We start from the raw sequence: 115343 nt of genomic DNA on the forward strand, positions 1-115343 counted from the left end.
AATTCATCCATTTTTACAATAACGATCGACCACAAAGGAAATTAAACAAACTGACGCCGGTTCAGTACCGACGCCAGCTTGCAGCTTAGGTGTTTTTTTAACTGTCTACTAAATAGGGTCTTGACCACAGGAGCCCTTCCTGATGGAGGGGGTTTTACATACTGATAGAATTGGCTCCATGATTGAATCCCCCTAGACCTACATCTCGTGATCCTTGTCTAGGGGGATTTCTGTCTTGTTTCGAGTAGTTTGAATCTTTCGTGCAGTTATATGTTGGGTTTCTGGGGAGATAATAACAATATCAACTGCGTATCATGAGTTTTGGATATGCCGTAACTTCTTGATTTCAAAGGTGACTTCGCTATGCTTAATGCTATTCATTCCTTTCTATTATATCTGTCCTCCATTGACAGGAGCGACGAAACGATCACTGGATACAGCAAGGATCTTCTCTACTTCAATCGCTACCTGGAAAACAAGTACAATGGCGAGGCTTACGTGGATGAGATTACTTCTGAGGATATTGAGGAGTATCTGTTTTATTTGAAAGAAACCAAAGGGTACGCGCCTGCCAGCCGCCAACGGAATCTACATACCCTGCGATCCTTTTTCTCGTATTGTTATAAAAAAGAGCTGGTACTTCGCAACGTCGCGCTGTCCGTCGAGCGGATCAAGCTGCAGCAAAAGGAAAGAAACTATTTGTCAGAAGAAGAAGTAAAACTTTTAATAAGCGCGATCGATCATTCGCTTATTCGTCTAGTTGTACAGGTGCTGTATATGACAGGCTTACGGATTTCAGAGTGCGTGAACCTCACCATCGATGATGTGGACTTCAATCGCCGGGTCATTCATGTTGTCAGCGGGAAGGGCAATAAGGACAGACTCATCCCTATCTCCAAGCGCTTGTATCCGTTGCTGCTTGAGTATAGAGAGCATCACCGTCCTGAAACAGGCTCCCTCTTGTTTTTCTGCACCAAGAAAACAGGTATGCTCTCTCCCGTCTATGTCAACGCAGGCATCGCGGAGGCTGTACGAAAGTTAGGCTGGAGAAAGAAGGTAACGGCACACGTATTGCGCCACAGTTTTGCCAGCCAGCTGGTGAAAAACCAGGTAAGTCTAGTGCAGATACAAAAGCTGCTCGGACACTCATCTCTGAATGTTACTGGCATTTATACGCACACAGACATGGACCAATTGAGCAATGCCGTTGATTCCTTGTAGGGAAGAGCGGTCGAGTCAGGGAGGATTTTCGGTATGGAAGAAACAGTAGAGAAAAAACCAATATATGATGAACGCGTAAATGAAATCATCCGTGGCCTATTAGAAGGGAAAAACAGAGATACGATCGCCAAAGAGCTTGGATACAAGAATTACAAGACGCTGGACATTTACATGCGGCGGAAAAACTTCAAGTGGGACTCGGTGAATCAAAAATACGTCCCCGCGGGGAGTCTCCCTTCCAAAATGGACATAGACTACTCCTTGCACAGTTCGGCTAAGCTCAGCACCATCATCGCGTTGTTTCAAAAAGAAGGTGCGGATGCCAAGACCATTGCCAAACGAGTAGGGTTTTCAAATCACCGGGAGCTTGCCAACTACATGAAGGCAAAAGGATACAGATGGTCTTCTTCGCTCGGAAATTACAAGAAAGTAACTGGCTTGATTGAGGAAGATCCATCCCCGGCATATATGCAGGAAACGGACGAGTCATACACCTCTCCTTCAGAGGCGCTAGAGGGCCCTTCTGTTGGCCTTAAAGCATGGGGGAGGGTAGACGTGCCCGTTGATCGTTATTTGCCCTTATTGGAGATGCTAGAGCGTAATAAGGACAGACTGGTCGATCTGATCATGCCTCGCGAGGACAGCTCCAAGGTACCGCGTTATGGCGTACCGGGTGTTTTTGTAACGAAATCCGTTCATATGACGAATACGCTCGATCAGTTAGTGCGGGAATACAGTAAGGAAAAGAACATCAGCCAGAGGGATATTTTCGCTGTTGCGCTCATTGAGTTCTTCAGGAGATATGGGTATGAGAGAGAGGTTAATACGTTGTTGGAGAAGATGTAGAAATTAACGAAAGCCCCAATCATCAATTGGATGAATGGGGCAATTTGTACTATATCGAGTATGGTTATTACGTAGATCATCTCAAGCTTGGATACTCATCAAAATCTATTTGCCAAACAGAATCAAAGTCCCAATTCACAAATGAATTCTTGTTTTTCATCTCCGCAGTAGTTAGTGGGAGACCTTTGCCAGTATCGTTCATTGTGGTTGTATCTGTATCGTAATACGATTTCAAAACCGATCCACTGCTTACACCAATTAAACCACCTGTATCCTGAGCACTCCCCATCACTTCACCTGCAGCATAAGTTTCAGTGACATTCCCTTTATTATCCCCAATAAGCCCTCCCGTTTTGGTCGATCCGCTTGTGATCTGTGCCAAGGAATACGCTTGATTGACCGTACCGAAATTCTCTCCTACCAATCCACCGATCTGAGTAAAGTTACCGCCAACGGAACCCTCCGAATAAGATTGTTGAATGCTTCCGTCGTTTACTCCGACAAGTCCCCCAACTCCCGAGTATCCAAAAACATCCACATTTGCATGGGAGTTTGTGATCGTAGCTTCACTTCCCATTCTGCCAACGAGACCACCTGTATAAAAACTACCATTGTTAGAGGTTACTCTTCCTTCCACGTAACAATCACGTATTGTTCCGCCTTGCATGTAGCCAACTAATATTCCAACGTTAGAACCAGAAGCGTTAATGGTTGCTCTCTGGAGGGTAAGATCAGAAATTTTAGCATTAGCGGTGATTGTGCCGAAGAAGCCGATGCTAGTACCACTATTAATGAACAAGCTATTGATTTCCTTGCCATTACCATCAAAGGTGCCAGTGAAAGGGGAACTAGTGGTTCCAATAGGTACCCAGCCACTTCCTGTATTGTAAGGAGCCACATCCATATCCAAATTGTCATTCAAGACAAAATGAGAGTCCAAGTAATTTCTTACCTTGTCTAATTGCTCTGCATTTGCAATTACATACGGATTGCCTGCTGTGCCATCGCCACTTGCAAAATCGCTATTCGTATCATCAATATACGTATAAGCATTTATAGCTGTTGCTGTTCCATGGGGAGTAGTTACAGCAACATTCACTGGCCCCTTCACGCTACCTGCTGGTACTGTTGCCGTGATCTGCGTTTGAGAAAGGACGGTAAATGATGAAGCGGGCACACCACCAAATGTTACAGACGTGGCACCAGTAAAGTTCGTACCCGTGATAGTTGTTATGTTTCCACCGGCTAATGGGCCTTCTTCAACGGAAAGACCTGTGATTTCTGTTTCTATGCTATTCTCGGCTTATCCCACTACGTGGTTTTCGACTCGAGCCTACACCGTGCGAGCGACTTTCATCGCACACGGCGTTCCATCAACAAATGAAGAAGGAACGAAACCCATGAAACAACAAAGAGGATTGCAGATACAATCGCTCTACAATCCTACTTTGTTGTTCTTTTTACTTGTAGACTTGAGAAAATACAACGCCCATTGTAAGTTCTCGTATCCTTCTTATCCGCTGACTGGGTTCCTTCGCTCCGGCCAGTTTTCTCCTCCCCGCCTGTGTTGCCACTACGGGTACAAACGGCAAGCCATCCACACTACTACGAACCCGCTGCCATCTTATCAGCCTCACTGGTGCTATCCCACCTCTTCTGATAAGACTTCAAACGTTCCACCTTGTCTATCCCTATTTTTGCTGACCGTAGGTCCCCACTATACAATCCGAGAAAAACAGGTTTAACAGCCTGAATTGTTCCTGCTTCGTCTGTACGATCTCGCGTACATCGACTGTTGCCAAACCCCTAGCGCTTATTACCTGACAACAGCTATCTCGTATTGGGTCGCCATGGATTCGTCTCCTGACCATAGCCAGCTTTTAAAGAGCCCCGCCTTGCTTCCAGCAAGTACGACTTCACCTGACTTCACGAGAGCAGCTGGTATAGGACTGCTTCCGTGCAGGAGGATTAGGCACATGAGTTTGTAGGCTGTTCTCATGGATTGGGATTTCGCCAATCTATTCGACAGGGTAGTTGGAGAGGAGCCTCTTGAAATACTCGATAAAAGTAAATCAAGAGGCATTCTCCACTTCCTTCACTCCAGAGAGTTTATGAAGTAACGTTTCGTGATTTTTTTAAGAGATAGAAGTAAATGTTGCAGTCACTTCTGTAGCATCATTTCCTGCAGCATCAGAAACATTGTAAGTTACTGTGACTTTGTTTCCAGGATTCGCCGCCAAGTGAGCTCGAGCAGAAGTTAAGTTAGTTACGTTGCTTCCAGCATCTGGGCTTGAGTATGCTACCACAACATTTGCACTGATATTTCCATCAACATTATCATTTGCTACTGCAGCTGGAGCTTCCCATGTTGCTGCAGCTGCAACGGTAACAGTATCATCTGCTACAGGAGTAATAACTGGTGCAGTTGTGTCAGGAGCAGCTACAGATGTAAATGTTGCGGTTACTTCTGTAGCATCATTTCCTGCAGCATCAGAAACATTGTAAGTTACTGTGACTTTGTTTCCAGGATTCGCCGCCAAGTGAGCTCGAGCAGAAGTTAAGTTAGTTACGTTGCTTCCAGCATCTGGGCTTGAGTATGCTACCACAACATTCGCACTGATATTTCCATCAACATTATCATTTGCTACTGCAGCTGGAGCTTCCCATGTTGCTGCAGCTGTAACAACTACATTATCATCGTTAACAGGAGTAATAACTGGTGCTGTTGTATCCAAAGCAACAGTGTCAATACCAGAGTTTACATGTGCAGAAGTTGGAACGTATTTATTGCCAGCCAAGTCTTGAACATTTGCTGGTGTTGCTATTGGATAAACTTTTACAGTAGCACCGAAAGTTTTACCAGAAGCTAATTTCAATACAAGTTTATTATTGTTAACACTGGAAGAAGCTGCAGAAACAGTCGCTCCATTGTTATCGATGAGGAAGTCGGATTTAAACAGTGCACCCAGACCACCATTTAGATCTTCATTGAAAGTGATTGTAAGTTCATTTGCTGAAGTTACAGCCGCAGATGCAACAGTTGGAGCAATCAGATCATCTGCATCAAGAGCGCCGCCACCTTCAGTTCCAAGAGGAGCACCATTTGCATTTTTGGAGTCTACTGGACCTACAACACTGAGCTTAATATTACGACCATCAGCAAGAGTGCCTTGAGCAAACGTCAATGTTACTGTTTTACCATTCAAAGTAGCACTTGTTGGTGTAACAGGAGCTCCACCAGCTACTGATACGGCAAAATCATTTTTCTCGATAGTTACCAATGGTTGATCCACTTCAAAAGTCAAGATGTCAGTTGTAGATGTACCAGCCAGTGCCTTAACAGTGCCGTCAAGAATTACTGGAGCATCTACAGCAGATGCAGCAGCAACAGTTGTTGTCAAGTTACGAGAGATATTACCTGCTACGTCTTTTACAACAGCTACTGCAAATACATCAGTTGGAGCAATTGCGTCAGTTGCAGTAAATTGGAACACAACAGATTTGTTACCTGCCCCAGCGGACAAAGTTACGTATGCAGGAACGTTTCCAGCTTTATACTGCCAGTTCGTTTTATCGAGTACAGAATATGCGCCGGTTACTTGCACTGCTTCATTGAAGAATACTTCTACTGTGTGGTTAGCAGCATTGTAAACTGCAGCTTTACCAGTACCATCTTTGTCAACAAGAGCTGGCGGGGTCAAGTCAGTTACAGTAAATGCTTTAGAAGAAGCTGTCATAGCATTACCAGCAGCGTCCTTAACTCCAGTTACAGTAACTGTATAAGTACCTCCTGGCAATTTGGAACCAAAGGTGATTGCAACTTCTTTATTGCCAGTTCCGCCCAAAATTGGTGTCAAGTCTCTGGAAGCTGTTGGTGCAACAGTTGCTCCAGATGCATCCTTGATCACAAAGTTAGCCTTGTTCTGAGCAGTAAGTGAATCAAGCGCCTCATTAAATTTCAATGTCAGAGCTGTTTCACTTGTAGATACCGCATTTTCAAGAACAGGTGGTACAGTGTCAGCAGTAGCAGTGAAGTTGATACGAACTGGTGTAGTAGCAGTTGTTACTTTGTTACCATAGGTGTCTGCAACATCTGGGTTAATGATAAGAATGTTAGCACCTGCTGGAACATTAGCAAATGTCAAAGTTACTGTTTTCTTATCTGTTCCAAGTTGCGGAGCAGCAGTTACGTTATTCGTATCATTCAAGAAGAAGTTACCAGCCAATGTGGTAGCATCCATAGCACGATCAAAAGTTACTGTTACAGTGCCTTGTGCACCAGATTTAGCAGCTGTTACAGTTGCTACTGGAGCAGTTGTTACACCATCAACAGTAAAGGATTTTGTAGTTGCTGCGAGAGGGAATCCAGCTGCATCAACACGTGCTGTTGTAGATGCAAATTGAAGATTGTGAGCACCTGCTGGCAATGCATTGTTGAAAGTCAAGGTGTATTCTTGGTTAGTTGGTTGATCATCAGTTGCTCCGTTGCTTACTGAAAGAACTGCGCCACCAACGAGGCTCAAATCGCTGCCATTAAGTTTAAAATCAGTAATTTGTAGGTTAGCAACAGGTTCGCTAAGAGTCACAACAACAGCCTTATTGCCTTTTGCAACTACAGAAGAAATAGTCGGTGCTGTCACGTCAGCAAAAGTAACCTCTTGAATCTTCGTTTCGATAGTTTTACCATCGGCGTCCTGAACATTTGCAACAGATACAAACGCTTTGGAACTTTGAGTTTGTTGAGCAATTGTCAGAATGACAGATTTACCATCAGCCAGAAGAGTTGGAACGATTGCTCCGGAATAACCAGAAATAGTATAGTTAGCAGCTGTTTCAGCAGTAGTTTCTGTAACTTCTTTTGAGAAGGTAACTTTTACTTGAGTCAAGTTAATAGCACAAAACCCACTAGAAATCCCCATTTTCCTGGATAGTCTGAAACCCCATGGGACGCAAGGAGTTTGGCAATCGTCTCTTCTCACAGCATCGTAAAAGCCGAGTGAAAGTCTAGTGAGTTGTTGGGGAGCAGAGGAAAAGCTGAGTGAAAGCCGAAAGAGGAAAAAACGAAAAACTCCCGGAAAAACCGTGAGAAACCCGCAAATCAAAACCACGCCTTTTCTTGCCAGACAACAAAACCCCGCAATCCCGTAAAACCCGATAAAAAAAGTAATTTTAAACATGGAATTTCACCATCAAAAAAGACTCGAAAAAGAAGAGAAGAAATAAGACATATAATAAGGAAGGAAAAAAATAAGGAACCGAAAGAAAAGGGTCGAGGGAACTGTCGTAAGAGCACGAAAGTCACTTGAAAAGAATCTGTCGCTCGAACGATCTTCCACCCATAACGGTTAACTGACTATCTCCATACTGAGGGAGACGTCTAGTTTCTTTCTTTAGGACAGCCTTTTTCTGTTCGGGAAAACGGGAAATGCGGGGAACCCTTGACCTGACAATAAAAAAAAGCGGGAGAGGTTTTCCCGCTCCCCGCTACGCTTGCAACACACTGCTTAGTTGTTCTTCGTACCCATACTTCTTGAAAAACTCGGCCAAAGCTACCTCAATGATTACACGTTGGGTGACATTAAACTCTTTGCTGAAATCGCTTAGGAGAGTCATCAGCGAGGCCGGGAAACCAAGCGTTTTGTTGGCCTTGGCTCCTCGAAACTTGTACCGAGGCAGGGTTCCATCGCTCTCCGTTTCCAAAAGGTCAAACAGTTTGTTCTGCTTGGACAAGAGGTAGGCCAACAACGGCTGGTAGTCTTCCAAGCCGTCTGCTGACTTGGAAGGTAGCTGTGCTGCCGCTGTTTGCTCGTTTTTTTGCTTAGTGGAGAGGCTTTCACTGTACTCGTAGTTTTCTTGCTCACTACTCCAAACGTACCCTTGCCCCCTCATGTAGTCGCCCATCTCGTCGACGGTGGCAAACCCTTGCTTGATGGCTACCTGACGGATGTTGGCATTGCTTTGGCTCAGTTGACGAATGATTTGTCCAGCTTTGCTGTTCAAAAACCGAGACTCTTCCGCTGCCGACGGGGTTTCACCTTCTTCGGGAACAAACGTGTTACCATTCCAACGCATTCCCCTTCTGCGGAAATACTGGTCGATTGAAAACCACCCTTTGTGTCCAAAATGCTCGGTGATCTCTTGCTTACTTTTGCCTTCTGCCAGCAAAGCAAGCGTGGTTTTGATTTTTGAATCGTTGTAGACGCTGGGATCAAACATGGTCATGGTTATTCCTCCTTAGAAATCAATGCGGTTCACGGCTTCTGCCAGATCGGTCTGCTGTACATGCAGGTACCTGGAGGTAGTCCGTATGTTTTCATGTCCTAACAGGCGTTGAATGACCGCCACATGGGTATCCTTTGTGACCAAGTAGCTGGCGAACGAGTGGCGCAAGATGTGACTAGTGACGTGTTTGGGGATGCCCGCTTCTTGGTAAGCTTCCTTCAACAACCGATTGACGTACTGCTCACTCACTGTTCCTGTTTTCTTGAGGGCAAAGAAGAAGAGGGAATCGGTAGCAGGGCGGTACTTGGTTAGGTACTCCTTCATGTGCTGAACCAGTTTCTGATTCATCGGCACACGACGGTTTTTTCCGCCCTTACCATCAATCACTTGGACAAACCCTTCCTCCAGGTTCACGTCGCGTAGCGTGAGGTTGATGCACTCATTGACCCGAATGCCTGTGTGGGCCATCATCATGGCAAAGTGGTGAATGACTGGGTGCTTGATGGCCTGAATGATGGCTTCGATCTCGTCTTTGTTGAGGTAGGTACGTTCATGCTCTGGCACCTTGACGCGTTCTACTTCATCCACTGGGTTTTCCTGTACCAGCTTCTTTTTCTTCAAGCAGGTGAAGAAAGTGGACAGGGCGTTGATCTTCCGATTGACCGTCCTCGGCTTGCTGTCACGTTCGTTAGTCATGTACTCGACAAACGCTTCCACTTGGGGGAAAGTTACCTCGTCAACAAAGACAGGGCCATTCGAGCGATCCGACAACCATCTCTGGAATTGGCTCACATCCATCTTGTACCCCCGCAAGGTTTCTTCTCGCATTCCCCTTGCCTTGAGCCAATCCAAAAAGAGCGGAATGGCCTGTGTGAACAACATGCTATCTATGGGAATCATCGTTTTCATGTCCGTATCCTCCTTGTTTTGGGTTGAAAGTGGTTGAGAAAGGAGGACTAAGCTCCCCTCCCCGTTTACACGTCCTCTTCATCAAGCGCAGGTTCATCTGGCAGCCTGCCCCTTCTGACAAGACCCTCTAGCTGTTCGTTCGGGATTTTTAGGTTGTACGTCGTATCTTCCTGCTTTTTGGGAGGTGTTTCACCAAGCGCTTTTTTTCGCTCCTGTTGTTCCGACTCATCAAAAATCCGTGTACGCATCGTAGATCGATCACTTTCGGTGACGAGCCATTTCCTCTCTTTCCATTCTCGAATCAAGCCCTTTGTATCCTCAAATCCTAGTTGCTTCAACTGCTGCTCCAGGACATGCTTGAGGAAAGCCACCTCCGTGTTGGCCCCCTGCGGGAACATTTTGCCCCAACAATTGATTGGATTGGAGTAGACCCCTTCGATGCGAAAATTGCTCTGATGCTGGATAATCAGCTGAACCATCAGTTTCCATGCTTTCAAGCCAAGGTCACGTTCCCCACTGATGGCTTCCTCCTGTTGGACAAGGAAATCAAGAATGGCGTCGAGACGGAGATTGAGATCCAACGCTCGGTTGGCCAAATCTGCCGCTGTCAGGAGAATGGCGTACTTCTTTGCGATCCGTGTACGAAATGGTGTATCCGGCAAAACTTCTGCACAGCGTTCCTGCCACTCCTGCCATGTCTCGTCTATGATGCCAAGCCCTTGGTCGAACAGGTATCGCACAAATGCTTCACCAGCATGACCGTAGTTGTGCTGGACAACCTCCCGAATCGCATCTGCATGGGGGGCTGACTTGGTCCACTCAATGCCTTTGAAATCGAAGGCTCTGACAGTCAAGCCGACATTGTGATTGGTTCGTTCAAAAATGGATAGCTCCCCTGTGGAAAGGACGACCAACGCCCACTGCCCTTGTTTGCGTTGTTGGATGGTATCTGTGAGGCGACCCTTTTCCTGGCCCGATGCCAACACATACAACATACTGGTCAAGGATGCTTCATTACTCATGGACAACTCGTCGAGGACGACGGGGATTCCAAAGTTACCTCCCAGCATATTGATCATCGAATTGCTCGTTGCGTTCCACGATTTCACAAGCCCCTTCATTTTGAAGGCAGGCTTGCCAAAGATCGAAACTTCAAGAAAAGTTCCCGTTGTTTTACCTTTTGTACTTTTCCCACCTAAGTGAATGATCAGACTATCCACCTCATCGTACAGGTACGAAAGGTAGCCAACGATGGGTGAAGCAAACCCAGCAGACAACAAAAATTCCAGTGGTGCGTATCCGATCACATGTTCCCGAACCATCTTCAACCATGTGGCGAGGTCGCCCTTGGGCTTTAGATTGTAGTTGCCATTTTCATTGTCATTGATGGCCTTGACTGTGTCGTTGGCGGAAATGATGCGGTGATGGCGAAAAACGAGCTGCTTTTGGTCGTCACGATGCCAGCCGACTTGATGGAAAACAGCTTTGTGTGGGGCACGTTTTTGCTGCTCACGTAAATAGGTGGCGATCACTTTGACAAACTCATGTGGAATGTCGACGCCCTTGCCCATGAGTTTGAGGAGTTCATTGGGAACGAGCTGACCCATCCCAATCCGAAGCTCATGGTATGTTCCCTTGAACTTGTAGCAAAGATCAAGATGCACATCCTTGGTGTCCAGGTTCTGTACCGTCTGTTTGATAAACAACGGCTCGCAGACTTTCGTAATGGTCTCTTCACCCGTTTTCTGGTCTGTTTTTTTCAGGAACAGCGCCTTGTTAGTTACGGTGAAATCCCCAAAGGAAAAGGTCTGGCTATTTTGGAGTGCTTCTTCCGTAATGTGGATGCGGTGGGATGACTTTTTCGGTTGGCTTGTCATGTTTGACTCCTTTCCAGGGGGAGGAGGGGAGTACCCTCCCCTGGTTTACTGGTATACATGTCACCCCTACGGCATCAGGAACGATACCATTCCGAACGGTCACATATATAATTTCTGCTTGAAATCTGATTCGTTCCATTTTTTGGGATATCATTCGCGCTAGGATCCACCAGAAGCATCACTGATCCGAAACGCAAACTTCGAATCCACAAATCCGATCGAACTCTTGTAATGGTTTTATCTTCTTCTGGTAATCGAGGTATAGCTTGATCATCGGGATACTAGTGAACGTCAGGTCGCTATCAAAATAGTCCTCTGTCGGGACTGGCGTGCTAAAGTCTATGCTATTGAGCATCTTGAGAAAGTTTTCACGCATTTTGTAAAACTCTTGCTCCGGGAGGAACCTTCTTGCTTCCGGTATCTCCCAAACGGCTGTCAGGGATTCGGGATCATACATAAGGGTAAGCGGTACCAATGGAAGCCCCTTTAGTGCCTGTTCGAGTTCATCAATCATTGCTAAGCGTTGTTCGGAAGTCAGCTGGTCAACAGGCTGTCCCTTGTAATCCATGAAATGGACCTCAATGAATGGGCGGTAATTTCTGTGGAAGTACTGGACTGCCTCGTTAAATGCCTCGTTTAAATCCTCATCATGAAAATCATCGAACATTTCAACGGGGTAGTCGGCCTTCATCTTCTCTTCCACGAGGTACTGGTCAACGAAATTCATTAAAGATCCCATAGCCAAATCCTGATCCCTCATTGCTTCCTGCCCCACCTTTGGTACTACCACTGGATGTTGAACCCCGAATGCTTTTGCTTGAATGCGGTTGTTTACTTGATTCATCATGAACATTACCTCCATTTTTCTGATGCGGTTATTGGCGTTTAACCTAAGATCATCTTAGCATTTTGAATTTTATACAGACACTTTCGCATGTTATAGTTCATATAACAGGAATCAACAACAGAAATATGCTATGATCCATACTGTATATGAATACTCTATCGAACTAGGGAGTAATCCCTCCCGACACTTCGGACTTTCATTCATTCCATCGAAAAGGGTGTCAACGGTTTTTTTCAAAGTTTTTAATTGTTTTTAGGAGGGGTAGTATGGCCCGCGTACGTTCTTCACTATCTGACAGGAATAAAAGGCATGAAGCGATTGAAAGCCTTGTTGACTCAAGGAAAATTACTTCTCATCGGTATCTCGGTGAGATTCTCCGTGAGAGAGGAATCCATGTTACCCAGCCAACACTTTCGCGAGATTTAGAAGAGCTTAGTATTCAAAAAAATCCTGACACCAAGCGGTACGAACTATCAAAGAAAAAGGACGCTCTGAAAGAAAAGCTTACAAAAATCATTGATGACAGCCATGCGGCCTTGATGAGACCAACGTATAGCACGAGGATTTTCAAGGTAGATCCTGAGTATTCACATATATTCGCCATCACCCTTGAGAAATTCTTGATGAAGAAAGGGTTGGAAGTGGGGATCTTTGTGGGGCCAACTGGTTCGGTCTTGCTTTCCTTTCCAAAAGAGGCAAAAAAGCTTTTAAATCAGGCTATACGAGAACTAAGTGTTCCTGAAAGGTCAATGACTAGCGAGGACGGCGAGGACGATTCCGAAGAAATTTGATCCTGCTTATTCTCCTCTATCCCACTGTGGAGGATAGAGGAGAGATTTTATTTTTTGGCGGAGAGATATTGCCGTATTGATTTGTTCACCAACCAACTGTAGCTGGGGATGTACCGTTCCTTTTTCAGCTTTTCCATCGTCTCGATCAACTCTCGATCCACGTAGACCGTTAGCTTTTTATGCTGCTCATGAAAATCGGGCCGTTTTTGCAACCCAGGGTAGGAAGGGGAGGCATGAGCAATTCCAGTGATTTTTGACGTTCCACGTTCTGAAAAGCCCTGCCTAGACTGGCCCTTTGGATTTCGTCTGCTGCGACTCTCTTCTGCTGGTACAAAAAGATCCGCATCCTCTTCTTCCCAGCCATCTTCCATTTCCTCGCCTTCGCTTTTGTCTGGAACCCAGTCATTGTTTACGTGGTGTTCATTCCCCCAGTTGATCCCATGCGTAGCTCCTTCTTGTTGATTACTGTTTTGTGTCTTTGTGAAGTTCCAATTCCGTTTGCGTCGTTCAAACATCTCAATTCCTCCATGACGTTGGTATGTAGTCGACACCGACGTCGACGTCGACTTTATGAAATGTTTCTATCTACGTGAAATCAAAAAAAAAGAGGGCAAACACCGTCTGCCCATGTATCCCGCCAAATGTACCAGCCGGGACTCATCCGTTTACTGCAACAATGTGTGTAGATCTTCCGCAAGAAGCCCGTGCTCGTTCGCTACCTGAGCAATGGCTTCGTCCCTACTCATTCCATCAAGGACTCGTTCCGCTATGTCCCAGATCACAGCTTGAAGAACTGGATGCATGCCTGATTCCTCCTTTCCAAATGTGGTGTTTCGCGTTTACCGCCTCAGTATTCCTCCGCTAGTAGAGCTGTACTGTACTCCCCCGAATCGATGATCCAAACCGTAACTCCGATCGCTAGATTCTCGGTATGATCCACGTAAATCACTTCCTCATGGAAAGGCTGTTCCTGTCGGTTCAGTACCTTCTGCAACGGCTCCCCGTCTACCCATTCAGCCGAAAGTTCAAAGATTTGGAGGTGATCCAACTGATCTCCCCGTACCTGCCGTTTCTCAAGGATGCTCCACAGCATCCGCTGTAATTCAATCGGCACGACTTCATTGACCCCACGTGTCACGTATCTGTCCGTTGAAAACATTTTCCGCGCTTCCATCTTTACATGTACCCCTTTTCCTTTAGGCTTACGTAGGCACCCTCTACTCCCACCACAATGTGATCCAAAACAGTGATGCCCAGCAGTTCACCAGCTTCTTGAAGTCTTTTTGTTACTTCAATGTCTTCTCTGCTGGGAGTAGGGTCGCCGCTCGGATGGGAATGCGCTACAATGATGGATGCCGAATTGGAGAGAATCGCGATCTTAAATGTCTCACGGGGATGTACGATGGAAGCATCCAGTGAACCAACTGAAACCGTGTGAATAGCTGTTGGCTCATTTTTGGTATTCAGGCAGAGCAACAAGAACTGTTCCCGATCCGTTGCATCCAGAAACTGCCGAAATAGTCCTGCAGCATCGCTAGCCATTCTGATTCGTCTTTGCGGGTACAGGAGACTAGACTCCCGTACCATTTTTACCGAGACAATGCTGACTCGCTTAGCTGGTGTATGTCCTGTTTCAGTTACCACCGTATCGTTCATATGTTCTCCTCCCATTTCTGAGAAAAAGGGACTCCCCAAAACAGCGAGCTCCTAGTTCATTGTCTTTTCAACTACTCCTCAAGAAATCGCTGTATTTCAATCGCTTCTTTCATTTCGCGAATGCGTTTATTCGCCAGTTCGTCCAGTATCACCCGCACTCTGTCGATGTTGACTTGAATTTCTCCGCCTTCACACTCGATTTTCCGAATGAACAGCAGTCCGTTCATGACATACAAGATGCGTCTATCTTCAAGGTACAGCGGGTATCCTCCTTTTAACTCCCGCTTGAACTCCCGAATCAACTCTTCTTTGTTCATCTTCCTTCCCCCGTCCCTTGAAAAATAGCATCTCTTTCAGCCTGTTCTTCCAGCCAGGTTTTCATTTCATCGTCCGTTACAGCTTCAAGAGGAAGGTATAAGGCCATCGCGTACTCATTGGTGTAAATGACCACTACCTTGTACCAGCACTCGCCGTTCCGTTCTACCTTCTCTACAAACTCCGGCAGGCTTCCTAGTAAACCTTCACGATTGCGCTCCAGTCCCACCACGGACAAATCCCGTAGATTGTCGCCTTTCTCCAAGACAACCATGAAGCCGTACATGTCCAACGTGAAATCTTCGTCCAAACCGTCGAAGTCAAAAGCTTCTTTTAGTCCGTGAAACTCTTCCTTCAAGTAGGAAGTAAACGCATATGAAAACACCCGCGCCTGTCGCAGCAGTCGTACATCCTGAATGGTTTTGATTGTCCGCATCATTTATCCCTCCAGAAATGAAAAAGGGACTCCCCGTCTGCCGTAGCAGAAGGAAATCCCCGTTATTCGTTGGAAAATCAGTTGATTGATTATTGCCAGAAAGTACGGAACAGCCATTTTCGAATGGCGACTCCGGCAATTCCACCGACAGTCACTGCCACCATGAAATCAATGTCGCTGAACATCCAGCAGATAGCACCAATAACAGCTCCACCTATCGCCCATTTTACAATCATTTTCGTTTTCCCCTTCTCTTTGTATTTGCGTTCATTTGTTACTCGCGATGATTAACTATTATTAATTTGGTTAGTCGCTTGACGAATGGTCTCGTAATCATTGAAGGTTTTCCTCAAAAACATGACAGCCTCCATTTCTCCAAGAAGGAATCCGTCTACTGCCACGTAGGAAACCTCAAAGGTGCCATTATCCAAAAGCTCGAACTTGAGTTGCAACTCGTAGTTTTCCAGTTCCGAGTAGTACAAACCAGAAAACTCTACGAATTTCTTCCCGTTCGATTCGCTGAACGTCCACTTTGGCTCCGAGTGCAAGTACTCTAGCACCTCACCCAGTGGTTCGGTGGAGTATTGCTGGAGCGAACTAGCTTTAATGGCCTCCACATACTTTTTGCCTGGTTCAACAGCTTCTTCAATTTTCCCCTGTACATCTACTCCCATCCATGAAGCGATGAACCACACCGCTAGGACGATGATCCCCAGACTCGTCATGAAGCTGTAGAATTTGTTCATGCCGTTGAGGATCTTTTTACCTACTCCCATTCCTTGTACATCCTCCCTTGATGACTTTTGGCCTATCTAAACGTTTTTTCATTAGTTGTCGGAACATAGATGATTTCATCGAATCTAGTAGAATCTTCCTATATTATCTTATAGATGTTAATTGGTAGTCAATTACTATTTATAGTGTGTGTAAATGGTTTTTACCCTCTAGTACGCTTGTCTAGAGGTGGTACCAAATGGAAGAGAGCACAAAACAACTTGCAAAAATGCTAGGTGAACGTATCCGCAGTCTTCGTCTGGAACAGGGACTCAGCCAGGAACAACTCGGTGAGCGCTCTGGACTGCACACCAACTACATTGGTCAAATTGAGCGGGGGGAGAAGAACCTTACCCTCGAAACCTTGCTAAAAATTGCCCGTAGCTTGGGGACTTCTTTGGAGCAGCTCCTGCATTCCGTAGATCCGCTCAATGTTCAAACCCCTCTTGGGCAAATTGTCGTCATGCTCTCTGAACGTCCTGTGGCCGACCAAACCCTTGTTTTAGCGTTGATGAAAACGGTTTTTTCATGGGAAGAAGAAAAGCGGAAGTAAGTCACAGTGGACTTTCTTCCGCTTGTTTGTTTGCCGAGGGAAATTGGCAGGCGAGAACGGTCATTTCCCAGCGTACCGCAAAAATCTCCCTGCGCAGCTTTTCTTCCCGTTGTTGAATCCATTCGCACACTTCCTTGAGTGTATCCTGGCATGCTTCTCCCCGTTGTTTGTACAGCATCTCATCCTTTAAGAGAGACATTGCTTTCTCGCATGTCCTTACACTCCGTACTAGCGTATCCTCCTTGCCAACAAGCTCTTCGTATTTTTCCTGTACGCCATTCATAGAATCCCTCCTTTACCATCTACAGCAAGGCTACAGCCTGCTCTTTGTCCTGTCTGCTGGTGTTGATGTAGTAGTGCGCTGTCGTCTGGATGTGAGCGTGGCCTGCCAGCTTGCTGACCGTCGTGAGCGGCACGCCTCTCTTGAGCAAGCGGGAGCAGAAGGTGTGGCGAAATTTGTGCGGGTACAGTTTGAAGCCGAGCTGCCTCTCCAAGCCTTCCAGGAGCGTGTTGACCGCGTCCTTGTTGAGCTTCTCGGCTCGTTGACTGAGCAAGAGGTAGGGACTGTCCCTGTGCTTGTTTGCCTGCCGTTCTGACCGGATGTACTCTTTGATTAGATCAACTAGATCAGGCCGAAGTGGTATCTCACGATACTTGCCTCCTTTACCTGTTACCCTGAGCGAATTAGTGAGGTAGTCCAGATCATGAAGCTGAATTCCGCACAGCTCACTTACACGAACGCCTGTGTACAGCAGCAGCCAAACAATGAGATGGTTCCGCAGGCTGACTTTACTCCTGTCCTGAACGAAAAATAGGAGCTGATTGACCTCCTGCTCGGTGAACACCTCCACTTCACCCTCGCTACCTGCTGCCACCTTGATCCTGTCTTTGCGTAGCGTGACGACTTGTTCAGTGGTCATCTTACGGTCGATCAGGAACAGGTTGAACGCCTGTAGCGAGTTGATCTTCTTGTTGATCGTGGCAACCGCGTACTTGTTTTCCATTAGGTGGCTTTTGTAGCTGGAGACGTAGAATCGTTTCAGATCCGTTAGCTGCTCCACGCCCATCCCCTCAAGGAACACACAAAACCCTTTCACGTCGCCCACGTAGGATTCAATCGTTTTTTGCGCGATTCCTATCTCGACAAGATACTGTTCGAACTGCTGAATCACATCCATCGTCAAACACCTCCTGACATACTAAAATTCCGGTGGCCATCGTCATCTTTTGTGTCCAATCGCTCCTTGATCCAGCAAAATTGCGGAACGTACGCCACATCTCACCTTCATCCGTTCCCCATGCCTGTCTGACATCGTCTGGGTCTAGGATTCGAAAATGTCCTGAGAAGATGTTTTGCTGCAACTTCCACCCGTTTCTCCTGTCCAATGTGTCCCAAAAGACCTTACCTCCCGCCGTTTTGATCGGCAAATTCGGAAACAACATGTACCCCATTCCTTTCAACTTGTGCAACAAATTATTCGGATCGCAAAAAATCCCTACACCCTGCTGTGGATGTAGGGACGGTAAAAAGCCAGAATACAGCCTCCTTTCCTTTATTGGTCTATATTAATAATATTTATCTGAAAATACATTTAATTCGATTTTTTTAGTTGCGTATAGGGATGGTCTTAATTTTATTCGTCGTTATTTCCACTTATTTCTGGGACAATTTATCGGTTATCTAAGACCGTTTCATTAGACCAAAAGACCCTCTAACTGATGTCTAACTAATTTATACCGGGAACATTGAATCGATCACATAATTTCAACTAGCTAGTAGAAGCATAGAAAAGAGACCCTAGATAATCTAAGGTCTCTCGGTGTTTGGCCCAAATTAACGGAGCAATTGCAGAACGCCCTGCGGTTGCTGATTGGCTTGTGCTAACATAGCTTGTGCCGCTTGAGCAAGGATGTTGTTCTTGGTTTGTTCCATCATTTCTTTCGCCATATCTGTATCACGGATACGAGATTCAGCAGCAGTCAGGTTTTCGGAAGAAGTGTTCAGATTGTTGATAGTGTGCTCCAAACGGTTTTGGTATGCACCTAATGATGAGCGTTGAGAAGATACAGTATTAATTGCATCATCAAGAACACTAATTGCAGCGGTTGCTTTTTCACTACTAGATATATCAAGGGAGTACTCAACATTATCGTTGTTTGTTCCATTAGTTACATTTGCTTTTTCTACTAATGAAGCAATTGCTCCATTAGCAGCCTTAACTGTTCCAGATGCATTAGAGCTTATTTTAAGAGCTTGAGAACGCATATCTTGAATGTTAGTAGTCATAGTTTGTCCACTATTAGCTCCAATTTGGAAACTAACAGAGAAACCACTCTCAGCTTGCACATTCGTATCAACTTTTGGAGCTACTCTTGATTCTTGACCTGTCTTTTGAGTTAACGTAACCTGATTAGATGGAGAACCAGTTGCTACTGTATACTTAGAAGAAAGGGTTGTATTTAAGCTAAGTGCAGTTGCTAAATTTTTAGCTTGTTCATATTTATCTGCACCAGCAAGAATCGACGTACCTTTAGCAATTCCAGCATCTGACGCGTCATTAGTTACTTTAATGTCAACACCATCGATAGTGTACTTTCCACCATTTTTAACCATTGTGTTGTCATCAATATTTAGATTGTACACTCCAGCTGTAGCACTTGATGTTACAGTGCCCATTGCCTGAGCAGTTGTAGCAGAACCAGTTTTTTCAGTTAAGATTAACTTACTTCCTGACGTAATTACATTGTAACGTCCGCCAACAGTTGCATTTGCATTCAAAGCTTTTGCAAGACTTTCAGCCTGTGCTTTTGCATCACCATCAATATCAAATTGATTAGCTGCTAGTCCAGTTGTAGACGCTGACTTACCTGTAAATGTTACTCCACCAAATACGATTGTGTCATTTAAGTTAAATTGTTTGTCGATTGAGAATGATAGTTGTCCTTTAACTTCATCGACACCTTTTGTCGTAAGCTGTGCAGCTCCTGTTGTTGACGCAATTGTTACATTACCTGAAGTGGTAATAACTTGACTGTTATTTTTTGCACCAGCAGCAGTTGTACCTGTGAAAGTGATTTTTCCAGCTGCTCCAGAGATAGTAAAGTCAGCTAATGGAGAACCAGAATATGCTTTCATCTGATTTAATGCTGCTGCAATTGCTGTAGCTTGTTTAGCTGCTGTATCATCACCAGTAGTGGCAGTAGTATCTAGCGCTATATCAATGCTATCTCCAGAAATATTTGAAACAACCGCCGCCCCAGTATCAGAAGCCGATGCAGTAATATTAATTTTAGCTCCATTAAACGTAAGTGTTCCACTTTGTCCTGCAGTTAGTGCAGTTAAAGCACCAGTATCGAATATTGCACCAACAGCAGCTTTACCTGATGCAAGAGTTGTTACTCCGGAAACAACACCTTTGTCAGCACCTTTTGTTGCAGCATTTACATTAACCGAAGTACCAACGGAGCCTCCATTTAATAGCTTCTGAGTGTTGAACTCAGTTGTGTTACCGATACGGTTGATTTCAGAAGTCAACTGGTTCATCTCATCTTGCAAAGCACCGCGGTCAGCATCCGTATTCGTACCGTTAGAAGATTGAACAGCCAACTCACGCATACGTTGTAGAATACTATGTGTTTCGTTCAATGCACCCTCAGCTGTCTGAATCAAAGAGATTCCATCTTGAGCGTTTTTCGCAGCCATGTCCAAACCGCGGATTTGTCCACGCATTTTTTCGGAGATTGCCAGACCTGCAGCATCGTCACCAGCACGGTTGATTTTCAATCCGGAAGACAATTTCTCGATATTTTTGTTTGTTGCAGCAGTGTTGGTGTTCAACTGACGATACGTGTTAAGTGAAGCAATGTTATGGTTAATTCTCATTCTAAAAACCTCCGTGTAATTTAGTTACCTGGGTACATCCATTTACCCAAGTTTTATAAGGTCTACTCTTTCTTAAGGAGTAGTTCCTCACGAATAATACTAACTTCTTTTGGAGCTTCAATAAATAACTTCATCATTCCATCTTCTTTGTAAACCTTAATTCTGATGTTACCGTTAATTATAATCGATTCGTCAGGTTTTCTTGTAAGCACTAGTGCCATAAAATCATCCTCCTTGATGGTCACATTACATATATCGGAATATTTAACTTGCACCTTTAGTAGTAGATAGAAATTTTTCTAAGTTTTTTTTAAAAAAATAAAAACCAATCATAGTTAAAGTAACTCTCTGTAGTTTTTATAGTTTGCAGGGAGGAGAAAACCGATCGGTTCCTTGCCGGGAATGAAAGGTGGAGCACATTGATGGGGGAGGCTCTGTTTTGCAGCCAGTTTGCGGAGGGTTTTTCAGCTAGTTTGTAAGCGTCAAATAACTCGGTGGATAGAAAAAGAACAGAAACTCGTGTAAACTGAGTTCTGCTCTCTGAGTTTTGCTCTATTTGCAGGCTTCTTGAACTTCTGGGCTCCACGGAAGGTAACCCTCAAGAAATTCCGGATGCTGTGTCCCTCTTCATTCATTACCTGGACGGTCGTTTCATCAGCATGCAGATATTTTTCTTGCATGAGCTTCTGATGCATTCGCTTCACCAATGGCATCAACCAGTCACGTGATGCGGCTAGAATCCAATTAGCCATGGCAGAGCGGCTTAGGTTCACACCCAGTGTCTTCCACTCCTTTTCTTGACGATAAAGAGGAAGGGCGTTGACAAACTTCTGATGCATAACCCATGCGACTGTGGAGGGAGATGCCATGGAATGCTGAATCACCGGATCAGGCATTGGTGATGTCTCCATATAGGGTTCCCCGTTCTTACGACAGGTGCGGCACTCAAAGGTTTCACGATAATAATCGATGGCCCTAACTTTGGCAGGAATAAACTCGATTTCGGTACGGACGAATTCTTCACCTACCGATACAAGAGTAGTGTGGCATGCTTCGCAAAAGCGGTCTTCTTCAACCAGAGTACAAAGACGTTTATCGTGTGGGATATCCTTTAAGAGTTCCATCCGCTGACCTTTAAATTTCTTTCGTTGGTAACCCCCTACCTGCTTGAGGTCAGGCTCTGGTGCCATCGGATCGGCTTGGGTTTCTGCTTCATCAAAAAGAGACATCTGCCCCAAAGAAAAGGACGATGTCTTCTCGGTACTTCTGCCGAAGAGCTTGCGCGTCAGATATTCAACCGTTTCATGGAGCCGTTTGTTTTCCAACTCCAGTTCACCTATGCGATTTTCGAGTACTTTTACCTGATCTGCAGCGCTCATAAATACCGTTCCTTTACCGATTTCTTCTATATCCAGTATACCACAAAAGGGCCGAAAGGCCCAGTAACCATGCGCATTTGCAGGTCGTTTTGCTGTTAAATACAAGTAGCGATATTAATCTTTTTCACGGCCTTCGGTTGATCTATGGACAGGCCTTCTAGTAGCCAGCGAAATTCCTGGTATGTGATGGAGCGAACGGCTTCGGCATTCATTGGCCATTGAAAACTTCCGTTTTCCAATCGCTTGTAAAGGAGAACAAATCCATCTCCTTCCCAACAGAGTGCTTTCAGCCGATCCCGTCGCCGGCCACAAAAGAGAAACAGACTGTTCTGGAAAGGGTTCAACTGATAGTTCTGTTGGACAATGGCGGCGAGTCCATCAATGGACTTTCGCATGTCTGTGTAACCACAAGCGATATAGATTTTCTCCGCTTTCGAGATATCACCGAACATTTTGCAGTGCCCTCAGGGTGTTTTCGATCAACGTTGCTGATGCATTGTTGCGAATTTCCAGTTTTACAGCCCCAAAACTCAATACAATATCCGACGACGATTCTTGATCCGAAGAGCAAGTCTCAACCGCGCGGTCTGGAATATTTACTGGAACGATTGGATTGTTTCCACTAAGTGATGGAAGCACCTCGCAAGCGGCTTTACGGATCCTTCTTAACCAATAGTAATAACTTGTTGGTTTGATGTTATTCTCAGCACACCACACAGCGACTGTCTGCCCACTACTGCGGCATTGACGGACGATCTCTGTCCACTGGTTGAAACGATATTGGCTAGTGACTTCCCTAGTATCCAACTCTAACCTCCATTTGAAGTTTTTCAACTTTACTTTAAAAACTTTACTTGAGAGGATTGTCCTACAGTTTTCGGGAAGTTACCATCCACTGTCTTATTTGACGCTTACTATGCAGAAGATTTTCCAGTGAGTATGGATTACAAAAGGAGCGAGCCGCTCCTCTGATCAAAGGAAAAAAGAGCCCGATTTCTCGGACTCTTTTTTTAGTAGTTATTAAGGTTTTGTTACTTTTACAGCAGTTGTTGCAAATGGAACTTGGTTGCCATCTACTAGGTTAGTACCATCAGCAGCGACAGTAGTAAAGTTATCAACTACAGCGCTAGTTGTAGCTGAGCCACTAAATGTTAATGTAACAGTCATGTTATCTGAAGAAACAGCTGAAGTAAATTCAGTGTTCACTAGAGAACCATTAGCTACAGTGAAGTAGGTAGCAACATTTGCTGGAGTTGCAAGTGCAGTAGCTTCAGCTGTAGTCAATGGTGCACTCAGATTAATAACTACAATATCATTCTTAATTCCATCGTTACCTACATCAACGTGTTGAACAGAAGCAACCTTCTGTTTCACATACGTTGCAGAAGTTCTGAAGGCAGCAGTTTGGTCAGACCCTCCAAGAGCTACACCATTAGCAGCTTGGTAAGTAGACTTCACAGTAACAGTTACAATCTTATCTGCAAGCAAACTGTAAGTAGGATCGATTGTTACTGTTTTACCATCTGCACTCAGAGAAACATCAGCAGCAGTGAATGGAACTGAATCAACTGTCAGCACGATATCAGTACCAAGAACTGGAGTTTTCATTTTACTATCGAATGCGATTGAAATGTTACCATCTGTGGCAACATCAAAGCTGTTATCTGCAGGTGTGATGCTTACCAGGTGTGCTGCACCATCGTTCTTAGTAGTAAAGTTCCAAGTAGTATCAGTGATTGTGTTACCAGCTTGGTCTTTTACTCCAGATACAACGATTGTGTATTGAGTTCCAGCTTTTAGATCAGCATCTGGGGTGATAGTAGCTGTACCAGCCGCGAATACAACTGTCGCCGCAACTTTCTCACCAGTTGCAGTTTCCTTCAGGTAAACGTTATTAGCGTTTACAGAAGAAGCAAGGACTGCTGTATCATCACCAACTGTAACTTTTACTGTAGTGTTACGGTCTACGCCTACAGCCAAGTTTGCATCTTTGTTAGGTGTTCCACCGATAGTTACAAGTGGGGCGGAAGCTGTTGGTTTAGCACCTGTCAAGAAACCAAACACATACTCAGATGCAACTGGAGTATTAAATACATCTTTAACTGCGTTAGTAATGCGAACGCGGTATTGAGTATCTTTTGTAAGGGCACTTCCCGATGCATCTACCACAATAGATTTATCATTGTTTGCAGCTGTAACTGTTGGACCAGCAGCAGCTACCCAAGTAGTTCCATCAAATTTCTCCAGAACTACGTTAGTAGTGTTGACAGTCGCAGTATTGAGAGCAACTGGGAAGTTAAAGAACAACTTAGAAGTCAGTCCCAAACCAGTAGAATCCGCAGCTACAACAGTACCGGTAGCAGAACCAGAAGTTACGTTCGTTACAGATGGAGCAGTTGCTGCTACTGTGTTGAACATTACTTTTTGTTCAGCTGTCAATGTGTTATTTGCAAGATCTTTGATAGTCTTTTTAAGAGTTAAGCTGTATGTTTTGTTAGGTTTGAGAACGTTAGCACCGGATTTAGCGGGTGTAAGCGTGAAGGATTTCTTATCATCGCTTTGTACAAGTGCCCAACCAGCTGTTGTAACGTTAACACCATCAGTTTCGTTCTTCAATACGTAATCTGTGTCTGCAGTAATTGCAGCCATTTTCTCGCTGAAGTTGAGAACGATGTTGTCAGTAAGACCAACATTAGTTGTTCCAGTAGCTGGTACAACAGAAACTACAGTTGGAGCAGAGAAATCACCCGTTGTGAAGGTCTTAACAGTTTTAGCGATAGCAAGACCATCAACAGACTTAATTTTCGAACCAAAAGTTACTGTGTAGTTTGTGTTTTCCTCAAGGTCTGCTTTTGGAACAATGTTTACATATCGGGAACCAGCTTCGTAAGTAACGGTTGAATCAACAACTTTACCTGTTGCTGTCTCAGTCAATGTAACGTTTGTTGCATTGATGGTCGAAGCATCCATGTCTGCACCAAATTGAGCAAGATATCTAAATGCACTGTTACCAGCAGAAGCAGTGATTTTGTTGTAAACTCCAGTAGCTGCATTAGCTGGAGAGAAGTTTGTTAAGGTTACTGCTCCAGAAGAGAACACGTCTACTGTGTAGTCTTTCCCAAGTTTTGCTCCGGAAAGATCAGCAACATCTGCTTTAACAATTACACGATACTTTTTATTAGCATCTAAAGTAACATTACCACTGTTTACTGTAACAGAGGTAGAGGCAGCAGTAATACCTACAGGTACATATGCATTGTCAGTTACGTTGAACAGCTTAACATTTGTGGAGTTAAGTGTGTTAATATCCATTGGAATATTAAATGTTACTATAATAGAATTGTTTTGAGCTGTTAGTACGGAACCATTTGTCAGGTCGTTAGTACCATCGCTAGCTTTAAGTACAACTGGAGTAGCAGCTACATTAAATTTAACTACTTTAGCCGCAGAAAGGGTTTTACCAGAAGCACCTTTCAAACCAGTACCAACATTCAACACAAACGCTTTACCAGGAGCGAATCCACCTGCTGGCGCTGCAATTGTTACTGTTTTAGTTGTTTTGTCATAAGACAGTGCTGCCAATTGTTTAACGCCGTCTTGTGTCAGGTAAATGTTGTTTGCATTTACTGTAGTAGCATCCAATTCTTCACCAAAAGTCAGTGTCAAATCAGAGTTTGCAGCGATGCTTGCACCTTCCAGAGTTACAGTAGCACCAGCAGTGTTAATAGCACAACCCCAACCTAGTTTCCCCTAAAAATCCCCAATTCCAAAACCCTTGCCACTCAAGGAGTTTGGGAGTCGTGTTGTTCGACCATTTGTTAATCAATACATAATGGAAGAAACAAGTTGCAACAAGTAGCAGATCCACAGAAAAAAGATAACAGTTGTTCAATAAGTAGGTTTCCAATAGATGTCCAAAAGAAGTTGGCTTGCCCTCATGTCTGGCAAGGAAATGTCCCTTCAGACAAAAAAATTGTAGGCAAGTTGCAGACGCTCCCTTGGGTTGCTGAGTCCCCTCAATCTGAGCCCCAGTAAAAAGGAAGCGCCCCAGCAAAATGCCCCAGTGGGTACGTGTCAAATTCCATGTCTCACAAGGAAAGGCAATCGGTGCCCCTGTTGCCCCAGCATAATTGCGAAAAGCATAAATCCTCAAAATTGCGAACCACTAAAAACATGACCTCAAGCAATAGATGTACATTTTTGTAGCTGTTGCTTCCCTCTTTTCTAAAAGGTAAGGAAGTTGTACAATCAACTGATTCTCTCACGTCACATGTTTCTAGTTTTCTCCTTCAAGCCTTAGTACCTCGTCATACATTCGCTTGGAAATCCTGTACTCTTTTTCAACCAACAAATCAAGATAAGGTTTGACCGCCTCAATCTTTCCAACTCTCTTGGCAAGTCGCAAAATACCGATGGAACCCATTGGAATGAGGAAGAATGATTTTGCCATGTTTCGGGCAGCTCTCTCATCAATCAAAACAAAGTCAACTTGAAGTTCCATGCCACCCACGATTGTCTCAAGCTCACCATGATGTAATTTGCCATACATCCGCTCGACAAACAGCTCATCTCGTACCTCGTACAACTCAATCCTCTTCTCACGAATCGCTTCCATGACTTCCATTTTTCCAAAGGCAAACTCATCCTCTGGAGAACAAATCTCCGTAAGAACCGCCTGTGGAATAAAGACTCGATCAAACAACTCCCAGAGAAGATGGAGCTGACCAATCATGGATAAAGCAATGAGAGGACTGGTATTACTAATCAGCTTTGTCATCCGCTTTACCTTCCTCTACGAACTTCTGGATGGCAAACGAATCTTCTTCGAGGTGTTCTTCCGTAAACTCCATCCAAGGAATTTTTTTCACTCGTAATATCTCAATAAACTGGGCTAGAGGCATCCCAGCTAGCTCAGCCGCTCTCTCCAACGTCACCGATTTCTCCACAAAGAGTCCGATGGATAAAGACAATTTCACTTTTTCATCCATCGATTTTCCATACCCTGTTTTCTGAATCACATGAAGTAACTCGTCAGGGATACGTACATCAGGAACATTTTTTTCAGGTAACATCACCATCACCCCTTTGGATACCATTATACCATTTTTCCACGAAAAACCCTTGAAAGGCATTGTACCGATAACTCCTTATACCCATACTATTCTGCTTGTGTTGAGCCGGAAAGGAGAAGAATGCACCCTTTTTTCCTTTTCTAACATTCCCCCTTTTCACAGGGGCAGCAGGGGCGTAGGAGCGAAACCCTTGTTGTGCATGGCCTTTTAGGCTGTACCCACAGGGGCGTTCATTAGGGGCAATCCGAGCGAACAGGGGCGCATGGTGTATTTCTTGCTTTTTCGAACTAGGAAAACAAAAAAGAGGACAGTTGCCTGCCCTCCCTTTACCGTCTTTATCGTTGTCCAAGTAGCTGTTCTACCTCACGTTCGTAGCCATATTTGCGGAAAAATTCGATGAGAGCCACCTCGAAAATTTCTCGTTGACTAATGTTCTTTTCCCGATTGAAATCGACCACGAGCTGCTCTAACATGTTCATCATGTGTACCGTCTTCGTTTTCGCTACACCTGGAACCACATACCTAGGGATTTTGCCCGTTTCGCTACCTGGCACCAGCAAATCAACAAGTTTGTCTTTATTGCGATCCAGCATCTCTAGAAGCGGCATGTACTTAGCCATTCCTTCTTCAGCAGGCAAATTTCCTTTTGTTGGTGATGGAATTGGCATCTCGGACATGAGTTTGTCTTTCATCTTTTCCGCAGCAAAAGATTCGCTCTCTTCCTTGATCTCTCCAACCATTTTGATGTAATTATTTTGCTCAGCATTCCAGACATACCCTTTGGTTGTCATGTACGTTGCCAGCTCGCGGTGATCCCCAAAACCCAGTCGCTTTGCGATCACTTTGGCATCCGCTTCCTCTTTCGCAAAAAGGGCGACTACCTGACCCGCTTTGGATGAGTCCATAACGGGAATGCTCTCTCGCTCACCAACTCTTGTAAAGGTGGGGACGTAGTTCCCTTTTTGCTTATCCCACATAAAATTCTTTCGATTCATGACCGTGTGCATGGAGCTTACACTACTGTATCCCAGCTCCTTTGCTACATGTTCCCTTGTTTTTCCCTCCGTCAACATTCGTTGGATCTCTTTGACTCGGTCGTCATAGACAGGTCGTTTTTCTGCAGGCAATGCCACGATCATCACTCCTACTTGAAAGAAATCGTCCCCTTCTCTTTGCAAAAGGCTGTAGAGAAGGGGCTTGGTTTATTCATTTTCTGGCTTGAAGTACAGGGAAACAGGGGAAGCATTTTGACCGGAAGCCATCTTTCTCGCTTTTACCAATTGATTTGGGAGGCTTCCTTCCTCTCGCATGTCGAAAATGTTCTCCTTGATTCGGATGCAGTAGGTGAGCTCCCTTTTGGATGTTGCCTTGGTTTCAGCTTGGACAATCCCATCGTTTTCCGTCCCAACGACCTGCACAATGGCTCTTTTGCGAGTCAATTTATCCGCATCATGGTCGAGGTAGCCTTTTTCTTTCCAGCTTTGCAGAATGACATCTGAATCTTCAAAGCCTCCGTCTGCCATCATTTGCTTAAACGGTGTCGTAAGCATAGCTACCTCTGTTTCTGACCCCTTTTGCGTAATTTTCCCCCAGCATTCATAGGCTTTTGCTGGGAAACTCTCACCATCAAACTTGGACCGGTGCTGAATGATCATCTGTTTGAAGTAGTTGTACGCATTTTCGCCAATGTCACGCTGTCCTGCGGATTGTTGTTCCATACCTACCAGCATGTCCAGCATTCCGTCAAGGTTCAGTGTGAAGTCAAACGTCTGGTTTACCAGTTCTGCCGTTGCCATAATGAGTGCCAACTTATCAGCGATCCGATGAGAAAAGGCATCTCGTATCGTCATGTTCTCCAGACAGATGGTTGCCCATTTCCTCCATGTGTCCATGACTGTCTCTTTTCCGGTGTTGATGAGGAATTGAGAAAAGATGGGGCCTGCATGACCGTAGTTTTCAAGGAGTCCGACTTTCAGTTGATTTGCATGTTCCGCTGAGGTTGTCCAAAAGATATTCCCAAACTCAAACAGCCGAACCTTGAGTCCCGTATTTTGATTCGCTTTCTTTTGCAGGGAATGCTCCGCAGTGGAAAAGATGACCCCTGACCATGTTCTACGCTCACGGAGGGCCAGTTCTTTGGTCATTCTCGCCTTCTCGCTTCCCTCTGCCAGTAAGTAGATGGTTTCAGTGAAGTCCTTCATCCGATTCATAGAGGCTTCGTCTAACGCAATGGGTAATCCGTGGTGATTGGCTAGTTGAGCGACAATTCCGTTTTGTGTGCCATTCCATTTACAAATGAGTCCACCCTCTTTGCTGGTTGGAGCTCCGTAGGGAGATACAAACACGCGTGCAGCCGTTGTCTTCCCTTGTGAGCTATCTCCGTAGGCATGTGAAACAAGTACTTCCAAGTCCAGATCTTTCGCGATCAAGGAAACAACAGCAGCAGCAAATCCGTAGGTGAGTGCGAGTTCTAACGGTGTATGCCCAACCACACGCTGCTTTACCAAAGCCAACCAATTCTCCAGCGTACCCTTTGCTTTCAACTGAAACACTCCCTCATATTCAGAAGGTAGATCATCATTTCCGATGATGTGATGATGTTTGTAAATCAGTTTCTCTTCATGTATGGCCCATCCAGCCTGATGATGAACGTACGTGGTAGGCACAAACTCTTCTTGGATTGAAAGAAATTTCAGAACCTCACCTGCTTTGTGATGGTAGATGTCCAATCCCTTTTCGAGCAGGTTGGTAAATTCATTGAGTTGAAGCTGCTTACGTGAAATGACAAGCTCGTTCATCTGGTTATTAAACCAGTATTCAAGTGTCATCCAGACGGATTTTGTCTCGATATCCTGCTTCATATTCTTGATCCGAACCAACCGTCCTACACGGTATTCCGTCTCTTCGCTCTTTTTGCTTTTTTTGATGACATACAAATCATTGTCTTTGATGAAGTATGGATACAGATCAAGGGAGGGCGTTTCGACAGGCTCTTCTAGCAGTTCTTGTTCAAGTGGCATGATCAGTTCCTCCTTTTTCGATTGTTGTAGGAATGCTCCTTCCAGACGTTCACTCCCTTCTCTCACGTACGGAAGGGAGTACATCGGAGACAAAGGGGAAGGAGATCATCTCTCTGTTCACAGTTCCTTTCTTGATCGCCAGTTGACTTGTTTTTGATGCCATTCCGTCCACCCGATCATGTCTTTTCGTATGGTTTTGCACATGGTAGCGTCCTGGAAACTGGCATCGGTCACATCTGCCTCCGTTAGATTTGCTTGCGTCAAATCTGCACCATATAAGCAAGCATTGTGTAGGATGGCTCCACTAAGATCGGCATGCGTGAAATTGGCACCACTCAAATCAGCACCTGTAAAATCTGCCATGTACAAGCTAGCATGAGACAAATTAGCATGGGTTAGGTCGGCACCCCGAAAAGAGACAAAGTCTAGTTTCGCTCTGTGAAGAAAAGCATTTTTAAGGGTAGCAGCCTCCATATTGGCACTCAGGAAATCCGTTTCAAAGGCACGAAGGTTGCTCAGATTCGCTCCTTCAAATTGGGATGCCTGAAGTGTTCGATTCCTGATCTCCATCCCAGACCAATCCTGATGACTGAAGTCTTCCTCATACCCTGCAAATTCTCGGGCAAACGCCTTCTCTTCTACCGTCATCTCATCTGTGATCGCAGGGAGATGATAAAAAAATCGTGCTTCATAGCGATCTATTTTCCGGTTCAATTCAAATTGGCGTTGGATATCATGCATCATTTTTCTTACTTTGGCATTGGACATGTTTCCTTGCCTCCCTTGGGTGGTTACAACACACTTACTGCATCTTTCAGTTGGTCCGTGTCGGCATGGGTATAGATGCTTGTAACTTTCAGAGAGCTATGCCCTAAAAGTTTTTGAATTTGAACAAGGTTCACATCTTTTTTGACCAACTGACTCGCAAAGCTATGACGCAAAATGTGAGCGGTGACGGTCTTTTTCCAGCCTAACTTCTCAGTGGTTTCTGCCAGCACCCGATTGACGTACACTGGAGAGAGCTTCCCTGTCTTGTCGGTGGCAAAGAAACGATCCGAAGTCTGTGGCCTAACATGTTCGCTGTACTCCCGTAGAAGCGGCACAATTTTGTCCGACAACGGAACGACTCGGTCTTTGTTACCCTTGCCAGCGCGAACGTGAACCATCTGACGGTTCAGGTCTACGTCATCTACCTTCAGATTCAGGCATTCCGAGATGCGTAATCCGGTGTAGTACAGGAAAGTTACCACCAACCGGATAAGGTCATGGTCGATGGCCTGTACCAGTTCGTTTACTTCCGGTTCTGTCAGGTAGGTACGCTCTTTTTGCTGCAGCTTGATGTTCTCAAGCGAAAAGGCAATGTTACGCTCAACCAGTTCCTTTTTGTAGCAGTAGTTGTAGAAGGATCGGAGTGTGTAGAGATTTCGACTACGACTGGCGGGAGCGTACTCTTTTTCTTCCTTGAGCCAACTCAGGTATGCTTCCAAGTCGGAGAGCTTGACATCCTCCAAGTAGGGAGGGCAATTGTACTGATCTTCCAAGAAGCGGTGGAACTGTGTCAGGTCTTTTTGGTAGCCAGATCGGGTCTGTTCGCTACGGTCGATGGCTGAGAGATGCAGGTCGAACAGGTGAATCGCTTGTGACAAAAGCATCTACATTCACTCCTCTTTCAGTTGTAGTTGCCAAAGGGCAAAAACGGTGTCGAACGAAACCGCTAGGGTGATCGTGGAATCTATGGGAGCTAGACTCCACGATCCAGGCCTAACGAATGATTACAGGGACTGCAGGAGGTAATCGGGTACCCCAATGGCATCTTCCAAATCTGCTCCGGTCATATCATTACCGCTGAAGATGGCACCGCTCAGGTCGGCCCAACGCAAGTCAGTATGATGGAAAGTTGCTCCGGTTAGGTCAGCTCCGCGTAAAGTAGCGCCAACCATTTCTGCAAAGCTGAAATCGGCTCCACGTAGAGATGCTCCGCGTAAGTCGGCATGAACCAAGTCAGCATCCACAAAACTGGTGCCCACGGCCTGAACCTTTCTCAGACATGCACATGAAAAATTGGCATGGGTCAAGTTTCTCCCACTCAACTGCAAGTTGCTCCAATTCTGGCAGCTAAAGTCTTCCATCATCATGTCATAGAGCCGCTGGTAATACTTCCGTTGGTGTTTCGTCAGGTCTTCTTTCAGCTTCCCGCATGCTTCGACAAAGAGCTCATGACGAGAAACTTTTTGCGACAGCTCGTCCTGTCGCTCAAGAAGCGCAAGGAGTGCATTTTTGGTCACGATGTCCCGGTCATTGTAGGCTAGAAAGGATGTAGATTGTTTCATGGTTGGATTCCCCTTTACTGTTTTTTTCTGTTGTCGAAGGACAGATGATGCTTGCATTAATCATAGTAACCAAATGATTTTACTTGGTTTAATGCGTTTGCCAGATACTCCATTGCCTGCCAATTACAACAAGCAATGGGTGGAGGAGTATCAGACAGGATTGCCGATCGCTGTATTCTCCGGTCATGCTTGCTTTTCGAATCGTAGTAGCATCGACGTTATGGTTCATATTATAGGGGAAGAAGAAACCAATGGAAAAAGCCGAGAAGCGTCAAATTTGCCTTCCTAAATTTAGATTGAGTATTCAGGCAAGTCATTCGAGCCCGATAACGAGCCTTAAAAAGATGCCTGTTTATTCTGTTATTTTGACAAGCTAGGTTATCTTCAAATTTCACAGTATTTGATACAATTTTCTCCGTTTTACTTTGAATATCTCATTTTCGGCTGATTTTGAACCGCCACCTTACATTTTTTATGCTCTTTTTCCTTTTGCCAAAAGAACGATTACCTCCGCTATTAAAACAACGACCTGCACGATTAACGCTGGATTCATACTTGTGCCTCCTTAGTATTCTTTTGGCAGGAGCATGGTACTATACGTTCGCGAGTCCACAATCCACACGGTGACCCCTATGGCCAGATTCTCAGTGTGATCCACATAGAACACTTCCTCATGGAAGGGCTGTTCCTGCCGATTGGTCACCTTCTGTAATGGCTCTCCGTCCACCCACTCTGCCGAAAGCTCGAACACCTGCAGAAAATCCAACTGATCGCCCCGTTCTTGTCTTTTCTCCAGGATGCTCCACAAGATCAGCTGTAGCTCTACGGGAACTACCTCATTGACACCCCTTGTCACGTATCTGTCGGATGTAAATCGTTTTTGTTCGCTCATGTGCTCACATGTCCCCTCCTTCTTTCAAGCTATAGTAGGCACCCTCTGTGCCCACGATGATGTGATCCAAAACGGTGATGCCCAACAGCTCTCCTGCCTGCTGGAGCGTCTTTGTCACCTGAAGGTCTTCCCTGCTTGGAGTAGGGTCACCTGATGGATGATTATGTGCAACGATTACCGACGCGGAATTGGAAAGAATGGCAGTCTTGAACACTTCCCTGGGATGGACAATGCTAGCATCCAAGGAACCGATCGAAACCGTGTGGAGTGCAGTCGGTTCGTTCTTGGTATTTAGGCAAAGCAAAAAGAACTGCTCCCGATCCGTTTCATCCAGAAACTTCAGGAACAGTCCCACCACATCTTTTGCCATTCTGATTCGGCGTTGCGGGTACAAAACGCTTGATTCCCGCACCATTTTCAGTCGGACAATGTTGACCCGTTTTGCTGCTGTATAGTCTGTTTTCATTCTACATGCTCCTCCAGCCAGTTTAGGATTTCTTTATCTTTGGCAACAACTTCTAACGGAACATAGAAAGCCATTGCGTACTCATTGGTGTAGATCACGACCACCTTGTACCAGCTCTCATCGTGTCGTTCTACCTTCTCGACAAACTCCGGCAGGCTACCAAGCAAGCCTTCGTCCTCTCTTCTTAGGCCGACTGCGGACATGTCCCGCAAGTTGTCTCCTTTCTCCAGCACGACCATGAAGCCGTAGTGATCCAGCGCAAATTCTTCGTCCAAACCGTCGAAGTCAAACGCCTCTTTCAGTCCGTCAAACTCTTCCTCCAGGTACGCCTGAAAGCTAGGGGAAAAGGCTTGTGCTTCCCGCAAGCATCGTACATCTGCCAAAGTTTTGATCGTTCTCATGCTACACTTCCTCCTTCTTCTTCATTTGATTGGCTAGTAGTGCCTTTTGGATTTTGATGTTCATCCATTCCCGCCGAAGCCGCTGTTCGACTTCGAGGACAATGGTCAGAATTTCGTTGTACGTCTGTTGACTACGTGGCTCTCCTGCTTGGTAGAGGTTGTCCAGAAGCAGTGTGACGCAATGCTCGCAGGTCTGGATGCCAAACACGATCTTATCCTCCTGCAAGACAAGCTGCTCGTACTGTTGGGCTGGTGTCAGCATGTGTGCCCTCCTTGTCTACTTGCTTCAAAATGAAAAAAGGCATCCCATCGTCCCTGTTACGGGCGACAGAATGCCTTACCTATGCAAAAGATCACCTATTCTTTTCCTGTACCATTGCAGGCCGGGCAGGTATGTACACCCGAACCGCCGCAAGCGTAACAATCGTCATCGGCAGCATGTTTTCCAACCCCACCGGTGCAATCGCAAAGGACTTTCTTCTTACCTCCGCATTCGCTACAAAGCGCCATGTCTTTCACCTCCCTCCACCGAACCATCGTCTTTCCCGAAAGAATGTTGCTGGACTAGGTGAGATCCCGTTCCCTTGACGCAGTCGGCTTTTTCCGAAACAGGCGAAAGATGGCTCCGATCAGACGGAATGGCAGCGTCACCACCCACCAGACAAAGCGAACTAGGCCGAACAGGAAGTCGAAGATCATAGAGAACCATCCGAGCAAAGCTTTAAAGAGAAAGGAAAGGATGCCAAGCGCAAGGATGATGAGAATGCCGTAGAACAAAACGTCTGTCATTGTACTATTCCCCCGTCATTATCTAATAGGAAAAACACACTATGAGTTAGATTTTCATAGGAAATATTATCTATTAGTGTTGCTTTAGTGTCAATTACTATTTATAGTGTGTGTATGCTTTTTTCCACCTCCTTTAAGCTTGTCTTGAGGTGGTTTTCATGACCGAATTGATTAAGCGTTTAGGCAATCGCATCCGTTTCCTCCGCAAAGTGAAAGGGCTGAGCCAGGAACAGCTAGGCGAATTGTCCGGTTTACATACGAACTACATCGGGCAAGTGGAGCGCGGGGAAAAGAACGTGACGGTTGAGAGTCTGGAGAAGATCGCCAAAGGTCTTGATGTTACGTTAGAAGAATTATTCCGGCACATTGACCCTTCTCCTCAAGCGGACGAGCTGCAGCAGCTGCTTGATTTACTGGCGGAGCGTTCCACACAAGATCGCGAATTGGCTCTACAACTAGTGAAGTCCGTTTTTAAATGGGAGAAAGAGAAGTACCAGTAGGCAAGGCTACAGAAGGTTAACCGCCAGTTCCTTTTCCTGTTTGCTAGTGTTGATGTAGTAGTGCGCGGTGGTCTGGATATGGGCGTGTCCTGCTAATTTTGAAACCGTTGTGAGTGGCACACCCTTTTTCAGCAGTCGGGAGCAGAATGTATGCCGGAACTTGTGCGGGTACATCTTGAAACCCAACTGCTTCTCCAGTCCTTCCAGCATAGTGTTGACTGCGTCCTTGTGAAGCTTTTGGGAACGCTGGCTAACGAGGAGGTAGGGACTATCTTTATGCTTGTTTTCCTGCCGTTCTGTCCGGACGTATTCACGAATTAATTCTGCAAGGTCTGGCCGGAGCGGAATCTCTCGGTACTTTCCTCCCTTGCCTGTAACCCGTAGCGTGTTTGTGAGGAAGTCGATGTCTGCCAACTGAATGCCGCACAACTCACTGACCCTGACTCCTGTGTAAAGAAGTAGATGGACAATCAGATGATTCCGCAGGATTACCTTACTCCTGTCCTGGACAAAGAACAGCAACTGATTGACTTCTTGCTCAGAGAAAACGTCTACCTCTCCTTCGCTGCCTGCTGCCACCTTGATCCGATCCCGTTGCAGGGTGACGACCTGTTCCGTCATGATTCCTTTTTCGATCAGGTACAGGTTGTATGCTTGCAGGGAATTGATTTTCTTGTTGATGGTGGCGATGGCGTACTTATTTTCTTGCAAGTGATTCTTATAGCTGACGACGTAGAAGCGTTTGAAGTCTATTTGATTCTCTACACCCATGCCAGACAGGTACTCGTAAAATCCTCGTACATCCCCTGTGTAGGACTCAATCGTTTTCGGCGCAATGCCATTCTCCAACAAGTGCTGCTCAAACTGAGAAATGATTTCCACTCGTTTTCCCTCCTAACCACGCAAAAATGCCCTACATCCACTGAGGGACGTAGGGCTGTGGGCTTGATCACTTTTTGATTTCCAGTTGCGTACAAGGCGTTATCTGTGGGAATTTGGGCTACTCATTGGTTCCGTAGCTGTAGTATTTCCGAAGGTACAACTTGACCGCTGTGTTGACCAAGTTATTGATCCGGTCAATTTCTCCACTTTCATGAAGTTCCTGTACCTTCTCGTAAACGTCGTTTTCGAGGTAGGTAGTCACCCTCCTGTAGCGTTCCTCGAAACGGGCCTTTCTTTTTGGCAGCTTTGCTGTTTGTTCTTGCTGTGGCTTTGGCTGCGCTACTACCGGTTTCGCAGCATCGGCGGTTCCTTGTAGCGTGTTTTTTGGACGTGGCTGTACTCTCTTCGGTGAAGTCTGTTCGGTCTGTTTCAGATTCGGCGCAAGTTTCTTTCTCTCTTGAACTTTTTCCTCTCCTGACTTGATGGGTACTACGATTCCTTTCTCTGGAGAAGCCCCAATTTGATCAGCTTGTTTCTGTTCAGCTTCCCTTGCTTCCTTCTTTGCTTGATGTTCCGCAGCTACTCTTGCAAAAACAGTTCTCATGTCTTCTCTCATTTTGCCCACTCCTACTCGGATGTTTCGTTTTATCTACGCCTACGAAACGTAGATGTATACGTTTATGTATTTGTTTTGTAAACGTAGGAGTGGACGTGAGCTGGTTTTTCTGCCTCCTTTCAGGTATGGTCTATAAATATATTAAATGTTTGAATTTTCTGTTAATACAATTTCCTTTTTGAGTAAGGAGGGTTTCTGTGATTTTTGCGGTTCTAACTGCATTCTTTATATTCTTTAGTGAGTATTATGAGTGAACCAGAGCAGACTCTTCTTGAGCAGCATGCAAATTAAACTATCAATCATGGGTCTTTAGCTTTTTGAAGTGAGAACGAGTAGTGTTTTGCAGTGACTATGACCTTCAAAGATAAACTAGAGTTGACGGCGACAGATCAACCAAAAGATCTTTATATGAAACGGTATAGGGGACCAGCGGTGACCAAAACGGTACAGATCCAGGCACAGTTCTCGGATAGACTGACTGGATTTGTGAACAATTCCGGTTACACGGTGAAGGATGTCATGAATAAGGCTGTGGAGGATTTTCTAAAGAAGTATGGAGGATAGGAGCCCTATGGGCTCTTTTTTCTGTGTAAGGGAAGTAAATACTCTCTGACAAACAGACAAAAAGAAAGAGCCTACCCCTTTCGAGGTAGGCCATTTCTTTACTTCTTTCGTCAACTTAGTTGCGCTTAAGAAGTTATGTTCCGATTACTTCGCAACATTCACAGTAGTTGCTGCAAGTCCGTTAGCAGGAGTGGCAACATCTACGATGTCATTGGAAGACAAAACTTCGACTGTAAGAGCTTTTGCCAATTGATCAGCAGTTACGTCAGCAGCCAAAGTAACAACGAAATGTTTGTCATCTCCATCTTTAGCGATAGTAGCTGTAGTTGCAAGTGTCAGAGCATCGGTGCCAGAGTAGATCACCAAGTCTTTATCTGCATCAGCTTTTACACCTTCAATTGTAGACAATTTCAGGTCTTCACTGAAAGTCAGAGTGATTGTTTTAGGAGTAGTCAGTGCAGCAGAAACCAAGGTTGGTTTAACGTTCTCAGTAAACCCTTTAGAGAAGTTAACAGTTTCCATTACGTTACCGGAAACATCCTTAACGTTCTTAACTGTTACCAAACGATCACCAGTAAGGTCAATTGCACCTGGTTTCAATGTCAACTTAACAGTTTTTGTATCAGTGTCAAACACTGCTTTGCTGAATACTGCTACACCATCAACAAGATAGTTGTTTACATCTTGAGCAGTTGTCTTATCAAGAGGTTTGCTAAATACCGCTTTAACTGTATCTGCACCCAATGCACCTTGAACAGTCAAATTAGCTTCAGTCAATTTTGGTTTGGCAGTATCGCTACCTTGACCCAGAGTAAACGTTACTTGTTTCGCAGCAGATTGGTTACCAGCCGTGTCTTTAACAAGACCTTTTGGCAAAGTTACAGTGTAAGTACCGTAGTCAGCCACAGTTGCTGGCAAAGCAATTTGAATTGCATTCGATTTACCAGTAAGGTTTGGATCATAGATAGCATTACCAGTAGTAACAATATTAGCTGCTTTCTCGATACCGTCAGCATCAATATACGTACCAGTAATAGCACCAGCAGCAGTCTGAGGTTGTACATTCGTATCATCATATGTTACAACCAGGTATTGAGTAGAACCAATTTGTTCTACACGGGAGCTACCAAATACAGGAGCAGTAGTGTCACCTTTAAAACTTACAGCCTTAGTTGCGGATGCTGTTTTATTTCCATTCAGATCCACAAAGTCAGTCAAAGTTACAGTGTAGACACCATCAGCTGTTTGCACGTTATCACCAGCAAGAGTTACAGTGTAAACCAAGCCAGTGCTGTCAACAGTTGCATTGCCAGTGCTAGCAGTGCTGATAGCTACAGCTGTTCCTGCGCCAACTGCAATTTTACCTGGGTCAGACAATTTTTCGTTAAAAGTAACTTTAACTTTGTCATATCCCAAAGCTTCAACTGAAGTAGCTACTGGTGCGTCTGTTTCAGTAATGTTCTTTTTAACTGTAACGGTTACTGGGTTAGGATTAACAAGGTTGCCAGCAAGATCTTTTGCACCGACAATTTTCACAGTGTAATTCACATTGTTCAATACTTTAGCGTCTTTAAGGTCAACAGTGAAGCTCTTCTTGTCAGAAGAAAGAGTTGCCGTTCCTGGAGTACCAAAGTTTGCAGTTACATCTTTACCTGTGGAATCCAATACAACAACAGTGCCAGCAGAAGAGAGCGCTTCGCTAAAGCCAACACGTGCTGTGATGCTGTCATCATAAGTTACACCAGAGACAGTTGGACGAACAGTGTCGTTGAATGTAATTACTTTAGTGTATTTTGGAACAGGATTTTCGTTTTTGAAGTCATTGATACCATCGATTACGATAGCATAATCAGTTGCATTAACAAGAGTTTTGCCACTCAATTTAATAGTTACTGTTCTTCCATCCTCAGACATAGTCAAAGTGGAAGCAGCATCCCAAGTGCCAAGTGCAACGTTATCTACATAATAGCTAGCTTTGTTCAAAGCGCCACCAGTAGAAGTTGATTTGTTGACTTTTTGACCAAATGTTACTTGAATCGTTTTAGCGTCAATAGCACTAACCCTTACAACAATTACGAATTGACAGCCAATTACAGAAGTTCGCTATTTACTTGTTGTTATTCATGGTAGTGATGCTCTTCCATTTGTAGAAAAAAGGAATATGGATGATGCTAATTCCTAAGTAATGGAAAACCCCACAATTTGGAAGTGATATTCCCATTATTTTTAATGGATTTTAGAGAAACGAGTCAAATTTCTCTAAATGTATAGAAGAAATTCTTAATAAACCTATCTTTAGTTAGGTTTTTTACAATCGCTGTTTTGCTACAATGTCAGGAAAAGACCGTGGTAGAGAATAAAACTGTCATTATAGAAAGGGTAAGCCCATGCCTATGAAACGAATAATGATCGTAGATGACGCGGCATTTATGCGTGGTATATTAAAGGAAACGATTCTAACTACCGGGTGTGACGTTGTTGCAGAAGCAAAAAGCGGGGAAGAAGCTGTGAGACTTTACAAGCAGTTCAAGCCAGATCTCGTGACCATGGATATTACGATGCCAGGAATGGATGGAATCACTGCGTTAAAGGAGATACGTGCCTATGATCCAAAAGCAAAGGTAATCATGTGCTCGGCGATGGGACAGCAGGTAATGGTAGTGAATGCCCTACAGGCAGGAGCACAGGACTTTTTGGTAAAGCCTTTCCTTAGCGAACGAGTTAGAGACTCAATCATGAAAGTTTTAGCGATATAGGCTGCATGCAGTGGAGCAGGGAGTTTAGAATAGCGGAGGTGAGGCGATTGTGGATCATTTCTACAAATATATCGACTCCGTCAGGGATGTAAATGAGCTGGAGCGGCTCAGGGAGGAAATAAAAGATCAGGTCATTGATCCAGCGCTTAATTGGGAATCAAGGATGCCGATCTATCGAAAAGTACAAGTGGTGACAGAGCGTATCGATCATCTCAAAAATAATCCTCATGCGATATAAATGAATCAATCACATATATTGGACGTGGCCTTTCGGTTAGTAGAACGGGAGGCTTTTTTTTCGGTCAGGTATCTTTTTCGAAACATATCTTCTAAATAAGCGTCTATATAATGAAGAGATTCGTCGAGGCTTGATGGTCATCCCAGCTTATTTGCACAAAAAAAGTCGACTGAGCACGTCAGTCGACAAATAGGTAATTCCCCAAGTTATTTGTTTAAACATGATTATTTTATCAACAAAGGATTAATATGTAAAATGGAAATTGCTATCTGCCTGCCATTCCTTGACATTGAATAGGCATACAGGTATCCTAACAAATATTACACATCCTTTATCCGTATCTCATAGCACCTGATTGACTGTTGATACAGCTGGATCAGAGGCTGCGAATGCCAAGTTTTCTATGTTGCAAAAGGATGTCACTATGCTATAGTGAATGACGAACAGAACTCTATATATAGATGTAGAGAAAAGTGGGGAGCGAGACTATGTTATCCTTCTTGAAGAATTTAACGGGGAAAACGCCAACACCGCAAGAGGTGCGTGAGCAGGTTCAGGAGGAGTCCATTTTGTCCGCTGCTGATACCGAACAGTCCCATCAGGAAAAGCAGCAAAAGCATGCGGAACCGACTGGTGTCGTGACTTCACTTTCCTTGCATGCATCTTGGGAGGAAAAGCTCAGCAAGCAGGAGCAATATGCGCTCTCTTTTATGGCTCAGGAGCTGGCTCCACTGGAAAAAGGGAATATTTCTCTGGCTGGGACATCTATCGTTCCACATGATGCGGGAGTAGAAGTAACAGCATTTGTACGAAACAGTACGGATCGCCCAATGCGCTTGGGTGAAATGACACTGGTGATATTGTTCGGAGATCAGCAGTTGTTTACCCGACAAACCTTTGATTTGAGCGAGATAGGGGAAATTCCGCCGCGTTCTGCAAGACCGTGGTCGTTTGTATTTGCGCGGGAGCATTTTTTGCAGCTTGATGTATTACTGGCGAACTGGAAGCTTGCCTTTGAGCTGGCACAGAAAAAGATGGTCCTTCCATCACAGCTGGAACTGGAAGAGTCCTGGATCAAGGCTCTGTCTGATGATCAGAAAAATTCATTGATTGAGCTGGCAAAGAATCTGCCTGCTTTAAAAGAGGGCGAAGTCAATTTTCAGAGCATGCAGCTGCGCCGAACTGAAGAGGGTGCGCTTCATGTGATGCTGCTGATTCGCAATGGCTCCACGCAATCTCTTTCCTTTGAAAAGCTGCCGCTCGTTCTCTATGATGCGACAGGAGACAAGGTTGCAGAAGGTGCATTCCACTTAAATAATTTCACAGTGAATGCAAACACAAGCAAGCCGTGGATGTTTATTTACCCGCCTGAGATGATTCAGAAGGATGATCCAGATTTTTCACGCTGGAAGGTAGGTATGCCTCAAGGCTCGTAGTGAGTTACAATTAATGAAGAAGCTTCGTTCGTGCTCGGACGGTAAGGAGGTAACACATGTTTTCCTTTATGAAGAATTTTTTCGGGAAAGATCAAAAGGATCGTTCCATCGAGGATTTGAAAAAAGAAATTCAAGAAGAATCGACCATCAATGCTGCTGAACTGAAGGAAAGTGAAGTGGAGATCGAGGAAGCGGGATCAGCAACTCAAGCTGCGAATTCCGCTAACTTGATTCATACAGAGCTTTCGCTGCATCCGATGTGGGAACAAGAACTGGACACGGAGAAGAAATACACGTTGCGCTTTTTACAAGCTGAATTGCCTGATATGGTGAGGGGCTTGGTCAGCGTGACCGGGTTTAGTATGGTTCCACAGCCAAACGGTCTCGTAGTCGCCATGTTTTTCCGGAACTCAACTGAACGCACGGTACGGATTAAAAATATTCGTCTCGCGATCTACTTGGATGACGAACCGTTTGCTCGCATGAGGGTAGACCTCTCTGACATTGGACCGATTCCGCCGCATACTAGCCGTCCATGGGAGGTACTATTCCCGGAAGAGTCCTACCTGCATGAAAACTTTACTTTCAATCGCTGGAAAGTAGTGATGAAGGCAGGTAGCAGTACACACGTATGGCCGTCCACTCTGGAGCTTGATCCAGAAATGGAGAAGCGCATGACTGAGCGCCAAAAAGATCGTCTGGAGAGATTGGCGTTTTCATTGCCAATGATTCCTGTTAATACTGTAGAAATTACTGGCTTTGATATCGGAAAAACAAAAGAAGGCCATGTAGTAGCTGCTATGCTGTTCCGTAATGGTATGACCTCGGAGTACCGTCCGGACAAAATAAAAGTTAAGATTTCGGATGCTGAAGGCGATGTAGTGGCTCAAGGCGTCATGGATACGAGCAAAATCTGTGTGCAGCCAGGCAACAGCCGCCCATGGCTGGTTGTATTCCCGCCAAACGTAGTCAAAAAGCCTGACGCTAACCTGCGTAAATGGGTTCTTGAAGTAGAGTAGACGTTTTACTTTTTGTCGCAGGAATGAGGAGGTTGACATATGAGTTGGTTACTGGAGAATTGGTTTGGTTCCAAGGAAAGCTTGGAACAGGTAAGAGAAGATATTCACGAGTATTTGCATAAAGAGTTTTATTTGGGATTATCCGGGATTGATCAGCCTGAGCAATCCGCTAATCGCGTGGAATCCAAAGAGTTGTTCCTGCAGATGAACGGTCCATGGGACAATCAATTAGAGGAAGCTGAGCAAGAGCTGCTGCAATATGTTCATGACGAGCTGCCTCCTGTCGTTCGTGATGAACTGGGAGTGTTCCCTTTCTATACGCAAACGACAAATGATGGATATCTTGTCCTTACATTTATTCGCAATGCGACTGATCGCAGTGTGCTTTTGCAAAAGCTACCTTTGACACTGGTGACTACAGATGGCCAAGAGGTAGCACAAAAGACGTTTGATCTTCTTGAAAACGGACCGATGGGAGAAATGTCTAGCCGTCCGGTAGAGTTTATGTTCCGTTGGGATGAGTTTAGCTTTATCCCGGAAAAAGAGGTACCTCTGACTCTTACTTACAAGAAGCCGGAAGCAAATCAAGCTGAGAAAAATCATGAGCTGAATGTAGGATTGTCCGCATCGGAGACGGATCACTACATGAAGAGGGCAGCAGAAGAAGCACCTGTAAAATCAGGTGAGGTAGATCTGCAAGTACTCGATATCAGCACGGGAGTAGACAACGGATTGAAAGTGGTTGTTGTCTTCCGCAATGGTTTGGAAAAGCGTTTGGAGTTTACAGAAGTGCCGATTATTGTGCATGACAAGGCAGGAGAAACGGTAGCCCGCGTAAGCTACACCCTGCAAAATATGAAGGTAGAGGCGAATAGTCAGCGAGTATGGGCATTTGACATTCCGTCTTCTTCGATGAAGCAGCAAGGGGTGGATGTAGCAGAGCTGACTGCTTACATCCCAAAAGCGCAACCAAGAAAAAAAGCGGAAACATTTGTAGTTCCGGACATGGATGACAACAAAGGATTGCTGCAGTAATCAAGGGAACCCTTTTTGCCGATGGTGGTGAAAAGGGTTCTTCTACAATCAGAACATTCCAAAAAATGGATAGTTGGGGTTGCATGTCTCCCTTTTCATCCGCTATGCTAGATAAGAACGAAAAGAATCAAAATACCTGAATTCCTTTAGACTGCCCGTCACAGCAGGAGAGAGAAGGAAGGACTGTTTTCCATGAAAAAGACGATACAGGTCACATTTGCAATAGTACTAGTCATAACAATGACAGTCACGAGCGTTCAGCCCATTTTTGCTGCTGCGGGAAAAGCGAATGATCCATTCCTCGGTAACCAAATCCATTTGAGCCAGATAAACGCTGATAAGGCCTGGTCAGCGGTCAATAGCAATGAATCGATTGTAATCGCTGTTCTGGATTCGGGGGCTGATTACAATCATGCTGATTTGAAAGATAATCTTTTGCCTGGCATCAATTTGGTCAATCCCGGACGGAGTGCACAGGATGACAATGGACATGGCACTGCAGTCACAGGTATCCTCGCAGCCAAAGGAAACAACGGGATAGGCGTAGCGGGTGTATTATGGAATGCTCAAATATTGCCGATAAAGGTTTTGGACAAAAAAGGTGTTGCTGACGTTGATTTGATTACAAAAGGAATCAATACGGCTCTTGATCGGGGAGCCAAGATCATTGTGATGTCTGTTAGTAGCATGTCCTACTCGCGGGGATTGGTCGCTGCTGTTAATCGCGCTGAAAAGAGCGGAGCGATCATCGTTGCAGCAAGCGGGAATGAAGCAGATCGGGTTGCTTTTCCGGCCGCGTATCCAACAGTTGTGGCTGTGGGGGCGGTAAAGAACAATAACCAGCCACTGCACGAGTCTAATTCTGGTCCTGAGCTGAGTCTGGTAGCTCCAGGCTTTAACGTGTATACGACCAAGCTGGGTGGGGTATACGGTCCTTTTAGTGGAACCTCGGCAGCTGCTCCTCAGGTGGCAGGTGCTGCAGCCCTTATTCTCGCCCGCAATCCACAACTAACCCCGCTGGATGTAAGGATGCTTCTTTATCAGACAGCCAAAGATCTTGGGGAGAGTGGTTGGGATCGAGCCACAGGATATGGCTTGCTAGATGTAAATAAGGCAGTCCGTACGCCAATGTCCATGGACTTTTTGGAGCCAAACAACACCAAATCAACGGCCAAGGCTTTTCCAATCGAATCACAAATACGGGGGAATCTCGGTCCGAATGATACGGTTGATTGGTTTCGAATGGATGTCCCCTATGATGGAAAAGTAAATTTTACTTCAACGGTTAATTCCGGCGTAAGCTCAGCGATAGCGGCGACTTTTTATACGGAGAATCGGGAGCCCATCACGGAGTATTTTGGAAATGGAGACACAGTCACAGTCCCAGCCAAAGCTGGGCGCATGTATATACGACTTTTACGTACGGCAGGGGTCAACTCCTTTACGTATGTACTAACCAGTCGCTTTAATATCAACCCGGATCGCAATGAACCGAATGATTCGGAAGCAACTGCAAGACCCCTTGTAGGAAATCAAATTAGTGTCACAGGTAATTTTCATTATGAGGGAGATCAGGACTGGTTCTCTTATTATGTGCGGGAATACGGTCAAATGGACGTAACAGTCACTCCTGATAATAAACGGATGGACATTTTGCTCGCGATCGGAAAACAAAGTCAGGGGAATAACACAGTCTGGGATTCTCCTTATGATAATGGAACCCGTGATGACCCGTCTGAGCATGTAAGAAAAGAAGTGTCTCCTGGTAAGTACTTGATCCGCATCAGTGAGTATGAGCAAAATGCGGTGAATGGGGAATATCGTTTGGACCTGGGCTTTACTCCGATTAAGAAAGATCCAAATGAACCGAATGATACGTATCTTCAAGCATCCCCGCTTGCAGGTGGAACCTTGATGACAGGGAATTTTCCAACGACAGCGGATTCAGACTGGTTCCAATTTAGGGTCAATGCGGAATCCTTTGTTAGTATTCGTGCTCCCTTCATTCCCGTCTCAAGTGGTGTCAGACTCGCGCTCTACAGTGAGAAAAACCTCAATTACGCGCTGTCCAGCACGAATCAAGTGGCGGAGCTCTCAGACCAAGGAAGAGAAATTATTGGCCTGCGACTGCAGCCAGGCAAGTATTATATCCGTTTAAATAGTGGAGTACCTTTCCGCTATGATTTGTACCGTTTGACGGTCACCCAGCAGGTGCTTGTCGCAGGATATCGCGATATTTCCGACCATTGGGCGCGCTCGGAGATTGTGAGACTGAGCGGCAGAGGAATCGTCAAGGGCTTTGATGATGCGACATTCAAGCCGAATCAGGCAGTGACACGGGCACAATTTGCGACCATGCTCATTCAAGCGATGAGAGCGAGTGGACAATCTGTGGGCAGTACCTATAGAGGCAGCACCGCTTTCAGCGATATGCCAAAAAGTCACTGGGCGTATAATAATTTGGGACTAGCTTATCAGCAAGGCATTTTGAGGGGATACCCAAATAATCGTATGAGACCCGACCAAGCCATCTCTCGTGCAGAAATGGCGGCTATGATTGCGCGAGCTCAAAAGGTTTTCCTGTATGCGCCAAGTGTGTCTTCCTTTCGGGATGTTCCAACAAACCACTGGGCGTTCTCATCGATTGAGGCACTCACTTCAAGAAAATGGATAAATGGATATGGAGCTACATTTAAGCCGCAGGGTAATGCGACCAGGGCTGAAGTCGTTGTCCTCATTTCAAAAGCGTACAAATTATAATCGCGCAAGCAAGCGATTGTAGAAAAAATTTCGGGGCACACTTGAAATACGCCCTTTACCAAATGTGTCTATTGACACCATAGAAAAAAACAATTATTCTATATTCCGTAATGGATACTCTTATCCAGAGCAGGCGGAGGGACTGGCCCGATGAAACCCGGCAACCGACTAGAGCGGTGCTAACCAGCAGAACGGACATCTGTTCTGGCCGATAAGAGGATGAAGGAAGCATAAAGCGCTCAAACCTTTTCCTCCAAAAACGCGGAAAAGGTTTTTTTTATTGCGTTTACGTCGATAAAATCCTGTCTCGGCTACCACACTATTTGTATGAGGTCAAAGGAGGTATTTTTCTCATGGCTTTGCAAAAAGGTCGTCGTCTCTTTACATCTGAATCCGTAACTGAAGGGCATCCGGATAAGATTTGTGACCAAATTTCCGACTCTATCCTTGATGCGATTCTGTCTAAAGATCCAAACGCTCGTGTAGCTTGCGAAACATCCGTAACAACTGGTTTGGTGCTCGTAGCTGGTGAAATCACTACAAACACGTACGTTGATATTCAAAAATTGGTTCGTGAAACAATCCGTGAGATTGGCTATGATCGTGCTAAATTTGGTTTTGACGCTGATACTTGCGGTGTAATCACTGCTATCGGCGAACAATCCGCTGACATCGCTCTTGGTGTTGACCAAGCTCTGGAAGCGCGCGAAGGCAAAATGACTGACGCTGAAATCGAAGCAATCGGTGCTGGTGACCAAGGTCTGATGTTTGGCTTTGCTTGCAACGAAACACCTGAGCTGATGCCACTTCCAATCAGCATGTCCCACCAGCTGGCTCGCCGTCTGACAGAAGTGCGCAAAAATGGCACACTGGCTTACCTGCGCCCAGATGGTAAAACACAAGTAACAGTGGAGTACGATGGCGATAAACCAGTTCGTATTGATACGATCGTTATTTCTACTCAACATGCTCCTGAAACTACATTGGAGCAAATCCAAAAAGATTTGGTTGAGCATGTAATTAAACCAGTGGTTCCTGCTGAGCTGTTGGATGCTGAAACCAAATACTTCATCAACCCAACTGGCCGTTTCGTAATCGGTGGACCACAAGGGGATGCTGGTTTGACTGGCCGTAAAATTATCGTAGATACGTACGGTGGTTATGCTCGTCATGGCGGCGGTGCATTCTCCGGTAAAGATCCAACCAAAGTGGACCGTTCCGGCGCATATGCTGCTCGTTATGTAGCGAAAAACATCGTGGCTGCAGGACTGGCTGACAAGTGTGAAGTTCAAGTAGCTTACGCGATTGGTGTAGCTCAACCAGTTTCCATCGCTGTAGATACGTTTGGTACAGGAACCATTTCTGAAGAAGATCTGGTAAAACTGGTTCGTAAAAACTTTGACCTGCGTCCAGCTGGTATCATTAAACAGCTTGACCTGCGTCGTCCTATTTACAAACAAACAGCTGCTTATGGCCACTTTGGACGTAACGACCTGAATGTTCCTTGGGAGCAAACAGACAAAGCGGAAGTGCTGAAGCAAGAAGCAGCACAACTGGCAAAATAAGAACGGTAGTGAAAGAGCCTAGTACTGTTACTAGGCTCTTTTTTCTGTGGAAATCAAAATCGTTGGGAGTTATTGGGGTGGGGTGAACAAAGGAATTTGTAGGGTTATGTCGAATCTCCTAAAATGGGAAGTGAGGAGGGGTTTTTTTGCCGAAAAGAAGGCTCTTCCTGATCGTGTTTGTAACCTTTTTGTTACTTATTGTGGCAGGTGGATTACTGGGAGAATCGGGTTTGGTAAAAAAGAATGTACAAAAACTGCAACCTTTTCCCCAAGTTGATACGTCTAACTACATAAGTGGTGCACAGAATGCTGAGCCAAACGTCACAGCAATCCAAAAAGCAACTGCAGTCCCGAAAAAGTGGTACAACAATCAGGTTGTCGTATTAACGTATCATCATGTGACTGATCAAACCGATCAGAGATACGTCATATCGCCAGAACTATTTGCGAGGCACATGGCGTTTCTGCATGAAAATGATCTACATCCTATATCGCTTGCAGAGTTTGTGCAATTTGTTCAGACGGGGACCTTGCCAACGGAGAATGCAGTACTCATTACATTTGATGACGGATATGAGAGTTACTATACAGAAGCGTTTCCGATTATGCGTGAATACGGTTTTCCATCTGTCAATTTTGCCATTGCAGGCAGGATACGAGATGTAGCAGAACGAAAGCGGGTAAACATGACGACGCCACTGTCGCGTCAACAAGTAAATGAAATGATAGCCTCTGGACTGGCTGATGTTGCCTCTCATACGTACAGCTTGCACGAAGAGGAAGAGAGCAACGAATGGGGCGATCTTGGACCAGGGACGGCCCCTGTCTATCTGAAGGATTTAAACCGATTGGAAGTTGAAAAGGAGTATAGAAATCGACTCTACGTTGATTTCGTTATGTCACGAGTAGGTCTTGGATCGTGGATTGGTTACGATGTGAAAGCACTCTCCTTGCCATTTGGCTATACGAACAATATTGTGCTGGAAACCGCACGACAAGCCGGTTATGAGTTTGTGTTTACATCCACACCAGGAATAGTAAAGCGTGGAACCAATCCGTTTGCCATCCCGCGAAATGGCGTCGGGTTACGAGATGTGGATGAGGCCAGCCTCCATCAGCTGTTCACGAAAGCGAAAAACGAGTTTGAAGGAGAGCAATCATGAACAAAGCGATAGACATCAGCGTACTCGATGGGGTGATCAAGCGGACGATCGAAACAGTTGAGACAAGTAAAACCCAAATATTTGATATAGCGGAAAGCGCAAGGCAGCAAGGAAACTCACTGAAGCTTGATTTGCACGAGCTGCGCCAGGAAATTTCCAAGGTCATTCAGAAGGTAGATGCGTTGGAGCTGGCATACCAAAAATCGCGCAACAGGCTCGTATTGGTGAGCCGAAATTTTCATATGTACACCGAGGAAGACATTCGGATTGCGTATGAAGAGGCGAGCCGTATCCAAGTGGAGCTGTCCATTTATCGCGAGCGCGAAAATAACCTGAAGCGAAGACGCAATGACCTGGAGCGCCAATTGCGGACGCTGGAGGAAACAATCGTCAGAGCTGAGAAGCTAGTCTCGCAAATGGGGGTAGTTCTTGGCTACCTTACAGGGGACTTGAGCAAAATTGGCGAGGCTCTGGAGTCAGCCAAGCAGCACCAGCTCATGGGGCTAAAAGTCATTCAGGCTCAAGAAGAAGAACGCAAGCGTGTAGCTCGGGAAATTCACGATGGCCCAGCACAGTCGATGGCGAATGTCGTCCTGCGCTCGGAAATCGTCGAAAAAATGCTGAAGAATGAGCGTATTCTCGAAGCGCAGATGGAGCTGCATGAATTGAAGGAAATGGTCCGAATGAGCTTGGCAGATGTCAGAAGGATCATTTTCGATTTGCGTCCGATGGCATTGGATGATCTCGGTTTGGTGCCTACTTTGCAAAAATATATTCGAACATGTGAAGAGCGTATCGCTTCCTCTATTGATCTGGTAATATTTGGTATAGAGCCTCCTTTGCGCAGCTCCGTAAAAGCCGCTATTTTTCGTATGGTTCAGGAGTGCTTGAACAATGTGGAAAAGCATGCCGAGGCCACCAACGTACAAGTAAAGCTAGAGTTTTTACAGGAATCACTGAGTCTCGTGGTAAAAGACGACGGTGTTGGATTCGATCTCGAAAAGCGGATGGCAAATGGCAATTCATTCGGTCTGCTTGGCATGAGGGAGCGCGTTCAGTTATTGGAGGGCTCTGTAGAATTGCAATCGGCACCAGGTGACGGAACAAAAGTGATATTCCAAATACCGCTGAAAATGTGAAATTACATAGAATGTACACAGGGGGATGAACCATGGATAAAAGACAGCAAGAGCTCCGTATCGTAATTGTAGACGACCATCAATTATTCCGTGAAGGCGTAAAGCGTATTCTGGAAATGGAAGAGGATTTCAAGGTCGTTGGAGAAGGTGCGGATGGAGGCGAGGCAGCATTACTGGCAGAGGAGCATAAGCCAGATGTTCTGCTCATGGACATCAACATGCCTAATATTAATGGTGTTTCTGCTGCTGAGAATGTAATTACTGTAAGTCCGACTACTCGTGTCATTATGCTGTCTATTCATGACGATGAGGGCTACGTTTATCGTACGCTGCGCTCCGGTGCATCTGGTTACTTGCTAAAAGAAATGGGTACGAGTGACTTGGTGGATGCCGTTCGCGTAGTAGCTAGTGGTGGCGCATACATACATCCTAAGGTGACGGGCAAGCTGATCGAGGAATTCCGTCGCTTGAGTGAGCAAGAGGGATCGACAGAACGCAGCTTTTCTGTAGATGAATCGCAAGCAATTGATCCAAAAGTGATTGAATCATTGACCAGGCGTGAGCGTGAAGTACTGCAGCTCATGGCAGAAGGAAAAAGCAATCGTGCAATTGGCGAGTTTTTATTTATCAGTGAGAAAACGGTTAAAAACCACGTCAGCAGCATTTTGCAAAAATTAAACGTGCAAGACCGCACACAGGCAGTTGTTATTTCGATTAAAAATGGTTGGGTAAAACTGTAGGCAGCTATCAAAAAGTGACCTTGTTCAAGCTATGCGGCATACCTTGTTAGTGGAGGAGGTATGACCGTGATGGAAGAACTGGTTGTATGGCTATTGGCGGCATTTGGCTGCTCCTCTTTACTCTTGATGATAGCTGAGAGCTGGATTCGGCAGATGAATGGGGTCGCCGAACTGCCGTCAGTACATTACCGGCTGCTGCTGCGGGATTCGGAGCAGGTACTGGAACAAGCTGTTCGAAAACTGCTGTTTCGTTCCTACTGGAGTGGCAAGCCCATCCGTATTACGTTAATAGATGAGGGTTCCGTGGATGACACGCCTCAAATATGTACCGTTTTGGACCGCTATCCGCATTGTCATTTGATGGATTGGCAAGAAGGTGTAGCAGCGGGAACTATTGTAACAATTGATTTACGTCAACACGAAAAGTAAGGAGCGCCTATAGCGTTCCTTATTTTTTTGGAATAGTTGACCTGATTATCTAGTTTTCTAAGTGGAAAATATTTTCTGAATTTTGGAATCATACATATTGAAATCTTCTTTAATCTTGGACTATGATTTTCCTAAGAATATACAGCTCCCAAAAACAGTCCCGATTAACTCATGGATCGAGGGGAAGTCATACATGAAATTCAAAACGAGACTGTACCTAGGTTTTGGTCTGATTATTGTCCTTTGTATTATTCTCGTGTCAATGATGATGAGTATGCTCAATCAGTTGAATCACAATTTAAATCGGGTCGTTCAGGAACGCTATGAAAAGGTAAGGCTGGTCAATATTATCTATCAGGAGCTAAATAGTATAAGCCGGGATTCGCGAGGCTTGCTTGCCAATCCACCTTCCGAACTGCTGCCGATATTTGAAGCGAATATTACGCAGAACAACGCTAGCTTGAAACAAGCATTGGATGATCTTCGTGGATTGGAAAATGAGGAAAAGACACGAGATTTGATCCAAAAGCTGCGAGGCTTCGGTGATATTTATCAGAATAATCAATACGAAATAGAATTATTGCGAGAGGCTGGTAAAGAAGAGGAAGCCAATCGCTTGTATTGGTACGAGAGCAGAGAGATTCGCGAGCGAATGTTTGAGCTTATTGATAAGCTGAAAAAAACGGAAGAGCAAGCAATGATGGACGAGCTCGACCAATCGCGAAACGGCTACGAACTAGCGGTTAAAATGACTTATATTTACGTCGTGCTAGGTGTCCTGATGGGCATAGGGGTTACCATCTGGGTAGTGAGGAGCTTAACGGGCAGTCTTAACCGGATCACTTCGGTCATGACGGAAGTCGCTGACTACGAAACAGACAAGCTGCCGCGGCTACATGTAAATGCGGAGGATGAGATCGGTGCTATATCCAGCGCTTACAACCATATGGCGAAAGCATTGGAGGACCATATTCAGAAGGTAAAGGAGTCTAGTGATACTGCTGAGAATCAAAGCTGGTTAAAGACGCAAGTGGCAGAGATGGCTACGATGTATGCGGGAATTGAAAGCCTGCAGGAGCTGGCAAACCTGTTTATTACAAAGGTGCCCCCTATGGTTGGTGCGAGCTACGGTGTCTTTTACAGGAAAGAGGGCAAAGGCGAAGCAGCCAGACTCCGCAAGCTGGCTGCGTATGCTGATAGCGATATTGATTTTGGAGGCGAGTTTCGTTTAGGGGAAGGGCTCGTTGGTCAGTGCGCTTTGGAAAATCGGGAAATTAGCCTTACCCAAATCCCTGATGATTACATAAAAATTGCATCCGGCATCGGCCTTTCGTCGCCCAAAATGATTCTGCTGCTTCCTGCTGATTTTGAGGGCGAAGTGCTGGCTGTAGTTGAATTAGCATCTTTTACTGAATTTACCCCTCTGCAGCAAATGTTATTGGATGAAGTGATGAGCAGCCTCGGTATCACGATCAACAGTATTATCAGCCGTATGCAGGTTGAAAAACTGCTTCAAGAATCGCAGGCGCTGACGGAAGAATTACAGAGCCAATCTGAAGAGCTCCAGCTTCAACAGGAGGAGCTGCGGACGATTAACGAAAAGCTTGAGGAACAATACGAGAACTCGGAGCAAAAGACAACCGAACTGGAAAAAACGCGCCTGATTCTGGAGGAAAAAGCGCAGCAGCTGGCGATTAGCTCTCAGTATAAATCAGAATTTCTGGCCAATATGTCTCATGAGCTGCGTACACCGTTGAATAGCTTATTGATTCTCGCTCAAATGCTGGCTGAGAACAACGAAAAAAATCTGATGCCGAAGCAAGTGGAGTATGCCAATACGATTCATTCAGCAGGTAATGATCTGCTGCATTTAATTAACGATATTTTAGACCTGGCAAAAATCGAATCAGGCAATGATGAAGTGAATCCTGAGGAAGTGACCCTCCACACAGTCAAGACATTGGTAGAAAAGCAGTTTATGCCCGTAGCTCGTCAAAAGGGTCTTCAGTTTACGGTTGAGCTTACTTCGGGTCTGCCCAAAATGATTTGGACCGATGAGCGGAGATTGCAGCAGATTTTGAAAAACCTGTTATCGAATGCTTTTAAATTCACGGAAAAGGGAAGCGTCTCCCTACATATTGGCATCGCAAAAGAAAAAATAGCTGGTATTCAGGACGACATGATTATTACTTTTTCGGTTATGGATACAGGGATTGGCGTCTCCAAAGAAAATCAGGAAATCATTTTTGAAGAGTTTAAACAAGCAGATGGCACTACGAGTAGAAAATATGGTGGAACTGGTCTTGGATTATCGATTAGTCGAAAGATAGCTGAACTATTAGGCGGGCATATTGGCATTGAGAGTGAGGAGGGAAGGGGCAGTACCTTTACTCTTTACTTGCCTGGTCGTCAAACAGAGGCTATGTCCGCGGAAAAGGAGGTTGCTGTCAGCGTCGATTATAACGAGGAGGCTGTTCAATCGATTCCGCAGGTGGGGCCAGCAGAAGCACTGCTGGTTGGGAAGAAAATACTGATCGTAGACGATGATATGCGCAATGTATTTGCGCTAACGACTGCCATCGAAGGGCACCACATGAAGGTAGTTTTTGCTGAAAATGGACGGGAAGCCATCGATGTATTAATGGGTAATCCAGACATTGATTTAATCCTGATGGATATTATGATGCCTGAGATGGATGGGTTTGAGGCGATGCGAATCATACGTCAAAACCCGGAGTATCAGACATTGCCAATTATCGCCCTGACCGCCAAAGCCATGAAGCATGACAGGGAGCAATGCATAGAAGCAGGTGCATCGGATTACATTAGCAAGCCTGTAAATTTGGAGCAGCTGTTCTCTTTGATGAGGGTATGGCTTTACAGATAGGTGGGACTGGCCAGATGGCAGACGTCAAGACACAGGAGCATCTGGAGCTGGAGAAGATCGAGATGACTCTATTGCTGGAAGCGATTTATCGCTATTACGGGTTTGATTTTAGAAACTATGCGGAACCATTTCTTCAGCGCAGAGTATGGCATCGTATCCGGGCAGAAAAGGTAAGAAGCATCTCAGGGCTGCAGGAAAAGATATTACATGAGCCTGGCGCTATGAAAAGACTGCTCGATGATTTATCCATCAATGTGACAGAGATGTTTAGGGATCCACCTTTTTTTCTCGCCTTTCGTTCAAAGATTATTCCACTGCTAAAAGAATTTTCCTCCATTCGAATCTGGCATGTGGGCTGCTCATCAGGGGAAGAAGTATATTCGATGGCCATTCTTTTGAAAGAAGAAGGCTTGTATGAAAAAACCAAAATATACGCTACTGATATGAATGAGAGGATGGTTGACTTAGCCAAGCAAGGCATTTTCCCTCTGGATCGCATGCAAATGTACACCAAAAACTATTTGCAAGCGGGAGGGAAGCGGGCCTTTTCTGAATACTATACGGCTACGGTCGAAAACGTCATTTTTCAACCATATTTACGTGAAAACATCGTGTTTGCCCAACATAATTTAGTGACTGATCATTCTTTCAACGATTTTCATGTCATCATTTGTAGAAATGTAATGATTTATTTCAATAAATTATTGCAGGATCATGTCCATAGTCTGCTTTACGAAAGTCTCGTGTTATCAGGCTTTCTCGGTTTGGGTAATAGAGAGGGGGTAAAGTATACTAGCCATGCGAACTACTACCAGGAATTTGACTGCACAGAAAAAATCTACAGAAAAATCAAATGATACGTCGCTAGTGGAAGTCCCTGAACAGAAAGTAAGTATACTACTCGTTGATGATCGCGCTGAAAATCTGTTGGCACTGGAAGCAGTGCTTACCTCTCAAAAATATCATTTGGTTTGTGCCCATTCTGGAGAAGAGGCTCTGAAGTTTATTCTAAAGCAAGACTTTGCGGCAATACTACTGGATGTACAGATGCCAGGATTAAACGGCTTTGAAACGGCGAAGCTGATCAAGGCAAGGGAGAAGTCACGTTATATCCCGATTCTCTTTATTACCGCCATTAGTCAAGAAGCGGAGCATGTCTTCCACGGTTACAGTGTTGGGGCAATCGATTATATTTTTAAGCCGTTTCAACCAGAGGCGCTGCAAAAAAAGGTGGAAGAGTTCGTCAGGATTTACCAGAATCATGAGCGCATGCTGCTTGAGGGAGAGCGGGAGCTGGAGAAAGTACATCAGAGGCTTGATCGTGTTACCTTTGATCTGAGGAAATCAGAGGCGTTGGCGCGGGTGATCAGTGAAACGCTAAAAGATACCATTGTCACTTTTGATGAGCATGGATTCATTTTATCGGCAAATTATGCTGCTGAAAAAATGTTTGGTTATACACCTGAGGAATTAATCGGGGAGTCGGTTGCAAAGCTATTGCCTGAGTTAAAGCGTGGGGACCCGTGCCCGCTTGAATCGAGCCTGATAGAAACAGAGGCTGTTCGCAGAGATAGCAGCGTGTTTCCTGTTGAGGCGCAAATTGGGGATGCAAGCATTGAGGATCAGAACATTTATGTTTGCTCCATCCGTGATATTACCGAGAGAAAGCAGCTGGAGGAGGAGCGTAAACAACAACTCCGAAATGACCTTCATTTGTCCAAAGAGCGCTTTCGAATCATTTTTGAATCGTCTCCCTGTCTGATCTCGATCTTATCGTTAGAGGATGGCCGCTACATTGATGTAAATCCGGGCTGGCTTGGTTTTTCCGGCTATGAATATAGCGAGATAAAAGGTAAAGCTTTTGATATTTTGCAAATAACTGCTGCTTCGGATAAGGAAGTAGCACAGGGTTATTTGTTTGATTTGCAGAAGCCTGTGCACAATGCCAAAATTAGCTATGTCACCAAATCGGGTGAGACTCGCGAAGGGTTGTTGTCGACAAAAATTATTTATATCGAAGGGGAAACGTGTGTCCTTTGCTTCATCACGGATATCACCGAGCGCGTTCGATTGGAAAGCGAAATGATTCGACTGGACCGGTTGAATCTAATTGGAGAGATGGCAGCAGGGATTGCCCATGAGATTCGCAACCCGATGACAACCGTCCGCGGATTTTTACAGCTTTCCAATCACAGTCCCCATAATCCACTGCAATACATTGATTTGATGCTCAATGAGCTGGATCGTGCTAATGCCATTATTACAGAGTTTCTTACTCTTGCAAAAAACAAAGTAAATGACAAGCAGATACAAGACTTGAATGCGATTATTGAATCACTGTTTCCGTTGATACAAGCAGAGGCGCTGCTCTCTGATAAATATATTAGTTTGGAGCTGGGGGATTGTCCGCCGCTCGCCATGGATGAAAAAGAAATTCGGCAAATGATCTTGAATCTTGCCTTAAACGGCTTGGAAGCAATGTCTGCTGGTGGTCGCTTGTCGATCAAAACGCATACTGAGAATCAAAAGGTCGTACTGGAAGTTCGGGATCAAGGAACAGGTATCAAGCCAGAGCTGATCCAAAAGATAGGAACGCCTTTTTTCACCACGAAAGAGACAGGAACAGGCTTGGGACTTGCCATATGCTACAGTGTAGCTGATCGGCACCATGCCGAAATTGAAGTGAAAACGGACCATACCGGAACGATCTTTTTTGTTCGGTTTACTGTTTAAGAGGTTGTTCAAAAAGTCGTCTTTTGATCACGAAGGAGTCCTGAAAGCTCATTCGACATCGAAAATGGCGTTCATCTTCGAAGTCCGGTGCTCATGTAGTTTGCCTACACTCCGCTCCTCCTTCGTTCGATTCTCGCCATTTTCTCGGTGCTGAAAAGACAACTTTTTGAACACGCACTTTAAGAGGCCAGGTGCCTCTTTTTTCTTTTCTTCTTTTCTTGCACGGTACCGTTGTCTTTTTGCAAACTGAGAACAAGCAAGAGGAACGGGAGTGATCGCATGCGTGATTATTTGCTCTATCTCAAACAAGGGAAGATGTCGATACAGGCGTATGTTACTCCCTGCTTTGAGGTCGATCTGATGTATTGGCGTGACCGAGAAGGATGTCAGCTGCACATAATGGGGAAAAGCCCTTCTTTGGCGCTGGTTTTTTCTTTGCGCGAAATGATCAACACACATTTGCAAGGTTTATCTGGGACTGGAAAGAGTATCACTGACACGGCACTGGCGAATCTGAAACAGATGATCAATGGGTATGTACGTGATGTGAGTCATTTATATAGACGTGCGGCAACGGGTAAAGACGCGCCAGGAAAAGAATGGTTTGAGTGGGAGGAAAGTGACCATCCCTCGCAGGAATATGGCAATTCTGTCGATGAGACTGGCGCATGTACTGGTAATTTGTCATCCGTCATCTACGCCCAAGCACTCGCAGGCCGCTCGCTCTTATGGGAAGAAGTGGGGACGCTGCTGCAAAAAAGAGGGCTGGCAGATCAAGATTGTACAGCCGTATTGCAGCAAATGGTTTTAGCTGGCAAGGCAGAGTGGCAGCCGGGGATACGTCTGTCCATGAAAAAAGGCTGGTGGCGAAATAGGCTGGAGTTGAAATGTGAGCGATGCGGGAGCGGAAGCAGGGATTTGGAGCTGACGGTTTGTCATAGCTGTGGACAAGGCTGCGCATATTGTACGGTATGTCTCGGGATGGGGAGAAGCAAGTGCTGCACGCCTTATGTATTGGTACCTGCTCCGTCGGTTGTGTCGGCTGTGAATAAGAGAGAGCGGGTGCGTGATGTCGCCCGTCTACAGTGGACGGGCAGCTATTCAAAAGATCAGGCTAGAGCAGCTGAGCAGGCACGTCGGTTCGTCGCTAGCCCGCGTCTTGGATTGGATGAGTTTTTAATTTGGGCAGTCTGTGGAGCGGGAAAAACAGAGCTATTGTTTCCGTCGATAGCGGAGGCATTGTCCGCCGGTGGCAGGGTGCTGATTGCTACTCCGAGAAAAGATGTTGTACTGGAGCTTGCGCCTCGTATACAAAAGGTTTTTCCGAACGCTCAGGTAATTGCCGTGCATGGATCGAGTGCCCAAAAATGGGATGACAGCGATATTACGATTGCGACAACACATCAGGTCATGCGCTACTATCGCAGATTTCCGCTTGTCGTGCTCGATGAGGCAGACGCTTTTCCCTATCACAACAATCTTGTTTTGTATCGAGCAGTCGCCAGAGCTGTGCAGGCTGGGGGCAAGCTGCTTTATTTGAGCGCGACACCTCCGCGTTATTTGCAAAAGCGCCTGATTCCAAGCAAACGGGGCTTCTTTATTCGGACATCATCGGGCACTCCGTTACTATCAGCATCTCACGTTTTGTTGCCCGGCCGTTATCACGGTTCCATGCTGCCAGTACCGGATGTTGTAACTGTACAGGGGCTGCATAAGCGCGTTCAATCGAATCGCCCGATTGCTCCTCTCGTTGAAATGGTGCGCAGCTCGCTGGACAATGGACGTCAAGTTTTTCTCTTCGTTCCCCGGATCGATGACGTAGCAAAAGTTTTGGCTTACATACAGCAGCTACTCCCCGCGCATGCAACAAAAATGGCTGGAGTTCATGCGGCAGATACCTTGCGTGAGGAAAAGGTCCAAGCATTTCGCGACAAGCAATATACGCTTATGGTGACAACGACCATTTTGGAACGCGGAGTCACCATCCCCCGAAGTGATGTTGTGGTATTAGGTGCTGAAGCCCCTGTTTTTGATGAGGCTTCACTCGTACAAATAGCTGGACGTGTAGGACGGTCGATAGATGATACGACAGGAACGGTACTTTTTTTACAGGCTGACCGAGCGAATGCCCCCAAGGCTGCTGTGAAACAGATTTGTCGGATGAATCAGCTGGCACTAAAGCTGCGAGCACAGGAGGGGAGGACATGAGGACAAAATCCTGTGTAAGCTGTGGCAATCGTATTGCGTCATCTCTCAGAGAAGCAAGCGTACGAAGCTGGGCGCGTCAGCTAAGTAATAAAGCGCGCTATCCGATTGTTTATCGGTTGTTAACGGGACTTCCGATTTGTGCAGGATGCCTGGATGCACTTCCGGTGATCGAGGCTTCTATTTGCCAGAAGTGCGGACGCGAGCTGGAGGTTGGTATAGCTACAGGCACTTTCTGTCATGACTGTAAGCTAGTTAGCGATGAGACGCTCGTGAGTAATCGCAGTTTGTTGCACTATAATGAGTGGGGCAAGAGCTTATTGGGATTATACAAATATCGTGGAGATGAACGGCTGGCATCCTTTTATGGAGCGCTTCTCGCCATTACGTTTTTCCGTTACCATGACCCGACATCGTTTGCTTGCATTACCACAGTACCGCTACATAGCAATCGTTTGCATGAACGTGGCTTTAATCAGGTCGATCTTTTGGCAGCTGGGCTCAGTAAAGCGGTCGGCGTTCCTGTGCAGCCACTACTACAGCGAACAAAAGAAACCGCCAAGCTGAGCAAACAAGGAGGGCGTACGGTACGGCAGGAGAGCATGCGCGAAGCCTTTGCCTGGACTGGAGATCGGGGTGTTTCAATCTCGTTTGGAACATCCGAGAAGCCATATAAAATCTTGCTTGTGGACGATATCTTTACAACAGGATCGACTCTTCGCTCATGCGCAAGTGTTTTACGGGCACATTTGGGAGCAGTTTGTGAAATTTACTCCTTGACAATATACCGATAGCCAGGTTGGTAAATTTGCGTTATCATGGAAGCAAACAACAGTCAGGAATCGGTGCGAACTTTCCGAATGAGCAAAGGGGTTGTCGTTTATGTCTCTGGGTAAACTCGCAAACTGCTCGCGGTGTGATACTCTTTTTGTACAAGTAGTCCGCGACATTTGCCCCAAATGCAATCAAGAAGTGGAACAGGAATATGAAAAATGTGCCAGGTTTTTGCGCAAACGTGAAAATCGCGGGTCGAATATTCACGTAGTGAGCGAAGAAACTGGCGTGAGCGTAAAGCAGATTACGAAATTCATTAAAGAAGGCCGTATCTCTATAGAAGGAAACCCAAACCTTGGCTATCCGTGCGAGGTTTGTGGTTTCATGATTCGGACAGGCAATATGTGTGAATCCTGCATGAAAGGCTTAAAACACGAAATTACCCAGCAGCTTGATGTTGAGCAGCGATTGGAAGCGGACAGTCGTGCCCGCTTGGCTGAGGCAGCGGTTTATCGAAGAAAGCAGAATAGTGACGAATAGTTTTGCTCAAAAAAACTAATTGTGGAGAGCGAATTTGCCGATGATACTACTAGAAGGTATCATCGGCATTTTTATGTGTAAATGAACGAAAAGACAGTCAAAGCGGGTCGAGCAGACCAGCCAGTAATCAATTAAATGTCCGGTGGTTTGAGAGGATGGTTATCACATGCGCATTAACGAACCCAACCGAATAGGGATGATCAATGCCTATAACAAGTCGGGGAATACCCAAGTAGGAAAGAGCGGCAAAATCCCAATGGGTAAGGACAAAGTAGACATTTCTACAGAGGCATTGGAAATGCAAAAGCAGGTAGAAGATCCGAATTCTCCGCAACGCAGAGAAAAAGTGGATCAACTGAAAAAGCAAGTAGAGGAAGGTAGCTATCGCGTCTCCAGTGAAAAGATTGCTGAGAAGCTCCTTTCCTTTTGGAAAAAGCTGTAGGCATGGATGTTCCGTTTGGAGTTTGGAACATCCTCTATAACCAACTTCTCTAGGGAAGATGAGGAGAACCAGAAAATATGCAAACACTCTACGAACTGCTCGACAATTTGATCCAATTGCACAAAGCCTTGTATACCTTAGCCATGCAAAAGAAGGACGTGCTGGTAAAAGGAGATGTGGATGAACTGGTGGCCATTACTCGCCAGGAGCAAAAGCTGATCAAGGGTATAACAGCAGTAGAAACAGCCCGCCTGAATGCGGTGAAAGAACTGACAACCGAAAAGGGTTTGACTCCGCAGGAAGGTACACTGGCTGAACTGATCAAATTGACGACTAGTGCGGAAGAGAAGCTGCGACTCACGTCCTTTCGTAATGAACTAAGCCGGATTGTCACCGAACTCAAAGAAGCGAACGAATTGAACCAACAGCTTTTGGAGCAATCCCTATCATTTGTAAATATGACGCTCGATCTGATCACCGATACGCCCGAGGACGATTTCATTTATGGCAAACCGACCTCGGATTCGTACCGTCAGGCAAATCGAACATTTTTCAATAAAAAAGCGTAAAGAGGTGCTAAGATGCGCTCTACCTTTCACGGAATAGAAGTGAGCAAGCGCGGGCTATTCGCTCAACAGTCTGCGCTGAATACAACCGGACACAACATTTCCAATGCCAATACCGAAGGATACACACGCCAACGGGCGAATATGCAGGCTACTCCGGGAATTCCTTACCCGGGCCTTAATAACAGCACAGAGCCAGGGCTTCTTGGGACGGGTGTTTCGGTAGTTGGTTTGCAGCGATTAAGGGAAGATTTTCTCGATGTGCAGCTTCGCACAGAAAACAAGCATTACGGCTATTGGGAAGCGCGCCGCGATGTTCTGCAAAAAGTCGAAGGGATCATGAACGAGCCTTCTGATACCGGACTGCAAAAGGTAATGGACGAGCTGTGGAAGTCCTGGCAGGACCTCTCCCAAAATCCGGAGAGCCTCTCTGCCCGCGCGGTAGTTCGCCAGCGTGCGATTGCAGTGACGGAGACTTTTGCTGCATTGAACACTTCGCTGACAGAGCTTCAGACTGATCTGGACAATGTCGTGGCATCAAAAGTAATCGACATCAACTCCATGGCCCAACAGTTGGCCAACCTGAACCGACAGATTGGCGATGTCGTACCGCATGGCTATCAGCCGAATGATTTGTACGACCAGCGTGATTTGTTGCTCGATAAGCTGGCTAAGCTGGCTGATGTGAAAGTGACGAATCTGAACAGTGGAATGATTCAAGTCACAATTGATGGCAAGGAACTGGTTAACGGTCGTAATGCGGTAGTAATGGCAGTCGAAAAGGATGCGACGACTGGCTTTAACAACATTACCTTGGGCGGAGAACCATTTGTTCCAGCGTCCGGCGGGTTGTTGGGGACATTTGAAGCTCGGGGAATTCCAGGCGTCGATCAAAATGGGCAACCAATTGTCTCGGGTCCCGTGCCAGATATAATCAGCAAGCTAAATACCTTGGTTGAGAACATGGCCAAAGAGGTCAATGATTTACATGTAAAAGGGATGAACCTGACTGATATTGAAAACAGAAAGGCGAATCCAACAGCAGCGCTGGAAGCACTCCCATTTTTCGTTCAAAAAGATGCAACCAAGCCACTTAGTGCATCTAATATGCAGGTCAATCCTAAAATTTTGGGCAGCTTGAACGCGATTGCTGCAGCACAGGCAGAAGATCCAGCTACGTCAACGGGTGTGTCTTTCCATGGGGATGGGCGTAATGCGCTTGCCATTGCTGGGCTTAAATTTAAGACTCTGTCCTTGACGTCAGGAGCATCTGGAGCAATCGAGTCTACTACATTAGATGATTTTTATCGCTATAGCATTGCACAACTTGGTGTAGATAGTCAGGAAGCCTTGCGAATGGAAAAGAACTCCGAGCTTTTAGTGGGACAAGTGGATACGAACCGACAATCGGTATCAGGTGTTTCCATTGATGAAGAGATGTCGGAAATGGTGAAATACCAGCATGCGTATAGTGCTTCTGCGAGGGTCATGACCAGTATGGACGAAATTCTAGACAAAGTCATAAATGGGATGGGACGTGTGGGGCTCTAAAGCACGTAACTATCTGAAAGGAGTATTTCCATGGCAGTTCGTGTAACGCAGACGATGCTGAACAATAATATGATGAGAAACTTGACCAATTCCATGGGAAGAATGGACAAGTTTCAGGAACAGCTCTCGTCCGGGATGAAGTTTTCCCGTCCATCTGATGATCCAGTAGCAGCGAGTCGGGCTATGTTTTATCGCTCGTCACTGATTGAAAATGAGCAGTATCAACGAAATGTAAATGAGGCTCAGTCATGGCTCGAATTATCGGATAAGTCGTTGGATGAAGCTGGGACTATTTTGCAGAGGGTAAGGGAATTAGCGGTTGCCTCGGGAAATGGTGGTCTTGGACCTGATTCTTTGGCTGCGATGGGTAAAGAGATTGCAGAGATCAGGGATCACATGGGGAACATTGCGAACCAGACCGTCGGAGGACGCTATATTTTTGCCGGGACAGATACGGTTACTGCCCCTTATGACCCTAATGATGGGGACGGGAAATTTACAAATGCCAATGGTAATGAAATTTTACTGGAGATGAACAAGGGAATTCAGTTGCCGATAAACGTGATTGGACAAGATGTGTTCAATTTTACTGGAAAAGGCGGGCAGAACATTTTTGATCTATTACAGAAGGTGGTCAACGATTTGAACAGCGGTCAGCCTGTGAACAACGAACTCGGCAGGATCGACGAGCAAATCGATAATCTACTGGCTGAGCGTGCAACTCTTGGGGCCAGGATGAACCGAATTGATTTGATCAAAGGCCGTTTGGAGAATGAAGAAGTAAGTGTCACCAAGCTGATGTCGGAGAATGAAGACGCTGATGTGGCACAGGTTATCACAAATTTAAAAATGCAGGAAAACGTACACCGCGCTGCTTTAGGCGCAGGGTCAAGGATTATTCAGCCAACACTGCTTGATTTCTTGCGTTAATGAATAGGGGAAGCAAAAAGGCATGAGACTCCCGCAATTACGTATACATCAGACCTACGCGCAGCACGGGCTGAAAATTACAAAGCCCGTCCAGGAAATTCGTCAGCCACAGGCGGAATTGAATCTACGCCAGGAACCGGCCATTTTGGACATTCGCCAAGCTAAGGGACAATTGCAAATCGATTCGAGTGCAGCACGTGAGAATCTGGATTTGAAGAGCTCTGCACAGCGAACGAGAGAAAATGCCGAGTATGGAAAACAAAAAGCTCTGGAAGCTATTGCACAAATCAGCATGGAAGGCGATCGGCTCGCTGCCATTGAAAATAAAGGGGCCAATCCGATCGTAGACATTTCCTTTGAGGAAAGCATTATTTATCAGAGCCAAGAAATCATTGCAGCAGGCTCGATTGTGGGGGACGGGATCGAAATCAGGTACGACCTCCACCCAGCCCAAATCGATGTACAGGTACGCGGCAAGCGAATGGACCCGGTTATTCACCGTCCTATCCATAACTATACGCCTGGAAAAGTGGAAGGCTATATGAAACAGTGGAATCGTGTGGATATTGATGTGGTAGGATTGTATGTAGATCAAAAGATGTGAGGTAGGAGATATGATCATGACACAATCCATGGAAACACAAAGCAAAGTGCTGTCTTTTCCAGATGGCGTGCCCGGATTTCCGCAGTTGTCACGTTTTCAATTAACACAAGAAGAGTCTGGTCAGCCCTTCTTTAACCTGAAGTCATTAGAAGACGATCAGGTAGGCTTCTGGATGGTTGATCCGTTTCCATTTTTTCCACACTATGAATTTACATTAGTCGATTCCGTAAAAAAACAACTTCATATCGAAGAAGGAACACCTGTTTCAGTCCGCACGGTCATTACTGTTCGGAACGAAGGAGAAGTCACTGTCAACCTGAAAGCACCCATCATCATCAACGAAGCTAAAGCGTTAGCCAAACAAGTCATTTTGAACGACGAAAACTACGGAATCCGCCAGCCGCTCTTTGAGACGCGGTCCTCGGCGGTTAGTGAGTAGGTGACCTATGCTTGTACTATCCAGGAAAAAGAATGAGTCGTTGATGATTGGTGACGAGATTGAAATCAAGATTATAGCTATTGATGGGGATGTAGTAAAGATCGGGATCGAGGCCCCCAGGGAAATTGATGTATACCGCCAGGAGATTTACTTGGCCATTAAGGAAGAAAACCGTCTGGCCTCGCAGACAAAGCTGGATTTGTCCAGCTTAACCCGAATGCTGGGAGATAAATCTGATGCGCAATAGCGTGTCAGATTTTTTTTGTAGATTTGTCGCAAAAAAAGTAGAAAAAAGACTAAAGAAGGAAGAACATCCCACCGATAATAGTATTGTAAGGAAAAACGGCCTAAGCGCGCGATTGGGTCGGGTTTTCCAAAATACTCGAAACCTACCACAGGGACGTGGTTGGTTACACTCAAGGAGGAAATATTCATGCGTATTAACCACAATATCGCATCTCTGAACACTTACCGTCAATTGACTGGTAACCAAGCTGCAACAAACAAAAACATCGAGAAACTGTCTTCCGGTTTCCGCATCAACCGTGCTGGTGATGACGCAGCTGGTCTGGCAATCTCTGAAAAAATGCGCTCCCAAGTTCGCGGTTTGGACATGGCTTCCAAAAACGCGCAAGATGGTATCTCCCTGATCCAAACAGCTGAGGGTGCACTGAACGAAACACACAGCATCCTGCAACGTATGCGTGAATTGGCTAACCAATCTGCAAACGGAACGAACACAGACGCTGACCGTTCTGCTCTGCAAGATGAAATGAACCAATTGACTTCCGAGATCAACCGTATCGGTAACACAACTGAGTTCAATACTCAAAAGTTGCTGAATGGTGGACTGGCATCTAGTGATGGAGCGAAGATTACCAAAGCAACCAGCGCTGGAGTTGATGGTGGTACAGCATGGGTTGCAGCTGATACAACTGGTCAAACTGGTTCTATCAAGGTAGATGGACAAACATTTGATATTAGCTCTGTTTTGGATCAAGATTGGACAGACTATAAAGGATCTGGTTCGGCTGGTACACTTGACGACTTCATTAAAGAGTTGAAAAATGTTACGTCTGGTGGAACCAAACTATCTGATCTTGTTAACATTGAGAAAAACGCTGCGGGTACTGGCTTGAAGTTTACCGCTAAATCTGATGGTGCTGCCAGCACACTCGAAGTTAAAGTAGGATCTGGTGATGATGAATCTGCAGTAATGTTGGGATACGCTGACGAAGCTGCTCTTACACTTGTTGGCGAAAAGAAAGGTACACCAACTACGATTGAACGTGCAGGTCTCCAAGGCACTGCTGTGAATTCAGCTATTTCTGTTACTGCTAATAGTGGATTTAAGTTGACTGTTGGTGGTGGTAATGAAGTTGATGTTAAATTTGATGATGCTAAAACCTATACAAATGACGACGCAGGTCGCGCAGATTTTGTAAAAGATCTGAATGCTGCTCTTCAAAAAGCGGGTCTTGATGGTCAAGTAACAGCTAGTCTGTCCGCTAATAATGAAATTCAATTGATTTCTGAAACTGGTAAAGACCTGGATATCGTAACTGGTTCTGTAACAGGTTTAACCAATACAGGAATTACTGATGCTCTTACCCCACAAAATGTTAATCAAGTAGTTGGACCTGGCGCACAAGGTTCCGGCTTCACTACTAAATTCCAAATCGGTGCTAACAAAGGTCAATCTATGTCTTTGGGAATCAGCGACATGCGTTCTGCAGCACTGGGCATCACTGGTAACGCTGGCCAACAAGGCTTCACAAAAACAAACACAGTTACAAATGGTACTAACGATATTCAAGCCGAAGCAGCTCTGAATATCTCCACTAAAGAGGGTGCTTCCAACTCCATCGAAGTTCTCGACAAAGCAATCAACAAGGTTTCCGGTGAGCGCGCTAAACTGGGTGCTGTACAAAACCGTCTGGAGCACACCATCAACAACCTTGGTACTGCTTCCGAGAACCTGACAGCTGCTGAATCCCGTATCCGCGACGTAGATATGGCGAAAGAAATGATGGAACAAACTAAGAACAACATTCTTGCACAAGCTGCACAAGCTATGTTGGCTCAATCGAATAGCCAGCCGCAAGGAGTTCTCCAACTCCTCCGGTAGGATATTCCAGGGCGTCTCATTGAGTAATTAGTGAGAGCATGACTGGGTGAATTGCTGGAACTTCCTTAGAGCCTTTGATCCCACAACGCAATCGGAAACGGTAATCGTGAAGGGTAAAAAATCAAGGGATTGGATAATCAGCAGCCAAGCTCCTGTCTCGAAAGAGTGGAGAAGGTTCAACGACTAGGACATACCACCTACAGCCTGTGGCCATGGTGATGAAGTTCGTAGGGTAGTAGGATAACTACTCGAAGTGCCCAGCCCCAAACAGGTAAAGCTGAGGGTGAAGATATAGTCTATTCTGTTACTGAAAGGTACAGTGGCAAAGCAAGCCAACCAACAACCGCAAGGCGTTCTGCAATTGCTCCGTTAATAACGGGAAACACCCTGGTCATGATGATCAGGGTGTTTCATTTTTTCGTGATACCCAACTGTCTCGCTTTATAAATAACCGACCAGTACGAACGATTGAGTTGAGAGGCAATATCGGACCAAGTCTGTCCTTCTCGATAAAGTTGGGCTAATAATTCTATTTCTTCAACAGAATAATGACGGGTTTTTTCTGAAGAGCAGAGAACTACTTGTTTATCTGTTCGTTTTTCTTGTTCCATCCTTAAGCGCTCGTTTAGATCGGTTTTGTATCTCATACTGGGGAGAGTATTCATATAGGGATTAACGATACGGAGAAAATGCTGAACTTCATGTTCTTTGTTAAGTTTTAAGATAAATCCATGACCATCTGGACGAGATGTAATAACAAAGTTTGTTCCAAATGAGTGATTTATGTGATCTTTTAATAGTTCGTTTTCGACACGAGTAAAGCATTGTGTATAAATAACGATGGCAGGATGGAGAAAGAGCGTTGTATGAGCTTCTCTTTTGGAGAGTAGTATAAGGGAGCCATCATCCAGAAACAAAGTGGTAAGGAATAGTGGGTGTGTCATCTGGGGGAGTAAGTTTTCAGGGATTATTTTGACACCGTTTTGATAGAACTGGGAGTGGAGTTCTGTGAAAAGTGGATGTGAGTAGGAATAGAGATGATTAGTCTGTGTAATATGAAATCCCAGGTCAGATAGAGCGTGCTGTTTCCATTCACGATAAGCCCGTTGTTGTTCGGAAAAATGTCCTTGTAAGCAGAATGTTTACTGCGTGGCCCCTTTGATAAAGAGGCGTCTCCTAATAGGCTTCCATAGATGATCGCCATTTGTTCCTTTGTTGGAGACAGTTGCTTGATACGTTTTTGAAAATACTCCTGCTGTGATTTTCCACTTTTTCCCTTTTTATATCCAAAAATTCTTTGCTTTTACGCAACCCCCATTTAGTTGCAATTCTCCGAACTTGATGGATGGATATTCCTGTCTGACTCGCAATTTTGTCATTTTCCATGTCGGGGTAATGCATTTTAATAAATTCCTGAACCTCTTCCATGTGGTTGAGTCTCACCTTCTTTCAATACAGGAATGTATGTTCTGATTTATTTTACCATGTTTCTATCCTGATTCCTTCTTAAATCTTTCAAACATTCTTCCGATACATACTATAGGGAGATAAAGGAATGGAGGCTATAAGTCATGGATGTTGCTAAAAATAGTCAGCCAGTGTTCGGTACGAAACCAGTAGGATTGCCCACACAAGCATCAACATCGCAAACACAAAAAGAAGGCATGCCTAATGTGGAGGGCGGAGAGCATCAGGTTTCTGAGAAAGAACTAGGGAAAGTAGTAAATGACTTAAACAAATGGGTACAACAGACACAAACCACGCATTTGCAATTTCGCTTACATGAAAAATTAAATGAATACTATGTGGAAATCGTTGATGACCTTACCAAAGAAGTTGTGCGTGAGGTGCCTTCCAAAAAGTTATTGGATGTCGCAGCAAAAATGCAAGAAATGATCGGCTTGTTGGTAGATGAGAAACGCTAAGGAGGGAATGGAATGGTTAGTCCGATTCGCCTGACCGGATTGGTCTCCGGCATGGATACCGATAACATGGTCAAAGAGTTAATGAAAGCGCAGCGTGCCCCGCTGAATAAGCTTCTTCAAAAGAAACAGTCAGATACATGGAAGCGTGATGCCTATCGTGAAATGAATGCGCTGCTCCTTGATTTTCGTTTGAATACAGTAAGCGACATGCGTCTTCAAGGTCAATACCTGAAGAAAAAGCTTGTTTCGGATAATGAATCAGTAGGAACGGTTAGACAGACTGGGACCCCTAATTTGTCTGCGTATAAGGTTGAAGTGACCGAGCTTGCTAAGGAAGCTGAACCAGCAAGATTTGATACGACCACAAAAGTTACTGATTCTACCAAAGAATTATCTGCAGTTGGTTTAAGTGGTACATTTGATTTAAGCATTAATGGAGAGAAAGTCACCATTAGTGATAAACAATCAATGGATAGTGTGGTAAGGAGTATTAATGAGAAGTCAGCTAAGACAGGCGTAGTAGCTACCTTTTTTAACAGTAAACTTATCTTTACCTCTACTGCTTCCGGAGAAAAAGCAACAGTCAAACTGGATTATACAAATAATGATAACGCAAAAGTGCTGGGCCTCGGTGACAGCAATCGTCCAGCGACAGATTTACTAACAAAAGAAGTAAATGGAACAATAGGCGAAGATGGTACAGTATTCATCAACGGGGTAAAAAACACAATCACTAGCAACAAATTCATTTACGACGGAATTGAATTTAACTTGAAATCAGAGGGCGTTATTAATGTAAACGCCACCCAAGACGAAGATGCCATTTTCGGTTCTATCAAAGGCTTTATCGATAAATATAACGAACTGATCGACAAAATTAACAAGAAAATCAGTGAGCCCCGCTATAAAGACTATAAGCCATTACTTGATGAAGAGAAAAACGCATTGGACGAAAAGCAGGTAGAAAAGTGGGAAGAAAAAGCAAAAAGTGGTGTATTGCTTCGCGACTCCAATCTCCAATCTGCCCTCACGGAAATGCGGCAAATCTTTTCTACAGCAGTTGCAGGTATTGCTGACGACAAATTTGATACCTTGAGTGACATTGGAATCACTACTGCCAAGCCAGATTCCAAATTTAGCTATGCAAACTATATGGAAAAAGGCAAACTGTATATTGACGAGAAGAAGCTCCGTGAAGCAATCCGTGAAAACGGGACGAAAGTGATGGATTTGTTCACCAAGAATCCTGCGGAGACAACCACCGATAAAGATAAAGCCGTCCAGGAGACCGGGATTGCGAAAAGACTGTATAATAGCTTGACCGGCATCATGTCGCGAATCACAGATATCGCTGGATCGTCCAGCATGGGAGATTTTGCTGACAGCTATTCCATGGGGCGACAAATGAAGACGCTCAGCAAAAGCATTGATAGCTGGGAGCTTCGTATGAAAAATATGGAAGAACGCTACTACAGACAATTTACTAAGATGGAACAAGCGATGAGCAAAGCAAGCTCACAAGGCAATTGGCTCGCCCAACAATTCGGCGGCGGACAGTAACACAAAAAGGAGCTGGATGACATGGCATACCAACAATCTTTACAAGCATACCAAACCAACTCGGTGAACACTGCCAATCCAGGAGAATTAACACTCATGCTATATAATGGGGCACTGAAATTTCTTAAACAGGCGAAAGTATCGCTTGCTGAAAAGAAATGGGATAAAGCAAATGAGTACAACAAGCGTGTACAAGATATTGTGGGCGAGCTGATCGTTTCGCTGGATCAAAAATATCCGCTAGCCAAGCAAATGTTGTCCCTCTATGAATACCTGCAAGAAAGGCTGATCGAAGCCAACATCAAAAAGGAATCTTCCATTTTGGAAGAGGTAGAAGGTCTCCTTACTCAGTTCCGGGATACGTGGAAGCAAGCCATGGTCTTGGCAAAAACACAAGGATAGTGGGATAGCGATGTCAATCCAGCTTACGAGAGATTCAGTAGAGTCGCATTTTCAACAGCTATTGCTTTTGTCACACGATCTGGAGAAGTCTGTTATGCAGGAAGATTCTGATCCAGAACAATGGTTGGAGATCATTGATAAACGTGAGCAAGCGATAGGGCATATATCGGAAGCGATCGATCAAGGCTTTGTCCTGCCAAAAGAATGGGAGCAGCAGTATGCAAAGCCGTATTTAGAGATCGATAACCGTGTGATTCCGCTCATGCAGGAGAAACAGGATGAGCTTTCCGATAAAATTGACCAGCTCAAGCGCGGTCAAGCTGCAAATAAGCAGTACGGAGGATATAGTGGTTCTCCAGCCTACGGCGCATTTTTCGACACCAAGAAATAAAAAACGATCACGGCATTTTGATAAAGTCCCTCTTGAATGAACAGGTACGTCAATGAGCCGTATCGTGCATGCTAGGAGGGCGTCTTTATGCCAAAGAAGGGTCAAAGATTCGCAACATATACACCAGAGTTCAAGCTAAAAGCTGTCAACATGTATCTGGAAGAAGGACTGGGCTACAACAGTGTGACCAAAGAGCTGAATTTAATTAGCAGCTCCTACATCAGAAGATGGGTCAAAAACTATCAGGAGCTTGGAATTCAGGGGCTCGAGGAACGGCGAGGAAAAGCGCTAACTTCTTCAAATCAAAAACCCCTATCCTACGAATGAACGGGATAGGGATCAAAAGACTTACGACGAAGAATCCGTTTCTTCGTTTTTTTCTTGCGAGGAACTTTGGGGAACCACCCGAGGCGTTTCTCCTTTTTCCTTCCCACGACTAAAGCCAGATCAACCCGACCTTATTTACACACTCAAGTCAATCTGCTTGCCAAGTGTAGGATGAGGAGCCTGTGTAGCTGCTTGCGCATTGGCGAAATCCTGGAGCATAACCATAGCGCCTGCTGCTTGTGTTGCTTGCGACATTTTCAGCATGCTGAGGCTGACGGTCTGCTGCAGCTGGCTGACCTGTGCGCCCATGAAGGAACTGATATCCATGGTTTATTGCCTCCTTTCCTGTCATCTGTGTTCTTTTCTTTATCGGATTCCATACGGTCTGCTATAATAAAAAAATTCAAAATAACCGATATACCAAGTGATAACCCATTTTAGCGGAAGAACTCTAGGAAGGTGACAACATTGTCCACAAAACGCCGCTCGCTCCTCCTGATCGGAGCAGTCCTCCTCATCTTCATCCACGCGGTATACTTAAACGGCAACCTCGCCGATCTTCTAAACATCACCGCCATTGAGCTGGTAGCGCTTGCCGTAGTGATCTCCTACGCGATCAAGCGCAAGCATCTGGACCTGAAGAAGATGATCCGCCTCCTGATCCACGGACGGGAAAGCAACGTGGAAGAAACGATCAAGCGCTTCTATTACTACGCGCTCGTCCAAAAAGAGCAGGGCTATATCGCGCTCGAAAAGGAACTGCAAAGTGAACGCGATTCATTCGTGCAGCGTGGCAGCTTGCTCGCGATCGAGGGCGTTCCAGAGGACGAGCTGCGCATGATTCTGGAAAACGAGCTCAAGGGCGAGCAATATCGCTACCAGCAAGCAGCAGGCTTTTTCCGACTCATTAGCTTGCTCGCACCTGGCATGGGGCTGGTCGGTACACTGCTCGGGATGACGGGCGTGCTGCGCTCGCTCTCTGATTTTACGCAAACGGGTCATAGCCTGAGCGCAGCGGTTGTGGCGACGCTCTATGGCGCTCTTTTGGCGAACCTGTTCGCCCTGCCATGCTATTACCGAATGATGGATTTGTATGACCGGGAAATGTTTGAAAAGCGCCTGTACATCGAGGGGTGTGTTGGTCTGCAGCGAATGGAGACACCGCGCCTGTTGTTTGAAAAACTGAACTCGTTCCTGCCAGGTGACCAGAAGCTGGTTCTTATTAAAGAAGCGGGCAGTATGAAGGGAACGATTGAAAGGCAGGATCGTTATGCATGATGATCGGCTGTATGACGAAAAGGAGCTGGAGAAAAGCTGGCTGCTCAGCTACAGCGACTTAATTACGCTACTGTTTGTCATCGTGATCATTATCGCGGCGACCTACACCTCTAACATTCAAGCACAGCGCGAAGAGGCAAAAAAGGAAGCGGTGCAGCAGCAAGCAGCTATGGAACAGGTACATGAAAGCCTGGATCTGTTAAATCTGCAAAAGCTGGAGCTGCAGCGCGAGGTTCATCAGCTGGAAGCGCGTCAAAAAGCGCTCATGGGGACCGAGGAGGGCGAGGGGACCACAGAATCTCCAAGTCTACCAAAACCGCCTGCTGGTATAGCAGATACGGGTGAGCGCGACATGGACACGGTGCGAACGCAGCTGTCCTCCGCCTTGTCTGAATTGAATCTGGACTATGAAGAGACAGACGAAGGTCTGCGCATTCGTTTGCCGGAGAGCATCTTGTTTACCAGCGGGTCAGCTGAGCTGCAAGACCAGGGCAAGAAGGTAGTTGGGACGATAGCGGGGGTGCTGCAGCGCTATGGTCACATGGTGCGAATTGAAGGCTACACGGATGATGTGCCGATCAAGCGCAGCTCGTTCAAGTCAAACTGGGAGCTATCCTCTGGTCGCGCTATCGCGGTAATGCGGGAAATGGTTGATGGATATTCTATACCAGCTACACGCTTTACGGTCGCAGGATTGGGAGAAAACAAGCCACTTGTGGATAATTCCAATGACGAAAACCGAGCTCGCAATCGTCGGGTAGAGGTAATCATTTTGGCGGATAAAGAATAATTCCCATTTTTCTGATAATAAAATGATTTTGAAGAAGGATTCTTTTATGTAAGATCGAAATATATCTTACATGTAAGAATCTTTCTTTTTTTATCAACTGTGCCGTAAAACCCTTGCTTTAGTTAGGGGGATGTAAGGCACTTTGCTCTTCATCCCAAGCAAGGGTGTGTTTAATTTACAGAATTATGGAATATTTTAAAAGATATACATCCAGAGGTTTGCGAATGGAATGTAGACATCTCAAGGTGACAAAAAGTACATGGAGTCTCAAAAAGTAAGGATGATTGAGAATGCATAGAGCTTACAAATTTCGATTGTATCCAAACAAAGAACAAGCGACTCTCATCAACAAAACGATCGGATGTACTCGATTTGTATTCAATCACTTTCTTGCAAAACGAAAAGACGCTTACGAACAAGAAAAAAAAACACTCAACTACAGCGATTGCTCTGCCCTACTTACACAACTCAAAAAGGAGATAGAATGGCTGAAAGAAGTAGATTCTACAGCCCTGCAATCCACCTTGAAAGATTTGGATTGCTCTTACAAAAAGTTTTTTAAAGAGAAAAAAGGATACCCAAAATTCAAGAGCAAGAAGAATACAAAGCAATCTTACACATGCAAGATGAACATCAGAATAGAAGGAAATCGAATCAAACTCCCTAAACTTGGATGGGTTACATTTGCTAAGTCAAGAGAAGTTGAGGGGCGTATTCTCTCTGCTACTGTCAGAAAAAATCCATCGGGCAAATACTTTGTATCTGTTTTGTGCGAAACGGAGATTCAACCACTATTACTAGCACGAAAGTCAGTGGGTATTGACCTTGGCATCAAAGACTTTGCTATTCTTTCGACAGGTGAGAAAATAGCCAATCCCAAGATTCTTCGTTACTACGAAAATAAGCTTGCTACTTGGCAAAAGAAACTGTCCAGACGTAAAAAAGGTGGCCAGAACCGAGAAAGGGCACGTAAACAAGTAGCTCGTTTGCATGAAAAAATTAGGAATACCCGTAGCGACTTCTTGCATAAGCTGTCAACCAAACTGATCAACGAAAACCAAGTGATCTGTTTGGAGGACTTGACAGTGGAGAATATGGTTAAAAACCACAAGCTAGCAAAATCCATCGCGGATGCTTCGTGGTCTATGTTTCGGACGATGCTGGAGTATAAAGCGGAGTGGTATGGTAGAACAATCTCTATTGTCGGGAAGCAGTTCCCTTCGAGCCAACTCTGCTCGACACCAAATTGTGGATACCGAAACAAAGACGTGAAAAACCTCGACTTGCGTAGTTGGATATGCCCGAACTGCGGCGTACAACATGATCGTGATCAAAACGCTGCAATCAATATTGAACTAGAAGGACTTCGATTATTGAGCATAGCCAACTAAACTGTGGGACACACAGGGATAGCTTGGTGAATTTCACCCCGTTAGGAGTGACTACCCAAGAATCCCCTATCTTTAGGCATGGGGAGTGTCAATCCCAGCTTGTGCACAACGTCATGTGGATAATGTGGATAACTCTGTGGAGAACGCAAAATACCCGTGATTTTCTTGTGGACATTGTTGGGGGCAAACACAGATAAAAAGAGATAGAATCAAGGGGGATTTTCAAATGAAGATCGGGAAAAAATGGTACACCTCGCTCGCGCTGATCGTGGGTATGGGACTTATGCTCTCAGCCTGTGGATCGGGAGGTCAGCAAACGGCAGGATCAGGGGAAAAGGTCTACGTAATTGGAACGGACGCGGCGTATCCTCCATTCCAAATGCTGGAAGCAGACAAGATCAGTGGTCATGACATTGATGTGATGAACGCTGTGGCTGAAGCAGGCGGATTTAAAGTGGAGTGGAAAAACACAGGCTGGGACCCTCTATTCGATGGCTTGGACAAAGGGACGGTAGATATCGGGATCTCGTCGATTACCATTACCGACAAGCGTAAAGAAAAGTATGATTTTTCTGAACCGTATTTTGAAGCGAACCAGCTGATTCTGGTAGCCGAAGATTCACCTGTTCAAACTTTGGCTGATTTGAAGGGCAAGAAGATCGGTGGGCAAGCCGCAACAACAGGTGAGGAGGTCGTCAAAAAAGCATTTGGAGAAACCTACGAAGGCTGGAAGGGGTATGATGACATGCCATCATCTGTTGACGACTTCTTCAATGGCCGTGTAGATGCGGTTGTGGGCGACAACGGCGTTCTTCAATACTATGTGAAGAAAATCGAGAAAAAGAAGTTCAAGCTCATCAAGGACGATTCATTTGAAAAGGAATTCTACGGCATTATGGTCAAAAAGGGCAACACGGATGCTTTGACCAAGATTAACGACGGCTTGAAAAAGATCAAGGAAAATGGAAAGCTTCAAGAAATTCATGACAAGTACTTCGGTAATAAGTAGGACTATTCGTTAGCCGGGTACGTCTATAGGGCGTACCCGGTGTTTGTGCTATAGAGAGTGCTACCAGGCTCCACCATAAGGAGTGGCGTAGCCAGCTTTCTAAGTTGTCAGCAGGAATATGCGAAAGGAGGAGCTGCCTTTGGATTGGAGCGTCATCTATGATTATCGGGAATTATTTATTCGAGGCGTTATTAATACGATATTACTGACTGCGGTAGCTACTGTCTGTGGGACGTTGCTCGGTCTGTTTATCAGCTTGGGTAAAATGTCCAGCAAGCGCTACTTGAGATGGATTTGCTCCATTTATGTAGAGCTGTTTCGAGGAACACCGATGTTGGTTCAGATTTTACTCATCCATTTTGCCGTGATACCGTCCATCTGGGAAGTTTTTTTCCCGGGACAGCCTAATCCGGAAGCGATTTATTCCGGTTTTGTCGCACTCTCCTTGAATGCAGCAGCATACATAGCGGAGATTTTTCGCGCGGGTATTCAATCCATTGATCCAGGGCAAATGGAGGCAGCAAGGTCGTTGGGCATGAGCAAAGGCTTGTCGATGCGCTTGATTGTCCTGCCCCAAGCGTTTACGCGCATGCTGCCCGCGATTGGTAACGAGTTTATCGCACTTTTAAAAGACTCTTCCCTGTGTGCCGTTATTGCTACCCAAGAATTAAATTACGCAGCCATGAACGTGGCGAAAAGTACCTTTGAACGATATCCTCCTTACTTGACTGAAGCAGCCGTGTACTTGGTGCTGACCTTGTTCTTGTCACGCGTTGTCGTGAGAGGGCTGGAGAAAAAATATTCTACAAGGTAATGGAATTTTGCTATAAATTTGGGCAAGCTAAGTCTGAATTACACGGGATACTTATCCTGATTTCCTACAAAAGAAAGGGTTGTGCTGTTTCATGCAAGGCAAAGTAAAATGGTTTAACGCAGAAAAAGGGTTTGGATTTATTGAACGTGAGGGTGGAGACGATGTCTTTGTTCACTTCTCTGCCATTCAGTCTGATGGATTCCGTTCGTTAGATGAGGGACAAGCTGTAGAGTTCGACATTGTGGAAGGTGACCGCGGTCCACAGGCAGCCAATGTCGTCAAATTATAAAATAATTTGAACTCCTGGTTACGTCATGCTTTTTGGCGGAGCAGCGGCTGTATTCATACTGGATCGGAATTTCATATATTCCCGTCTACAGGAAAATCCCCCTTGCCCAACTACTGGGTGAGGGGGATTCGCTTTTTTTTCAACTAATCATTTTATGAATGCGGAGGGAACGATGCTCGCGAAGGTCGAGGAATTCCTCTCCCCGGCGTACGAGCGGGCGCATAGGCTCATCAGTATGTATCATGATCACTTCTACCTGGTCTCCATTGCTGAGCAGGGCACTCGAACCGACATAAAGCACGACAATATACTGGATAAAATGAGATACGATAAAAGGATTGAGCTTGCCACTGCATGCCAGCTCCCACAAAACGTTTGCAGCTTCAAAGGGAGAGGAGCCCTTCCGATACACGCGATCCGTGCAGATCGCATCAAAGACATCGGCGACACTAATGATTTGGCATTCAAAAGGAATGGTCTCTTTGGTCCGCCGCTCAGGATAACCGGTGCCATCCAGCCGTTCGTGATGCAATAGTGCACATAGTGCCAGCTGTTCATTCGCTCCTTCCATGGAAAGGAGAAGCTGGCTGCCATACTCAGTATGTAACTTCATTACTGAGTATTCCTCATCGGTTAAATGAGTTGGCTTCGAGAGCAGTTCATCTGCAATTTTCATCTTGCCGACGTCATGTAGTAGACCTGCTTGTCCCAGAAAGTAAATATCTTCATGAGATTTTCCTAGCAACTTAGCAATTACTGCTGAAACAATGCCAACATGAAGGGAATGACGATACGTATAATCTTCTGTTCCTTCTTTTAAGTAAATAAACTGGAGAAATTCCAAGCGTTGCAAAACTTGATCAAGCAAAGGATAAAAGGCTTCGTTGAATCGGTTCAGCGGAGGGATCGTCCCAGAGGCAATCTGCTTAAATAGGTATCCAGTCTTCTGAACAGCATCGGCATATTGGTGTGCTGCTTCAGTCTCGCTCCAATGCAATACAGGTGTAGGCATATCGATAGTCGATGGGGCAGCAACTACATGAACGGCCAAAATATTATGGGCTTCCAGTAGGCGGATGTCACTTTGGTGCAGGGTAGCTCCAGCGGGCAATAGAAGTAGGCCATACTCGTTGTATACGTCTTGTGCGAGTGTAGTTCCAATGATTGAATGGGAAGGTTTCACCTCGGTCATGAGGATTCCTCCTGTGCGAATGGTGACATGCAAAATATATTTGATTGACTATAGTCTATTATAGCATAGGGAAAATAGTAAGTATTGGTAATATCCTGTCGCTATTTGTTGGATTATATAAAAATTGTAAAGATTTTTTGTAGAAGGGAAGGAGGATTATTTACAAAAGTGCCGAATATTTATATATAGACGGAAGGAGGTTGGAACCATGAAATTTAACATTCGTGGAGAAAACATTCAAGTCACCGCAGCACTTAGAGAGTATGTGGAAAAGAAAGTCGGCCGTCTCGAAAAATATTTTGAAACTGGGCAGCCAGCAGATGTACAAGTCACTATGCAGGTACATCGAGGAGAGGGCACGATTGAGGTCACTATCCAGCTTAACGGAGTGATTCTTCGCGCCGAAGAAACAAATGAGGACATGTATGCTGCCATTGATCTGGTAGCAGAAAAGCTCGAGCGTCAGATCCGAAAGCACAAAACAAAGCTGATGCGCAAGCTGCGAATCGATGCTACCAACAAGGTAGGACAGCGTGAAAGCGCACCCGTTGCTGTCATGATGGCAGACACGGATGAGGAAGATGTGGATATCAACATCGTCCGAACCAAACGTTTTGATCTCAAGCCGATGGATGCACAGGAAGCGGTTATGCAAATGGATATGCTAGGACATAGCTTCTTTGTCTTCCAAAACAGTGACACCAACGATGTAAGCGTGGTGTATCGCCGCAATGACGGTCGCTACGGATTAATTGAGCCCAAATAACGAAACTTTATAGCCTATCACTCGTATAAGACTAGGGAGTTGCTATTGGCAACTCCCTTTACTTGTGTATATGAGGCTTCTTTTGATAAAATAGCTTTTTAGAAAGTATTATTTTTTATTCGATAGCAATATCTCTTTAGGGATATGTGGAACCCTCTCTTACGGAGTAGTCATTATCTTTGTTTGGGAGCATATGGAAGGGGTGTCCTCATGTTAGGACTCGTTAAAAAGATATTTGGCGACAGCAACGAACGCGAAGTCAAAAAAATGTTTAAGCGCGTAGAAGCCATCAATGCGCTGGAAACTGGCATAGCGGCACTTTCCGATGATCAGTTGCGGGAAAAAACGACCGAGTACAAAGCCCGCCTGGAAAAAGGGGAAGACCTGGACAAAATCCTGAATGAAGCGTTTGCCGTAGTACGCGAAGCATCTAAACGGGTTCTGGGCATGCGACATTTCGACGTACAGCTGATCGGCGGTATGGTTTTGCAAGAAGGCCGCATCTCTGAAATGAAAACCGGTGAGGGGAAAACGCTGGTGGCAACACTGGCAACCTACCTCAATGCTTTGCAAGGTAAAGGGGTTCACGTCGTTACGGTGAACGAATACTTGGCGGAGCGCGACTCGACGATCATGGGACAGCTGTACAATTTCCTTGGTCTGACTGTCGGCTTGAACAAAAATGGCTTGAGCGCAGAAGAAAAACGCGAAGCATACGCTTGTGACATTACGTATGGTACAAACAATGAGTTTGGCTTCGACTATCTGCGTGACAATATGGTGCTTTATAAAGAACAAATGGTACAACGCCCGCTTTTCTACGCCATCATTGACGAGGTCGACAGTATCCTGATCGACGAAGCGCGTACACCGTTGATCATTTCCGGATCGGCCAACAAATCCACGGAGCTGTATTACATCTGCTCTCATTTTGTGAAGCGTCTGGAATTGGAAAAAGACTTTACGATTGATGAAAAGCTGAAAATCGTCAACCTGACAGACGATGGGATTGGAAAAGTAGAACAGGCTTTCAATATCGAAAACCTGTACGATGCTGCGCATACAACACTGAACCATCACATCACAGCTGCTTTGAAAGCGCAGGTTCTGTTTAAACGCGATGTGGATTACGTAGTGCAGGAAGGCGAGGTCGTCATCGTTGACGAATTTACTGGTCGTCTGATGGTAGGACGCCGTTACAGCGATGGCTTGCACCAAGCGATTGAGGCAAAAGAAGGTCTGCGCGTACAAAGCGAGAGCATGACTCTTGCTACCATCACACTGCAAAACTACTTCCGTATGTACCAAAAGCTGTCCGGTATGACAGGTACAGCAAAAACAGAGGAAGAAGAATTTAAAAAGATTTACGGGCTTGATGTTGTGGTCATTCCAACCAATAAGCCTGTTGCACGTCAGGATGCGCCTGACCTCGTGTTTAAAACGGAGGCAGCCAAGTATCGTGCGGTTGTGAATGATATCGTAGAACGCCATAAAAAAGGGCAACCGATTCTGGTCGGTACGATTTCCATCGAAAACTCCGAGCGTTTGTCGCAAATGCTGAAGCAAAAAGGCGTGCCGCATAATGTATTGAATGCGAAGCAGCATGAGCGTGAGGCGGAGATTGTTGCCCGTGCAGGTCAATACGGAGCCGTTACGATTGCTACAAACATGGCTGGTCGTGGTACGGATATTCAGCTGGGCGAAGGCGTCGCTGATCTGGGCGGTCTTCACATCATTGGTACAGAGCGCCATGAGAGCCGACGCATCGACAATCAGCTGCGTGGACGTGCCGGACGTCAAGGGGACCCAGGTTCTTCGCAATTCTTCCTCTCTATGCAGGATGAGCTGATGCGCCGTTTCGGAGCAGACAACATCATGAATATGATGGATCGCTTGGGCATGGAAGAAGATATGCCTATCGAGAGCCGTCTGGTTACACGTGCTGTCGAATCTGCACAAAAACGTGTAGAGGGCTCCAACTTCGATGCACGTAAAGGCGTCCTCCAATACGACGATGTGATGAACCAGCAGCGTTTGGTTATTTACAAGCAGCGTCGTGATATTTTGGAACAGGAAAACCTCAGCGAAGTGGCTCTCGGCATGATCAACAGTGTGCTGGAGCGCAACGTTGCTGCTCATTGTCCAAAAGAAGAGGTGCCGGAGGATTGGGATCTGCAAGCATTGGCGGATGCAGCCAATCAATCGTTCCTGCATGAAGAAACGATTACTGTCAAAATGCTGAAAGGCAAAGAGGCAGAGGAAATCGAGCAGCTCCTGAAAGATGAAGTCATGAGACAATACAAACAGCGCGAAGAACAAATTGGCGAGATGATTCGCGAGTTTGAAAAAGTCGTCATTCTGCGTGCTGTCGACAGTAAATGGATGGATCACATTGATGCGATGGAGCAGCTGCGTCAAGGTATTCACCTGCGTGCTTACGCGCAAAACGATCCGCTGCGCGAGTATCAGTTCGAAGGCTATGAGATGTATCAAGCGATGCTGGCTGCTGTGCAAGAAGAAGTGGCTATGTACATCATGAAAGCAGAAGTCAGCCAAAACCTGGAGCGTCAGGATGTCATTCGAGGTCAAGGTATCGATCCAGAAGACCTGCAAACCTCTGGACCATCCGATCGTCCTGATCCGGAAACCTCTGGTGACGCTGATCCGAAAAACCGCGCACAACGCCGTGCCCAGGAGCAGGAGCGTCGTCGTCAAAACAAGCGTCAGTAACACCCATAACGCAGATTTTCATAAGCATTCCTCTCGTATCGTCAAATTCGGTACGGGAGGAATGTTTTTTTCTTGTGGATTCCTACTCCCTAGACAGCGTTCGTCCCAATCCCTTTCTCCTCGTCTGATTTGATAGATCTATTTGTCTAACACTGGAAAAAGCTATCGAACGATTCAGGTGGAAATGTTTTAAAAAATCCATAGAATCATAGGTACAACACTTTTTACCAAATAGCACACTACCAAATACACGGAGACGAGGGATGAAAAAATGAAAACGTCAGTCAACGTGATGGGCATACAAGCGCAAAACATGCTGGAGTGTATCGCGGCTACTTTAAAAGCCGTTTTGAGAAAAGGAAAAGAGAATAAAAATATACAAGTAATCAGTGAAGAGGCAGGAGAAGAGCAATCAGCCGTATTTACAGCACAAGACGCTGTCTTCTATGAGGAGCGACTGATGCAGGAAATTCCGGAGCCAAATTGGACGTCTGGAGTAATCGCACACCCCAAGCTGCTGGCAGAGCAAGCAATCCGATCTGCTAATCAAAAAGCTCAACAGCCGCCAACAAGACGAGCGCGGGTGATGGGACCGATTCGCCAGAGAAACCCGATGAAGAATCAGGCAAAAGCGATGCTGTTCACGTTTCCACAGGTGGAAAGTAAACGACCACGCGACATCCGCTACGTGAAAAACTCGTTATCCCCACCAAGGGAAACGGTGACGTAAACGAGCCAGCATCATATGGAGCGAGCCTCTTCTCGCAGCGTGCACTTACGTCAGGTTGCGCATCTGGCAAATTACGTTACAATAAAACGTAAGCTTACGTAAAGAGAAGGTGATTCGCAGCATGGCATTAATCGATATTGCGGACATCAAACAAGAGATGTCCAGTATGGCTAAACGTTTAGCAGATATCAGGGGGTCTCTTTGACCTCCCTGTAAAAGAGGAGAGGATCGGAGAACTGGAGGAGCGTATGCTCGCTCCCGACTTTTGGGATGACAACGATGCAGCCCAGAAAACGATCAGTGAGCTGAATGTAATCAGAAACCTCGTCGATACGATGGGGAAGCTTGATTCCCAGTATGAAGATCTTCAGCTCATGCTGGAGTTAGTCATTGATGAAGGCGATAGCTCTCTTATTCAGGATTTGTACGACAGTACCCAGGACCTGAAAAAATCGTTTGAAAGCTTTGAGCTGGAGCTGCTATTGAGCGATCAATACGACAAAAATAATGCTATCCTGGAGCTGCATCCAGGTGCAGGGGGAACCGAGTCCCAGGATTGGGCGTCCATGCTGTTGCGTATGTATACACGCTGGGGCGATGCCAAAGGCTTCAAAGTGGAGACCTTGGATTATTTGCCTGGGGACGAAGCGGGCGTAAAAAGCGTGACGCTGTTGATCAAGGGTTATAATGCCTATGGCTACCTTAAATCAGAAAAAGGGGTTCATCGACTTGTTCGGATTTCTCCGTTCGATGCTTCTGGACGTCGTCATACCTCCTTTGTTTCCTGCAACGTCCTGCCGGAAATTGAGGATGATACGGCTGTAGATATTCGTTCGGAGGACCTCAAAATTGACACCTATCGCTCAAGTGGAGCGGGTGGTCAGCATATCAACACGACAGACTCCGCAGTCCGGATTACACATTTGCCTTCGGGTATTGTAGTGACCTGCCAAACAGAGCGCTCGCAGATCAAAAATAGGGAGCGAGCTATGAAAATGCTGACAGCGCGACTGTTTGAGCGCAAACGGGAGGAGCAGGAAAAGACGCTGGCGGCGATCCAAGGCGAGCAAAAAGACATCGCATGGGGAAGTCAGATTCGCTCGTATGTCTTCCACCCGTACAGCTTGGTTAAAGACCACCGGACGAATGTCGAGGTGGGGAACGTTCAGGCAGTTATGGACGGGGAGATCGACACCTTTATCGATGCCTACCTGCGTGCACAAATTAATCGGTAATATCCCTTGAGGAAAACCTTGAAGACGGCATGAAATTTCATGCCGTTTTTTGCGTCCGCAATTAGTTGAAAAGATGCACTGGTAAAATGTGATATACTTCATTCAAACAAGCTACTTAAAAGGAGAGGGACGTATGCTTTACGCTGCATTTTTGACGATTATTGATCAGGAATTAAATGCAAAGGTAAGACCAGCTCACCTGGAGTATGTAAACGATCTGTACAAACAAGGAATCGTATTTATGGCAGGTCCATTCACTGATAAACAGGGCGGTCTTGTTATTTACAAGGCGGAATCACTGGAGGAAGCCCGTAAATTGGCAGAAGCCGACCCAGTAATAGTCGAGGGAGCACGTACATTGGAGCTGCGTGAGTGGAGTCCACTTGAGTTTCCCTTGAACTAATTTCCATTTTGCACAGGAATGATAATCCTGCACAGGAGGCATACTTAGCTAAGAAATATCCGAAAAAGGAGGGAACAGCCATGAAACGTTTTCCGTTTGCAATAATGGCGGCTGTACTCGTGTTCTCGCTAAGTGCCTGTGGAGGCGGAAATACCGCGCAACCACCAGCTAACAAGCCTTCGACTGAAACACCTTCTACACCTTCTACAGAAACGCCATCGACTACTGCTCCATCTGGAAGCTATGACACGGCAACTGCAGAAGCGTTATTCAAAAACACTTGTGCAGGGTGCCACGGTCAAACGCTAGAGGGCGCAGTTGGCCCAAATCTCCAAAAGATTGGCGGCCAGTTGAACAAGGATCAGATCCTCGAAGTATTGAATAAAGGAAAGGGTGCTATGCCACCTGGACTGGTAAAAGGTGCCGACGCTGAAACATTGGCAGCGTGGCTGGCGGATAAAAAATAAGCAGGAAATACACAAGAGCGCTCGAGCATATCGGGCGCTTTTTGTGTACTCAAAAAATCGCGACGAAAATTTTAAAGGTTGTATTCTGTATGAATTTTTATTATTATTCATGTATAAAAATACAGAACGATGGAAAAGGAGAGAGGAGCATGGTTCGGGTCGGAATCGTTGGAGCTACAGGTTATGGTGGAGCAGAATTAATCCGTTTCTTGGCAGGACATCCTCACGCACAAATTGCGAATTTATATTCAAGCTCATCTGAGGGAGAGGCACTGGAAAAAACGTTTCCGCATGTAACCGGATTGGGCTTGCCACTGCTTACTGCGATTGATGCAGCCAAGATGGGCGCAGATAATGATGTCATTTTTCTCGCTACACCAGCAGGGGTAAGTGCTGAATTAACACCGCAGCTGATGGAGCACGGAGTGAAAGTGATTGATTTGTCAGGTGATTTCCGTCTGGAGAGCGGAGAAGCGTACAAAAAGTGGTACAAGCGAGAGGCTGCTCCTACTGAATGGGTGGAAAAAGCAGTTTATGGTCTGACAGAGTGGAATCTCGAGCTGGTTGCAGGCGCACAGCTCGTAGCCAATCCTGGATGCTATCCTACAGCTGCATTGCTTGCCACACTCCCACTGATGAAAAGCGGGTGGGTGCAGCCGAACAGCTGGATCATCGATGCCAAGTCAGGTGTATCGGGTGCCGGACGTGGTGTATCTCTCGGGGTTCATTACAGTGAGATCAACGAAAGCATCCATGCTTACAAAGTATCCAAGCACCAGCATACACCAGAAATTGAGCAAGAGCTGTTTAGACAAAGTGGTCAATCGGCGATCGTGCAATTTACGCCGCATCTGGTACCGATGACGAGAGGGATTCTGGTGACGGCATACGGACAATTAAGTGCTGATGTGACGGCAGAGCAAATTCAAGAGCTTTATACATCCACATATACAGATAAACCGTTTGTGCGGGTGCGCCCTGTCGGAAGTCATCCTCATACAAAAGAGGTGTATGGCTCCAACTATTGTGACATTGCCGTTCATGTGGATGCGCGTACAGGTCGTGTGATTCTTTTGTCCGTGATTGACAACGTCGTAAAAGGCGCTGCAGGTCAAGCGATACAAAATATGAACGTCATGTTCCAATTGCCTGAAAAAGCTGGTTTGCCGCTCGTACCGGCATTTCCGTAAGAGGGGGAGTACGGATGCAAGGAATCGTCGTGATCAAATGTGGCGGCAGCACTATGGATCAGCTGCCACATGAGTTTTTTGGGGCAATTGCGAAGCTGCAAGAGGAAGGCAAACAGCTCGTGATCGTACATGGTGGCGGTCCTGCGATCAATAGTATGCTCGATCAGGTCAAGATCACTCCAGAGTTCGTAAATGGGCTGCGTGTTACTTGTGAAGATACATTGAGGGTCGTCGAAATGGTACTATGCGGCAGTATCAACAAAGCATTGGTACGTCGCTTGACACAAGCGGGGGCAAAGGCGTGGGGCGTCAGCGGAATTGACGGCCAAACCCTGCTGGCAGAAAAAACAGCAAAGCCGCTGGGATGGGTAGGAGAAATTACGAAAGCAAATACGACCATTCCAAAAGCCATTTTGGAGCAGGGCTTTGTGCCAGTCATCGCTCCACTGGCTGTTAGCGCAGATGCAACTCAGACGTATAACATTAATGCAGATGTAGCTGCCGGTGCGATTGCTGCCGCACTGTCTGCCGAAAAGCTGATTATGGTGACGGACGTCCCTGGGATTATGCGTCCGCAAGCAGACGGTACGAAGGAGATTGTGGAACAGACAAGTGCTGGCGAGATCAAAGAGATGATTGCGGCCGAGATTATTACAGGCGGAATGATTCCGAAGGTTCAAGCGGCACTGGATGCTTTGGACCAAGGCGTTCAGCAAGTCGTGATTTGCCGGGGCAATGCAAGCGATCTCGTAGCTGTATGCAACGGAGAAGCGGTCGGTACAACTGTAAAAATGAATGTAAATCAAGCCCTATAAGGAGGGAAAGAAACATGAGCACAGTAACAGCTCCTATGCATCTCATGAATAACTATGCAAGATGGCCCATCAGCTTGGTAAAAGGGCAAGGCAATCAGGTGTGGGATGATACCGGAAAGCAGTATTTGGACTTTACGTCGGGTATCGCGGTTACTTCTCTGGGGCATGTTCCTCCGAAAGTAACGGCTAAGCTGCACGAGCAGCTGGATACACTGTGGCATTGCTCCAACCTGGTGCACGTTCCGCAGCAGGGAGTTTTGGCTGAAAAGCTAAGCCGCTTGTCTGGTCTCGACCAAGCCTTTTTCTGCAATAGCGGAGCAGAGGCTAACGAGGGATTAATTAAACTGGCACGGAGATACGCGCAAAAAGTGAAGGGTAATGACCGCTATGAAATCATTACCTTTGAACAATCCTTCCACGGACGTACGCTGGCTACATTGACAGCAACCGGACAAGACAAGGTAAAGGATGGCTTCGCTCCACTGCCACAAGGCTTCGTGACTGTTCCTTACAATGATTTGGCAGCCGTCCAGGCAGCAATCACCGATAAGACATGCGCGATCATGCTGGAATTGGTTCAGGGGGAAGGTGGAGTACATCCTGCTGATGAAGCTTGGGTAAAAGCACTGCGTGAATTATGCGATACACATGGTATGCTGCTGCTTTTCGATGAGATTCAAACGGGAATTGGTCGGACCGGCACCTGGTTTGCTTTCCAGCAATACGGCGTGAAGCCAGATGCGATTTCGCTGGCAAAAGGCTTAGGAAGCGGCTTCCCGATCGGAGCGGTCGTGGCAACCAAAGAAGTAGCTGAGGCATTTGCACCAGGCACGCACGGAACGACCTTTGGTGGAAATCCACTCGCTGCAACAGCAGGAATCGCTACCCTGGAAACGATGGAGGAAGAAAACATTCTCGATGCGGTCGCTCATATTCATTCACTCCTGATGAAGGAGCTGGAGAAGCTTAAAGCAGAGCACCCTGACAAGGTTTCCACGGTTCGTGGGAAAGGCTTGCTCCTCGGAGTAGAGCTGACGATTCCAGCTGCAGATGCTGTGACGTATGCTCGTGAAAAAGGTGTTATTCTGCTCATGGCTGGACCACAGGTAGTAAGACTCTTGCCTTCCTTTGTAACGACAGAGGAAGAAGTGAAGCACGCCATCGCGGTACTGAGCGAAGCATTGTCTTTGCAATAATGTAATAATTGGACGCATTGGAAAAATGCAACGAGTAGATCTGTTCAAAAAACTCGTTGCATTTTTATAATATTGAATGTATATTAATACACAGAGTTGCATAGATTTGCAGTAAGAAACGCAAATATGTGAATTGATTATTCACATGTCGTCGCCATATATCTATGTTTTTTGCCCATTGGAGAGGAGTGGCTTCATAGATGAATAGAGAAAAGAACACATATGGAACAGGATATCTTACGCTGGAATCCGGCGAGGTTTTTACAGGAACGCTGTACGGAGCTCCGGTGAATGGATTTGGAGAAGTCGTATTTACTACAGGAATGACTGGCTATCAGGAAGTCATGTCCGACCCATCCTTTGCAGGTCAAATCGTTACCTTCACATATCCCTTGATTGGGAACTACGGAATCAACCCAAAAGATTATGAGGCACAAAAGCCAGCTCTTACCGGAATGATCGTCAGCGAGCTGTGCATGGAACCGAGCCACTATGAATCCACGAAAACCTTGGCAGAGGCAGCCGAGGAATTTGGTTTTCCTATCTTGGCTGGCATCGATACACGAACAATAACAAAGCGTGTTCGTCAAAATGGACCGTTGTTTGGCGTTATTTCCGATCAGCCTATGCAAGCCGAGGAAGTTGTGTCACTGCGTAACAAGCATGCGAAAAAATCGCTGGTCGCGGAGGTATCGAGTCAGAGAATCGAGCGTCATCCGGGAACAGGTGAACACGTTGTCCTGGTCGATCTGGGAATGAAGCATTCCATCGTGGATGCACTGCTGGCATTGGGATGCCGTGTCACAGTGGTTCCTTTCGATACGACGATCGAACAAATTAAGTCACTTTCACCAGACGGGCTGATGTTCTCCAACGGCCCTGGTGATCCGGAGCATTTGCTTGCTTATTGCAGTGAGTGGCGCAAAGCGGTTGAACAATATCCGACACTGGGAATTTGCTTGGGACATCAAGTGCTTGCTCTGATGTACGGAGGAAAAACGGAAAAACTGGCTTATGGTCACCGCGGTGGAAATCATCCTGTCAAAGATCTGGAGACAGGTAAAGTATATATGACCTCACAAAATCACGGATATGTAGTGAAAGAGGAGTCGCTGGAACAATCTGAGCTGACGGTGTCCTACAGAAATGTTAACGATAGCTCGGTCGAAGGGCTTACCCACAAGAGCTTGCCTGTTTTCAGTGTGCAGTACCATCCGGAAGCACATCCTGGACCTAGCGACACTTCCCACATTTTTCACCAATTTATCCAGTCTATGCGTGAAGTAGGAGCGAAAACATATGCCTAAATTGCCACACATCCATAAAGTATTGGTTATCGGTTCGGGGCCGATCGTCATTGGCCAGGCTGCAGAATTTGACTACGCAGGTGCTCAGGCATGCCTTTCTTTGAAGGAAGCGGGTGTCCAGGTGGTACTGGTGAACAACAACCCGGCTACGATCATGACAGATGAGCAGGTAGCGGACAAAGTTTACTTGGAGCCCCTCACAGTGGAATCCGTGACAGCGATAATTGCAAATGAGCGCCCAGATGGTCTCCTGCCGACACTGGGCGGTCAAACAGGACTGAATCTTGCTGTTTCCTTGGCTGAAGCAGGTGTATTGGAAAAATATAGTGTTCAGCTGCTGGGAACACCGCTCGATGCGATTCAAAACGGGGAAGACCGTGAGCTGTTCAAGCAATTGATGCAACAAATCGGAGAGCCAGTACCTGAGAGTGACACAGTTGAATCCGTTGAAGCTGCGATTGCATTTGCCAATTCGATTGGTTATCCGGTTATCGTGCGTCCGGCGTATACGCTCGGTGGTGCCGGAGGCGGGATTGCTGGGGATGAAGTAACTCTGCGAAAAGTCGCGGCTGGTGGTATCGCAGCAAGCCCGATCGGCCAAGTATTGATCGAACGCAGCGTAAAAGGCTGGAAGGAAATCGAATACGAGGTCATGCGTGACGCCAATGATACATGCATCATCGTGTGTAACATGGAAAATCTCGATCCGGTAGGCATTCATACCGGAGACAGTATCGTCGTCGCACCATCCCAAACGCTAACAGACCGTCAATATCAAATGCTGCGCAGCGTATCGACAAAGGTTATTCGTTCTCTGGGAGTAGTGGGCGGCTGCAATATTCAATTTGCTCTCGATCCATTGTCCGATCGCTACGTTTTGATCGAGGTAAACCCGCGGGTAAGCCGTTCCAGTGCCCTGGCTTCCAAGGCTACCGGATATCCGATTGCCCGTATCGCTGCAAAGCTGGCTCTGGGCTATGGATTAGATGAAGTACTAAACCCGATTACAGGTTATACGTATGCAAGCTTTGAGCCTGCACTTGATTATATCGTAGTAAAAATTCCTCGCTTCCCATTCGATAAGTTCCCACTCGCAGATCGCAAGCTAGGCACGCAAATGAAAGCAACCGGCGAGGTTATGTCTATTGCACGCAATCTGGAAGCGGGACTTCTGAAAGCTGTCCGCTCCCTGGAGCAAGGCTGCACGCATTTATCTCGTCCAGAGCTTGCGGATTGGACGCGCGATGAGCTTGCACATGCTTTGCAAGAAGCGACAGATATTCGCTTGTTTGTGTTCGCGGAAGCAATCCGCAGAGGCTTCACGGAACAGGAACTGCACGGTCTGACTGGCGTCGATCCGTTTTTCCTGCGCAGCTTGCGTAAAATCGTTGATCTGGAAGTCGAGCTTGCCCAAAAAACAGCGGAGGGGCTATCACCTGAACTGTTGCTGGAAGCGAAAAAACGTGGCTTCGCCGATGAAACGATTGCTTCCTTAATCGGCAGCACTCCAGCCAAAGTGAAGGAATTGCGTCAGCAGTCAGGAGTTACACCTACTTATAAAATCGTAGATACATGCGCGGCTGAATTCGATGCGCAAACGCCTTATTACTACTCGGATTGGCAGGGCGTAGATGAAGTCGAGTCATTAGAGGGACGCAAGGTGCTCGTGCTTGGCTCCGGTCCTATCCGCATCGGACAAGGGATCGAGTTCGACTACTGCTCCGTGCATGCGGCGAAATCCTTGCAAGCGAGTGGAATTGCCGCAGTCGTGGTGAATAACAACCCGGAAACAGTCAGTACCGACTATGAAACAGCCGACCACTTGTATTTTGAGCCACTTCACGTGGAAGATGTGCTGCATATCGCCGAGCGTGAGCAGGTAGAGGGAGTCATGGTGCAGTTCGGTGGTCAAACCGCGATCAACCTCGCTGCGAAGCTGGAGAGTGCAGGACTAAAAGTAATGGGTACTTCACTTTCCGCGATTGAACGGGCTGAGGATCGTGAGTTGTTCTATGATATGCTGCGCAAGCTCGACATCCCGCACATTCCTGGTAAAGGGGTCTCTTCACTGGAGGATGCTACTTCGATTGCAGAGGAGATTGGCTTTCCTGTACTGATGCGCCCATCCTACGTAATCGGCGGTCAAGGCATGGTGGTCGTTCACAATATGGAGGAGCTTACTGCAACGATCAACGATTGGCTGAATCATCCGGAAAGCAGCGCATTTTTCCCACTCCTGGTCGACAAATATGTACCAGGCGGAGAAGCGGAAGTCGATGCGGTCTGCGATGGAGAGTCGGTCATTATCCCAGGTATTTTCCAGCATGTAGAGAAAGCGGGAATTCACTCTGGTGATAGCGTGGCGTTGTTCCCGGCACCAAAATTAACCGAAGAAATCAAGCAAAAGATCGCCAGCTACACAGAAGCGATTGCTCATGAAATGGGAGCTGTCGGTCTTATCAATATCCAGTTTGTCATTAGTGGCAATACCGTTTACGTATTGGAAGTAAATCCACGTGCTTCGCGTACTGTGCCAATCACAAGCAAAGTAACAGGGATTCCAATGGTTCAGCTGGCAGTACGGGCCCAATTGGGAGAAAAGCTGTCCACTATGGGCTACGGAACAGGACTTTTGCCTGACATTCCATTCTCTGTAGTAAAAGCACCGGTATTTTCGACGGTGAAGCTGAATGGTGTCGATCCTGTACTCGGACCTGAGATGAAATCAACGGGTGAAGTACTTGGCTTGGGTAGATCGTTTGAAGAGGCTGCAGGCAAGGCATTCGCCTTCAAGGATAACCTCTACGGGGATTGGCAAAAGGGTGATCTGGTCATTGTGTCTCTCGCAGATGGCGACAAGCAGGATGAGCTGGCCCAAACCATCGCACAGCTGCAAAACGACGGAGCCGCTCTGGCAGCAACCCAAGGCACAGCTGACTGGCTAAAAAACAACGGAGTAGCAGTGAACCACGTGATTACGGAGGAGCAGGCATTTATTGAGCTTTTGCAAAAGGAAAAAGCTGCATTTGCTCTCGTCACCGCAACAAAAGGAAATCGCCCGGGACGTACCGGCTTTGCCTTGCGCAGTCGGATGGTCCAGCAGGGAGTTCAGCAATTTTTTGCCGTCGATACATTCGATTTGTACGTGAAGTCCATTATGAAGAAAAGAGGTGGCTCGCATGCAGCCTGTGAAGATATTGGAACACTTTCAAAACTTACCGCTCAGCAAGCATAAAGGAAAAGATTTTCTGCGTGTCGATGAATTCAATGGGGAAGAACTGATGGAGTTGCTTCATCTGGCAGCACATATCAAGCAATTGCAAAAGCTGGGTCAGCCGTTCCAGCCTTTGCTGGGCAAGACGCTTGGCATGATCTTCGACAAAGCTTCTACCCGTACTCGTGTTTCTTTCGAGGTAGGGATGCACCAGCTCGGTGGTTTAGGAATGTTTATGAGCGGAAAAGAGCTGCAGCTCGGACGCGGTGAGCCGATCAGTGACACAGCCAAGGTTCTTTCCCGTTATGTAGATGCGATCATGATTCGCACGTTCTCTCACTCGTATGTGGAGGAGCTCGCTGAGCATGCATCGATTCCGATCATTAATGGTTTGACTGATTTGTATCATCCATGCCAGGCGATGGCTGACATGCTGACGATCTGGGAGCACAAAGGCAAACTCAAAGGCGTCAAGCTGGCGTATGTAGGCGATGGAAACAATGTGGCGAACTCCCTCGTGCTGGCAGCCGTTCTGTTGGGAATGGATGTACGTGTAGCTACGCCAGCAGGTTATGAAATGGATGCTGCGATTTTCGCCACAGCAAGTGAGTACGCGAAAAAGAGCGGTGGAAGCATGATGGCAACAACTGATCCGATCGAAGCCGTTGCAGGTGCAGATGCCGTTTATACAGATGTTTGGACCAGCATGGGCTTTGAAGCAGAGAACGAAATTCGTTTGAAAGCTTTTGCCGAATATCAAGTAAATGAAAAGTTGGTAAGTCATGCAGATAGCGACTACCTCTTCCTGCACTGCCTGCCAGCTCATCGCGGCGAAGAAGTAACAGCAGGCGTAATCGATGGCTCGCGCTCCGTCATTTTTGATCAAGCAGAAAACCGTCTGCACGCGCAAAAAGCAATTCTGGCCGCGTTGGTGTGAAGATAGTTCTAGTTATTTAGGACTATTTTGAATTAAATCGAATAGACTATGAAACTATGATTGCCGAATTTTGTCACTTATGTGTAAAATATAGGTATGAAAGTGGCAAAGAAGTACGGACTCTATTTGGTCGCTTGGTCCGTATGGAGCCAGTAGCGAATCCGCCCTTTTTCGGAATGGAGAAAGGAAATAAGGACAGAGGCTGTATCTGGTCGCTTGGCCTCTGTTTCTAGGACAATAGCGAAGCCAGCTTTCTCCACTATAATAAAGGAGGGGAAAAAAATTATGAAAAAATGGGTTGCAGCAATTATGATGGTGGCAGCGATCGTAGCAGCTACTTCTGCAAACTGGACTTCTTGGTAAAAATATAAGTGGTATTGCGGAAAAACACCGCTTTTTAGTGGTGTTTTTTCACTATTATTGGGAGGGCTTGTATGACCGACGTAGTAGTTCTGTCATTTGCCATAGCCTTAATCCGAAGAGGCAAGATTAGTAGTTTCCCAAAGTTCTATTTTATATGGGCCCTGATTGTCAGTGTCGCCTTGCAGTTCTGTTCACAGCTCATTCCAACCTGGTCAGGCATTTTTGTTTGCTTGTCCTACTTGTTTGTCCTCGTTTTTTTCATCAGCAACCGACAGCATGAGGATATGCGAATTTTTATGATTGGCTGGCTGTTAAACGCACTCGTCATTTGGGCAAATGCTGGAAAGATGCCGGTTGACCTTGAACAGGCGAGCAAACTGTCGTATCCGATCGACGCGTTAATTAATGGTACCGATTTCAAACATATTGCCCTTACTGCAGAGACAAAACTATCTTTTCTGGCAGATATCATATACAAGCCGTTTATCATTCCTCGTGTAATTAGTATCGGTGATATATTTATTATGCTGGGAACCTTCTTATTGGTGCAGCGCCTGCTGAATAAACCTATATCTCTAATAAGGCTGAGAGAAGGAAAAAACTATGCGGTTAAACATTCAAAGTGATCAGATATTCAAACAGTTAATTATATATCTATGTTTTCCCGCACTCGTTTTTTTCGTGGTTTTTTTAGTGCTGCCTCAGTGGGAAGTAAAAAATAACATACCTGTTTTGGTTGCTTTTACTCTCCTAACAATCGTTTGTTCGTTTACGCCGTTCAAGACACCGAATGCAACGCTGACGTTGAATAATGCAGTGATCTTGTCAGGATTAATCCTTTGGGGTAGCTGGATTGCAATCTGGTCATGTTTGCTGGAGGCTCTGATCCTTGGCGTATTGTTTCGTTCATCGGTAACGAGGGCACTTGCAAATGCAGGTCAAATGCTTTCTACTGTATTGATCGTAGGCTGGATTCAAACAAGTCTTGGCGGTTATCTCATACCGTGGCCCATTTCGGATCTTTTTATTGTTGTTACATATTTTATAGTGAACACACTGCTTTGCGCGGTTTTGGTTTCTTATTACGGAAAAGTATCGCTGATAAATGCCATATCGAATATGCTCAAAAACGGCTCCGCTACGTATATCATGCTGCTAGTGGTTGGTGGACTTGGGGCTAGACTTGTAGATGCTTACGGGATCTTATCATTGATCCCACTGGTAGCTATCTTTCTCATCATTAGTGTTGTGTTGCGTCAATATTATGAGAGCATGCACAAACTGGCGCAAAATATGGAAGAGGTCAAAACCTTTAATCACAAGTTCCTGACCGCGATGGCCGCATCAATCGACGCCCGAGATCGCTATACAAGCGGCCATTCTCAGCGGGTAGCTCATTGGGGTAGAGAGATAGCCAAGGAAATTAGGCTGCCAGCTGATAAAGTAGAAGAGATTTACGTTGGTGGAATCTTGCACGACATCGGTAAGATCGGTATTGAAGATGAGATTCTCAATAAAAAAGGAAAATTAACACCAGAGGAATACGACAAGATCAAGCAGCATACGGTGATTGGATACGAGATCATATTACAGGCTGGCATGTTTAATGAGTTACTTCCGGCGATTCGCTCCCATCATGAGCGAATAGATGGGCGGGGGTACCCCGATGGCCTGGTTGGCGATGAGATTCCGCAAATGGCAAAAATCCTGGCAATCTCAGATGCATTCGATGCCATGGTGGCGGATAGGCCGTATCGGAAGGGCTTGCCTGTAGAAGAAGCTTTGCAGGAAATCCGGCGAGGGTCGGGAACTCAGTTTGATCCTGTATTGGCAAGTCATTTTATCAAGCTTGTGGAGAGACTGCCGCGAGAGGAATTAGAAAGTATTATCGGACAGGAAACGAATCCTAAAAAACAGTTGCAGGAGGCGACCCACTAAAGGTGCCCCTTGTAACTGTTTTTATTTGCTTATGTGGAATGTTAACCCCAGATTCGTTTGATATGACGCTCTGTATCGGTGCAAGTCAACAAATAGACATCGGGATTACTCATCTGCTGCCAATCAGAAAACCCAAATCGATCATCAACAGATTTCAGGAGTAGACTGAGCAAGCCCCCATGCGAAACGATGACAATATGCTGGTCCTCATTCGTAAGAAGCTCGTCTACTACTTCGCTTGCTCGCTGCATAGCAGTCAAGCTGGACTCACCACCTTCGTAGCAAAGGGAGAGATCTTGGAACGTATCTCGCAGGCGATCTAGCCAATCGTCCATATGGTGCGAGGACAATACACGTTCCTCCAGGCGTTGATCGAGTTCAATAGGGATGCTTCGTTTGCTGGCTACAGGCTGTATCGTGGCGATCGCCCGATGAAAAGGGCTGGAAACGATCCGGTCAATCGCCATATCTTCGAAGAATGAAACCAACTGCTCAGCTTGCTGGATGCCGGTTTCTGTTAGGGGAGCTGCTGCTTCCTGACCAGTAGCCTGACAATGCCGGATTAAATAAATTTGCTTCATGAAAGCCTCCTGCTCCTTATTTTTAGAAGACAATAATAGGAAGTCATCTGTATTCATAGTGTATCATCATTTTGCCTTGGAAAAGTCGTCTGTGTTCGCTTGTATCGGTGGGGAAAACGATCCATACTACTAGTACATTCCATTTTTTTGAAGAGGTGTAAAAAGAGATGGTCCCTACCTATCAGGATGCAGAAATGATCCTAAAATTGTATGAGCAGTTTGAATCTGAGCGACTGCGTGCAGCCAAAGCATGGTTTGGCCGAGAGCTTTCATCTGAAACAATCAATCCCGAAGCGTTTTGGACGCGTTTCCCAAAAGGCAGTGAAGGCTTTACACATTTTGTAGCCCTGTATGGCTTCTTCGAGATGGTGGGTGTATTGCATAAAAACGGTCTTATACATCCAGATTTACTATTTGATATGTGGTTCATCAACGGCTTTTATCAAAAAATGTATCCGATCATTGCAGATTGGCGAGCACAGGGCGATATTCACATTGCAGAGAATTTCGAGCGCTTGGCTATAGCTGAGCTGGACTGGATTCGCAGGCATAAAGGCGCGGAGTACGTACCGCAAGTCGCTTATGCAGGTCACCACTAATAAAACGAACAGCAGCCGGACGAGACGAGGATCTTGTTCGGCTTTTTTCTATATTTGCCTTCCTGAAATTGTCTTATAAATTAAAACAAAGATCAAAGAAAAGGGGTTGTATTTTTATTAATCCGTTTGTATAATTACTCACATAAGAGATACTTCGAAACGGGGAGAGAGAATAATGGCAAAAGATAAAATTGTGTTGGCCTATTCGGGCGGTTTAGATACATCTGTAGCAATCAAGTGGCTCCAAGAAACATACAACTATGATGTTATTGCGGTTGCACTGGATGTTGGGGAAGGAAAAGACCTCGACTTCGTTCAGAAAAAAGCGCTGCAGGTGGGTGCTTTGAAATCGATCGTAGTAGATGCAAAAGAAGCATTTGCGGAGGAGTTTGTTCTGCCAGCATTGAAAGCAAACGCGATGTACGAAGGCAAATACCCATTGGTATCCGCTCTGTCGCGTTACCTGATTTCTCGCGTGCTGGTTGAAATCGCTGAAAAAGAAGGCGCTGTTGCGGTTGCGCACGGCTGCACAGGAAAAGGAAACGACCAAGTACGCTTTGACGTTTCTTTCACAGCCTTGAACCCAGATATCAAAATCGTGGCACCTGTTCGTGAGTGGGGCTGGACGCGCGATGAAGAGATCGAATATGCGAAAAAGAACAACATTCCTATCCCGATCGACCTCGACAATCCATACAGTATCGACCAAAACCTGTGGGGCAGAAGCTGCGAGTGCGGCGTACTGGAGGATCCATGGGCAGCGCCACCAGAAGGTGCTTACGATCTGACGAAGTCCATCGCAGATGCGCCGGATGAGGCAGAAGAGATCGAAATCACGTTTGTACAAGGCAAGCCAACTGCGCTGAACGGTGAAGAGCTGCCATTGTCCGAGCTCATTTTGAAGCTGAACAAAATCGCTGGTAACCACGGTGTTGGCCGTATCGACCACGTAGAAAACCGCTTGGTTGGTATCAAATCCCGTGAAGTATACGAAACACCTGCTGCAACTACATTGATTTTGGCTCACTGTGAGCTGGAATTCTTGACGCAACCGCGTGAAGTAGCAGCATTCAAGCCAATCGTGGAGCAAAAATTGGCGCAAGTGATCTACGAAGGACTGTGGTTCTCGCCAATTCGCAATGCGGTTCAAGCATTCATCGAAGAGACACAAAAACACGTAACAGGCGTAGTACGCGTGAAGCTGCACAAAGGACATGCGATCGTTGTAGGCCGCAAATCCGCTTCCTCGCTCTACAGCCATGAGCTGGCAACCTACAATGCTGGCGACCAGTTCGATCATAAAGCAGCGCTCGGCTTCATCAAGCTGTGGGGTCTGCCAACCAAGGTATACGCACAAGTAAACGAAGGTGTTCTGCACGAAAACATGAATACCGACATCAAGATTTTGGATGAAAAGGATGCGATCAAGCAATGAAACTCTGGGGAGGACGCTTCACGAAGCCGACGAATCAGCTCGTAGAAGAGTATACTGCTTCTATTTCTTTCGACCAGAAAATGTGGCGACAGGACATCGTCGGTAGCCTAGCACATGTAGCTATGCTGGGTAAGTGCGGCATCGTACCGATGGAGGAAGTCAGACAAATCATTGCTGGTCTGAAGAAGGTAAAAGACAAAATCGAACGTGGGCAAGCCGAGTTCCTGGTTGCTCACGAAGATGTTCATATGAATATTGAAAAGATGCTGATTGAGGAAATCGGACCGGTAGGGGGCAAGCTTCACACCGGCCGTAGCCGCAACGACCAGGTTGCACTCGATATGCACCTGTACCTCAGAGAAAAGCTGATGGAGATTATCCAGCTGGCGATGTATCTGCAGGAAGCGTTGATCGAGCAGGCTAATCAGCATCTGGATACAGTAATGCCTGGATATACCCATCTGCAACGTGCGCAGCCGGTATTGTTTGGCTACCACTTGATGGCGTATGTATCCATGCTGCAACGCGACATCGAGCGTATGACAGAAACCTGGAAACGGGTGAATGTTTTGCCGCTTGGCGCAGGCGCATTGGCAGGGACTACCTTCCCGATTGATCGTACGTTTGTAGCGGAAATGCTGCAATTTGACGGCATCTATCAAAACAGCATGGATGCGGTAAGTGATCGTGATTTTATCGTGGAATTTTTGGCTGATTCCTCGTTGGTCATGACGCACTTGTCCCGTCTGTGTGAGGAATTGGTTATTTGGAGCAGCCAGGAATTTTCTTTTGTAGAGCTGGATGATGCGTTCTGCACAGGCTCCAGCATCATGCCACAGAAGAAAAACCCGGATGTAGCAGAATTGGTACGTGGAAAAACAGGGCGTGTATACGGCAATCTGTTTGGCTTGCTGACAGTTCTGAAGGGCTTGCCTCTTGCCTACAACAAAGACATGCAGGAAGACAAGGAAGGCATGTTTGATACGGTAGCGACGATTCACGGTGCTCTCGCCTTGCTGACACCGATGATTCAGACCATGCAGGTGAGAAAAGATCGGATGCGTCAGGCTGTGACCAACGACTTCTCCAATGCTACTGACCTGGCAGATTATCTGGTTCGCAAGGATATGCCTTTCCGTCAGGCTCATGAAGTAGTAGGCAGAGCGGTTCTGTACTGCATCGAGCAACAAAAATATCTCTTGGATATGTCATTGGAAGAATTCCAAGGCTTCTCCGGCGTCATCGGTGCAGATGTGTATGATGCACTGGCGGTAGAGACAGTAGTCAACGCACGTAACGTAATGGGTGGAACGGCTCGCAATCAGGTAGAATCGCAGATTGCTTGGTACCGCGAGAAGCTCGTCGACACGCACGCATGGGTAGACAAAAATAGTCAAAAAGTCATGATTGAATCTTTGATTGATGTTGGGGCACCAGCGTGATATAGTAATACTTAATAAACGGATAGGCGATTCGCCTGCCCGTTTATTTTTTTGTACAAGCTATCGTGTAAAACGCAAAAAATGCCGAACTCCCCCGAGGGAGCGCGGCATTTTTTTAAAAAACTATCCGTTTACAGCGACATACGCAAAATTTGCGCCACATCTTCACTCGACAGCTTTTTGAAGTTGCCGATCGGTCCATATGGTGTCGCTTTTTCTGCCATTAGCTGCAGATGCTGATCATCGATCTCGTAGTCAGCCAAGCGGGTAGGGGCACCGATTCTGGCAAAGAATGCTTCCGTCGCAGCAATTCCTTCCAACGCAACCTCGTCGTCAGTTTTTCCAGTAGGATCGACATTCCATACTTCTACAGCAAAACGGACAAAGCGTGCAACGTTTTCACGATACACATAGCGCATCCATTTCGGGAAAATGATAGCCAAACCGCCACCATGCGGTATGTCATAGACGGCACTTACCGCATGCTCAATGGAATGAGTTGCCCAATCTGTTTCTACCCCGACTGGCAACGTTCCGTTCAGTGCCATGGTTCCGCAATAGAGGATATTAGCGCGTGCGTCGTAGTCTTCCGGATTTGCCAGAACGCGATCCGCGTTTTCAATCACCGTTTTCAGAATCGATTCTGCGAAACGTGTCTGCAGTGGTACCTCTGGTGTATGGGTAAAATATTGTTCAAATACGTGCGACATGATATCGCTGATTCCATAGATGGTTTGATCGTGTGGAACGCTGAACGTATTTTCAGGGTCTAAGATAGAGAAGGCAGGGAACGTCGTAGATGCTCCATGCTTTTCTTTTGTATCCCAATTGGTTACGACACTGCCTCTGTTCATTTCAGAGCCGGTTGCAGCAAGGGTAAGGATAGTTCCTAAAGGAAGAGCTTCCGTAGCCAGTGCTTTGCGCGTATAGAAATCCCATACATCGCCTTCGTAAGGAACGCCGACAGCGACTGCCTTGGCTGCGTCTATAACACTTCCGCCGCCTACTGCCAAAATCCAGTTGACGCCCTCCTGACGGCAAAGCTCAATTCCCTTTTTGACAGTGCTGAGGCGTGGATTCGGTTCTACACCAGATAGCTCGAGCACGCGGCAATCAGCCTCTTGTAGAAGGGAGACGACTTTTTCATAGAGGCCTGTACGCTTGATACTGCCTCCTCCATAAACCAGCAGGACGGTTTGACCGAGTTGCTCGGCTTTTTCTTTCAGCATGGACAGCTGGCCCCGGCCAAAAATCAATTGCGTAGGGTTATGGTAGACAAATGGATTCATCATGCATGCTCCTTTCCACAGTTCACTCCCACTCATTGTAACGAACAGAGTAAACGGATGCTAGCTGACGATGTGCTGCCGGGACTTTCAGCACAAATCATGTCGTTTTGAAGCGAATTGAAGCGGTTTCGACAAGAAATGAGAGATTTAGTGGATTCCATCAGCGAATGACGGTGGTATAATAAATAAGATGGATTTTCTCGCTGTTTTTAGGCAAGGTTTGGCAGCGGGCTAGAAAGAGATGAGGGGAATTGTCGATTTGCCTTGATTTAACGGTGTTTTCGACAAGATAAAATAAATCAGGATCAAGAAAAAGAATGGATCTGACAATGTAGGATGTGATTGACTTGATCGAAATGTTTGACGTTTGGAAGACGTACCCAAACGGTACAAGTGCGTTAAAAGGTGTAAACATTCGGATTGAAAAAGGCGAATTTGTGTATGTGGTGGGTCCCAGCGGTGCAGGGAAATCTACTTTTATCAAATTGATGTATCGGGAAGAAAAGCCGTCAAAGGGTCAAATTTTCTTGGGTGGCTTCAATGTCAGCCGGATCAAGGAACGCCAGATTCCCACGGTTCGTCGCAGTATTGGTGTTGTATTCCAAGATTTTAAACTATTGCCAACGCTCACCGTATTTGAAAATGTAGCATTTGCGATGGAAGTAATCGAGAGCAATCCAAAGCAGATCAAGCCCCGCGTGATGGACGTATTGGGATTGGTCAAGCTGAAGCACAAGGCAAAAATGCTGCCGAACGAGCTATCTGGGGGAGAGCAGCAGCGTGTAGCACTGGCTCGCGCATTGGTTAACAGTCCAGGCATTATTATCGCCGATGAGCCGACAGGAAACCTTGACCCGGAGACTTCTTGGGAGATTATGAAGCTGTTTGAGGAAATCAATCAGCGTGGTACGACTGTTGTCATGGCGACGCATAACCGCGAAATTGTCAACACGATGAGAAAACGGGTCATAGCGATCGAAGCTGGACAAATTGCCCGTGATGAGCAGAGAGGGGAATACGGTTATGAAGATTAGAACGCTAGGGCGCCATGTCCGTGAAGGGGTCAAAAACCTCGGGCGGAACGGCTGGATGTCGTTCGCTTCAATTAGTGCCGTAACGTTTACCCTGTTCATTCTCGGCGTATTCCTCGTATTGGCTATGAATGTGAACTTTTTTGCTCAATCCGTGGAAAAGCAGGTGGAGATTCGGGTATTTATGGCGGATCTCACTACAAAAGAAAGCCTGCAGCAATTTGAACAAGATGTACGTGCTTTAGATAAAGTGGAGTCCGTCCAGTTCATCTCCAAGGATGAAGGCTTAAAGCAGTTCCGCGAGAGCATGGGGGAGAAGGCTTATTTATTTGACGGATTAGAAAAAGGAAATCCGCTGCCGGACGCCTTTGTTGTTAAAGCAAAAATGCCTCAGGACACGGCAGTCTTGGCAGCTCAAATCAAGCAAATGAAAAATGTCAGAAGCCTGAACTATGGAGAAGGCACAGTAGAAAAGCTGTTTGCAGCAACAGATACCGTGCGAAACGTAGGAATCGGCTTCATCATCGGGCTAGGCTTCACAGCGATGTTTTTAATTGCCAATACGATTAAGCTGACGATCGTTGCGCGTCGCAGGGAAATCGAAATCATGAAGCTCGTTGGGGCAACAAACTGGTTTATTCGCTGGCCTTTCTTTGTTGAAGGGCTGCTCATGGGTATCACCGGGGCATTGATTCCAATCATTATCCTAGGTGTGGGCTACTACTATCTGCTTGACGCAATCAAGTCGAGCTTTGAAGCAACCCAACTATTTACACTGTTACCATTGTTCCCGCTTGTGTATCAGGTAGCACTTGCTTTGCTAGCAATCGGTGCGTTTATCGGGATCTGGGGAAGCTTGGTGTCAGTCCGTCGCTTCTTGCGAGTTTAATATTTAGATAACGTGGGAGGAGTATCATGAGGAAGAAGGTCCTGCTAACTCTCTTGATCGCCGGTCTCGTGGCCGGATCTGCAATCCCGACAAACGTAAGCTGGGCAGCTAGTAAAGCATCTTTGGACAAGATTAATCGGGAACTAAAAGAGATACAGAAGAAAAAAGAGCAGCAAAAACAGCAAGTGAAGCAAACTGAGCAAAAAATCAGCGCTGTACAAAAGGAACAAAAGGATTTGCAAACCGAGCTGATGCAGATTGATTTGCGTCGTAACGAGACACAAAAAAAACTGGACAAGCTCGAAGTACAGATGAATGAAACCACAGAAAAAGCAGCGCAAGCGCAAGACAATCTGGATGAAGCAAAAGAACGCGTAGCACAGCGGGAAACCTTGCTGAAAACACGTGTGAAATCCATGTATGAGCGTGGAAAGGTTTCTTATTTAGACGTGCTTTTGGGCTCGTCTGACTTCGGTGATTTCCTCACACGTATGGAAGGGCTGCAGTTGATTTTGGAGCAGGACACCCGCATCCTGGAAGACAACATGCGTGACAAAGAAACGATTGAAGTGAAAAAGAAAGAAATCGATCATCAATTGACCGTCTACGCTGGCATGCTTGACGAAGCAGAGAATCTCAAAGCTGAATTGGACAAGCAGTACAAGCACAGTCTGGTGGTAAAGGCAGAGCTGAAGAAGAAAGAGTCTGCTTTGGAAGAAGATTTGGAGCAATACGGACAGCAGCTGCTTGCCATCACCAAAGCGGAATCAGATAAATATGCTGAACGTGTCCGGGCGATGAGCAGCAGTAGCAGCGGATACAAAGGTGGAAAGCTGGGTCTTCCAGTCGCTGACGGACAATTCCGCTTCAGCTCGGGCTTCGGGATGCGAACAGACCCGTTTACAGGCCGGTCAGCTGGGCATAATGGAGTAGACATGGCAGCACCAAAAGGAACGACGATTATGGCAGCAGCCAATGGAGTAGTTATCTTTGCCGGATACTCTAACGGCTTTGGCAATACGGTCATGATTAAACACAGCTCTGAGATTACAACTCTTTATGGACACATTCGTGAGGGCGGTATCAAAGTTTCTGTGGGACAATCTGTATCAAAAGGACAAAAGATTGCCGAGGTCGGCTCTACTGGACGATCTACCGGAAATCACGTTCACTTTACCGTTTATAAAAACGACGTTGCTGTCAACCCGATGCCGTACCTGAAATAGCGAGGTGTACGGCCAGACAAATATTGCTAGCCGGAGTTGCATACAATAGCAGCATATCTTTTCACCGGTAGCACAAAGGATGGTGACGTAACAGTGAGATGGAAAGGGCGTACCGTACTAGCGGTTGTGCTCATCTCGATGGTGGCCAGTAGCTTCTTGACCATGGCGATGATGAAGACTTCTGCTAGCGCTAATGCGAATCAGAACGGGGCACTTACTGCATCGAGCAATAAGCTGTTCCAAACAACAGGGGCAGAATATCCTCAGGAGTTCAAAAAGCTGTACGAAGCTTTTTCAGCCATCAAGAAGGAATACATCCAAAATGTCACCAATGATCAGTTGGTAGAGGGCGCAATTGGGGGCATGGTAGGCTCCTTGGAAGATCCATACAGTGACTACATGGACCCACGCTCTGCAGAGCAATTTACGTCTACTCTACATTCCACGTTCCAAGGAATTGGGACGGAAGTTACGCTACAAAATGGACGGGTAACCGTCGTTTCTCCATTCAAGGATTCTCCTGCGGAACGTGCAGGTCTGCGGCCAAATGATCAAATCCTGAGTGTAAACGGTGAGTCGCTTGAGGGCTTGGATCTGAATCAGGCCGTCATGAAAATTCGCGGACCTAAAGGAACGAAGGCCGTTTTAACAATCGCTCGTGCAGGTGTAGCTGAGCCGATCACGATCGTGTGTGTACGCGATGACATTCCGATCGAGACAGTGAACAGCCAAATTATCGAGAAGAATGGCGTTAAGGTTGGTGTAATTGGAATTACCCAGTTCTCTACTGAGACAGCAAAACACTTCAAGGATCAATTGGCGTCTTTGGAGAAAAAAGGCATCGGTGGATTGGTTATCGATGTACGCGGAAACCCAGGCGGCTACTTGCTTGCGGTAAAGGAAATCGGCGAGATTCTCGTTCCAAAAAAGGGAGTCATCGTCCAAATCGAGTACGGAGCTGGCGGACAGCAAAAAGAAGAGTATCGCTCGACGACTGACGCAGCCAAGCCGTATCCGATTTCTCTCTTGATTAACGGAGGAAGCGCAAGTGCTTCGGAAATTCTCGCAGGCGCTTTGCGTGACAGCGGAAACTATAAGCTGGTAGGCGAGAAGAGCTTTGGAAAAGGTACAGTCCAAAGCACCATGGAAATGGCAGATAAGAGCCAGCTGAAGCTGACGATTGCCAAATGGGTTACGCCAAAAGGCGAATGGATTCATAAAAAAGGAATCGAGCCTGATTTCAAAGTAGATCAGCCTGCGTATTTTAACGCTGTTCAACTGCCGGCTGATAAAGAATTGGCTCGGGACATGGCAGGTAATGAAGTGAAAAACCTGCAGCTAATCCTGAGTGGATTGAATCTATCGCCAGGACGAGATGATGGCTACTTTGACGAAAAAACAGAGCAAGTAATCAAGCAGTTCCAAACTTCACACAAGCTGCCTGCGACAGGCAAGGTAGACGCGGCTACTCGTACACAATTGGAGGAGGGCTTGCGCAAAGTAATGCGTGACCCGCAAAACGACCTGCAATTGCAAAAAGCGATCGACGTTGTCAGCCTGAAGCAGCCAAAATAATCCATAGCACTCGAGGCAGGGAATTCCCTGACTTTCGTAGAAATGGTAACCACGGTAAATCACATGCCGTGGTTTTTCTTTTTCCATTTGAGGTGAGGCAATTGGCGATACAGGCAGATATGCTCTCCATTGCATATGGATTTGCTGCATTTTTTCTCAATCCAATCTTTTACGTATTTCTGATCTTTATTTATCTGCATTACAGGCGGCAGATGAATCTGGAAAGACAGTTGTTTGCTGCCCGTATTCAGTCACCGCTACTTTCCACGATTCGGTCGGTAGGAATGGGACTGGCAGGCGGTCTTTTGATTTCCGTGCTGGCCGCAGGACTCGGTGTGGTTGTACAGGCACAAGATTTATGGATTTTATGGGGCCTCGCTCTGATTATGGCGCTCATACGTTTACGGTTTCTCTGCTTTGCCTACGCGGCAGGCTTGCTGACGGTTTTGCATGCGATCGCGCAGGTTTTCCCGGGGGTATCCGATGTAGCAGGAATTGGCACCGTCTGGGAAATGCTTCGTCAGGCGAAGCCATTGCCACTTTTGGCACTCGTTGCGATCATGCATTTGATGGAAGCGATGCTTGTTCGTTGGAATGGGGGTCGTGATGCGTCACCACTGTTTGTAGAAGGGCAGCGCGGCCGGATTGTAGGTGCGTATTTACTTCATTCCTTTTGGCTGACGCCATTGGTGCTGTTCGTCCAAATGGAGCCAGGAGCATTGAGTGGAGCGCTTTATCCAGGCTGGCCCTTCTTTTCACCAGGTGCAGCTTCGTTTGCTCTAATGCTGCTGCCGACCGTGACCGGTTTTTCGGACATGACCCAGACGATGACTCCGCGTATGAAAGCAGAGAAAGTCGCGGGGCAATTGGCTATTTATGCGGTAGTATTATTGGCTTTGACGGCACTTGCCGTGTGGTTCTGGCCGCTTTTGCTAGTAGCAGGACTGTATGCCCTTTTTGGACACGAAGGCCTGTTTTTCCGAAGCCAGTCCCAGGAGAGAAAGCGCTCGCCGTACTTTATACAGTCTTCACGAGGAGTCAAGGTGATGGGAGTCATCCCTGGCACACGAGCAGAAGAAATCGGAATTGTACCGGGAGAAATCATCGTCAAGGTGAATGGTATCCCTGTCCGTAACAAAGAAGATTTGTATCCAGCGCTGCAGGCCAATTCAGCCTTTTGCAAAATGGAAGTACTGACGCATGACGGGGAACTGAAGTTTGTGCAATGTGCTGTTTATGCAGGGAATCATCATCAATTGGGGATCATCGTGGTTCCTGATTCGACGACGCGTGTTTTTGTAGACTTGAAGCGAGCGAGTGTTGTGCAGCTGATCAAGCAAAAGCTGGAAAAGCTGAATATCGGAGCATAGGCGAAGAGAGGGAGAGATTGGACACGCAGGATAGGGTGTCTGTCTCTCTCGTTTTTGTACTGCCTGGAAAATAGCGCACCCTTTTCAATAAAAATTTTTTTCTTGAATAGCCTGTTTATTCGCAAAACTAAATACGTGGTCGTGCGTCTGAATGTAAGAGGAAAAAAGAGGGAGTGAAATTGGTTGTGTCGATGATAAAAAAGCCTGTTCTCTGTGTACTTACAACAGCGTTAGTGGCAGTGAGCTTATATACGGCACCTTTTGCCGGAGCGAGTACAGAAGCAAGTAAGGGTCAAATGGCTCCATGGAGTGCCCAAGCAGTGGTTGCTGTTCCTGTGCAGGTGTCAAAAGGTGTGCAGCAGCTCGTGCGTTTAGTCCCCGAGCTCGCCAGTCGGCACGTCATCTTTGGTGGTGATGTGGATGGACCGGGGGTGAGTGGCGTCCAGGTAATCTTTTCGAAAACAGCTGTGCGAGATGAAAACGCGAAAGAGGATCAAGCAATCTTTGATCCACAAACAGGGAACCTCTTGGTGCTGGATTTGCAGCCGAATACACTGACGAAGCCTGCTTTCCCAACTGACCAGGTAGCTAAAACAAAAGCTCAGGCTTTTGTAACTGGATTACTTCCTCCTGGCCATGCGTATCAGCCAAGAGAAGTGACACGTGCAGATGACCTGTTGACTGTCAGGCTGGTACGGAAGCTGAACAATGTCGCTCTGGATGACGACTACGACGCTATGGTCAGCTTTGACCGGGCTGGAAGAATCGTGTCGTTTCGTACGTTTGATGGCAGGCTGTATGAGAAAATCAGTCTGGCTTCACTCCCCTCTCCACAGCGTGTCATCTCTGCACCGCAGGCTTTGCTTCGATTCAAAGAGAGCAAGCCGTTGGAGCTGGTGTATCTGCTCTCCCAGGTAAATCAGGGAGAGTCTCCGGTTGAAGCAAATCTGGCCTATGTAGTGAAGGATGGCGTCATCAATCAGACGTTCTCAGGAAGTGCGTTGGATGCTTTCAGCGGAAAAAGGCTGATCGAGTCAGTAAATACAGTCAAACTGCCTGTGCAAACCATCAGCATGACAGGAACAGGTGAAAAATGGATCGCGCAAACAAACCAGCAGGCTAGTGAGCTCATCAGATCATTAATACGCAAGGAGACTGACAAACTGCCGCTTGCGACATTTACAGAGAACTACGGTGATGGACAGGAAAGGCGCCTTTTTATTTGGGGGCAATTTGATGAAGGAATCAAGGATCAGGATAAACAATACATGATCGGTCAATTTGCACGTGGCACCAGCAAAGACAAGCGGCTCCATATTCTTCTGGAGACGAACGCCAAGACAGGACAATTGATGAGACTGGTAATAAAGGATGGGAATGATCTGAATATCCAAACCGATAAAAAGCGTGATTGGAGAGAGGCTGAGGCGCTGTTAAAACGCTTGATTCCGGCCGGAACCAGTCAAATGCGGATGAAAGACGTAGGGGATGCGAATTATACGCTCATCACTGCTGATCCTCTCTTGAATGGCATTCCTGTTTATCTGGCAGGACAGCAGAGCGAAGAAGGTATGTATACCATGAAGATGAATTCTTTCACCGGAGCATTGGAGGAGCTGATCTTGGCATCCCCTTCTGTCCTGCGTGCTCCTGACAAATCAAAGGCAATTACAGAACAAGCGGCTGTTGATCAATTACTCAAGGCATATCCGCTTGAGCTGACCTATATTCACCTAACAAATTTGCAAACCGGTGAAGTCACCTGGAAGCTTGGCTACGATCTATCTTTCCGCCAGACACGTTCTCATTGCTTCTGTGGCGGTGAAGCCAAGGTGGATCAGACTGTTTATGTCGATGCGATAACAGGGAAGGTTATTGTGAAGGAATAAAGTGGTGCGATGTGAGAGTAAAAACAATAAGCCGCGGCCTTCTGAAAAAAGAGGGACGCGGCTTTTCTATTATGCGTTTGCTTCAAAGCCATTGATTTGGTTCAAGGCGACCTTTTTGCCATCCTCAAGCACGAATTCGACGAGACCGTTTTTCATGCTGACGGCTTTGATAATGCCCGACAGGTTGTTTGTAGAGGTCGATCCATCTGAATTCGTTTGACCTTCGTTATACGTAACCGTGTAGCCGATCATCTGAGCGTACTGGAGTGAGTTGCTCATGGTCTTGCTCTCCGGCTTGACAGTCATTCCAACAATTTTATCCAGATTTACAGTAGCTCCGCTTTCCAGCTGGAATTCGGCGGTGCCATTTTTCATCGTAAAGCCGCTAATGACGCCATTTACGATCTCGTCTACTTCGGTGATGTCGTCGGTAGTTGCAGGATTACCATCCTTGTCTACACTTTTAGTTACTTTGTATGAAATATCTTTACCGATCATTTCGATGAACTTCACGCTGCTGTCCAGAGCACTACCGGTCATTCCCTGTGACTCAAGACCTTTTACATCGGCGAGTGGGATCGGCTTGGATTCGCCAGCCATTCGGAAATAGATTTTTCCGCTATCCATATAAACTCCCTGGAGGAGACCTTTCTTGGTCTGAGTGGAGGTCTCGCCTGTGAGCTCGTCTTTTGTCGTGAGCGAGTAGGTAGCTGTGCGACCAACGAGTGATTCATACTTCTCCAGCGTCAGCATGCTGTTGTTGGATTGCTCCATGAGGGAAGTCATTTTCGTAATTTTTTCGACCATGGTCATCATGCTCGTCTGTTGAATAAATTGGGAGTTATCCATTGGAGACATTGGGTCCTGATGCTTCAACTGCTCCAGCATTAGTTTCATGAAGGCGTTGGAATCGAGCTCTGTTGTGAACTCCTTTTTGCCTTTAAAGCTCATATGTGGTTGTACAACGTTATTTTTAACGGTGGTTCCGCTATCTGACATGAGAATCCTCCCTGAAAGTGGCGAATCTATCAATACGATGCGTATATATGCTTCCTGTTTCATTATCGGTAAAACTTGGCTTGTGATGAAGACAAACATTTGTTCGAATTTCCGGCTTATAATAGCCGTAATTGTGTTATAATGGAAATAGAAACAGTCATGCAACGAGGAGATGAACGAGGGAATGGAGCGTTTTGAATTGGTATCGGAGTATCAACCGTCCGGTGACCAGCCGACTGCCATTGCCGAGCTGGTAGCGGGCATTCAGGCCGGGAAGCGACACCAGACACTACTGGGTGCGACGGGTACGGGAAAGACCTATACAGCAGCCCAGGTGATTGCTCGGGTGAACAAGCCGACGCTGGTGATGGCGCACAACAAGACATTGGCTGCCCAGCTGTGCGCGGAGTTCAAGGAATTTTTCCCCAATAACGCAGTAGAATACTTCGTCAGCTACTATGACTACTATCAACCAGAAGCATACATTCCCCAATCGGATACGTTTATTGAAAAAGACTCCAGCATCAACGATGAGATCGACAAGCTCCGTCACTCTGCTACCAGTGCATTGTTTGAACGGCGCGATGTCATCATTGTCGCATCTGTCTCCTGCATCTATGGTTTGGGTTCGCCCGAGGAGTACAGGGAGCTGCTCTTGTCCTTGCGTGTAGGCATGGAAAAAGGACGGGACGAGATTTTGCATCGCCTGGTCGATATCCAGTATACACGCAATGATATCAACTTCACCCGCGGTACTTTCCGTGTACGTGGTGATGTCGTAGAGATTTTCCCAGCTTCCCAGAGTGAACAGGCGATCCGGGTCGAGTTTTTTGGTGACGAGATCGAGCGCATTACGTCCATTGATGTTTTGACCGGTGAAATTCTAGGGCAGCGTGATCATATCGCTATTTTCCCTGCTTCTCACTACGTGACTCGCGAGGAGAAGATGAAGCTGGCTGTTCAGAGCATTCAGGCTGAGCTGGAAGAGCGACTTGCCGAGTTCCGTGAAGCAGGCAAGCTTTTGGAGGCACAACGGCTGGAGCAGCGTACGCGCTACGATATTGAAATGATGATGGAAATGGGTTTTTGCTCTGGAATTGAAAACTACTCGCGCCATTTGACGGGCCTGCCTGCTGGAGAAGCACCGTATACACTTATGGATTACTTCCCGGATGACTACCTTGTGATTATGGATGAGTCACATATGACGTTGCCGCAGGTACGAGCGATGTATAACGGAGACCGCGCCCGCAAAGACGTGCTGGTAGAGCATGGGTTTCGTCTGCCGTCAGCACGGGATAACCGCCCGCTCAAGTTCGAGGAATTCGAAAAGAAAGTGAATCAGGCGATTTATGTTTCCGCGACCCCGGGCAATTATGAACAAGAGCACTGCCCAGAAGTGGTGCAGCAGGTGATTCGTCCAACAGGGCTGATTGACCCGACGATCTCTGTTCGCCCTATCAAGGGTCAGATTGACGATTTGATCGGTGAAATTCATGCGACGATTGCCAAAAATGAACGGGTGCTGGTAACGACTTTGACAAAGAAAATGTCGGAGGACTTAACAGATTACCTGAAAGAAATCGGAATCAAGGTACGCTATCTCCACTCAGATATCAAGACGATTGAGCGGATGCAAATCCTGCGCGCGCTGCGTTTGGGTGAATTCGATGTTCTAGTCGGGATCAACCTGCTGCGGGAAGGCTTGGACTTGCCTGAGGTATCTTTGGTAGCCATCCTTGATGCAGATAAAGAGGGCTTCTTGCGCAATGAGCGCTCCTTAATTCAGACGATTGGCCGTGCTGCCCGTAATGCGGAGGGACGTGTACTCATGTATGCGGACAAAATGACGGATTCCATGACGTCTGCGATCCGCGAGACAGAGCGCCGCCGTGCGATTCAGGTTGCTTACAATGAAAAGCATGGAATTACGCCGCAAACGGTGAAAAAGGCTGTTCGTGAAGTGATCGAGGCTACCAAGGTAGCGGAGGAAAAAGCAGATTATTTGCCACACGCAGACTTCAAGAAAATGCCGAAAAAAGATCGCCTAGCGGTTATCGAACGGATGGAAGAGGAAATGAAGGAAGCAGCGCGCAATTTGATGTTCGAGCGCGCGGCAGAATTGCGTGATTTAATTCTTGAGCTGAAGGCTGAACTCTAAGGAGAGATTTTTTTCATGCCATTAGAACATATTGTGGTAAAGGGTGCTCGTGCCCATAACCTGAAAAATATTGATGTCGTAATCCCGAGGGACAAATTCGTCGTGCTGACGGGTTTGTCCGGCTCGGGTAAGTCTTCCCTGGCCTTTGATACGATTTACGCGGAGGGCCAACGCCGCTATGTGGAGTCTTTGTCTGCCTATGCCCGTCAGTTTCTCGGGCAGATGGACAAGCCGGATGTAGACTCGATTGAGGGACTTTCACCGGCGATCTCTATCGATCAAAAGACGACTAGTCGCAACCCGCGCTCCACGGTAGGAACTGTTACGGAAATTTATGACTATTTGCGCCTGCTGTATGCGCGCGTGGGCCGACCGATCTGCCCAGATCACGGAATTGAAATTCAGTCCCAAACGATTGAGCAAATGGTTGACCGCTTGATGGAGTTTCCTGAGCGTACAAGAATGCAAATCCTGGCGCCGATGGTACAAGGCCGTAAAGGAGAGCATGTCAAGCTTCTGGAAGACATTCGCAAGCAGGGCTTTGTTCGTGTGAGGGTAAATGGTGAGATCACTGATTTGTCCGAGGATATCAAGCTGGAGAAAAACAAAAAGCATAACATCGAGGTTGTCGTAGACCGGATCGTTGTCAAACCGGATGCGCAGGCTCGATTGGCGGACTCGCTGGAAACCGCGCTTCGTCTGGCAGATGGCAAGGTCATTGTCGATGTTATGGAGCAAGAAGAGCTGCTGTTCAGTGAAAAGCACGCTTGCCCGATTTGCGGATTCTCGATCGGGGAGCTGGAGCCGCGGATCTTCTCGTTTAACAGTCCTTTTGGCGCTTGCTCGGAGTGTGATGGACTCGGAGTTAAGCTGGAAGTCGACCCTGATATGGTCGTTCCTGATGGGACCAAGACGTTGAATGATGGCGCCATAGGAGCGTGGGAGCCAAAATCCTCGACCTATTACCAGCAGCTGCTGGAGTCTGCCTGCCGTCATTTCGGCATTCGCATGGATGTTCCCTTTGAAGAGCTGACGGCCGAGCAAGCCCAAATTCTCATGTATGGAAGCTCGGGTGAAAAAATACAGTTCCGCTATGAAAATGAATTTGGGCAAGTTCGAGAAGCAGTCGTACCGTTCGAAGGCGTCATCCCGAATTTGCAGCGCCGCCATCTGGAAACAAGCTCGGATTACATTCGTGAACAAATTGAAGGCTTCATGAGCCAAAAACCTTGCCCGGTCTGCAAGGGGCATCGTCTGCGTCAGGAGAGCCTGGCTGTGAAGGTTGGCGATCGAAGCATTTCCGAGCTGACGACGTTGTCAATTCTCGATGCTCATCAGTTCGTGAATGATGTTGAACTGACCGAAAGAGAAGCCAAAATCGCCAATCTGATCGTAAAGGAGATCAAAGCTCGACTCAATTTCTTGATTGATGTAGGGCTCGATTATTTGACGTTGAGTCGTGCTGCCGGGACGCTGTCTGGTGGGGAAGCCCAGCGGATTCGCTTAGCGACACAGATTGGCTCGAGCTTGATGGGGGTTCTATACATTCTGGATGAGCCTAGCATCGGGCTGCATCAGCGTGACAATGCGCGACTGATCAAGACATTGGAGCACATGACTAAGCTGGGCAATACGCTAATCGTCGTCGAGCATGACGAGGATACAATGATGGCTTGTGACTATATCATCGACATTGGCCCTGGTGCGGGCATACATGGTGGGCAGGTAATCGCAGCAGGTACGCCACAGGAAGTCATGAAGGATGAAAAGTCACTGACGGGAGCCTATTTGAGCGGGCGTAAATTCATCCCGGTACCAATGGAACGCCGCAAGCCTTCGGATAAATGGATAAAGATCGAAGGGGCAAAGGAAAACAATCTGCAGAATGTGACCGCGAAATTCCCGTTAGGGGTGTTCGTTGCCGTGACAGGGGTTTCTGGTTCGGGAAAAAGTACACTAATAAATGAAATTTTGCAAAAGACACTGGCTCGTGACTTAAATGGTGCCAAAGTCAAACCTGGAGAGCACCGCCGAATCGTCGGACTTGAGCATCTTGATAAAGTCATTGATATTGACCAGTCGCCAATCGGACGGACTCCACGCTCCAATCCGGCTACGTATACCGGTGTATTTGACGATATTCGCGACTTGTTTGCGTCAACCAATGAAGCAAAGGTACGTGGCTACAAGAAGGGGCGTTTCAGCTTTAACGTCAAAGGCGGACGTTGTGAAGCGTGCAGCGGCGACGGGATTATCAAAATTGAAATGCACTTTTTGCCGGATGTTTATGTACCGTGCGAGGTGTGCCACGGCAAACGATATAACCGTGAAACGCTTGATGTGAAATACAAAGGCAAGAGCATCGCAGATGTACTTGGAATGACGATTGAGGATGCCGTAGAGTTTTTCCGCAATCTGCCGAAAATTGAACGCAAGCTGCAGACCATCGTTGACGTAGGCTTAGGCTACATGACATTGGGGCAACCAGCTACGACACTTTCTGGCGGTGAAGCACAGCGTGTGAAACTGGCTTCTGAGCTGTACAGACGCAGCACAGGGCGCACCCTGTATATTTTGGACGAACCGACCACAGGACTGCACACAGACGATATTGATCGTTTGCTCAAGGTTCTCCAGCGTCTGGTGGACAACGGTGATACTGTACTTGTCATCGAGCACAATCTCGATGTTATTAAAACAGTAGACTACGTCGTTGATCTGGGACCTGAGGGTGGTACTCGCGGCGGCACGATTGTTGGTACAGGTACGCCTGAAGAGGTAGCCAAGCTGGAGGGGTCCTATACAGGGATCTATCTGAAGCCTATTTTGGAGAGAGACAAAGCACGTACGGTTGCCAAACTAGAGCAGCTTGTTTCCA

Annotated in this window: 112 protein-coding genes, 1 pseudogene and 2 riboswitches (1 of these 115 running past the window's edge); of the genes and pseudogenes, 69 read left to right on the forward strand and 44 right to left on the reverse strand. The window is 46.2% G+C overall.

The genetic code is table 11. The features are described 5' to 3' along the window. Positions 1-5: 5 nt before the first annotated feature. The 3 genes from C3B52_RS23890 to C3B52_RS23900 all read left to right on the forward strand — a co-directional run bounded on the left by C3B52_RS23890 (position 6) and on the right by C3B52_RS23900 (position 2067). The gene (locus tag C3B52_RS23890) at positions 6-89 is read left to right on the forward strand and encodes an IS3 family transposase (protein WP_235615847.1); all 84 of its coding nucleotides are present in this window, start codon (positions 6-8) and stop codon (positions 87-89) included. A gap of 274 nt (positions 90-363) precedes the next feature. Then, entirely contained in the window at positions 364-1221 is an 858-nt protein-coding gene (locus C3B52_RS23895; RefSeq protein ID WP_103108894.1) for a tyrosine-type recombinase/integrase, read from the forward strand. 33 nt (positions 1222-1254) lie between these two features. Then, positions 1255-2067 (forward strand): hypothetical protein, encoded by an 813-nt coding sequence (locus C3B52_RS23900; RefSeq protein ID WP_103108895.1) that lies wholly within the window; start codon positions 1255-1257, stop codon positions 2065-2067. Positions 2068-2143: 76 nt separating this feature from the next. Here the strand turns inward: C3B52_RS23900 and C3B52_RS23905 are convergent, their stop codons facing one another. The 6 genes from C3B52_RS23905 to C3B52_RS23930 all read right to left on the reverse strand — a co-directional run bounded on the left by C3B52_RS23905 (position 2144) and on the right by C3B52_RS23930 (position 11922). Then, positions 2144-3358 (reverse strand): IPT/TIG domain-containing protein, encoded by a 1215-nt coding sequence (locus C3B52_RS23905; protein ID WP_103108896.1) that lies wholly within the window; start codon positions 3356-3358, stop codon positions 2144-2146. An 844-nt stretch (positions 3359-4202) separates the two neighbouring features. Beyond that, entirely contained in the window at positions 4203-6953 is a 2751-nt protein-coding gene (locus C3B52_RS23910) for a beta strand repeat-containing protein (protein WP_164684901.1), read from the reverse strand. Between the two features lie 598 nt (positions 6954-7551). After that, positions 7552-8289, reverse strand: a complete 738-nt coding sequence (locus tag C3B52_RS23915; RefSeq protein ID WP_103108898.1) for a hypothetical protein — start codon at positions 8287-8289, stop codon at positions 7552-7554. Between the two features lie 12 nt (positions 8290-8301). Next, complete coding sequence (locus C3B52_RS23920; RefSeq protein WP_103108899.1) at positions 8302-9198, reverse strand: tyrosine-type recombinase/integrase; 897 nt, start codon at positions 9196-9198, stop codon at positions 8302-8304. A gap of 65 nt (positions 9199-9263) precedes the next feature. Then, complete coding sequence (locus tag C3B52_RS23925) at positions 9264-11075, reverse strand: DUF927 domain-containing protein (protein ID WP_103108900.1); 1812 nt, start codon at positions 11073-11075, stop codon at positions 9264-9266. 178 nt (positions 11076-11253) lie between these two features. Continuing rightward, on the reverse strand, positions 11254-11922 hold the full coding sequence (locus C3B52_RS23930) for a hypothetical protein (protein ID WP_103108901.1): 669 nt from the start codon (positions 11920-11922) through the stop codon (positions 11254-11256). Between the two features lie 266 nt (positions 11923-12188). On the opposite strand from C3B52_RS23930, the gene C3B52_RS23935 reads away from it, so the two are divergent. Further along, positions 12189-12713, forward strand: coding sequence for a hypothetical protein (locus C3B52_RS23935; protein WP_103108902.1), 525 nt, complete (start codon positions 12189-12191; stop codon positions 12711-12713). A gap of 47 nt (positions 12714-12760) precedes the next feature. Here C3B52_RS23935 and C3B52_RS23940 read toward each other — a convergent pair whose 3' ends face one another. The 8 genes from C3B52_RS23940 to C3B52_RS23965 all read right to left on the reverse strand — a co-directional run bounded on the left by C3B52_RS23940 (position 12761) and on the right by C3B52_RS23965 (position 15896). Continuing rightward, entirely contained in the window at positions 12761-13228 is a 468-nt protein-coding gene (locus tag C3B52_RS23940) for a CopG family transcriptional regulator (protein ID WP_103108903.1), read from the reverse strand. 150 nt (positions 13229-13378) lie between these two features. Continuing rightward, positions 13379-13516, reverse strand: coding sequence for a hypothetical protein (locus tag C3B52_RS36710; RefSeq protein WP_023555273.1), 138 nt, complete (start codon positions 13514-13516; stop codon positions 13379-13381). Positions 13517-13560: 44 nt separating this feature from the next. Further along, on the reverse strand, positions 13561-13887 hold the full coding sequence (locus tag C3B52_RS23945) for a DUF960 family protein (RefSeq protein WP_103108904.1): 327 nt from the start codon (positions 13885-13887) through the stop codon (positions 13561-13563). A gap of 2 nt (positions 13888-13889) precedes the next feature. After that, on the reverse strand, positions 13890-14369 hold the full coding sequence (locus C3B52_RS23950) for a JAB domain-containing protein (RefSeq protein WP_023555271.1): 480 nt from the start codon (positions 14367-14369) through the stop codon (positions 13890-13892). A gap of 71 nt (positions 14370-14440) precedes the next feature. Beyond that, positions 14441-14686: a hypothetical protein gene (locus C3B52_RS23955; protein WP_023555270.1), complete on the reverse strand. Its 246-nt coding sequence runs from the start codon at positions 14684-14686 to the stop codon at positions 14441-14443. Then, positions 14683-15120 (reverse strand): hypothetical protein, encoded by a 438-nt coding sequence (locus tag C3B52_RS23960; RefSeq protein WP_103108905.1) that lies wholly within the window; start codon positions 15118-15120, stop codon positions 14683-14685. Before C3B52_RS23960 ends, C3B52_RS23955 begins: the two co-directional genes overlap by 4 nt. Positions 15121-15209: 89 nt before the next feature. Then, a complete protein-coding gene (locus C3B52_RS36715) occupies positions 15210-15356 on the reverse strand; it encodes a hypothetical protein (protein WP_164684902.1) in 147 nt (48 codons plus the stop codon). Between the two features lie 51 nt (positions 15357-15407). After that, entirely contained in the window at positions 15408-15896 is a 489-nt protein-coding gene (locus C3B52_RS23965) for a hypothetical protein (protein WP_103108906.1), read from the reverse strand. Between the two features lie 197 nt (positions 15897-16093). On the opposite strand from C3B52_RS23965, the gene C3B52_RS23970 reads away from it, so the two are divergent. Then, the gene (locus C3B52_RS23970; protein ID WP_103108907.1) at positions 16094-16447 is read left to right on the forward strand and encodes a helix-turn-helix domain-containing protein; all 354 of its coding nucleotides are present in this window, start codon (positions 16094-16096) and stop codon (positions 16445-16447) included. Between the two features lies 1 nt (position 16448). On the opposite strand, the gene C3B52_RS23975 is transcribed toward C3B52_RS23970, so the two are convergent. The 15 genes from C3B52_RS23975 to C3B52_RS24055 all read right to left on the reverse strand — a co-directional run bounded on the left by C3B52_RS23975 (position 16449) and on the right by C3B52_RS24055 (position 32131). Then, entirely contained in the window at positions 16449-16730 is a 282-nt protein-coding gene (locus C3B52_RS23975; protein ID WP_103108908.1) for a hypothetical protein, read from the reverse strand. 19 nt (positions 16731-16749) lie between these two features. Beyond that, on the reverse strand, positions 16750-17625 hold the full coding sequence (locus tag C3B52_RS23980) for a tyrosine-type recombinase/integrase (RefSeq protein WP_103108909.1): 876 nt from the start codon (positions 17623-17625) through the stop codon (positions 16750-16752). A 656-nt stretch (positions 17626-18281) separates the two neighbouring features. Beyond that, positions 18282-20330 (reverse strand): flagellin N-terminal helical domain-containing protein, encoded by a 2049-nt coding sequence (locus C3B52_RS38040; RefSeq protein WP_103108910.1) that lies wholly within the window; start codon positions 20328-20330, stop codon positions 18282-18284. A gap of 62 nt (positions 20331-20392) precedes the next feature. Further along, a complete protein-coding gene (locus C3B52_RS23995) occupies positions 20393-20551 on the reverse strand; it encodes a carbon storage regulator (RefSeq protein ID WP_103108911.1) in 159 nt (52 codons plus the stop codon). Positions 20552-20812: 261 nt separating this feature from the next. Next, complete coding sequence (locus C3B52_RS24000; RefSeq protein ID WP_373419744.1) at positions 20813-21709, reverse strand: IS66 family transposase; 897 nt, start codon at positions 21707-21709, stop codon at positions 20813-20815. Positions 21710-21804: 95 nt separating this feature from the next. After that, the gene (gene tnpB / locus C3B52_RS24005) at positions 21805-22161 is read right to left on the reverse strand and encodes an IS66 family insertion sequence element accessory protein TnpB (RefSeq protein WP_103108912.1); all 357 of its coding nucleotides are present in this window, start codon (positions 22159-22161) and stop codon (positions 21805-21807) included. After that, positions 22151-22516, reverse strand: a complete 366-nt coding sequence (tnpA, locus tag C3B52_RS24010) for an IS66 family insertion sequence element accessory protein TnpA (protein WP_103108913.1) — start codon at positions 22514-22516, stop codon at positions 22151-22153. The genes tnpB (C3B52_RS24005) and tnpA overlap by 11 nt, the downstream gene beginning before the upstream one ends. Positions 22517-22729: 213 nt before the next feature. Beyond that, complete coding sequence (locus tag C3B52_RS24015; protein ID WP_306418833.1) at positions 22730-25435, reverse strand: beta strand repeat-containing protein; 2706 nt, start codon at positions 25433-25435, stop codon at positions 22730-22732. Positions 25436-25985: 550 nt separating this feature from the next. Beyond that, a complete protein-coding gene (locus tag C3B52_RS24020; protein ID WP_103108915.1) occupies positions 25986-26486 on the reverse strand; it encodes a DUF3368 domain-containing protein in 501 nt (166 codons plus the stop codon). Continuing rightward, on the reverse strand, positions 26470-26781 hold the full coding sequence (locus C3B52_RS24025) for a UPF0175 family protein (RefSeq protein WP_103108916.1): 312 nt from the start codon (positions 26779-26781) through the stop codon (positions 26470-26472). Before C3B52_RS24025 ends, C3B52_RS24020 begins: the two co-directional genes overlap by 17 nt. 335 nt (positions 26782-27116) lie before the next feature. Next, positions 27117-27914 carry a hypothetical protein gene (locus C3B52_RS24035; protein ID WP_103108918.1) on the reverse strand — a complete coding sequence of 266 codons (798 nt, stop codon included), beginning with the start codon at positions 27912-27914 and terminating at the stop codon, positions 27117-27119. A 69-nt stretch (positions 27915-27983) separates the two neighbouring features. Beyond that, positions 27984-29801, reverse strand: a complete 1818-nt coding sequence (locus C3B52_RS24040; protein WP_164684904.1) for a DUF927 domain-containing protein — start codon at positions 29799-29801, stop codon at positions 27984-27986. Positions 29802-29918: 117 nt separating this feature from the next. Continuing rightward, positions 29919-30569: a pentapeptide repeat-containing protein gene (locus C3B52_RS24045; protein WP_103108920.1), complete on the reverse strand. Its 651-nt coding sequence runs from the start codon at positions 30567-30569 to the stop codon at positions 29919-29921. A gap of 23 nt (positions 30570-30592) precedes the next feature. Beyond that, complete coding sequence (gene xerA / locus C3B52_RS24050; protein ID WP_103108921.1) at positions 30593-31453, reverse strand: site-specific tyrosine recombinase/integron integrase; 861 nt, start codon at positions 31451-31453, stop codon at positions 30593-30595. Positions 31454-31573: 120 nt separating this feature from the next. Further along, a complete protein-coding gene (locus C3B52_RS24055) occupies positions 31574-32131 on the reverse strand; it encodes a pentapeptide repeat-containing protein (RefSeq protein WP_164684905.1) in 558 nt (185 codons plus the stop codon). A 73-nt stretch (positions 32132-32204) separates the two neighbouring features. On the opposite strand from C3B52_RS24055, the gene C3B52_RS24060 reads away from it, so the two are divergent. Continuing rightward, on the forward strand, positions 32205-32420 hold the full coding sequence (locus tag C3B52_RS24060; RefSeq protein WP_103108923.1) for a hypothetical protein: 216 nt from the start codon (positions 32205-32207) through the stop codon (positions 32418-32420). A 276-nt stretch (positions 32421-32696) separates the two neighbouring features. On the opposite strand, the gene C3B52_RS24065 is transcribed toward C3B52_RS24060, so the two are convergent. From C3B52_RS24065 to C3B52_RS24085, 5 genes are all read right to left on the reverse strand, one after another. Beyond that, complete coding sequence (locus C3B52_RS24065; RefSeq protein ID WP_103108924.1) at positions 32697-33023, reverse strand: DUF960 family protein; 327 nt, start codon at positions 33021-33023, stop codon at positions 32697-32699. Positions 33024-33027: 4 nt separating this feature from the next. Further along, positions 33028-33489: a JAB domain-containing protein gene (locus tag C3B52_RS24070; RefSeq protein WP_103108925.1), complete on the reverse strand. Its 462-nt coding sequence runs from the start codon at positions 33487-33489 to the stop codon at positions 33028-33030. After that, complete coding sequence (locus C3B52_RS24075) at positions 33486-33890, reverse strand: hypothetical protein (RefSeq protein ID WP_103108926.1); 405 nt, start codon at positions 33888-33890, stop codon at positions 33486-33488. The genes C3B52_RS24070 and C3B52_RS24075 overlap by 4 nt, the downstream gene beginning before the upstream one ends. Position 33891: 1 nt before the next feature. Continuing rightward, positions 33892-34152: a hypothetical protein gene (locus C3B52_RS24080; RefSeq protein ID WP_103108927.1), complete on the reverse strand. Its 261-nt coding sequence runs from the start codon at positions 34150-34152 to the stop codon at positions 33892-33894. 302 nt (positions 34153-34454) lie between these two features. Next, positions 34455-34679 carry a hypothetical protein gene (locus tag C3B52_RS24085; protein WP_103108928.1) on the reverse strand — a complete coding sequence of 75 codons (225 nt, stop codon included), beginning with the start codon at positions 34677-34679 and terminating at the stop codon, positions 34455-34457. Between the two features lie 158 nt (positions 34680-34837). Between C3B52_RS24085 and C3B52_RS24090 the strand changes: the two genes are divergently transcribed. After that, positions 34838-35179 (forward strand): helix-turn-helix domain-containing protein, encoded by a 342-nt coding sequence (locus C3B52_RS24090; RefSeq protein WP_103108929.1) that lies wholly within the window; start codon positions 34838-34840, stop codon positions 35177-35179. A 6-nt stretch (positions 35180-35185) separates the two neighbouring features. Here C3B52_RS24090 and C3B52_RS24095 read toward each other — a convergent pair whose 3' ends face one another. Next, complete coding sequence (locus C3B52_RS24095; protein WP_103108930.1) at positions 35186-36061, reverse strand: tyrosine-type recombinase/integrase; 876 nt, start codon at positions 36059-36061, stop codon at positions 35186-35188. A 118-nt stretch (positions 36062-36179) separates the two neighbouring features. After that, the gene (locus C3B52_RS24100; protein ID WP_103108931.1) at positions 36180-36677 is read right to left on the reverse strand and encodes a hypothetical protein; all 498 of its coding nucleotides are present in this window, start codon (positions 36675-36677) and stop codon (positions 36180-36182) included. Positions 36678-37109: 432 nt separating this feature from the next. Between C3B52_RS24100 and C3B52_RS37870 the strand changes: the two genes are divergently transcribed. Further along, complete coding sequence (locus C3B52_RS37870; protein WP_268811903.1) at positions 37110-37241, forward strand: hypothetical protein; 132 nt, start codon at positions 37110-37112, stop codon at positions 37239-37241. Positions 37242-37385: 144 nt separating this feature from the next. On the opposite strand, the gene C3B52_RS24110 is transcribed toward C3B52_RS37870, so the two are convergent. Further along, positions 37386-39224 (reverse strand): hypothetical protein, encoded by a 1839-nt coding sequence (locus C3B52_RS24110; RefSeq protein ID WP_103108933.1) that lies wholly within the window; start codon positions 39222-39224, stop codon positions 37386-37388. A 410-nt stretch (positions 39225-39634) separates the two neighbouring features. On the opposite strand from C3B52_RS24110, the gene C3B52_RS24115 reads away from it, so the two are divergent. The 25 genes from C3B52_RS24115 (at position 39635) to C3B52_RS24235 (ending at position 67320) form a co-directional block, all read left to right on the forward strand. Next, positions 39635-39997: a response regulator gene (locus C3B52_RS24115; RefSeq protein WP_103109013.1), complete on the forward strand. Its 363-nt coding sequence runs from the start codon at positions 39635-39637 to the stop codon at positions 39995-39997. A gap of 49 nt (positions 39998-40046) precedes the next feature. Further along, the gene (locus tag C3B52_RS24120) at positions 40047-40235 is read left to right on the forward strand and encodes a hypothetical protein (RefSeq protein ID WP_103108934.1); all 189 of its coding nucleotides are present in this window, start codon (positions 40047-40049) and stop codon (positions 40233-40235) included. Positions 40236-40723: 488 nt separating this feature from the next. Beyond that, the gene (locus tag C3B52_RS24125; RefSeq protein WP_103108935.1) at positions 40724-41671 is read left to right on the forward strand and encodes an accessory Sec system S-layer assembly protein; all 948 of its coding nucleotides are present in this window, start codon (positions 40724-40726) and stop codon (positions 41669-41671) included. Between the two features lie 56 nt (positions 41672-41727). Further along, positions 41728-42690 (forward strand): SLAP domain-containing protein, encoded by a 963-nt coding sequence (locus tag C3B52_RS24130; protein ID WP_103108936.1) that lies wholly within the window; start codon positions 41728-41730, stop codon positions 42688-42690. 39 nt (positions 42691-42729) lie between these two features. Next, positions 42730-43725 carry an SLAP domain-containing protein gene (locus tag C3B52_RS24135; protein ID WP_103108937.1) on the forward strand — a complete coding sequence of 332 codons (996 nt, stop codon included), beginning with the start codon at positions 42730-42732 and terminating at the stop codon, positions 43723-43725. Positions 43726-43917: 192 nt separating this feature from the next. After that, the gene (locus C3B52_RS24140; RefSeq protein ID WP_103108938.1) at positions 43918-46485 is read left to right on the forward strand and encodes a S8 family serine peptidase; all 2568 of its coding nucleotides are present in this window, start codon (positions 43918-43920) and stop codon (positions 46483-46485) included. A 117-nt stretch (positions 46486-46602) separates the two neighbouring features. Beyond that, a riboswitch (SAM riboswitch) is annotated at positions 46603-46703 on the forward strand. Between the two features lie 141 nt (positions 46704-46844). Next, positions 46845-48050: a methionine adenosyltransferase gene (metK, locus tag C3B52_RS24145; protein WP_201264935.1), complete on the forward strand. Its 1206-nt coding sequence runs from the start codon at positions 46845-46847 to the stop codon at positions 48048-48050. A gap of 146 nt (positions 48051-48196) precedes the next feature. Further along, positions 48197-49213, forward strand: coding sequence for a polysaccharide deacetylase family protein (locus C3B52_RS24150; RefSeq protein ID WP_103108940.1), 1017 nt, complete (start codon positions 48197-48199; stop codon positions 49211-49213). Then, the gene (locus C3B52_RS24155) at positions 49210-50352 is read left to right on the forward strand and encodes a sensor histidine kinase (RefSeq protein WP_103108941.1); all 1143 of its coding nucleotides are present in this window, start codon (positions 49210-49212) and stop codon (positions 50350-50352) included. Before C3B52_RS24150 ends, C3B52_RS24155 begins: the two co-directional genes overlap by 4 nt. Positions 50353-50384: 32 nt before the next feature. After that, on the forward strand, positions 50385-51092 hold the full coding sequence (locus tag C3B52_RS24160; protein ID WP_103108942.1) for a response regulator: 708 nt from the start codon (positions 50385-50387) through the stop codon (positions 51090-51092). 69 nt (positions 51093-51161) lie between these two features. Further along, positions 51162-51521 carry a glycosyl transferase family 2 gene (locus tag C3B52_RS24165; RefSeq protein WP_103108943.1) on the forward strand — a complete coding sequence of 120 codons (360 nt, stop codon included), beginning with the start codon at positions 51162-51164 and terminating at the stop codon, positions 51519-51521. A gap of 193 nt (positions 51522-51714) precedes the next feature. Beyond that, positions 51715-54408 (forward strand): ATP-binding protein, encoded by a 2694-nt coding sequence (locus tag C3B52_RS24170; protein WP_103108944.1) that lies wholly within the window; start codon positions 51715-51717, stop codon positions 54406-54408. A gap of 14 nt (positions 54409-54422) precedes the next feature. Continuing rightward, entirely contained in the window at positions 54423-55265 is an 843-nt protein-coding gene (locus tag C3B52_RS24175) for a CheR family methyltransferase (protein ID WP_103108945.1), read from the forward strand. A 10-nt stretch (positions 55266-55275) separates the two neighbouring features. Beyond that, positions 55276-57141, forward strand: a complete 1866-nt coding sequence (locus tag C3B52_RS24180; RefSeq protein ID WP_306418829.1) for a PAS domain S-box protein — start codon at positions 55276-55278, stop codon at positions 57139-57141. 279 nt (positions 57142-57420) lie between these two features. Continuing rightward, positions 57421-59349, forward strand: a complete 1929-nt coding sequence (locus tag C3B52_RS24185; protein ID WP_103108947.1) for a DEAD/DEAH box helicase — start codon at positions 57421-57423, stop codon at positions 59347-59349. Then, a complete protein-coding gene (locus tag C3B52_RS24190; RefSeq protein WP_103108948.1) occupies positions 59346-60140 on the forward strand; it encodes a ComF family protein in 795 nt (264 codons plus the stop codon). The genes C3B52_RS24185 and C3B52_RS24190 overlap by 4 nt, the downstream gene beginning before the upstream one ends. Before the next feature lie 88 nt (positions 60141-60228). After that, complete coding sequence (locus tag C3B52_RS24195; protein ID WP_103108949.1) at positions 60229-60660, forward strand: TIGR03826 family flagellar region protein; 432 nt, start codon at positions 60229-60231, stop codon at positions 60658-60660. Positions 60661-60826: 166 nt separating this feature from the next. Next, on the forward strand, positions 60827-61102 hold the full coding sequence (gene flgM / locus C3B52_RS24200; protein ID WP_103108950.1) for a flagellar biosynthesis anti-sigma factor FlgM: 276 nt from the start codon (positions 60827-60829) through the stop codon (positions 61100-61102). 77 nt (positions 61103-61179) lie between these two features. Then, positions 61180-61671: a flagellar protein FlgN gene (locus C3B52_RS24205; RefSeq protein ID WP_103108951.1), complete on the forward strand. Its 492-nt coding sequence runs from the start codon at positions 61180-61182 to the stop codon at positions 61669-61671. Between the two features lie 12 nt (positions 61672-61683). Next, a complete protein-coding gene (gene flgK, locus C3B52_RS24210) occupies positions 61684-63219 on the forward strand; it encodes a flagellar hook-associated protein FlgK (RefSeq protein WP_103108952.1) in 1536 nt (511 codons plus the stop codon). A 30-nt stretch (positions 63220-63249) separates the two neighbouring features. Beyond that, the gene (flgL, locus tag C3B52_RS24215) at positions 63250-64149 is read left to right on the forward strand and encodes a flagellar hook-associated protein FlgL (RefSeq protein WP_103108953.1); all 900 of its coding nucleotides are present in this window, start codon (positions 63250-63252) and stop codon (positions 64147-64149) included. A 22-nt stretch (positions 64150-64171) separates the two neighbouring features. Continuing rightward, entirely contained in the window at positions 64172-64753 is a 582-nt protein-coding gene (locus C3B52_RS24220; RefSeq protein WP_103108954.1) for a DUF6470 family protein, read from the forward strand. A gap of 16 nt (positions 64754-64769) precedes the next feature. Further along, positions 64770-65192: a flagellar assembly protein FliW gene (fliW, locus tag C3B52_RS24225; RefSeq protein ID WP_103108955.1), complete on the forward strand. Its 423-nt coding sequence runs from the start codon at positions 64770-64772 to the stop codon at positions 65190-65192. 7 nt (positions 65193-65199) lie between these two features. Then, on the forward strand, positions 65200-65439 hold the full coding sequence (csrA, locus tag C3B52_RS24230) for a carbon storage regulator CsrA (protein ID WP_103108956.1): 240 nt from the start codon (positions 65200-65202) through the stop codon (positions 65437-65439). A 186-nt stretch (positions 65440-65625) separates the two neighbouring features. After that, positions 65626-67320, forward strand: a complete 1695-nt coding sequence (locus tag C3B52_RS24235; protein ID WP_103108957.1) for a flagellin N-terminal helical domain-containing protein — start codon at positions 65626-65628, stop codon at positions 67318-67320. A gap of 410 nt (positions 67321-67730) precedes the next feature. On the opposite strand, the pseudogene C3B52_RS24240 reads toward C3B52_RS24235, so the two are convergent. Continuing rightward, a pseudogene (locus tag C3B52_RS24240) lies at positions 67731-68426 on the reverse strand (DNA endonuclease); the annotation flags it as partial. 70 nt (positions 68427-68496) lie between these two features. Beyond that, positions 68497-68748, reverse strand: a complete 252-nt coding sequence (locus C3B52_RS24245; RefSeq protein ID WP_103108958.1) for a hypothetical protein — start codon at positions 68746-68748, stop codon at positions 68497-68499. Positions 68749-68891: 143 nt separating this feature from the next. Here C3B52_RS24245 and flaG point away from each other — a divergent pair, with 143 nt between their 5' ends. The 5 genes from flaG to C3B52_RS24270 all read left to right on the forward strand — a co-directional run bounded on the left by flaG (position 68892) and on the right by C3B52_RS24270 (position 71925). Then, positions 68892-69245: a flagellar protein FlaG gene (gene flaG, locus C3B52_RS24250; protein ID WP_103108959.1), complete on the forward strand. Its 354-nt coding sequence runs from the start codon at positions 68892-68894 to the stop codon at positions 69243-69245. A gap of 12 nt (positions 69246-69257) precedes the next feature. Next, positions 69258-70805 (forward strand): flagellar filament capping protein FliD, encoded by a 1548-nt coding sequence (gene fliD, locus C3B52_RS24255; protein ID WP_103108960.1) that lies wholly within the window; start codon positions 69258-69260, stop codon positions 70803-70805. A 21-nt stretch (positions 70806-70826) separates the two neighbouring features. Next, on the forward strand, positions 70827-71207 hold the full coding sequence (gene fliS / locus C3B52_RS24260) for a flagellar export chaperone FliS (protein ID WP_103108961.1): 381 nt from the start codon (positions 70827-70829) through the stop codon (positions 71205-71207). 10 nt (positions 71208-71217) lie between these two features. Further along, positions 71218-71598 carry a flagellar protein FliT gene (locus C3B52_RS24265; protein ID WP_164684907.1) on the forward strand — a complete coding sequence of 127 codons (381 nt, stop codon included), beginning with the start codon at positions 71218-71220 and terminating at the stop codon, positions 71596-71598. A gap of 87 nt (positions 71599-71685) precedes the next feature. Beyond that, entirely contained in the window at positions 71686-71925 is a 240-nt protein-coding gene (locus C3B52_RS24270) for a helix-turn-helix domain-containing protein (protein ID WP_103108963.1), read from the forward strand. A gap of 135 nt (positions 71926-72060) precedes the next feature. Here the strand turns inward: C3B52_RS24270 and C3B52_RS24275 are convergent, their stop codons facing one another. Then, a complete protein-coding gene (locus tag C3B52_RS24275; protein ID WP_103108964.1) occupies positions 72061-72252 on the reverse strand; it encodes a putative motility protein in 192 nt (63 codons plus the stop codon). A gap of 141 nt (positions 72253-72393) precedes the next feature. Between C3B52_RS24275 and C3B52_RS24280 the strand changes: the two genes are divergently transcribed. From C3B52_RS24280 to C3B52_RS24305, 6 genes are all read left to right on the forward strand, one after another. Beyond that, a complete protein-coding gene (locus C3B52_RS24280) occupies positions 72394-73203 on the forward strand; it encodes a motility protein A (RefSeq protein WP_103108965.1) in 810 nt (269 codons plus the stop codon). Next, entirely contained in the window at positions 73196-73993 is a 798-nt protein-coding gene (locus C3B52_RS24285) for an OmpA/MotB family protein (protein WP_103108966.1), read from the forward strand. Before C3B52_RS24280 ends, C3B52_RS24285 begins: the two co-directional genes overlap by 8 nt. Positions 73994-74283: 290 nt before the next feature. Beyond that, positions 74284-75384: an IS200/IS605 family element RNA-guided endonuclease TnpB gene (gene tnpB, locus C3B52_RS24290; protein ID WP_103108967.1), complete on the forward strand. Its 1101-nt coding sequence runs from the start codon at positions 74284-74286 to the stop codon at positions 75382-75384. A gap of 226 nt (positions 75385-75610) precedes the next feature. Beyond that, positions 75611-76393, forward strand: a complete 783-nt coding sequence (locus tag C3B52_RS24295) for a basic amino acid ABC transporter substrate-binding protein (RefSeq protein ID WP_103108968.1) — start codon at positions 75611-75613, stop codon at positions 76391-76393. 139 nt (positions 76394-76532) lie between these two features. After that, positions 76533-77207 (forward strand): amino acid ABC transporter permease, encoded by a 675-nt coding sequence (locus tag C3B52_RS24300; RefSeq protein WP_103109015.1) that lies wholly within the window; start codon positions 76533-76535, stop codon positions 77205-77207. A gap of 91 nt (positions 77208-77298) precedes the next feature. Continuing rightward, entirely contained in the window at positions 77299-77496 is a 198-nt protein-coding gene (locus C3B52_RS24305; RefSeq protein ID WP_103108969.1) for a cold shock domain-containing protein, read from the forward strand. 139 nt (positions 77497-77635) lie between these two features. On the opposite strand, the gene C3B52_RS24310 is transcribed toward C3B52_RS24305, so the two are convergent. Next, a complete protein-coding gene (locus C3B52_RS24310; RefSeq protein WP_103108970.1) occupies positions 77636-78688 on the reverse strand; it encodes an HD-GYP domain-containing protein in 1053 nt (350 codons plus the stop codon). Between the two features lie 208 nt (positions 78689-78896). Here C3B52_RS24310 and hpf point away from each other — a divergent pair, with 208 nt between their 5' ends. The 14 genes from hpf to C3B52_RS24380 all read left to right on the forward strand — a co-directional run bounded on the left by hpf (position 78897) and on the right by C3B52_RS24380 (position 95979). After that, positions 78897-79454 carry a ribosome hibernation-promoting factor, HPF/YfiA family gene (hpf, locus tag C3B52_RS24315; protein ID WP_103108971.1) on the forward strand — a complete coding sequence of 186 codons (558 nt, stop codon included), beginning with the start codon at positions 78897-78899 and terminating at the stop codon, positions 79452-79454. 210 nt (positions 79455-79664) lie between these two features. Then, positions 79665-82184: a preprotein translocase subunit SecA gene (secA, locus tag C3B52_RS24320; RefSeq protein ID WP_103108972.1), complete on the forward strand. Its 2520-nt coding sequence runs from the start codon at positions 79665-79667 to the stop codon at positions 82182-82184. 271 nt (positions 82185-82455) lie between these two features. After that, positions 82456-82914 (forward strand): hypothetical protein, encoded by a 459-nt coding sequence (locus C3B52_RS24325; RefSeq protein WP_103108973.1) that lies wholly within the window; start codon positions 82456-82458, stop codon positions 82912-82914. Between the two features lie 121 nt (positions 82915-83035). Then, positions 83036-84149 (forward strand): peptide chain release factor 2 gene (gene prfB, locus C3B52_RS24330; RefSeq protein WP_103108974.1). Its coding sequence is split into 2 segments (ribosomal slippage): positions 83036-83116 and positions 83118-84149, totalling 1113 coding nucleotides; the frame shifts between segments, so codons are not numbered across the junction. A 133-nt stretch (positions 84150-84282) separates the two neighbouring features. After that, positions 84283-84552 (forward strand): YciI family protein, encoded by a 270-nt coding sequence (locus C3B52_RS24335; protein ID WP_103108975.1) that lies wholly within the window; start codon positions 84283-84285, stop codon positions 84550-84552. Positions 84553-84632: 80 nt separating this feature from the next. Further along, entirely contained in the window at positions 84633-85019 is a 387-nt protein-coding gene (locus tag C3B52_RS24340) for a c-type cytochrome (protein WP_103108976.1), read from the forward strand. Between the two features lie 149 nt (positions 85020-85168). Beyond that, positions 85169-86209: an N-acetyl-gamma-glutamyl-phosphate reductase gene (gene argC, locus C3B52_RS24345; RefSeq protein WP_103108977.1), complete on the forward strand. Its 1041-nt coding sequence runs from the start codon at positions 85169-85171 to the stop codon at positions 86207-86209. 14 nt (positions 86210-86223) lie between these two features. Further along, a complete protein-coding gene (gene argB / locus C3B52_RS24350; protein WP_103108978.1) occupies positions 86224-87024 on the forward strand; it encodes an acetylglutamate kinase in 801 nt (266 codons plus the stop codon). A gap of 14 nt (positions 87025-87038) precedes the next feature. Further along, a complete protein-coding gene (locus C3B52_RS24355; protein ID WP_103108979.1) occupies positions 87039-88220 on the forward strand; it encodes an aspartate aminotransferase family protein in 1182 nt (393 codons plus the stop codon). A 200-nt stretch (positions 88221-88420) separates the two neighbouring features. Then, positions 88421-89527, forward strand: a complete 1107-nt coding sequence (locus C3B52_RS24360; RefSeq protein WP_103108980.1) for a carbamoyl phosphate synthase small subunit — start codon at positions 88421-88423, stop codon at positions 89525-89527. Further along, positions 89520-92762 carry a carbamoyl-phosphate synthase (glutamine-hydrolyzing) large subunit gene (gene carB, locus C3B52_RS24365; protein WP_103108981.1) on the forward strand — a complete coding sequence of 1081 codons (3243 nt, stop codon included), beginning with the start codon at positions 89520-89522 and terminating at the stop codon, positions 92760-92762. The genes C3B52_RS24360 and carB overlap by 8 nt, the downstream gene beginning before the upstream one ends. Next, complete coding sequence (argF, locus tag C3B52_RS24370) at positions 92707-93678, forward strand: ornithine carbamoyltransferase (RefSeq protein WP_103108982.1); 972 nt, start codon at positions 92707-92709, stop codon at positions 93676-93678. The genes carB and argF overlap by 56 nt, the downstream gene beginning before the upstream one ends. 95 nt (positions 93679-93773) lie before the next feature. After that, positions 93774-93854, forward strand: a riboswitch (cyclic di-GMP riboswitch). 258 nt (positions 93855-94112) lie between these two features. Continuing rightward, entirely contained in the window at positions 94113-94667 is a 555-nt protein-coding gene (locus C3B52_RS24375; protein WP_103108983.1) for a DUF5317 domain-containing protein, read from the forward strand. 67 nt (positions 94668-94734) lie between these two features. After that, positions 94735-95979: an HD-GYP domain-containing protein gene (locus tag C3B52_RS24380; protein ID WP_235615844.1), complete on the forward strand. Its 1245-nt coding sequence runs from the start codon at positions 94735-94737 to the stop codon at positions 95977-95979. Positions 95980-96020: 41 nt separating this feature from the next. On the opposite strand, the gene C3B52_RS24385 is transcribed toward C3B52_RS24380, so the two are convergent. Further along, positions 96021-96560, reverse strand: a complete 540-nt coding sequence (locus C3B52_RS24385; RefSeq protein ID WP_103108985.1) for a histidine phosphatase family protein — start codon at positions 96558-96560, stop codon at positions 96021-96023. A 167-nt stretch (positions 96561-96727) separates the two neighbouring features. Between C3B52_RS24385 and C3B52_RS24390 the strand changes: the two genes are divergently transcribed. The 3 genes from C3B52_RS24390 (at position 96728) to argH (ending at position 100036) form a co-directional block, all read left to right on the forward strand. Continuing rightward, entirely contained in the window at positions 96728-97159 is a 432-nt protein-coding gene (locus C3B52_RS24390) for a DUF4760 domain-containing protein (protein WP_103108986.1), read from the forward strand. 175 nt (positions 97160-97334) lie between these two features. After that, complete coding sequence (locus C3B52_RS24395) at positions 97335-98594, forward strand: argininosuccinate synthase (RefSeq protein ID WP_103108987.1); 1260 nt, start codon at positions 97335-97337, stop codon at positions 98592-98594. Continuing rightward, the gene (argH, locus tag C3B52_RS24400; RefSeq protein WP_103108988.1) at positions 98591-100036 is read left to right on the forward strand and encodes an argininosuccinate lyase; all 1446 of its coding nucleotides are present in this window, start codon (positions 98591-98593) and stop codon (positions 100034-100036) included. The genes C3B52_RS24395 and argH overlap by 4 nt, the downstream gene beginning before the upstream one ends. Before the next feature lie 131 nt (positions 100037-100167). Here the strand turns inward: argH and C3B52_RS24405 are convergent, their stop codons facing one another. Continuing rightward, a complete protein-coding gene (locus C3B52_RS24405; protein WP_103108989.1) occupies positions 100168-101325 on the reverse strand; it encodes an iron-containing alcohol dehydrogenase in 1158 nt (385 codons plus the stop codon). Between the two features lie 347 nt (positions 101326-101672). On the opposite strand from C3B52_RS24405, the gene ftsE reads away from it, so the two are divergent. The 6 genes from ftsE (at position 101673) to C3B52_RS24435 (ending at position 109305) form a co-directional block, all read left to right on the forward strand. Next, positions 101673-102359 (forward strand): cell division ATP-binding protein FtsE, encoded by a 687-nt coding sequence (ftsE, locus tag C3B52_RS24410; RefSeq protein WP_103108990.1) that lies wholly within the window; start codon positions 101673-101675, stop codon positions 102357-102359. Then, the gene (ftsX, locus tag C3B52_RS24415) at positions 102349-103245 is read left to right on the forward strand and encodes a permease-like cell division protein FtsX (RefSeq protein WP_103108991.1); all 897 of its coding nucleotides are present in this window, start codon (positions 102349-102351) and stop codon (positions 103243-103245) included. The genes ftsE and ftsX overlap by 11 nt, the downstream gene beginning before the upstream one ends. A 26-nt stretch (positions 103246-103271) precedes the next feature. Next, positions 103272-104471, forward strand: coding sequence for a murein hydrolase activator EnvC family protein (locus tag C3B52_RS24420; protein WP_103108992.1), 1200 nt, complete (start codon positions 103272-103274; stop codon positions 104469-104471). A 93-nt stretch (positions 104472-104564) separates the two neighbouring features. Beyond that, the gene (locus C3B52_RS24425; protein WP_103108993.1) at positions 104565-106046 is read left to right on the forward strand and encodes a S41 family peptidase; all 1482 of its coding nucleotides are present in this window, start codon (positions 104565-104567) and stop codon (positions 106044-106046) included. Between the two features lie 101 nt (positions 106047-106147). After that, positions 106148-107416, forward strand: a complete 1269-nt coding sequence (locus C3B52_RS24430; RefSeq protein ID WP_103108994.1) for a PDZ domain-containing protein — start codon at positions 106148-106150, stop codon at positions 107414-107416. 191 nt (positions 107417-107607) lie between these two features. Then, a complete protein-coding gene (locus C3B52_RS24435) occupies positions 107608-109305 on the forward strand; it encodes a hypothetical protein (protein ID WP_235615850.1) in 1698 nt (565 codons plus the stop codon). 69 nt (positions 109306-109374) lie between these two features. Here C3B52_RS24435 and C3B52_RS24440 read toward each other — a convergent pair whose 3' ends face one another. Then, entirely contained in the window at positions 109375-110304 is a 930-nt protein-coding gene (locus tag C3B52_RS24440; protein ID WP_103108995.1) for a flagellar hook assembly protein FlgD, read from the reverse strand. A gap of 184 nt (positions 110305-110488) precedes the next feature. Here C3B52_RS24440 and uvrB point away from each other — a divergent pair, with 184 nt between their 5' ends. Together uvrB and uvrA are read left to right on the forward strand one after the other, a co-directional pair. Then, positions 110489-112465 (forward strand): excinuclease ABC subunit UvrB, encoded by a 1977-nt coding sequence (uvrB, locus tag C3B52_RS24445; protein WP_103108996.1) that lies wholly within the window; start codon positions 110489-110491, stop codon positions 112463-112465. Positions 112466-112480: 15 nt separating this feature from the next. Further along, on the forward strand, positions 112481-115343 hold the 5' portion of the coding sequence (uvrA, locus tag C3B52_RS24450) for an excinuclease ABC subunit UvrA (RefSeq protein ID WP_103108997.1). The gene runs 5 nt beyond the window's last position; only the first 2863 of its 2868 coding nucleotides appear in the window; its start codon is at positions 112481-112483; its stop codon lies off the right edge, out of view.

This window comes from Brevibacillus reuszeri (assembly GCF_002897295.1).
Classification (GTDB): domain Bacteria; phylum Bacillota; class Bacilli; order Brevibacillales; family Brevibacillaceae; genus Brevibacillus; species Brevibacillus reuszeri_A.

Excerpts from the sequence above, each read along its gene's own strand:
- C3B52_RS23895 (WP_103108894.1), top strand. The coding sequence starts at position 364 with ATGCTTAATGCTATTCATTCCTTTCTATTATATCTGTCCTCCATTGAC.
- C3B52_RS23900 (WP_103108895.1), top strand. The coding sequence starts at position 1,255 with ATGGAAGAAACAGTAGAGAAAAAACCAATATATGATGAACGCGTAAAT.
- C3B52_RS23915 (WP_103108898.1), bottom strand. The coding sequence starts at position 8,289 with ATGACCATGTTTGATCCCAGCGTCTACAACGATTCAAAAATCAAAACC.
- C3B52_RS23920 (WP_103108899.1), bottom strand. The coding sequence starts at position 9,198 with ATGAAAACGATGATTCCCATAGATAGCATGTTGTTCACACAGGCCATT.
- C3B52_RS23925 (WP_103108900.1), bottom strand. The coding sequence starts at position 11,075 with ATGACAAGCCAACCGAAAAAGTCATCCCACCGCATCCACATTACGGAA.
- C3B52_RS23930 (WP_103108901.1), bottom strand. The coding sequence starts at position 11,922 with ATGATGAATCAAGTAAACAACCGCATTCAAGCAAAAGCATTCGGGGTT.
- C3B52_RS23935 (WP_103108902.1), top strand. The coding sequence starts at position 12,189 with ATGGCCCGCGTACGTTCTTCACTATCTGACAGGAATAAAAGGCATGAA.
- C3B52_RS23940 (WP_103108903.1), bottom strand. The coding sequence starts at position 13,228 with ATGTTTGAACGACGCAAACGGAATTGGAACTTCACAAAGACACAAAAC.
- C3B52_RS36710 (WP_023555273.1), bottom strand. The coding sequence starts at position 13,516 with ATGCATCCAGTTCTTCAAGCTGTGATCTGGGACATAGCGGAACGAGTC.
- C3B52_RS23945 (WP_103108904.1), bottom strand. The coding sequence starts at position 13,887 with ATGGAAGCGCGGAAAATGTTTTCAACGGACAGATACGTGACACGTGGG.
- C3B52_RS23950 (WP_023555271.1), bottom strand. The coding sequence starts at position 14,369 with ATGAACGATACGGTGGTAACTGAAACAGGACATACACCAGCTAAGCGA.
- C3B52_RS23955 (WP_023555270.1), bottom strand. The coding sequence starts at position 14,686 with ATGAACAAAGAAGAGTTGATTCGGGAGTTCAAGCGGGAGTTAAAAGGA.
- C3B52_RS23960 (WP_103108905.1), bottom strand. The coding sequence starts at position 15,120 with ATGCGGACAATCAAAACCATTCAGGATGTACGACTGCTGCGACAGGCG.
- C3B52_RS36715 (WP_164684902.1), bottom strand. The coding sequence starts at position 15,356 with ATGATTGTAAAATGGGCGATAGGTGGAGCTGTTATTGGTGCTATCTGC.
- C3B52_RS23965 (WP_103108906.1), bottom strand. The coding sequence starts at position 15,896 with ATGGGAGTAGGTAAAAAGATCCTCAACGGCATGAACAAATTCTACAGC.
- C3B52_RS23970 (WP_103108907.1), top strand. The coding sequence starts at position 16,094 with ATGGAAGAGAGCACAAAACAACTTGCAAAAATGCTAGGTGAACGTATC.
- C3B52_RS23975 (WP_103108908.1), bottom strand. The coding sequence starts at position 16,730 with ATGAATGGCGTACAGGAAAAATACGAAGAGCTTGTTGGCAAGGAGGAT.
- C3B52_RS23980 (WP_103108909.1), bottom strand. The coding sequence starts at position 17,625 with ATGGATGTGATTCAGCAGTTCGAACAGTATCTTGTCGAGATAGGAATC.
- C3B52_RS38040 (WP_103108910.1), bottom strand. The coding sequence starts at position 20,330 with ATGAGAATTAACCATAACATTGCTTCACTTAACACGTATCGTCAGTTG.
- C3B52_RS23995 (WP_103108911.1), bottom strand. The coding sequence starts at position 20,551 with ATGGCACTAGTGCTTACAAGAAAACCTGACGAATCGATTATAATTAAC.
- C3B52_RS24000 (WP_373419744.1), bottom strand. The coding sequence starts at position 21,709 with ATGAGCGCTGCAGATCAGGTAAAAGTACTCGAAAATCGCATAGGTGAA.
- tnpB (WP_103108912.1), bottom strand. The coding sequence starts at position 22,161 with ATGTTCGGTGATATCTCGAAAGCGGAGAAAATCTATATCGCTTGTGGT.
- C3B52_RS24020 (WP_103108915.1), bottom strand. The coding sequence starts at position 26,486 with ATGACAAAGCTGATTAGTAATACCAGTCCTCTCATTGCTTTATCCATG.
- C3B52_RS24025 (WP_103108916.1), bottom strand. The coding sequence starts at position 26,781 with ATGTTACCTGAAAAAAATGTTCCTGATGTACGTATCCCTGACGAGTTA.
- C3B52_RS24040 (WP_164684904.1), bottom strand. The coding sequence starts at position 29,801 with ATGCCACTTGAACAAGAACTGCTAGAAGAGCCTGTCGAAACGCCCTCC.
- C3B52_RS24045 (WP_103108920.1), bottom strand. The coding sequence starts at position 30,569 with ATGTCCAATGCCAAAGTAAGAAAAATGATGCATGATATCCAACGCCAA.
- xerA (WP_103108921.1), bottom strand. The coding sequence starts at position 31,453 with ATGCTTTTGTCACAAGCGATTCACCTGTTCGACCTGCATCTCTCAGCC.
- C3B52_RS24055 (WP_164684905.1), bottom strand. The coding sequence starts at position 32,131 with ATGAAACAATCTACATCCTTTCTAGCCTACAATGACCGGGACATCGTG.
- C3B52_RS24060 (WP_103108923.1), top strand. The coding sequence starts at position 32,205 with ATGATTTTACTTGGTTTAATGCGTTTGCCAGATACTCCATTGCCTGCC.
- C3B52_RS24065 (WP_103108924.1), bottom strand. The coding sequence starts at position 33,023 with ATGAGCGAACAAAAACGATTTACATCCGACAGATACGTGACAAGGGGT.
- C3B52_RS24070 (WP_103108925.1), bottom strand. The coding sequence starts at position 33,489 with ATGAAAACAGACTATACAGCAGCAAAACGGGTCAACATTGTCCGACTG.
- C3B52_RS24075 (WP_103108926.1), bottom strand. The coding sequence starts at position 33,890 with ATGAGAACGATCAAAACTTTGGCAGATGTACGATGCTTGCGGGAAGCA.
- C3B52_RS24080 (WP_103108927.1), bottom strand. The coding sequence starts at position 34,152 with ATGCTGACACCAGCCCAACAGTACGAGCAGCTTGTCTTGCAGGAGGAT.
- C3B52_RS24085 (WP_103108928.1), bottom strand. The coding sequence starts at position 34,679 with ATGACAGACGTTTTGTTCTACGGCATTCTCATCATCCTTGCGCTTGGC.
- C3B52_RS24090 (WP_103108929.1), top strand. The coding sequence starts at position 34,838 with ATGACCGAATTGATTAAGCGTTTAGGCAATCGCATCCGTTTCCTCCGC.
- C3B52_RS24100 (WP_103108931.1), bottom strand. The coding sequence starts at position 36,677 with ATGAGAGAAGACATGAGAACTGTTTTTGCAAGAGTAGCTGCGGAACAT.
- C3B52_RS24115 (WP_103109013.1), top strand. The coding sequence starts at position 39,635 with ATGAAACGAATAATGATCGTAGATGACGCGGCATTTATGCGTGGTATA.
- C3B52_RS24125 (WP_103108935.1), top strand. The coding sequence starts at position 40,724 with ATGTTATCCTTCTTGAAGAATTTAACGGGGAAAACGCCAACACCGCAA.
- C3B52_RS24130 (WP_103108936.1), top strand. The coding sequence starts at position 41,728 with ATGTTTTCCTTTATGAAGAATTTTTTCGGGAAAGATCAAAAGGATCGT.
- C3B52_RS24135 (WP_103108937.1), top strand. The coding sequence starts at position 42,730 with ATGAGTTGGTTACTGGAGAATTGGTTTGGTTCCAAGGAAAGCTTGGAA.
- C3B52_RS24140 (WP_103108938.1), top strand. The coding sequence starts at position 43,918 with ATGAAAAAGACGATACAGGTCACATTTGCAATAGTACTAGTCATAACA.
- C3B52_RS24155 (WP_103108941.1), top strand. The coding sequence starts at position 49,210 with ATGAACAAAGCGATAGACATCAGCGTACTCGATGGGGTGATCAAGCGG.
- C3B52_RS24160 (WP_103108942.1), top strand. The coding sequence starts at position 50,385 with ATGGATAAAAGACAGCAAGAGCTCCGTATCGTAATTGTAGACGACCAT.
- C3B52_RS24165 (WP_103108943.1), top strand. The coding sequence starts at position 51,162 with ATGGAAGAACTGGTTGTATGGCTATTGGCGGCATTTGGCTGCTCCTCT.
- C3B52_RS24170 (WP_103108944.1), top strand. The coding sequence starts at position 51,715 with ATGAAATTCAAAACGAGACTGTACCTAGGTTTTGGTCTGATTATTGTC.
- C3B52_RS24175 (WP_103108945.1), top strand. The coding sequence starts at position 54,423 with ATGGCAGACGTCAAGACACAGGAGCATCTGGAGCTGGAGAAGATCGAG.
- C3B52_RS24185 (WP_103108947.1), top strand. The coding sequence starts at position 57,421 with ATGCGTGATTATTTGCTCTATCTCAAACAAGGGAAGATGTCGATACAG.
- C3B52_RS24190 (WP_103108948.1), top strand. The coding sequence starts at position 59,346 with ATGAGGACAAAATCCTGTGTAAGCTGTGGCAATCGTATTGCGTCATCT.
- C3B52_RS24195 (WP_103108949.1), top strand. The coding sequence starts at position 60,229 with ATGTCTCTGGGTAAACTCGCAAACTGCTCGCGGTGTGATACTCTTTTT.
- flgM (WP_103108950.1), top strand. The coding sequence starts at position 60,827 with ATGCGCATTAACGAACCCAACCGAATAGGGATGATCAATGCCTATAAC.
- C3B52_RS24205 (WP_103108951.1), top strand. The coding sequence starts at position 61,180 with ATGCAAACACTCTACGAACTGCTCGACAATTTGATCCAATTGCACAAA.
- flgK (WP_103108952.1), top strand. The coding sequence starts at position 61,684 with ATGCGCTCTACCTTTCACGGAATAGAAGTGAGCAAGCGCGGGCTATTC.
- flgL (WP_103108953.1), top strand. The coding sequence starts at position 63,250 with ATGGCAGTTCGTGTAACGCAGACGATGCTGAACAATAATATGATGAGA.
- C3B52_RS24220 (WP_103108954.1), top strand. The coding sequence starts at position 64,172 with ATGAGACTCCCGCAATTACGTATACATCAGACCTACGCGCAGCACGGG.
- fliW (WP_103108955.1), top strand. The coding sequence starts at position 64,770 with ATGACACAATCCATGGAAACACAAAGCAAAGTGCTGTCTTTTCCAGAT.
- csrA (WP_103108956.1), top strand. The coding sequence starts at position 65,200 with ATGCTTGTACTATCCAGGAAAAAGAATGAGTCGTTGATGATTGGTGAC.
- C3B52_RS24235 (WP_103108957.1), top strand. The coding sequence starts at position 65,626 with ATGCGTATTAACCACAATATCGCATCTCTGAACACTTACCGTCAATTG.
- C3B52_RS24245 (WP_103108958.1), bottom strand. The coding sequence starts at position 68,748 with ATGGAAGAGGTTCAGGAATTTATTAAAATGCATTACCCCGACATGGAA.
- flaG (WP_103108959.1), top strand. The coding sequence starts at position 68,892 with ATGGATGTTGCTAAAAATAGTCAGCCAGTGTTCGGTACGAAACCAGTA.
- fliD (WP_103108960.1), top strand. The coding sequence starts at position 69,258 with ATGGTTAGTCCGATTCGCCTGACCGGATTGGTCTCCGGCATGGATACC.
- fliS (WP_103108961.1), top strand. The coding sequence starts at position 70,827 with ATGGCATACCAACAATCTTTACAAGCATACCAAACCAACTCGGTGAAC.
- C3B52_RS24265 (WP_164684907.1), top strand. The coding sequence starts at position 71,218 with ATGTCAATCCAGCTTACGAGAGATTCAGTAGAGTCGCATTTTCAACAG.
- C3B52_RS24270 (WP_103108963.1), top strand. The coding sequence starts at position 71,686 with ATGCCAAAGAAGGGTCAAAGATTCGCAACATATACACCAGAGTTCAAG.
- C3B52_RS24275 (WP_103108964.1), bottom strand. The coding sequence starts at position 72,252 with ATGGATATCAGTTCCTTCATGGGCGCACAGGTCAGCCAGCTGCAGCAG.
- C3B52_RS24285 (WP_103108966.1), top strand. The coding sequence starts at position 73,196 with ATGCATGATGATCGGCTGTATGACGAAAAGGAGCTGGAGAAAAGCTGG.
- tnpB (WP_103108967.1), top strand. The coding sequence starts at position 74,284 with ATGCATAGAGCTTACAAATTTCGATTGTATCCAAACAAAGAACAAGCG.
- C3B52_RS24295 (WP_103108968.1), top strand. The coding sequence starts at position 75,611 with ATGAAGATCGGGAAAAAATGGTACACCTCGCTCGCGCTGATCGTGGGT.
- C3B52_RS24305 (WP_103108969.1), top strand. The coding sequence starts at position 77,299 with ATGCAAGGCAAAGTAAAATGGTTTAACGCAGAAAAAGGGTTTGGATTT.
- C3B52_RS24310 (WP_103108970.1), bottom strand. The coding sequence starts at position 78,688 with ATGACCGAGGTGAAACCTTCCCATTCAATCATTGGAACTACACTCGCA.
- hpf (WP_103108971.1), top strand. The coding sequence starts at position 78,897 with ATGAAATTTAACATTCGTGGAGAAAACATTCAAGTCACCGCAGCACTT.
- secA (WP_103108972.1), top strand. The coding sequence starts at position 79,665 with ATGTTAGGACTCGTTAAAAAGATATTTGGCGACAGCAACGAACGCGAA.
- C3B52_RS24325 (WP_103108973.1), top strand. The coding sequence starts at position 82,456 with ATGAAAACGTCAGTCAACGTGATGGGCATACAAGCGCAAAACATGCTG.
- C3B52_RS24335 (WP_103108975.1), top strand. The coding sequence starts at position 84,283 with ATGCTTTACGCTGCATTTTTGACGATTATTGATCAGGAATTAAATGCA.
- C3B52_RS24340 (WP_103108976.1), top strand. The coding sequence starts at position 84,633 with ATGAAACGTTTTCCGTTTGCAATAATGGCGGCTGTACTCGTGTTCTCG.
- argC (WP_103108977.1), top strand. The coding sequence starts at position 85,169 with ATGGTTCGGGTCGGAATCGTTGGAGCTACAGGTTATGGTGGAGCAGAA.
- argB (WP_103108978.1), top strand. The coding sequence starts at position 86,224 with ATGCAAGGAATCGTCGTGATCAAATGTGGCGGCAGCACTATGGATCAG.
- C3B52_RS24355 (WP_103108979.1), top strand. The coding sequence starts at position 87,039 with ATGAGCACAGTAACAGCTCCTATGCATCTCATGAATAACTATGCAAGA.
- C3B52_RS24360 (WP_103108980.1), top strand. The coding sequence starts at position 88,421 with ATGAATAGAGAAAAGAACACATATGGAACAGGATATCTTACGCTGGAA.
- carB (WP_103108981.1), top strand. The coding sequence starts at position 89,520 with ATGCCTAAATTGCCACACATCCATAAAGTATTGGTTATCGGTTCGGGG.
- argF (WP_103108982.1), top strand. The coding sequence starts at position 92,707 with ATGCAGCCTGTGAAGATATTGGAACACTTTCAAAACTTACCGCTCAGC.
- C3B52_RS24375 (WP_103108983.1), top strand. The coding sequence starts at position 94,113 with ATGACCGACGTAGTAGTTCTGTCATTTGCCATAGCCTTAATCCGAAGA.
- C3B52_RS24385 (WP_103108985.1), bottom strand. The coding sequence starts at position 96,560 with ATGAAGCAAATTTATTTAATCCGGCATTGTCAGGCTACTGGTCAGGAA.
- C3B52_RS24390 (WP_103108986.1), top strand. The coding sequence starts at position 96,728 with ATGGTCCCTACCTATCAGGATGCAGAAATGATCCTAAAATTGTATGAG.
- C3B52_RS24395 (WP_103108987.1), top strand. The coding sequence starts at position 97,335 with ATGGCAAAAGATAAAATTGTGTTGGCCTATTCGGGCGGTTTAGATACA.
- argH (WP_103108988.1), top strand. The coding sequence starts at position 98,591 with ATGAAACTCTGGGGAGGACGCTTCACGAAGCCGACGAATCAGCTCGTA.
- C3B52_RS24405 (WP_103108989.1), bottom strand. The coding sequence starts at position 101,325 with ATGAATCCATTTGTCTACCATAACCCTACGCAATTGATTTTTGGCCGG.
- ftsX (WP_103108991.1), top strand. The coding sequence starts at position 102,349 with ATGAAGATTAGAACGCTAGGGCGCCATGTCCGTGAAGGGGTCAAAAAC.
- C3B52_RS24420 (WP_103108992.1), top strand. The coding sequence starts at position 103,272 with ATGAGGAAGAAGGTCCTGCTAACTCTCTTGATCGCCGGTCTCGTGGCC.
- C3B52_RS24435 (WP_235615850.1), top strand. The coding sequence starts at position 107,608 with ATGATAAAAAAGCCTGTTCTCTGTGTACTTACAACAGCGTTAGTGGCA.
- C3B52_RS24440 (WP_103108995.1), bottom strand. The coding sequence starts at position 110,304 with ATGTCAGATAGCGGAACCACCGTTAAAAATAACGTTGTACAACCACAT.
- uvrB (WP_103108996.1), top strand. The coding sequence starts at position 110,489 with ATGGAGCGTTTTGAATTGGTATCGGAGTATCAACCGTCCGGTGACCAG.